Origin of the sequence: Brevirhabdus pacifica, assembly GCF_002797755.1 — a bacterium.
Lineage (GTDB): Bacteria > Pseudomonadota > Alphaproteobacteria > Rhodobacterales > Rhodobacteraceae > Brevirhabdus > Brevirhabdus pacifica.
The window spans coordinates 1,518,102-1,629,952 of the sequence record NZ_PGFI01000011.1 but is presented as its reverse complement, the minus strand read 5'-3'; the positions used below and the strand labels follow the sequence as shown (position 1 = coordinate 1,629,952).

The window sequence follows — 111,851 nt, the reverse complement described above, 5'->3', positions numbered from 1 at the left end:
GATGGTCAGCACGTCGGGATGCAGCAGGCCCGCGTCCAGCAACTCGCCGATGACATAGGCCAGCCCGCCCGCGGCGTGGAAATGGTTCACGTCCGCAAGGCCATTGGGATAGACCCGCGCCAGAAGCGGCACCACCTCGGAGATCTCGGCGAAATCGGCGGGAAGAATCTCGATCCCCGCCGCCCGGGCCATCGCCGGCAGGTGCAGGATCAGGTTGGTCGAACCGCCGGTCGCCATCAGGCCGACCATGCCGTTGACGAAGGCCCGCTCGTCCAGAACATGACCGACGGGCGTGTAATCGCCGCCCAAGTCCGACAGGGACACGACCCGGGCCACGGCGGCGCGGGTCAGCGCCTCGCGCAGGGGCGTGCCGGGATTGACGAAGGACGCGCCGGGCAGGTGCAGCCCCATGAATTCCATCAGCATCTGGTTGGAATTGGCGGTGCCGTAAAATGTGCAGGTGCCCGGCCCGTGGTAGGAGGCCATCTCGGCCGCCATCAGTTCCTTGCGGCCAACCTCGCCTGCCGCGAACTGCTGGCGCACGCGGGCCTTCTCGTCATTGGGCAGACCGCTGACCATTGGGCCGGCGGGGATGAAGACCGTGGGCAGATGCCCGAAGGTCGCCGCGGCCATCACCAGCCCCGGCACGATCTTGTCGCAGACGCCCAGGAAGGCCGCCGCGTCAAACGTGTTGTGCGACAGCGAGATGCCGGCCGCCATCGCGATCACGTCGCGCGAGAAGAGCGACAGCTCCATCCCCGGCTGGCCCTGGGTGACGCCATCGCACATGGCCGGCACGCCGCCTGCCACCTGCGCCGTGGCCCCCGCCGCGCGGGCGGCCTCGCGCAGGATCGCGGGATATTCCTCGAAGGGCTGGTGGGCCGACAGCATGTCGTTATAGGCCGTCACGATCCCGAGGTTGGGCGCGCGGCTTTCGCTCAGCCGGTCCTTGTCGGGGCCGGTCGCGGCGTAGGCATGGGCCTGGTTGCCACAGGTCAGGTGGGCGCGGCGGGGGCCCGCGCTACGGGCCGCTTCCATGCGCTCGAGGTAGGGGCCGCGACGGTGCTCGCTGCGCTCGACGATGCGGTCGGTAACCCGGCGCAGGGTCTCGTTCATGGGCATGGCTGCATTCCTCCTTGGGCGGGCGACTCGGGCGCGCCTTTCCTTTACGGCAGATGAAGTAGCAGAATATGTTAGCGCTAACAATCCGCCCATCTGTCGCAGTGGCCCTGAATATGGGCCTGGCGCGTGGCCTATGCGCTGAGCGCATGGCGGGACGGATCGAATGGCATTAGTAATCCGGCGCTACCAAGCCTAGATCTTTCCATGACAGAAAGACAAGGAACAAGACCATGACCAACCAAAACATCCAGTACAGCAACGCCCCGATCGACTACGCTGCCTACGAGCTTCAGGCTCGCCAGCTTCGTGCCGAGGCTGTTCGCACCTTCTACCTGGCCGCCCGCGAATACTTCGTGAAGCTGGCCCACCGGGGTCAACGCAGCCCCGAAGGCCTTGCCAGCAAGGCCTAAGATATGCGTCAAATGCATGGCGGGACTGTTCTAAACGGATAGTCCCGCCCTGCCAAAGGGTGGGGATCCTTGGAATTGATGCGAGTTTTGCCAATTTTCGCCTCAATTCGGCTGCATCACTTTCACGCGAAAGTTGTGTAGCGGGTCCCGACGGGGGCTCGTCGTTACCAGTGCAGGAGTCCCACGATGAAATCCCTCAAAACCATTGTCGCCATTGCGACCGCCCTCAGCCTCGGCGCCTGCGCCTCGACTGATCTTGCCTCGCGCGATGTCCCCATGGCCAGCGATGTCGGCACCGCCGGCGCGAGCTACCTGCCCTCGGCCGAGTGGACCCTGCGCGACGTGCGCGTGAACGTCCCCGAGACGCTCCCCACCACCGAGGCCGACGTCTATTACCCCATGGCCGACATCGTCTGGCACGGCGACCCGGTCGGCAACCGCCACCAGCAGGTCCAGCGTTTGATGGACGATGGGCTGACCGCCGGCCTGAGCGGTCTGCGCGGCGGGCGCCCCGTCTTCGTCGATGTCGAGGTGGTCCGCTTCCACAGCCTTTCGCCCAAGACCCGCAATTCCATCGGGGGCGTGCACAACATGCTCTTCGACATGGAAGTGCGCGACGCTAACACCGGCGAGGTGCTGGTCCCGCGTCAACGCCACAAGGTCGATCTGCGCGGCTACGGCGGCCGCCGCGCCCTGAAGGCCGAGCGCAACGGCCAGGGCCAGAAGGTGCGCATCATGGCCCACCTGCAGAACTGGGTCGCCGACACGCTGTCGGTCCCCCAGGCCATGCGCGTGACACCCGGGGCCCGCCGCGCCGCGAACTGACCGCGCGACTAGGCACTTTTCCAATTCACCGAATGGGGGTAAGTGGACGGCATGACGCTGTCCCCTTATCCCGTTGTGAAACTCAAGCCCAAGGCCGACGCCCGCGCGATCCGCCATGGCGCCCCTTGGGTTTTCTCCGACGAGCTGGTGCTCGACCGCCGCACGCGCGCGCTCGAACCCGGAACTATCGCCGTGCTCGCCGATGGCGAGCGCCAGGAGATGGCGCTGGTCGCCATCACGCCCGCATCGCGCATAACCTGCCGCATCCTCGACCGGGACCCGGCCGCCCGGATCGACGCCGAATGGCTGCGCCGGCGCATCGCGACCGCCATGGCCATGCGCGAGCACCTTTACGACGCGCCCTTCTACCGGCTCGTCCACGCCGAGGCCGACGGCCTGCCCGGCATGGTGATCGACCGTTTCGGCGACACCGCCGTCGTCCAGCCCAACGCCGCCTGGGCCGACCGGCTGATGCCCGAGATCACCGCAGTGCTCCAGGAGATGGGCATCGCCAACATCGTGCGTAACGGATCGGGCCGGACCCGCAGCCTCGAGGGGCTGGAGGAGTTCATCCGCGTCGAGGCGGGCGCCGTGGAGGGGCCGGTGCCCGTGCCGATGAACGGCGCGACCTACATGGCCGACCTGCTGGGCGGCCAGAAGACGGGGCTGTTCTACGACCAGCGCCCCAACCACGCCTTCGCCGCCCGGCTGGGCCGTGGCGGCAGCGTCCTGGATGTCTTCAGCCACGTGGGCGGCTTTGCCCTCGCGGCCCTGGCCCAGGGCGCGACCGAGGCGCTTGCGGTCGACGGCTCGGCCCCGGCGCTGGAACTGGCCGAGCAGGGCGCGCGCGAAAGCGGCCTGGCCGATCGCTTCACTACCCGCAAGGGCGATGCCTTCGACGAGATGACCGCCCTGGCCGAGGAGGGGCGCAAATTCGACCTCGTGGTCTGCGACCCGCCCGCCTTCGCACCCGGCAAGAAATCCCTCGAAGCCGGCTTGCGCGCCTATGAGCGCGTGGCGCGGCTGGCGGCCGGGCTGGTGGCGCCGGGCGGATATCTGGTGCTCTGCTCCTGCTCCCACGCGGCGGACCTGGCGCGGTTCCGCCAGGCCTCGACCCGCGGCATCGGCCGCGGTGGCCGGCTCGGGCAGCTCATCCACACCGGGTTTGCCGGCCCTGACCACCCGATGCACCCCCAGCTTGCCGAAAGCGGTTATCTAAAGGCGCTCTTCTACCGGCTCGACGGGTGAAGGTTCTCCTCGACGCCTGCGTCCTCTTCCCCACGGTCATGCGCGAAATGCTCCTGGCCGTGGCGGAGGCGGGGCTCTTTCAGCCGATCTGGTCCGAAAGGATCCTTGAGGAGTGGGCGCGGGCGGCCCGCAAGATCGGCCCCGGGGGCGAGGCCGCCGCGCGGATCGAGATCGCGCTGCTGCGCGACCGCTTCCCCGGCGCCGCCATCCCCCCCGCGCCGGGGATCGAGGCACGGCTCCACCTGCCCGATGAGAATGACCTGCACGTCCTGGCCGCCGCCATCGCGGGCTCGGCCGACATGCTGCTGACCCTCAACGCCCGTGACTTTCCCCGCGGCACCCTGGCCGGCGAGGGGCTGGAGCGGCGCGATCCAGACAGCTTCCTCTGGCAACTCTGGTCGGACCAACCCGACATGATCGCCGGTGCCGCCGAATCCGTGCGCCTCCGCGCCAGCGAGATCGACGGCCAGGACCGCGCACTGGCGCCGCTCCTCAAAAAGGCCCGGCTCACGCGCCTCGCCCGCGCCCTCGCCAGCTGAGCCGGCGGCCCCTCTCATTGTCGTGAAAATATCCCCGCCGGAGGCTCCCCGCCCTCAAGACAAGGCCGACCAGCGCGCTTCCAGCGCCTCGATCGCCGCGATCCGCTCACCGGTCGCCGGGTGGCTCAGAAGCCAGGCGGGCGCGGCGCCCCGCGGCCCCGTCATCGCCTCAAGCTTGCGGAACATCGCCTTCTGCGGCGCGGTGCCAATGCCCGCCTTGGTCAGCAGCGCCGAGGCATAGGCGTCGGCCTCGTACTCGTCCTGGCGCGACAGCCGGGCGGCAAGGGCGCTGGTCAGAAGGTTGGCGATCCAGGCGCCGACGCCGGGGATGATCCGCCCCAGTACCAGCATCAGCGCCGTGCGCACCGCGTTCTGACCCGAGAAATCGATCATTCGGCGGCGCGAATGGCCCAGGGCCACGTGGCCCAGCTCGTGGGCGACGACGCTGGCCAGCTCCTTGGCGGTGACCTCGCCGGCCTTGTATTTGCGGAAAAAACCCCGGGTTATGAAGATCCGGCCGTCGGGCGCGGCCAGCCCGTTGACCGGCTCGATCTCGTAAATGTGGACGCGGATCCGCGGCAGGTTCAGCGCCGCTGCCATCTGGTCGTTCAGTTTGCCGAGCGCCGGGTCGTCAAGCTCGGTTGAACGGGCGTCCAGCTCGCGCCGGGTGCGCCAGATCGAGAAGCGGTACATCACCAGCGCATAGGCGATGGCCAGCAGGATCGGTGTGAGTTTCAGCATCGCTTTACCATATGGGAATGGCGACCCGCGGTTTCATCGGGCTGGCGGGCCGGGATCCCCGCGCGCGGGCTCATCGCCGCAGCTCGTCGACCGCGCGGCCGATGCCATCCAGGGTCATGGGGAACATGCGCCCCTCGAACAGCTCCTGGATCATGGCGATCGACTGGGTGTAGGGCCAGAACCGCTCGGGCATGGGGTTGATCCAGACGGTGGCGGGCCATTGTTCGCGCGCGCGGCTCAGCCAGGTGCTGCCGGGCTCTTCATTCCAATGCTCGCTGGCGCCGCCCGCGAAGGCGATCTCGTAGGGCGACATGGAGGCGTCGCCAACGAAGATGCAGCGATAATCCGACCCGAAGGTGCGCAGGACGTCCCAAGTGGGAATGCGCTCTGCGTGGCGGCGGCGGTTGTCCTTCCACACACCCTCGTAAAGGCAGTTGTGGAAATAGTAATATTCCATGTGCTTGAATTCGGCCCGCGCGGCCGAGAACAGCTCCTCGACCACCTGCACATGGGGGTCCATGGACCCGCCCACGTCAAGAAACAGCAGAACCTTGACCGCGTTGCGCCGCTCGGGGCGGGTGACCACGTCCAGGTAGCCGTGTTCGGCCGTGGCGCGGATCGTACCATTGAGGTCCAACTCCTCGGCGGCGCCGTCGCGGGCCCATTGGCGCAGGCGTTTCAGCGCCACCTTGATGTTGCGTGTGCCCAGTTCCACGTCGCCGTCGAGGTTGCGGAACTCCCGCCGATCCCAGACTTTCACCGCCCGCTGGTGGCGGGAGCCGTCCTGGCCGATGCGCACACCCTCGGGATTGTAGCCATAGGCGCCGAAGGGCGAGGTGCCGGCGGTGCCGATCCACTTGCTGCCGCCCTGGTGGCGCTTTTGCTGTTCCTTCAGCCGCTCGCGCAGGGTGTCCATCAACTTTTCAAAGCCGCCAAGGGCTTCGATCTCGGCCTTTTCCTCGGCGCTCAGGTGCTTTTCGGCCATCTTCTCCAGCCAGTCGGCCGGCAGATCCATCGCCTCCAGCACCTGGTCCAGGCCGATATCCTCAAGCCCCTTGAAGGCGCTGGCAAAGGCGCGATCGAACCGATCGAGGTGACGCTCGTCCTTGACCATCGATGTGCGGGCCAGAAAATAGAACCCCTCGACGTCGTAGGTGACGATGCCCGCCTTCATGCCCGCCAGAAACGCCAGGTATTCACGAAGCGATACGGGTATCCCGCTTTCCCTGAGCTTCTCGAAGAAGGGCAGGAACACGGGCTCAGACCATCCGTTCGACCACGATGGTCAGGATCATCCCCAAGGTGCCGAAAGCAATGGCAAAACCGGTTGCGTACTGGGCCATGTCCAAGCGGTTGCCGCCGCGGCGACGGGCAAGGGTAAAGCCCCAGATCGCGCCAATGAGGACGCCAAGAATAACGATCATGCGTTCAGAACCTTGTTCGGGCAGGGGAAAGCGCCGAAATCTCGGTCAACCTCGAGCGCACTTCCCGGTCACTGCCGATGCCATACCGCGCCCAGCCCAGACTGTCGAGGCGGACGATCGCGGCCTCGGCACGGCGGCCCGTCAGGCTCAGCGCCTCGGCCTTGATCATCAAAAGGGTCGAGAGAAGGGCAGCATTCTCCGACTCAGCCGCCGCCGGCAGCGCCCCCTCGACCAATCCGATGGCCGAGTTGGCCTGTCCGGCCGACAGCGCAAACGCCGAAAGCTGCATCGCCACGTGGGCCGATTGCACGTCGTGACCCGGCAGGCTGTCATAGATCTGCTTGGCGCTCAGGAATGCCTCGGTCGCACCGCGCGGATCGATGGGCATGATCAGGCGGCCCAGGGCGAACTGACTGAAGGCCAGGCGGTTGTCGCGCCAGCCCCGGGTCTGGGCGATGGCGACGGCGCGGCGAGCGGCGTCGATCCGAACCGAGGATGAGGCCCGCGGGCCAAGCGCCTTCTCGATCGCATCAATCCAGCTGCGCGGCGTGCGCGCGGCGGTGCCCGGGTCGCTGCGCTGGCCGGCCGGGTTGATCCGCGCAAGGATGCCGGGCAGGGCCGCCGCCACCTGATCGCGGGTCATGCCGCTGCGCAACTCGGGCGCGTAATAGGCGCGCAGAATCGTCATGTCGAAGCCGGTCAGCACGGTGTGGAAATTATCGTCGTTGAAGACCGAATCGTGCAGCCGGTAAAGATCGTTGAGCGGACCCAGCGCCTGCGCCACCTCTTCGTGCAGGCAGTCGCGGACTTCCTGCGGGCTGACATCGCGGGGGATCAGCACCGAGACCTGTTCGCGCTGGCGCAGCGAGGTCCAGTCGGTGACCGCACCCCGGCGGTTGCGCTTGAAATCCTGCCAGCCGGCGACGCGGGGCACCACGAAACAGGCGGCCTGAGGCACGTAGCGCTGCAATTCGCGGCGGCTGACGGTCTCGATCACGATTTCGGGCGTGTCGCTGCGCTTGACCAGCGTGATGTCGATCCCCGCTTCGCGCCGCAGCCGGGCGATCAGCCGGTCAAGGTCGTTGCGCAGGCTGCTCGAGGCCGCATTGCGAAGCTCGACCTCGATGGGGCCCTCGAATCGGGTCAGGATCGGAAGCTGTCGGCCGCTTTCCATCTCGAAGCTGAGTTCGAGGAAATCGCGCGCGATTTCGGCGTTGCTGCGGGCAGGGGCCTGTTGGGCCCGTCCGGCAAACACCTTCATCGGCGGCAGGTCGGTCTGCGTGGCGCGCCTCTCGGGCACCTCGCTCATGGGGACCGAGGCGCACGCAGACAGCGCGAGAAAGGCAAGCACTGCCAACCTCATGCCATTGTCCAATCGTGGTTTTCCTGGCCCGTCACTTGCCTGTCCGATCCATTATCCGCCGTGTCAGGCGGGTTGAGCCGACGACATGGGATGCCGCCATGATGCATCGCGCCGTCGAGGGCTGTCGTACCCAGGGCAACGGTGCGCTTCACCAAGTTCAATACTTGTAGATAGCAGGTAATCCCGATCTTCCAAGCATTGCCTTGACATGGCCGCGTTTGCCCGCCGTCCGGGCGATCGCCTGGGCGGGACCCGAAAGATGCGGGAATGCCCCGAATGGGCGGCAAAATGGCGTGTTTGGGGTGAAGGGCGAATTAAAATGGCGAAGATTGTCATAGGGACAATCTTCGCCTGCACAGTTGTTAAAAATATAGTCGAGCTTCCCGAAGTCCCTGCCACGTGGGCCGAGCGTCAGCGTACAGGTGCCTAATGAACTGCCCTGACATGACTGCTTCGGTTCGCTTCCCTATCACTCATTACCCTCGAGCCGGTGACTACGCATGAATCGTGACGAGATTGGGGCGCGATTGCAAAAATGTTCCCTGGCGGCAAAATTTATTGCAGCAACCGGCTGGCGCGGCACAGGTGCGGCACAGGGGCAATCAGGGGGTCAGCGACCGCCACGCGCCATGAAAGCAAGCCGCTCGAACATCTGCACGTCCTGCTCGTTCTTCAGCAATGCCCCGTAGAGCTTGGGCAGGGCGTCCTTCCCCTCGCGGCGGATGTCGGCCGCCGAAAGGTCCTCGGCCAGCAGCAGCTTCAGCCAGTCCAGCACCTCCGAGGTCGAAGGACGCTTGCGCAGGCCTGCGGTGTCGCGAATCTCGTAGAACTGGGTGAGGGCGGTGGTCAGAAGCTCATCCTTGATTCCCGGGTAATGAACCTCGACGATTCTGCGCATCGTCTCGATTCCCGGAAAACGGATGTAATGGAAAAAACAGCGGCGCAGAAATGCGTCGGGCAATTCCTTTTCATTGTTCGAGGTGATGATGACCACGGGCCGGTTCACGGCGCGCACGGTCTGGCCGGTTTCGTAGACATGAAACTCCATCCGGTCGAGTTCCTGAAGAAGGTCGTTCGGAAACTCGATATCCGCCTTGTCGATCTCGTCGATCAGCAGGACCACGCGTTCCTCGGCCTCGAAGGCCTGCCACAGCTTGCCCTTGCGGATGTAATTGGCCACGTCGTGGACCCGCGCGTCGCCCAGCTGGCTGTCGCGCAGGCGGCTCACCGCGTCATATTCATAAAGGCCCTGCTGGGCCTTGGTGGTCGACTTGATATGCCATTCCAGCATGGGCATTCCCAGCGCCGCGCTGACTTGGCGGGCCAGTTCCGTCTTGCCGGTTCCCGGCTCTCCCTTGACCAGAAGGGGACGCTCAAGCGTGACGGCGGCGTTGACGGCAATCGTCAGGTCCTCGGTGGCCACATAGCTGTCGGTGCCGGTGAATTTCATGCTCTAGCGCTCTGGTTGTTCTTGGAAATCGGCAGGACAGTATCAGGATCACACAAAGCTGCAACTCTGTCAGATCAGCTAGTGACAATGGGCGAAGGGTGGTTTAGTCCAGCGCCATGAGAAGGGGGAGGGGTTGGCAATTTCCTCAAGACCCCACCCCATGAGAGGGAGCTGGTCATGAAAGCCGAGATTTTCCTTCCGGAAGATTATCGCCCGGCAGAAGACGAACCATTCATGAATGATCGTCAGCTGGAGTATTTCCGCAGAAAGCTTAATGCCTGGAAGAACGACTTGCTGTCCGAAAGCCGCGACACCATCGAGGGGCTTCAGGACGGAACCCGGAACATTCCCGATGTCACGGACCGTGCGTCCGAAGAGACCGACCGGGCCCTGGAGCTTCGCACCCGCGATCGCCAGCGCAAGTTGATCTCGAAGATCGACGCGGCGCTGCGGCGCATCGACGAGGGCGAGTACGGGTATTGCGACGAAACCGGCGAGCCGATTTCGCTCAAGCGTCTGGACGCTCGCCCGATCGCGACACTCAGCCTCGAGGCGCAGGAGCGTCACGAGCGTCGCGAGAAGGTTCATCGCGACGACTGAGCGCGGAGCGATCGACGGGAACGTTAAAATGCGAAACGCACCGGCCGCCCTGGGCGCCGGTGCGTTTTCGTTTCCGGGCCGGGCAGGGCCGGAAGCACCTGTGCGGGGATGCGGATGAGAATGAAGGACATGCGTGTTCACGTGGTGGGGGCCGGCATCGCCGGGCTTGCGGCGGCCACGGCCCTGGCCCGGCGCGGCGCCACGGTGACGGTCAGCGAACAGGCCAATGCGCTGGAGGCGGTGGGCGCGGGCATCCAGATCTCGCCCAACGGCGCGGCGGTGCTTGCGGCCCTGGGCCTGGAGTCGCAGGCCGCGCGCCTGGGCAATCGGCTGGGCGCGGTCGAGATGCGGGACGGACCCAGCGGCCGGCCGGTCCTGCGGCTGGATCTGGATGCGGCGGGCTACGATCACCCCTACCGGGCCTTTCACCGGGCCGACCTGGTCGGGATGCTGGCAGAGGCCGCGACCGGCGCCGGTGCGCAAATCCGCCTGGGCCATACGATCGGGCCGGAAAGCCCCATTCCCGACGACTGCGACGTGACCATCGGGGCCGATGGTATCCGCTCGGCCCTGAGGGCGCGGATGTTCCCCCAGGGGACGGCGGGCGCGGATGAGCCCGCGTTCACCGGCAATGTCGCCTGGCGCGCCACCGTTCCGCTGGAAAGCTATCCAGCGCCGATGTTCGACGGCGCGGCCGACCACGCGCGGCTTTTCATGGGGCCGGGGCGGCACCTGGTCTGCTACCCCCTGCGGGCGCGGGGCCTTCTGAACATCGTCGCGGTCGAGGAACGGCGCGCGTGGCAGGCCGAAGGCTGGATGTATCCCGACGCGCCCGAAAACCTGCGCCGCGCCTTCGTAGGCATGGGGGCAGAGGTCCGCGCCCTGCTGGATCCGGTTGAAATCGTCCACGCCTGGGGCCTTTTTCGCCACCCGGTTCCGGATATCTGGCACCGGGGCACCTGCGTCCTGATCGGCGACGCGGTGCATCCGACCCTGCCGTTCATGGCCCAGGGTGGCAACCTGGCGCTGGAAGATGCCTGGGTGCTGTCCGAGACGCTGGCCAAGGCGCCCGATGTCGAAACGGCATGGCGCCACTTTACCGCACAACGCCTGGCACGGGTGCGACGGGCGGTTGCGGCCGCCGGGCGGAACGCGCGAATCTACCACCTGTCGCCCGCGCCCCTGCGCCGGGCGCTGCACGCCGCGATGGGGCTGGCGGGTCGGATCGCGCCGCAGGCGCCCCTGCGCCGCTTCGACTGGCTTTACCGGGAAGATGTCACCGGTGGAAAAGGCTGAAAAGGCGGGAAGGGCTGAGGCTCAGGCGTCCAGCTCCACCCAGACCGGCACGTGGTCCGAGGGTTTCTCGCGGCCGCGGATCTCGGAATCGATCTGGCAATCTTGCAGCAGGTCGGCGCATTGGGGGGTCAGCAGCAGATGGTCGATACGGATCCCGTCGTTGCGATTCCAGGCGCCGGCCTGGTAATCCCAGAAGGAATAGTGGCCCGGCCCCTCGGTGCGGGCGCGGAAAGCGTCGGTGAAGCCCAGGTTCAGCACGCGGCGATGGGCATGGCGGCTTTCGGGCAGGGCCAACGCATCCTTGCGCCAGGCGTCGGGGCGGGCGGCATCCTCGTCCTGGGGGATGATGTTGTAGTCGCCGGCCATCATCGCCGGTTCCTCTGCATCCAGCAGGGCCTGCGCCCGGTCATAGAGGCGATCCATCCAGGCCAGCTTGTACAGGTATTTCGGCCCGGGAGCCGGGTTGCCGTTGGGTAGGTAAAGACAGCAAAGCCGCACCGCGGTCCGGCCCACGACCGTGGCCTCGATCCAGCGCGCCTGTTCGTCCTCATCGTCGCCGGGCAAGCCGCGCACCACGTCCTCAAGCGGCAGCTTTGAGAGGATGGCGACTCCGTTGAACCCTTTCTGGCCGTGGGTCTCGACCTGGTAGCCGCGATCCTCGAACAGCTCGCGGGGGAAGCCCTCGTCGACCGACTTGATCTCCTGCAGCAGGGCAACATCGGGCTGCGCCTCGTCCAGCCAGTCGCCCAGTGCCGTCACCCGGGCCTTGATCCCGTTGATGTTGAAGGTCGCGATCTTCATCTTCTCACCCGCTCGATGCCCATTGCACCGGGTATGCCGCCGGGGCGGCTGGAAGACAAGCGGCAGGGGGCGGGCGAGGGGGCACAGGGGGCGGCCGGGACATCTAAAAATTGACATAAATTTGCGACAAATGCGCCATACGCTCGTTAAATGGCCGCAATCCCATCAGAAAGCCGCCTTGATGCGCTGGCAGCGTGTCCTTGCTGGGACGCTGAAGTGACGTGGTGAGGCGGGGGCATTGGGCATAGGAGATGCCGACAATGTTCAAGGCAATACACAACTACCGCGAGAATGGCGGGATCATCGACCGTTCGACCGAACCCGACCGGCGCCCTTACGAGCGCCTGCTGGGGGAATTCACCGGCCTGCGCAAGACGCCCGTCTGCGCGCGGGAATTCGATGAAAAGGCCGTGCGCCGCACGGCCCGTGCCCGCAAGGTCCGCCTGGCCGAAGGCTGAGCAGGCTTTACGCGATCGCGGCAAATGCACGCCACGACGCGCGGGTCGAAGGGGGCTATCCGAGGGGGGATCGACCTTTCCGCGCGATGAGGCGGCGCAAGCCTTGACGCAACCGGCGGCCCATATCCGTCGCCGGACCGATGACGGCAATGCCCCCAGGGGCATGGCGGGGGATGACAGGCGGGCGGCCAAGGCCCGAGCGGGCTGGGGCGCGATGAAGCGCAGGCTATGCCGAAAATTATACAGGAAAGACGCGCGGGTCACGGCGACCCGCGAAAATCAGATCGAGAACGACGTCCCGCAGCCGCAGGAGCTGGTGGCGTTCGGGTTCTCGATCACGAAGCGCGCGCCGATCAGCTCTTCTGAGAAATCGATGACGGCATCGGCCAGGAACGGCAGCGAAACCGTGTCCACAATCACCTTCTGACCGTTCTTTTCAAGGACCAGGTCATCCTCGGCCGGCTGGTCGAGGCGGATGTCATATTGAAACCCGGAACAACCCCCGCCTTCGACGGCGACGCGCAGCGCCTGCGGCTGCTCGGCTGTGCCGTTGATTTCGGCCAGGCGCTCGAAGGCGCGATCCGTCACTTTTGGGGGCAGGTTCAGCATGTTCACCTTCGGGGTTTTTGTATTCCACTCACGGCTAATATAGGGAGGTCGTGAAACAGCGACAAGGACAGGCCTGGACCATGCTGGCGCCATTTGCATGCCGACCCGAGGAGACGCGCGGGCGTCTTCACCCCGAACCCGAGGCGGCGTTCCGCTCGCCCTTCCAGCGCGACCGCGATCGTATCATCCACGCCAGCGCCTTCCGCAGGCTCAAGCACAAGACCCAGGTCTTCGTCGAGCACGAGGGCGACTATTACCGCACCCGCCTGACCCATTCGATCGAGGTGGCGCAGGTGGCGCGGACCATCGCGGGTGTGCTCAAGCTCAACGCCGAGCTGACCGAGGCCGTGGCCCTGGCCCATGACCTGGGCCACACACCCTTCGGCCACACCGGGGAAGAGGCGCTTGATGCGCTGATGCAGGGGCACGGCGGGTTCGATCACAACGCGCAGGCCCTTAAGATCGTGACCTCGCTTGAACGTCATTACGCCGAGTTCGACGGTCTGAACCTCACGTGGGAGACGCTGGAAGGCATCGCCAAGCACAACGGCCCCGTTACAGGCCCCCGCGCACGCCACAAGGACCGGCCGCTGCCCTTCGCCCTTTCGGAATACAACGCCCGTCACGACCTGGAGCTGGACAGCTTTGCCAGCGCCGAGGCGCAGGTCGCGGCGTTGGCCGATGATGTCGCCTACAACAATCATGATTTGCACGATGGCCTGCGCGCCAAGCTGTTTTCGCTGGCCGAGCTTGCGGAATTGCCCGTGCTCGACCGCTGCTTCGCCGAGGTCGATGCGGCCTATCCCGGCCTCAACAGCTACCGCCGGCAGCACGAGGCGCTGCGGCGGTTCTTCGGGGTGCTGGTGGGCGACGTGCTGGATGTCAGCCGCGCGCGGCTGGAGCGGCTGGACCCGCGCTCGGCCGAGGATGTGCGCCGGGCCGACGGGCCGGTGATCCGCTTCTCGGACCCTTTGTGGCGCGACCTCAAGGAGATCCGCGAGTTCCTTTTCCAGCGCATGTACCGCGCCCCCACCGTGGTCGAGATGCGCCGCCGGGTAACCGAGGTGGTGCGCGCGCTTTTCGCCCTCTATATGGCCAGCCCGCAGGAGCTTCCGAAACAGTGGCGCAAGGACGTGGCCGCCGCCAGCGGTCAGACCGAGCTTGCCCGCATTGTGGCCGATTACATTGCCGGGATGACCGATCGCTTCGCCTTTCAGGAACACGAACGCCTCTGTGGTCCCGCACCACGTTGACGCGCCGCCTTTGCGTGGTAAACCCAGCCCCAACTCAACCGGGATGCCCAGAATGAACCTTTTTGCCGAGATGCGCGCCCTTGTGCTCGACAGTCTTTCCGATCTTCAGGATGCGGGCGGGCTGCCGCGCGACCTGGACATGGCGAATGTCGCGGTCGAGCCGCCGCGCGACGCCGCACACGGGGACATGGCCACCAACGCCGCGATGGTGCTGGCAAAGCCGGCCGGCATGAAACCCCGCGACATCGCCGACGCGCTGGCCGCGCGGCTGCTGGAGGATGGGCGCATCGCCTCGGCCGATGTGGCGGGTCCGGGTTTTTTGAACCTGCGGCTGTCGCCCGCCGTCTGGCAGGGTGTGGTCCGCGCGGCCCTGCGCGAGGGTGTCGATTTCGGGCGCTCGGACATGGGGCAGGGGCGCAAGATCAATGTCGAATACGTCTCGGCCAACCCGACCGGTCCGCTGCACGTGGGTCATACCCGTGGCGCGGTCTTCGGCGATGCGCTGTGCAGCCTGCTGGATTTCTCGGGCCATGACGTGACCCGGGAATACTATGTCAACGACGGCGGCGCCCAGGTCGACGTGCTCGCGCGCTCGGTCTACCTGCGCTACCTCGAGGCCCACGGTCAGGAAGTCGCCTTCGAGGACGGAACCTATCCCGGCGACTATCTGATCGAGGTCGGTCAGGCGCTGAAGGACAAGGTGGGTGACGCCTATGTCGGCAAGGGCGAGGACGCCTGGCTGGAAGAGGTGCGTGATTTCGCGACCGATGCGATGCTGGGCCTGATCCGCGAGGATCTGCATCTGCTGGGCGTGAAGATGGACAATTTCTTCTCGGAAAAATCCCTTTACGGCACCGGCCGGATCGAGGCCGCGCTGAACAGCCTCGAGACCAAGGGCCTGATCTACGAGGGCGTGCTGGAGCCGCCGAAGGGCAAGACCCCCGAGGATTGGGAGCCGCGCGAGCAGACGCTTTTCCGCTCGACCGCCCATGGCGACGACGTTGACCGCCCGGTGAAGAAATCCGACGGCAGCTGGACCTATTTCGCGCCCGACATCGCCTATCACTTCGACAAGATCGAGCGCGGCTATGACGAGTTGATCGACGTCTTCGGCGCCGATCACGGCGGTTACGTCAAGCGCATGAAGGCTGCCGTGTCGGCCCTGTCGGACGGGGCCGTGCCGCTGGACATCAAGCTGACCCAGCTGGTGCGCCTGTTCAAGAACGGCGAGCCTTTCAAGATGTCCAAGCGTGCGGGCACCTTCATCACCCTGCGCGACGTGGTCGAGCAGGTGGGCGCCGATGTCACCCGTTTCGTCATGCTGACGCGCAAGAACGACGCGCCGCTGGATTTCGACTTTGCCCGGGTGCTGGAGCAGTCCAAGGACAACCCGGTCTTCTACGTGCAATACGCCCATGCGCGGATCCGTTCGGTCATGCGCAAGGCCGAGGCCGCGGGCATCGCCTCGGACGCCGCGACGCTGGCCGGGGCGGATCTGGACCTTGCCTCGGACCCAGCCGAACTGGCGCTGGCGGCCAAGCTGGCCGAGTGGCCGCGCCTGATCGAGATCGCCGCCCGCACCCACGAGCCCCATCGCGTCGCCTTCTACCTCTACGAGCTGGCGTCCGAGCTGCACGGCCTTTGGAACCTGGGCAATGCCCGCCCCGAGCTGCGCTTTCTGCAGGAAGGTGACATTGCTGCAACGCAGGCGAAAATGGCGCTTATCCAGGCGACGGCCGTTGTTATTTCCGCCGGCCTTGGTATTCTTGGCGTGACCCCGGTGGAAGAGATGCGCTGACAAGGCCACCGCCCCGGGCTCCTGAGGCAGAAAAAGACCCCCGTCGCCGGTGTTGACGCCGGGAAAGGGGCGAAAGGGCAGAACATGGCAGAGGTTGATTACGACGCGTATGATTCCGGCACGTATGAAACGGGCCCGGACAACCGCAACGGTCTGACAAGCGCCATCGTGAACTGGAGCGGTGCGCTCCTGTCCGTGGGGCTTGTTGGCGGGCTGGGTGTCTGGGGCTATCAGCTCAGCGTCCGCGACGTATCCGAAATTCCCGTGATCCAGGCTCTGGCCGGTCCGATGCGCATGGCGCCGAAAGATCCCGGCGGCTCGCGCGCGGCGCACCAGGGCCTGTCGGTGAACCAGGTCCAGGCCGAGGGGCAAGCAGCCCCCGTCGCCGACCGGGTCGTGCTGGCCCCCGAACCGCTTGAACTGCCCGCCGAGGCGCAGGACGACGTGGCCGAGGAGCCCGTGGCCCTGGCCGCGCTGGAAAGCGCCGTGGATGCCGATACGGTTGCCACCTCGCGCGCGGCACGCAGCCCGGCGGCCGATGCGCTGCCCGCCGCGGCCGCCCTCGATGCCCGTGGTGCCGTCCCGGGCGAGGCCGAAGAGGGGCTGTCGCGCATCCTGCCGGCCCGTGCCGTCCCGCAGAAATCCACCCTTGGCGCCGCCGTCGATGCGGTCGTCCAGGCCGTCGCCCGGCCGCAGGCCGATGCCGGGGCGCCCGTCGGTGAAGCCACGCTTCAAACCGCATCCTTCCGGGCGATCCCTGCCGACATTCCCGGCGTTGCCCGCTCGGTCCGCCCGGCGCGCCGCTCCAGCGTCGATGTGGACAGCCTGCTCAAGCAGCGCAACGCGCGTCCCGTCGCCGCCGCGGCTCCGGCCCGCAGCCTTGAGCTGGACGCCGACAGCCTGACACCCGGGACCCGCCTTGTGCAGCTTGGCGCCTATGACAGCGTCGAGACCGCGCGGGTCGAGTGGGATCGGATCTCGGCCCGTTTCGCCACCTACATGGACGGCCGCCAGCGGGTGATCCAGAAGACCGAGAGCGGCGGGCGCACCTTCTACCGCCTGCGCGTCGCCGGGTTCGACGGCGTGTCGGACTCGCGCCGGTTCTGCAGCGTCCTGCTGGCCGAGAACGCGGCCTGCATTCCCGTGGTCGCGCGCTGATGCCGGCCGGGGCGAGCATTCTTGGATGTGAGGGCCCCCGGCTGACCGCCGACGAACGCCGTTTCTTTGCCAAGGCCGATCCCTGGGGCTTCATCCTGTTTGCCCGCAATGTCGAGGATCCGGTCCAGCTTTCGGCGCTGACGGCCGAGCTGCGCGAATGCGTGGGGCGTGACGCGCCCATTCTCGTCGATCAGGAAGGCGGGCGCGTTGCGCGCCTGCGCGGGCCCCACTGGCGCGAATTCCTGCCCGCCCTGGAACAGATCAAGGCGGTCGACCCTGAACTGGGATCGGGCGCGGTGGAGCGTTCGGTCTGGCTGCGCTCGGCGCTGATCGCCGATGACCTGGCCTCGGTCGGGATCGACGTGAACTGCGCGCCGCTGGCCGACCTGGTGCGCCCCGAAACCCATTCGGTTCTGCACAATCGCCTTTACGGCGGCAACATCGAAACCGTGGTGCGCCTGTGCCGCGCCGCCCGCGAAGGCATGGCCCAAGGCGGTGTTCTGTCGGTGCTGAAGCACCTGCCGGGTTATGGCCGCGCCACCGTCGACAGCCATCACGAGCCGGCGCGTGTTTCGGCCCCGCTCGAGGCGCTGGAGGCCCATGATTTCGCGCCTTTCCGCATGCTGACCGATTTCGGGATGGGCATGACCGCCCACGTCATCGTCGAGGCGCTGGACAAGACCGCGCCCGCCACCACCTCGCGGGTGGTGATGGATTACATCCGTGACGAGATCGGTTTCGGCGGACTGCTGATGACGGATGACATCGGCATGGAGGCCCTGAGCGGCACGATCTACGAACGCAGCGCCGCCGCCATTGCGGCCGGCTGCGACGTGGTCCTGCATTGCAAGGGCGATATGGCCGGGATGGAACAGGCCGTGGATGCGGCCGGCCGGCTGTCCGAAAAGGGACAGGAGCGGGCCGAGTACGCCCTATACGAGCGGCGCGAGCCCGCGCAGCTTGACACGGCGGCCCTCGAGGACGAGCTTCAAGGCCTGATTGGCTGACGGGCGAGGAATGATGCAGCGCGACAGCGCCAACGACGACCATGAACCCCGCGCCGGCAAGGGCGGGGCCGATGGCGCTGCATCCGGGCCGGGGCAGGAGGGTGCTTCTGTCATCGCCCCAGCCACCACCCCAGTCACCACCCCAGTCACCGACGACTTCATCGAGGGACCCGGCCGTGACGCCGACAGCGTGGCCGACCGGCTGGCCGCCGAGGCGCTGATCGTCGATGTGGACGGGTTCGAGGGGCCGCTTGACCTGCTCTTGACCCTGTCGCGCAGCCAGAAGGTCGATCTGCGCAAGGTCTCGGTGCTGGGCCTGGCCGAGCAATACCTGGAATTCATCCGTACCGCCGCCGAGCTGCGGATCGAGCTGGCTGCCGACTATCTGGTCATGGCCGCCTGGCTTGCTTTTCTCAAAAGCCGGCTGCTGCTGCCGCCCGACCCGTCCGAAGAGGGCCCAAGCGGCGACGAGCTGGCCGCGCATCTGGCTTTTCAGCTTGAGCGCCTGGCCGCCATGCGCGACGCCGCCGCCAAGCTGATGGCGCGGGACCAGTTGGGGCGCGATTTCTTCGCCCGGGGTCTGGAAGAGGACATGACCCGCGTGCGGTCGATCCGCTACAAGGCCACGCTGCTGGATCTGATGCAGGCCTATGCCCGCCTGCGCACCAAGGACGAGTTTCGCCCATATGCCATGGATCGGGAGTTCGTCTTCACCATGGAACAGGCGCTGGAGCGGCTGCGCGGGCTGATCGGCTTTGCCGGCGACTGGACGGATCTTTCCAGCTATCTGCCCGAAGGCTGGACCAGCGATCCGGTCAAACGCCGCTCGGCCACGGCGGCGACCTTCGCCGCCAGCCTGGAACTTGCCAAGGCCGGCGCCATCGAGATCCGCCAGTCCGAGGTTTTCGCCCCGATCACCGTGCGCCGCAAGGAGCCCCGAGATGCCTGAGAACGATGTCTGAGCCCGTCGACATGGAAAACCAGGTCGATCTGGACCGCGAGGACGCGCCCGAGGTCGACGAGGCCGCAGAGGAGCGCGCGCCGCGTCGCGACGGGCTGTTCGAGGCGCCGCCACTGGCCGAGCAGGAGCGCATGGTCGAAGCCATCCTTTTTGCCTCGGCCACGCCCGTCACCACCGCCGAGATGGAGCGGCGGATGCCTCATGGCAGCGACGCCGCCGAGGCGGTGGCCCTTCTGCGCCGCCGTTACGAGGGGCGTGGCGTCGCGGTGACCCGCGTGGGCGATGCCTGGGCGATCCGCACCGCGCCCGACCTTGGTTTCTTGATGCAGCACGAGACGGTGGAGACCCGGAAGCTCTCGCGCGCCGCGATCGAGACACTGGCCATCATCGCCTATCATCAGCCCGCAACCCGGGCCGAGATCGAGGAGATCCGCGGCGTCTCGGTTTCGCGCGGAACAATCGACCAGTTGCTGGAACTGGAATGGATCCGGTTCGGCCGCCGGCGGATGACGCCGGGCCGTCCGGTGACCTATGTCGTGACCCAGGAATTCCTGGACCATTTCGGTCTGGAAGGCGCCCGCGATCTGCCGGGCCTGCAGGAATTGCGCGCCGCCGGGCTGCTCGACAGCCGCCCGATGCCCGAAGGGGGGCTGCCCGGCCCGCGCGACGAGGTCGACGACGGCGACACCGGTGCCATCGGCCAAGACGAGCTTTTCGACGATTGATGCCTATATCTGAACTGCGGCCCCAGGACGGACCGCGCAAACCCAGGGGACCAGGAAGATGGACCGCGTTCTGAACATGATTATCCGGCGTGTGATCAACCGGCTGACCCGGATGGGCGTCGACAAGGGCGTCGACGTCATGGCCGCGCGCCGCCGGTCGGATCCCAACGCCGACCCGCGCGTTACCCAGCAGCAGAACAAAGAGACCAGCCAGCGGGCGCGCCAGGCAATGAAGATGATGCGCCGCTTCGGCAAGTTCTAGGGGCTCAGCCCGGCTGAAACGGCTTGAAATGCTTGGATAGTTTCAAGCCTTGGCCTTGGTAGTTCGACGCGATCCCAGCGCCGTAGACCTCTTCTGGTCGCGCGCTCATCCGCTCGTAGACCAGGCGTCCGACTATCTGGCCGTGTTCCAGCACGAAGGGTGCTTCGTGACAGCGGACTTCCAGAACCCCGCGTGAGCCGGTGCCGCCAGCCTCCGAATGGCCGAAGCCGGGATCGAAGAAGCCCGCGTAATGAACCCGGAATTCCCCGACCATGGCAAGGTAAGGCGCCATCTCGGCGGCATAGTCGGGGGGGATGTGGACGGATTCGCGGCTGACCAGGATGTAGAACGCCCCGGGATCCAGGATGATGCGCCCCTCGGTGCTGCGCACCTCTTCCCAGAATTCGGTCGGGTCGTAATGGTCGATCAGCGACAGGTCGATGACGCCGGTATGGGGCTTGGCCCGGAACCCCACCAACGAGCCGGAGGCAGGTTCAAGATCGACGGAGAACCCGAGGCCCGCGTCGATATGGGCGGGGCCCGAGACCAGGGTCGTCTGCTCGTGCAGGCGCGTCAGCTCGTCGTCGTCCAGGATCGCCTGTCCAGCCCGGAACCGGATCTGGTTCAGGGTCTGGCCCGGCCGCACCAGAACCGAGAAGCTGCGCGGGCAGATCTCGGCGTAAAGCGGGCCGCTGTAGCCGGCGGGGATGCGGTCGAACTCGACCCCTTCGTCGGTGATGGTGCGTGTCAGAAGGTCCAGCCTCCCGGTCGAGGATTTGGCGTTGGCGACGGCCTGCACCTCTGCGGGCAGGTCGAGGCTTTCCATCAGCGGAACAACATAGACACAGCCTTTTTCCAGGACGGCACCCTCGTCAAGGTCGACGCGGTGCATCTCGAATTCGGAAAGGCGCTCGGCCACCGTGCGGCCCTTGCCGGCCAGGAACGAGGCGCGGACACGGTAGGCGATGCGGCCAAGGCGCAGGTCGATGCTTGCAGGCTGGATCTGGGCCGTGGTCAGGGGCTCTTCGGCGCGGATCTCTCCGGCCTCGATCATCTGGCGCAAGGCCTGAGAGGGTAGAACCCCGGTCATCGCCATCTTGGCCCCTTTCAGCAGAAAGCGCCCGTCACCGGAAAGGTGCGGGCGCTTTTTGTAATGGTCGGGCCAGCAGGACTCGAACCTGCGACCTTCCGTCCCCCAGACGGACGCGCTACCAGGCTGCGCCATGGCCCGACTTGCGCGCAGTCATACCGTTTCTGACGGAGGAGGCAAGGGGGGTAAGCCATGGTTTTTTCGATTAACCGTGGCTGTCGGTTCCGACGCGTTCGCGCAGCGCCGTCAGCTGTGCGGTCAGTGCTGCCAGGCGGCTCCGGTCGGCATCGCGCAGGCTTGCGCGGCGCCCGCCCGTGCGTCGAAGAAGGGTCGAAAGGGGCGCGCCGGCGAAGATCGGATCGTCATCCTCGGGGTCGAACGCCACATCGGCGGCCTGGGATTCGGTGGCGCGGGAGACAAGGTCCGCCAGGTCTTTGGAATCGTCCGGTTCCGAAGGCGTATCCTGGGTGGCGGCCTCTGGGGTCGCGGCCGAATCCGTCGCCTCGGATCTCGCCGATTCGGCGGCTGGCGCGGGGGCCTGCGGTTCATCGAAGGGCAGGCCGGGGCTTTCGTCGAAATCGCGGCGCTCGCCCTCGGGGGCCGCATCCGCGCCGGAGGGATCCTCGTTCGATTCAGCCTGTGAATCCGGATCCGACGCGGCACCGGGCGTGAAGGTGCTTTCGGGTTCGCCGAACCCGGCCGCCGGTGCCTCGGTGATGAAATCGGGCGTGTCACCGGCAAAGCCCTGAAGGTCGGTCGGGGCGGCGGAGCCGCCGATCGGCAGGTGGGGCAGATCCTCGGCCATGGGGCTTTCGGGCACGGCCTCTTCGGTGGTGTCCTCCGGGGCCTCCGCCGCAGGCTGCTCGTTCTCGGTCTCGGGCCGGGCGTTGCGCGGGCGCAGGCGGGTGACGCTGGCGACAGGACGCTCGGCTTGGGGATTCTCGGTCCCGTCGGTCGTGGCTTCGGGGGCGGCCTGCACCCCGTCCATCAGCGAGGGCGAGAAGGCGCAGACATGCTTGATCCCCTTTTCACGCAGGATCTTCTGGACCCCGCGGATGGTGATCCCGTCCTCGTGCAGCAGCTTCTTGATGCCGCCCAGCAACTGCATATCGGCGGGTCGGTAATAGCGCCGTCCACCGGCACGTTTCAGCGGCTTGATCTGGGGAAAGCGGCTTTCCCAGAAGCGCAGCACGTGGGCCGGCGTATCCAGCCATTCGGAAACTTCGCTGATCGTGCGGAACGCGTCGGGGGACTTGGTCTGCGCCATGCCGTTCAGCCGCGATTGCCCGCGGCGACGCGATCCTTCATCAGGTAGGAGGGGCGGAAGGTCAGGACGCGGCGCGGGTGGATCGGAACCTCTTCGCCGGTCTTGGGATTGCGGCCCACGCGGGCGGCCTTCTCGCGGATGCTGAAGGTGCCGAAAGACGAGATCTTCACGGTCTCACCCTTCACCAGCGCATCCGACATGTGCTGAAGAATGCTTTCGACCAGCTGCGCGGATTCGTTGCGCGACAGGCCCACCTCGCGAAACACCGCTTCGCTCAGATCCATACGCGTCAATGTCGTTGATCCCATTGGTCTTCTCCCGAATTTGAGCGAAGCATCAATGAAATGGGTTTTCGAGTCAATATCAACGGCTTGTGGAAGGGGGCGCATGCGCCCTACCAGCGAAGAACCACCGACCCCCAGGCAAGCCCGCCGCCGATCGCCTCGGCGACCAGAAGATCGCCCTTCTTGATCTGCCCGCGCTCGACGCCGACCGACAGGGCCAGCGGGATCGAGGCGGCCGAAGTGTTGCCGTGATCCTGGACGGTGACGACCACGCGCTCCATCGGCAGCTTCATCTTCTGGGCCGTGGCCTTGATGATGCGCAGATTGGCCTGGTGGGGCACGATCCAGTCAACCTGTTCGGCAGAGACGCCGGCCTTGTCCAGGGCGGCGTGGGCCGTCTGGGCCAGCTTCTCGACCGCGTGGCGGAAGACTTCCTTGCCCTCCATGCGCAGCACGCCTGTGGACTGGCTGGAGGAGACGCCGCCGTCGACGTAAAGCAGATCGCGGTAGCGACCGTCGGAATGCAGGTCGGTCGACAGGATACCGCGATCGGCGGTCTCGCCCGCGCCGTCCTCGGCCTCAAGCACCAGCGCGCCGGCCCCATCGCCGAAGAGAACGCAGGTGCCGCGATCCGTCCAGTCCATGATTCGCGAGAATGTCTCGGCGCCGATGACCAGCACCCGCTCTGCCTGGCCCGACAGGATCAGCGCGTTGGCGTTGCTGAGCGCATAGACGAAGCCCGCGCAGACGGCCTGCACGTCGAAGGCAAAGCCGCGGGTCATGCCAAGCTGGCCCTGGATCATGGTCGCGGCGGAGGGGAAGGTCAGGTCAGGGGTCGATGTGGCGACGATCACCGCGTCGATGTCGTCGGGCTGCATGCCGGCCATCTCGAGGGCCGCGCGCGCGGCCCGGGCGCCCAGGTCCGAGGTGGTCTGCCCCTCGGCGGCGAAGTGGCGGCGCTCGATCCCGCTGCGGCCGCGGATCCAGGCGTCGCTGGTGTCCAGGAAAGTCTCGAAATGGCTGTTGGGGACGACCCGGTCAGGCAGGTAATGCCCGACGCCGCGTACCACCGCGCGCTTAATCATGCAAAGTTCCAGGCTTGTTGTCCGCGTCATCCGCGGTGGCACCTTCACGTGCCGCGTTGAAGGATGCAACCCGTGCGGCGACCCGTTCCGAGAAACCCGATTTCGACAGCGCCGCGGCCAGTTTGATCGCGGCTTCGACCCCGGTCGCGTCGGCCGAGCCGTGGGATTTCACCACCGTGCCGTTCAGCCCCAGGAAGACGCCGCCATTGACCTGGCGCGGGTCGATCCGCTGGGACAGGCGCTTGAGCGATTTCATCGCCAGCAGTGCCGCCAGCTTGGAGACGATGGTCGAGGTCAGGCTTTCCTTCAGGAAATCGCGGATCAGCATCGCGGTGCCTTCGCCGGTCTTCAGCGCGACGTTGCCGGTGAAGCCGTCGGTGACGATCACGTCGACCCGTGCCGACGGGATGTCCCCGCCCTCGACGAAACCGACGTAATCGAAATTGCCGGCGGCGGCGGCGCTTTGCAGAAGCTCGTGGGCGGCCTTAAGCTCGGCCCGGCCCTTGTGCTCTTCGGTGCCGACGTTCAGCAGGCCGATGCGGGGGCAGGCGAGGTCGAGGCCGTTGCGGGCGTAGGAGGCCCCCATCAGCGCGTATTGCAGCAGGTCGTCGGCATCGGCGCGGATGTCGGCGCCTACATCCAGCATGACGTTGAAGCCGCCGGGATTGCGCGAGGGCCACAGGCAGGCGATGGCCGGGCGGTTGACGCCCGGAAGCTTGCGCAGCCGGACCATCGAAACCGCCATCAGCGCGCCCGTGTTGCCGCAGGATACGGCGACATCGGCCTCGTGGGCGCGGACGCTCTCGATGGTGGACCACATCGAGGTGTCCTTGCCCTTGCGCATCACATGCGAGGGCTTTTCGTCCATCGACACGACGCCGGGGGCGTCGCGCAGGGTGCAGCGGTCCGCGATGCCGTGCCGCCCGACCATGGGCGACAGCGTGGCCTCGGGACCGTGCAGGATGAAGTGCAGCTCCGGGTTGCCCCGCGCCGCCAGCGCAAGGCCGGCGACGACAACTTCGGGACCACGGTCACCGCCCATGGCGTCAACCGAAACGACGATCCGCGATCCGTCGATCCGCGTCAGATCATCGGTGTCCGATATGGGGTCCGCCATGGGGGCCGCGATCCTGATCTTCTTCAGGCCGCGTCTTCGTCCAGGTCGACTTCGTTGGTGGCGGCGACGACTTCGCGGTCGTCATAGTGGCCACAGGCACCACAGACGTGGTGGGGGCGCTTCAGCTCGCCGCAGTTCGCGCATTCGTTGGGGTTCGCAGCCACCAGGGCGTCATGCGCGCGGCGCATGTTGCGACGGGATTTGGTGACTTTATTCTGGGGAACGGCCATGTCTCAACCTCGGTATTGGCGGGGTACATTCCCCGGGATTCTGCATCAGGTTCGGAGCGCCGCGAAAGCGGCTTACTGATCCCCGGAACCATCGTGTAAACGAGGCCGGGAACATACTGTGATTCTGACGCGGCGCAAGTCTTTTGTGCCCCGGCCCAAATCGCTTATTTCTTTAGCCGGTCGCGCAGATCGGACAGGCCCGCGAAGGGCCTCAGCGCCTCGTCCGTCAGGGGCTCCACCCCCGGCTGGGCAAAGACCGCCTCGCCCAGGGCCGCGCCCTTGCGTCGCGGATAGAGCGGCAGCGCCAGCGCCAGCGCCTCGCGCATGACCTGGCCGGGATCGATGAAGCGGCCCAGCACCTCGAGGGTCTCGTCCTCGGGCATCTCGACCTCGCCCTCGGCCCCCTCGTCGGGCAGATCGGGCAGGAAGCGGCGGGTCACTTCCTCGTCGATGGCGGTCGTGACGGGCTCGGTCGTCACCACGCAGGGCTGCACGACACGGGCCTTCAGACGGCCTTTAAGCACCCATTCGCTCTTGCCCTTGGCCTGGAGGGTGCCGGAAAAACTCAGCCCCTCGACCGCGCTGATGCCCAGCTCCTCGGCCAGGGGGGGCAGGTCGGCGGCGGCCGGTTGCAGGTTGAAGCGGTTGGGCTTGCGGGTCGCAAGATCGGCCACGCGCAAGGGCTGGGACAGGGACGTGCCGGTCGCACCCCCCGCCGGTCCGGAGGCATCGGGTCTGGAGTTGTCGGACATGATGAGGACCTTTCGTTCTTGGCGCCCGCGCATTGGACACCATGGGTGGGCAACGCGGACAGGGCAGGGCCGGGTTCCCGGCCACGCCACCCGTTCCGCGGCGGGCGCGGGGCAGGTTGCTGCACCTTCTTGATATAACAGACGCGCTTCTGTAAGCGGGATAGGAGGGAACGGCAGGCAAGACAACCGATAAGACGAGGGGACGGCATGCGGCTGCAACGCAAGGCAATGCGAATGATGGTGCTGGGCGGGCTGCTGCTGATCGTGGCGGGATGCGCCAAGATCTACCGCAACCACGGCTACGTGCCGACCGATCAGGACCTGGCGCAGGTGCGCGTCGGCGTCGACACGCGCGAGTCGCTGACCGAGACGATCGGCGTGCCGACCTCCAGCGGCGTCATCCGCGAGACCGCCTGGTACTACGTCGGCAGCCGTTTCGAACAATTCGCCTTCCGCGCCCCGCGCGAGATCAGCCGCGAGATCGTGGCCATCTCCTTCGGGGGCAACGGCAAGGTCCGCAATGTCGAGCGGTTCGGCCTCGAGGACGGGCGCGTTGTCACCCTGTCGCGCCGCGTCACCGACAGCAACATCCAGGGCGTGTCCTTCCTGCGCCAGCTTTTCGGCAGCGTCGGCGCCGTGAACCTGGGCCAGTTCTTCGACTGATTTGAGGCCGGTGGGCCATGCCGGCGGCCTTCGCCGCCGGTCGGAAGCTCAGCCCTTCTCGCCCTCCGCGCCCTCGGGGCGGAATTCCAGCGCCACGCCGTTGATGCAATAGCGCAGCCCCGTCGGGGGCGGGCCGTCGGGAAAGACGTGGCCCAAATGGGCGTCGCAGCGGTTGCAATGCACCTCGGTGCGTTTCATGAACCAGCTGCTGTCCTCGCTCTCGCCGACCATCTCGGGATCCTTGGGCGCGTAGAACGAGGGCCAGCCGGTGCCCGACTCGAACTTGGTTTCCTGGTCGAACAGGTCGGCGCCACAGCACAGGCAGGTGTAGGTCCCCGGTCCCTTGGGAAAATCCTCGTGGCTGCGGGCCCGCTCGGTGCCGTGCTTGCGGGTGACCTTGAAGGCCAGGTCCGACAGCTGGTTGCGCCATTCTTCCTGGGATTTGCGGATCTTTTCCACGGGACGTGTCCTTTCGCGGCTGCCTGCCCCCACTTGGTGCGGGGGGATGTTGTGATAATCTAGTCCTGTCGCGCCCCGGTGCAATCGGCATCGGGGCGCCACCGATCAAGGTATCGGGCGAACCGGCGGCGAATGGGCCAGCCCGGGCCCGGCATGAGGGGAGGGGCGGGATGCCCGCATCAGGCAGGCCACGCTACCGCGCGCGTTTCGCGGACGGGGATCGCGACCTCGAGGCCGCGCGCCGCCTGCGGGCCGAGGCCTTCTTTCCTGCCGACCCCGTCGCCGCGATGGCCGAGGCCGCGGCCGCCGACGATTACGACGCCCGTTGCCTGCACGTGCTGGTCGAAGAGGTGGCGACCGGGCGGCTTGTCTGCTGTTTCCGGGCGCTCCTGCTGGAAAGCGGCGCGGGGATCGAGGGCAGCTATGCCGCGGGTTTCTACGGGTTGGAGCGGTTGCGCGCCTTTCCCGCCCCAATGATCGAACTGGGGCGATTCTGCATCCGTCCGGGGTTGGGCGATCCGGATATCCTGCGCGTCGCCTGGGCCGAGCTGACGCGCCTTGTCGACCGCCATGGGGTCGAGATGCTGTTCGGCTGTTCCTCTTTCTCCGGCACCGATCCCGCCGCCCATGCCGGGGCCTTTGCGCTGTTGCGCGACCGACACCTCGGGCCCGACCGCTGGCGCCCTGCGATGAAGGCGCCCCGGGTGGTTGATTTCGCCACGCTGGGTGCAGACGGAGCCGGATCCGGCCTCGCTGGTGGTTCGGGGTCCGAGGAGGGGCCGGGCGGCCGGATGCGGGCCATGGCGGGCATGCCGGGCCTGTTGCGCACCTATCTCGTCATGGGGGGCTGGGTCAGCGATCACGCGGTGGTGGACGCGCAGATGAACACGCTGCATGTCTTCACCGGGGTCGAGCTGTCGCGCGTGCCGGCGGCCCGGGCCAGGCGCCTGCGGGCCGACGCGGTCTGAGCGGGCAGCACGGTCAAAAATCAGCCCCTTCGGTCCCGTTTCAGCGCGTTGACCTTACCCGCGCGACTCATTAGCTGGTGCCCATGGCGCGCACACCCCTCCTTCAGCTTTCCGGCACCTCCCTGACCTTCGGCGGCGACCCGGTTTTCGCGGATCTCGACCTGGTGATCCAACCCGGCGACAGGCTTGCCCTTGTCGGCCGCAACGGCACCGGCAAATCGACCCTGATGAAGATCATGGCCGGTCTGATCGAACCCGACAGCGGCGAGCGCACGCTCGCCCCCGCGACCTCGGTCGGATACATGGAACAGGATCCGGACCTGTCGGGCTTTGCCACCTTGGGCGAGTTTGCCGCCTCGGGGCTGGAGCCGGGCGAGGAATACCGCGTCGAGATGTTCGCCGAAGGATTGAAGTTCCGCGCCGACACGCCGGTCGAAACGGCGTCGGGCGGGGAAAAGCGGCGCGCCGCGCTGGCAAAGCTTCTGGCCGAGGGCCCCGAGCTGATGTTGCTGGACGAGCCGACCAACCACCTCGACATCGAGGCCATCGCCTGGCTGGAGGATCAGCTTTCGTCGGGGCGGCAGGCATTCGTGCTGATCAGCCACGACCGCGCCTTCCTTCGGGCGCTGGCGCGGGCGACCCTGTGGATCGATCGCGGCCAGGTTCGCCGTCAGGACAAGGGGTTCGAACATTTCGAGGCCTGGCGCGAGAAGATCTGGGAAGAAGAGGATCTTGCCCGCCACAAGCTGGACCGCAAGATCAAGGCCGAGGCCCGCTGGGCGGTCGAGGGCATCAGTGCCCGGCGCAAGCGCAACCAGGGCCGCGTCCGCGCCCTGGCCGACCTGCGCGAGAATCGCGCCGCGATGATCCGCCGCCAGGGCACCGCCGACCTGGCTTTGGAGGGCGGCGCGCGCTCGGGCCGGATGGTGATGGAGGCGCGCGGCCTGACCAAGAACTTCGGCAAGCCCATCGTGCAGGATTTCGATCTGCGGGTGATGCGCGGCGATCGGGTGGCCTTCGTCGGGCCGAACGGCGTCGGCAAGACCACGCTTCTCAAGATGCTCATGGGCGAGGTTGAACCCGACAGCGGATCGGTCCGTCACGGCACCAACCTGATGCCCGTCACCTACGACCAGAACCGCAGCCAGCTTGATCCCGACGCGACGCTTTGGGACAGCCTTGCCACCGATCCCGCCCTCGGCGTGTCGGGCAAGGCCGACCAGGTCATGGTGCGCGGCAACCCCAAGCACGTCGTGGCCTATCTCAAGGATTTCCTGTTCGACGAGCGCCAGGTGCGCGCGCCCGTCCGCTCGCTTTCGGGCGGTGAGAAGGCGCGGCTTCTGCTGGCGCGGCTGATGGCGCGGGAAAGCAACCTTCTGATCCTCGACGAGCCGACCAACGACCTGGACATCGAGACGCTGGACCTGCTGCAGGAACTGATCGCCGATTACGACGGCACGGTCCTGCTGGTCAGCCACGACCGCGACTTCCTCGACCGGGTGGCCACGATCACCGTGGCGATGGAGGGCGACGGGCAGGCCCGGGTCTACCCCGGCGGCTGGAGCGACTATCGCCGTCAGCGCGGCGGTGACGAGGGCGCCACGGCGCAGGCCGAGGGCGGCTCCGGCGGCAAATCCCGCAAGGGCGGGGCCAAGCCGGCCGCAACCGGCGCTCAGGCCCCGGCGAAAGCAGAAGACACTGCGGCCGCGCCCGTGGCCCAACCGCTAAGCTATGTCGAACAGCACCGCCTGGCCGAGCTTCCCGCCCTCATGGCGCGGCTGGAGGCCGAGATCGCCAAGCTTGAGGAATTCCTGTCCGACCCCGAACTTTTCACCCGCGAGCCGGTGAAATTCCGCAAGGCGACCGAGGGGTTGGTGCAGCGCCAGGCCGCCCTGGCCGAGGCCGAGGACGAATGGCTGTCCCTCGAGGAACGCGCCGCCGGCTGATCAAAGCGCCATCTGGACCGCGTAACCGTTCGCCAAGGCCTTAAGACTGGTCGCTGGGGTCAGGATGGGGACGGGATCCCGGGGCAGGGGCCGGGGCGCGCCGTATCCGCCGGGCGTCCAAGGATGGGCTTGGCCCTCGGCGATCAGCATCGCCTGGCCGTCGGCCTTGATGAAGGCCCCGTCCGGCAGGCTGTCGGCCTGCGCCACGGGCTGGGCGCGGCCCTTCAGGATCGCCACCCTCTCGCCGTGAAGCTGCTGGTCGAGATCCCCGGTCCGGTCGAAACCGCCCGCTGCATGACGAAACGCGTCATGGGCCGCGCGGCGGCACCGCGCGCAGGGGCGGTGCCCGGCGGACAGCGCCGTCGCCTCGTCCAGAAAGAACAGTTCGGTATAGTGGCGGGGCGCCATCAGCTGTCGCGGCGCAGGGCGCCCCGGCAAAAGCTCCAGCGTGCAGATCACCCAACTGGGATGCTTCCACAGGGCGCGGCCCAGATTCCGGTTATCATCATGCAGGCAGCCGCGATTGCCCATCCAGCGGCCCCGCTCGTGCACGGCGATGATCCGGCCGTCGGGTGTGACGCGGTTCTGTAGCGGCATCACTGCATCCTCAACGCGCCGTCCAGCCGAATCGTCGTGCCGTTGAGATAGGGGCAGCCGGCGATGAAATGCACCAGCCGCGCGAATTCCTCGGGGCGGCCCAGGCGTTTCGGGAAAACCACGTCGCGGCTCAGCTCGGCGATGATCTCCTCTCCCAGACCTTCGAGCATGGGGGTCATGAAGACGCCGGGGGCAATCGCCATCACACGAATGCCGAGGGTGGCAAGGTCACGCGCGACCGGCAGGCTCAACCCCGTGATCCCGGACTTGGAGGCGGCATAGGCGGCCTGGCCCTTCTGCCCCTCGAAGGCCGCCACGGAGGCGGTGTTGACGATGACCCCGCGCTCGCCCTCGTCATTGGGCGGGTTGCGGGCCATCACGTCCGCCGCCAGCCGCAGGATGTTGAAGCTGCCGACAAGGTTGATGTCGATCGTGCGCCGGAACCCGTCCAGTGGATGGGGCCCGTCACGCCCCACGGTGCGCTGCCCGGTGGCAATGCCGGCACAGTTCACGCAAAGGGTCAGCCCGCCCATGGCCTCGGCGGCGGCATCGACGGCGCGCCGGGCCCCCTCGGCGTCGGTCACGTCGACCTGTTGGAACCCCGCGCCGATTTCGCCGGCCGCGCGCGTGCCCGCCGCGTCATCCAGATCCAGAAGGGTGACCGCGGCCCCCTTGGCCGCCAGTAGCGCCCCCGTCGCCCGTCCCAGTCCCGAAGCGCCCCCCGTAACGACCGCTTTCAGCTCCGTGTCCCGCATTTTCGTTCCTTTTCCGCGATCCTGATTTTCGCTTTTACCATGCGGGTTTGCCTCCGACTTTGTCACGCGTTCGTGAGGCATGAGTAGAATCCGGCGTGCCCAAATAGCAACAGCGGAAAAATGAATGAAAATCGGCAGAAAGCAGCCTGTGAAAAATATGATTCGGAACCACCCACCGGCTGGTTTCCGCGCAGGTAAGATCGATAACGGATTTGTCGCTGGATGAAGGAACGGAACCGGTGCCTGTGCGTCTTCTAACCGAGCGGTCGCAACGAGGCGGCCTTCGGTATGCCCCATCCCCGGGGCAGGAAATCAAGAAGGATGTTACGAATGAAAATCCTGGCAACAACAGCAGTATTCGCAGCCCTCGCGGCTCCCGCTTTTGCAGGCAGCGCTTCGGTTGCGGTGCAAGAGCCCGTCGTGATCGCACCCGCGCCCGTTTACGTGGCTTCGCAGGACTGGACCGGTGGCTACGTCGGTGCGAACCTGGGCTATGGTAAGCTCGACACCCCCGCCAACGGCGAAGCCGAAGGCGTTCTGGGCGGCGTGCACGCCGGTTACCTCTATGACATGGGCAACTATGTCGTCGGCGGCGAAATCGACTACAACGCGGCTGACATGGACGTGTCGACCGGCACCGGCAAGATCGAAGATCTGGCCCGCCTGAAGCTGAAGGCCGGTTACGACCTGGGCCGCACCCTGGTCTACGGTCAGGTCGGTGGCGCCCTCGCACAGGGTACCTTCAACGGCGTCGAGCAGGACGGCTCGGGCTACCTGGTCGGTCTGGGTACCGCATACAAGGTCTCCGACAGCGTCTCCGTCGGTGGTGAAGTGAACTACCAGGAGTTCAAGGACTTCGGGAACTCCACCAACGACCTGAGCGGCACCACCGCCACTGCACGCGTCAGCTTCCACTTCTGATCGCGATCCCGTCGCAAGACGGTCGGGGCGTCCGGTTTTCCGGGCGCCCTTTTCTTTTGCGCCGCCCCCGGGGGGCGGGCCCGGGCCGCTTTGATCTTGATCGTGCCGGGGCAAAGGGGTATCGGATCCCCATGGCAAGGACGATCTGCATCATCGGTGACTGCATTATCGGGTGACATCAGGTCACGCGGGTCCGATCCTTTGTTCTCATGCAACGTTGAGAGTGCCGGGCCCGCACGGGGAACGAACGGCGCGAGGCGACATGAGCGACATCCGACTGACGAACACGGCGACACGCAGCAAGGAGCTGTTCCGCCCCATCGATCCGCAGAACGTGCGGATGTATGTCTGTGGGCCGACGGTCTATGACCGCGCCCACATGGGCAACGCCCGTCCCGCCATCGTTTTCGACGTGCTGTTCCGGCTGCTGCGCCATGTCTACGGGCCGGAGCATGTCCGCTACGTGCGCAACATCACCGACATCGACGACAAGATAAACGCCCGCGCCGCCGAGACGGGCCGCCCCATCCGCGAGATCACGGACGAGACGGCGGCCTGGTATCTTGAGGACATGGCCGCCCTGGGCAACCTGACGCCCACGGTCACCCCCCGCGCCACCGAATTTGTCGACGGCATGATCGCCATGATCGAGCAGCTCATCGCCTCGGGCCATGCGTATGAGGCCGAGGGGCACGTCCTCTTCTCGGTCGAAAGCTATGACCGATACGGCCGGCTGTCGGGCCGTTCGATCGATGACATGATCGCCGGGGCACGGGTCGAGGTGGCGCCCTACAAGCGCAATCCGATGGATTTCGTCCTGTGGAAACCCTCGGGCCCCGATCTGCCGGGCTGGGACAGCCCATGGGGCAGGGGGCGGCCCGGTTGGCACATCGAATGCTCGGCCATGAGCCGCGACCTGCTGGGCGAAAGCTTCGACATCCACGGCGGCGGCAACGACCTGATGTTTCCCCACCATGAGAACGAGATCGCCCAAAGCTGTTGTGCCAACCCGAATTCGGATTTCGCCCGGGTCTGGATGCATAACGAGATGCTTCAGGTCGAGGGCAAGAAGATGTCCAAGTCGCTGGGCAATTTCTTCACCGTGCGCGACCTGATCGACCAGGGCATCCCCGGCGAGGTGATCCGCTTCGTCTTCCTGTCGACCCACTACGGCAAGCCAATGGACTGGACCGAGCGCAAGGCCCAGGAGGCCGCGGCGACCCTGCGCAAGTGGCGCGCCCTGTGCCGGGGCGTGACGGCTGCACCGCAGCCCGACGCCGCCGTGCTGGCCTGCCTGGCCGATGATCTGAATACCGCCGGAGCCATCACCGAGATGCACCGCCTGGCAAGCGCCGGGCAGGCGGCCGAGCTGCTGGCTTCGGCCGCGATGCTGGGTCTGCTGGAGCCGGGAATGGGCGATTGGGCCGAAGCCCCCGCCGCCGATCTCAGCGCCTTTGCCGAGGCGCTGGCCGCGCGCCGGGCCGAGGCGATGGTCAGCAAGGATTTCTCGCAGGTCGATGCGCTGAAGCAGGCGCTTGTCGCCGCCGGCGTCGATGTCCGCATGAGCAAGACGGGCGTGGACCTTGTTCCCGGGCCCGGCTTCGATCCCGCCGCCATCGAGGGGCTGATCTGATGCGCGCCCCCGCCGCGGCCCGGCGACCCGTCCACTCCACCCCCACCAGCGTTAGCAAAGGGAGGGTCCGCCGATGACCCGCGAACGCCTTTACCTCTACGATACCACCCTGCGCGATGGGCAACAGACCCAGGGCGTGCAATTCTCGACCGCCGAAAAGGTCCAGATCGCCCGCGCGCTGGATGAGCTGGGTGTCGATTACATCGAAGGCGGCTGGCCCGGCGCCAACCCCACCGATAGCGAGTTCTTCGCCGAGACCCCAAGCACCCGCGCCACCATGACCGCCTTCGGCATGACCAAGCGCGCCGGCCGCTCGGCCGAGAATGACGAGGTTCTGGCCGCCGTCACCAACGCCGGCACCCCCGCCGTCTGTCTGGTCGGCAAGAGCCACGACTTTCACGTCGAAACCGCCCTTGGCATCACGCTGGACGAGAACCTCGAGAACATCGAACGCTCGATCGCGCATCTGGTGGCCGAAGGGCGCGAGGCGCTGTTCGACGCCGAGCATTTCTTCGACGGCTACAAGGCCAACCCCGGCTATGCGCTTGCCTGTGCCCGCGCCGCGCTGGACGCGGGCGCACGCTGGGTCGTGCTGTGCGACACCAACGGCGGCACCCTTCCAAGCGAGGTCGGGCGCATCACCGCCGAGGTGATCGCCGCCGGCATCCCCGGCGACCGGCTGGGCATCCACACCCACAACGACACCGAGAACGCGGTCGCCAACTCGCTGGCCGCGGTCGAGGCGGGCGCACGCCAGATCCAGGGCACGCTGAACGGGCTGGGTGAGCGGTGCGGCAACGCCAATCTGGTCTCGCTGATCGGCACGCTGCGGCTGAAGGAGCCCTTCGCCTCGATGTTCGAGCTGGGAGTTGCCGATGACGCGCTGCCGCGCCTGACCCGGCTCAGCCGTCTGCTGGACGACATCCTGAACCGGGTGCCCAACAAGCACGCGGCCTATGTCGGGGCTTCGGCCTTTGCCCATAAGGCGGGGCTGCATGCCTCTGCCATCCTGAAAGATCCGACCACCTACGAGCATGTGGACCCGGCCAGCGTCGGCAACAGCCGCATCGTGCCCATGTCGAACCAGGCCGGGCAGTCGAACCTGCGCAAGCGGCTGGTCGAAGCCGGGATCGAGGTGGACCGCGACGACAAGCGTCTGGCCCGCATCCTCGACGACATCAAGGACCGCGAGGATCAGGGCTATAGCTACGACACGGCCCAGGCCTCGTTCGAGTTGCTGGCGCGGCGTGCCCTTGGCCTGCTGCCCGATTTCTTCGAGGTGAAGCGCTATCGGGTCACCGTCGAGCGGCGCAAGAACAAGCGCAACCGCATGGTCACCCTGTCCGAGGCCGTCGTCGTCGTGAAGATAGGCGGCGAGAAGATGATGTCGGTCAGCGAAAGCATGGACGAATCCGGCAACGACCAAGGCCCCATCAACGCGCTGGCGACGGCCTTGGCCAAGGATCTGGGACCTTACCAGAGCTATATCGACGACATGCGGCTGGTGGACTTCAAGGTCCGCATCACAGCCGGCGGCACCGAGGCCGTGACCCGCGTCATCATCGACAGCGAGGACAGCGCCGGACGCCGCTGGTCGACGGTCGGTGTTTCGCCCAACATAGTCGACGCCTCGTTCGAGGCGCTTCTGGACGCCATCACCTGGAAACTGGTGCGGGACGGGGCGCCGGCATGACCACAGGCGCGGCCGGAAGCGGGGGCTTGGGGGTAGGCGACGCCAACGGCCTTGAGGCCAGCGCCGAACTGGTCCAGCGCGCCGATCCCGACCGCTTTCTGGCGGCGATGGCCGCCTCGCCTTCGGCGCGGGCCGTCCTCTTCCCGCTTTACGCCTTCAACGTCGAAATCAGCCGCGCCCCCTGGGTCACGCAGGAGCCACTGATCGCCGAGATGCGCCTGCAATGGTGGCGCGACGCGCTGGAGGGGGTCTATGGCGGCCAGCCCTCGCGCGTGCTGGGCGTTGCGGCCCCCCTGTCGGGCCTGCTGGCCGGTCAGGATTGGGCGCGCCCCCTGACCGAGGCGATGATCGATGCCCGCCGCTGGGACATCGCCGGCGAGGGCTTTGCCGAGGAGGGCGCGCTCTGGTCCCACCTCGACCGCACCAGCGGTCACCTGATGTGGTTGTCGGCGCGGCTTCTGGGTGCCGATGCGGCGGCCGAACCGGTGGTGCGCGACCTGGGCGCGGCGGCGGGGCTTGCGGCCTGGCTACGCTCGGTCCCGGACTGGCTGGCGCGGGGGCGGTCCCCCTTGCCCGACCTGTCACCGTCGGCAGTGTCCGCATTGGCCGGTGAGGGGCTGGAAAAGCTGCGCAAGGCCCGGCGACAGCGGGTGAGGCTGCGTGGGCCGGCGGGGGCCGCGATGCTGGCGGCATGGCGCGCGGGTCCGACCCTGTCCGCGGCCCGCCGCGATCCCGAAACCGTCGCGACCGGCCTGGTCGAAACCTCGGAATTCAGACGTCGCGGGGCGCTTCTGCTTCGGGCGGCAACGGGCCGCTGGTAACGGCCTCGGCTTCTTCGGCCATCGCCGGACGGCGGGCCTGAAGCGCCAGCCAGATCAGCGCGCCCCCTGCCAGCGTCAGGAAGGGCACCATCGCCAGGTTGACCGCTGTCCAGCCCGCGATCGCGGTCGTGCCGGCACAGTTCATCAGCCCGCCCGAGGCGAAGGACGCCACCGTCACCATGCCGAAGACGAAGACATCGTTGATGCCCTGGATGCGGCCGCGTTCGGCCGGGCTGTGGGCGCCGGCGAGCATCGTGGTGGCGCCGATGAACCCGAAGTTCCAGCCGATCCCCAGAAGGACCAGCGCGCCGAAGAAATGCATCAACTGGAAACCCGCCAACGCGACGACACCGGCGCCGGCCAGGATCGCGAGGCCCGTGGCGACGATCCGCTCGACCCCGAACCGGGCGATCAGGTGGCCGGTGAAGAACGAGGGGGCGTACATGGCCAGCACGTGGCCGGTGACCACGTCGGCGGCGTGGGACTTGTCATAGCCCGCGCCAACGACGGCCAGGGGCGTCGAGGTCATGATCAGGTTCATCAGCGCGTAGGAGACCATGGCGCAGATAATCGCGACCGCGATCCGGGGCGAGCGCAGCATCTCCATCCGGCTGCGGCCCTGGACGGGCTGCGTCCGGTCGACCACGGGGCGGGGGATGTCCAGCATCAGGAAGAGGAAGGCGCCGATCACGTTGATCGCGATCACCGAGATGTAGGCCCCCAGGAACGGGGTCGCCGCCGCGTCGGCCGTCAACTTGACCATCTGCGGACCAATCACCGCCGAGGCGAGGCCCCCCGCCATCACGTAGCTGATCGCCTTGGGGCGGAACGCCTCGGAGGCGGTGTCGGCGGCGGCAAAGCGGTAGAACCCGTGGGCCGACATGTAGACACCGGTGATGAGAGAGCCGAAGAGGAAGATCGCGAAGGACTGCTCGATCAGGCCCCAGGCCGAGATCGCGGCGCCCGTGGCGCCGCCTGCGGCCCCCAACATGAACCCGGTGCGCCGTCCGAACCGCTGCATGATCCCCGAAAGCGGGGCTGCCATCAGCATCGAACCCAGCACGATCAGCGAGATCGGCGCGGTCGCGAAACAGGCGTTGGTAGCCAGCGAGGTGCCCGCCAGCCCCCCGATCACGAAGATGATCGGCAACTGCGCGCCCAGCAGCGCCTGCGCGGTGACCAGGACCGCGACGTTGCGGCGGGTGCGGGGGTCGGCGGTGATCTTGTTCATGCCAAAGCTGGTAATCCCAATGCGGGGGGGCCGCAAGACAGGCCGGATCCAACCCCGTATCGGGCATTTTCGCACACTTGAAGCGGCGCCCGGCCGGGGTATAGTCCGGCGGATGTCTCATATCCTTCTTCTTGCGGGCTCGGGCGAGGCGCGGGCGCTGGCCGCGCGGTTGCCGGCCGAAACGCCCCACCGGCTGACCCTCAGCTATGCCGACGCGCCCCGGGTGGCGCGGGACGTGGGTGCGCCCATTCGCGTCGGAGGCTTCGGCGGCGAGGAGGGGTTCACCTCCTACCTGCACAGGGCCGGGATCGACGCGGTCATCAACGCCACCCATCCCTTCGCCGCCCGCATCACCGAGCGCACGACCCGCCTGTGCGAGGCCGGCGGCGTCCCCCACCTGCGGCTGCTGCGGCCCGGCTGGTGCGCGGGGCCGCGGGACCGCTGGACCTTCGTGCCCGATGCCGAGGCGGCCGCGAACCACATCAAGGCCGGGCAGACGGTCTTCGTCGCCTCGGGGCGCGAGACGCTGCCGGCGCTGGCGCAGACCCGCGCGCGCATCTTCTGCCGCCAGATCGACATGCCCGAAACACCCTTTCCCTATCCGGGTGGCGAATATCTGCAAGGCACGCCGCCGTTCTCCGTCTCGCAGGAGATCCGCCTTTTCAAGCGGTTGGAGGTCGATCTTCTGATGGTCAAGAATGCGGGCGGGGCGGCCAGCCGATCCAAGCTGGACGCGGCGCGTGAGCTGGGCATCGACGTGCTGCTGCTGGAGCGGCCGCCCGAACCGTCCTGCCGCATCGTCGAGGATGTGGAGGCCGCAATCGCCTGGGCCCGTTCCCTATGAGCGACCGGCCATCCCTACAGCCCGCCGATGTCGGCCGCATCATCGAGACGCCCGATTGCGTCGCCGAGGGGGCGGCGCACCTGGCCCGGCTGGAGCCGCGCTTTGCCCATGCGCTGGAACTGACCGGCCCGCTGCCGCTTCGTCGGCGCAAGGACGGCTTTCAGGCGCTGCTGAGCGCCATCGTCAGCCAGCAGGTCTCGGTCGCGGCGGCCGATGCGATCTGGAACCGGCTGCGGGCCGCCAACCGCTGCGGTCCCCGGCTGATCGCGCGGGCCAGCGACGAGGAGCTGCGCGCCTGCGGCCTGTCCCGCCAGAAAATCCGCTATGCCAGGGCCCTGGCCGAGGCGCGCATCGACTACGCCGCCCTGCGCCACAGCCCCACGGACGAGGTCGTGGAGACGCTGGTCGCGGTCCCCGGCATCGGGGTCTGGACGGCCGAGATCTATGCCATGTTCTCGCTGGGCCGGGCCGATGTCTTTGCCCCCGGCGATCTGGCCCTGCAGGAAGCCGCGCGCCTTCTCTTCGATCTGGAGGCGCGTCCGACCGACCGCCAGCTGCGCGAGATCGCCGGCGCCTGGTCGCCCTGGCGGGCGGTTGCGGCGCGGCTTCTATGGGCCTACTACCACGTGGAAAAGCAGAAGGAAGGCATCAGATGACGACGCGCGTATTGGAACAGGGGCGGCGCCCGGCGGCCTCGGGTCAGGGCAAATCGGTGGTGGTCTTCCTGCACGGGTATGGGGCCGACGGGGCTGACCTTCTGGGCCTGGCCGACCCTCTGGCCCCGCATCTTCCCGATACCGTCTTCGTGGCCCCCGACGCGCCCGAGGTCTGCGTCAACAACCCGATGGGTTTCCAGTGGTTTCCGATCCCCTGGCTTGACGGCTCCAGCACCGAGGCGGCAGAGGCGGGCATCGCGTCGGCGGCGGCCGACCTGGACGCCTATCTTGATACCGTGCTGGCCGAAGAGGGGTTGAGCCCCGAGCAGATGGTCGTGGTGGGCTTTTCCCAGGGCACGATGCTGGCGCTGCACACGGTGCCGCGCCGGGCGGCGCCGGTGGCGGGGATCGTCGGCTTCTCGGGCCGGCTGGTGCAGCCCGAGCTGCTGGAGGAGGCGCGCTCGAAACCGCCGGTCCTTCTGGTCCACGGTGACCAGGACGAGGTGGTCCCGCCTCAGTCGCTGCCCGATGCCGCCAACGCGCTGACCGCAGCCGGGTTCGAGGTTTACGCCCATGTCTCCAAGGGCATGGCCCATGGCATCGCGCCCGACGGGCTGTCGGTGGCGCTGGCCTTCATCCGCAACCGTCTGGGCCTGGAAGAGGACGTGCCCGCCTAGGTCCGGGGCGCGTGCCCGGCCCTTCGCAGGGCGGGCGAAACTGTCCACAACACCCTGTTCCGGCCCCCTGTCAGACACCCGACTTGGGGGGGTTGCCAGATAAGTGACGCCATATATAGTGGCTTTGACGGTCGCCCATGACCGGGCGATTCCGGATCTGCTTGCGTCTAGCGCGGGGGTGAATTGCACCTATGGACGGCGACTTCAGAACTTCTTTCGTACGAGAGCCGGGCGGGCTGAAACGGCATCCCGCGCTGGTGCTGAACGCGGATTTCAGGCCCTTGTCCTATTATCCGCTGTCCCTCTGGCCCTGGCAGGAGGCGGTCAAGGCCGCCGTGCTGGACAGGGTCGGGATCCTCGCCGAATACGACGAGGTGGTGCGAAGTCCGACAACCACGATCAGGATCCCCTCGGTCGTCGTCCTCAAAGATTATGTCAAACCTCAAAAGCGCGTGGCCTTCACGCGCTTTAATTTATTTCTGAGGGACGGTTTCTGCTGTCAGTACTGCGGCAGCCGCGGGGACCTGACCTTCGACCACGTGGTGCCGCGGGCGCGGGGCGGGGTGACAAGCTGGTCCAACGTGGTCGCGGCCTGTTCGCCCTGCAACCTGCGCAAGGGATCGCGGATGCTGGCCCAGACGGGAATGCAGCTGCGCAAGCCGCCGCGCCGCCCGCGCGCCGAGGAGCTGAAGAACATGGGGCGCAGGTTCCCGCCCAACTTCCTGCACGACAGCTGGCTCGACTTTCTCTACTGGGACGCCGAGCTGGACAGCTGAGCGACGGGTCAGGGCAGGGGCCAAGGCTCCCGGATCACGCCGAACAGCTGGCCCCGCCCAGGACGCAGAACTTGGCGCAATGGGGGTGGTTGAGGGCGACGTCCCGCTCGGCCTCGGCCAGGGTTGTGCCCAGCTCGAAGCCGGGCGCGTAGGGCAGCAGCGTACAGGCCAGCACCGCCGGACCCGCAGCACCCTTGCGCCGAACCACCATCCGCGAGTTGGAGCACATGACGCTTTGCGGCGACTTGCCAAGGATGTCCCAACAGGCGGTCGTGATCTCGGGCACGTCCACATTCTCGTCCATTTCAGGGAAAAGCACAGTGTTGCCAGGGTCCTGCGCGTCGATGTCGAACCCCTCGGCGCGGTAAAGCCTGGCGTAACCCTCGCGCGCCTCGGCCTCTGTCTCGCCCCAGACGGTGCGGCCCGCGACACTCATGCGGAAGCGGCCGTCGCGCAGCCAGCGCATGCCTTGCAGGGTGATGTCGAAACTGCCCTTGCCGCGTTCCTCGTCATGGTGCTTGGCCGACCAGTGGTCGACCGAGATACGCAGGGTCAGCCGGTCGCCGAAGGCGTCGCGCAAAAGTTCCAGCCCCTCGCGCACCCGCCGGCGCATCATCGGGCGCATGGCATTGGTCAGCACCAGCACCCGGTAGCCGCGCGCCAGCGACTGTTCCAGCATCGACAGGATCTGCGGGTTCATGAAAGGCTCCCCGCCCGTGAAGCCGATCTCTTCAATCGGCCATCCACGCGCCTCGATCTGGTCGAGATAGTCGGTCACATCCTCGGCCAGAAGATAGGCCAGCCGGTCGTTGGTGGGGGAGCTTTCGATGTAGCAGTTCACGCACTCGATGTTGCACAGGGTGCCGGTGTTGAACCAAAGGGTCTGGGGGCGGTGCAGGGCGACTGTGGCGCGTGCCTGCCCGTCTGCGGTGACTGCGGGGTCCACGAATTTGGCCCGACCGCGGTCCGGCTGCGCAAGATCGTCCTTCATTCGCGAAACTTCCCCCCTTTGGTTTTCCCTTAGCTAGCGAAAACCTGCCGGCGGGGAAAGGTTGAGCCTTCGGCCTTACGCCTTTGTGAATGCCCGTTGTCGCCGGTTTCGGTCGTGCTAGACTCGGGAAGCGATCTGGCGTATCCGTCACGACTGATAGCGCTAACATTTCGGTCTTCCACCTGCCGCCAGCGCGGTGTGGGGCCGACCAAAAGGCGAAAGGACCCGTGATGGTATCGCGCGTCATTCCGGTCGAGACATTCGACCTGGTGATATTCGGAGGCACGGGCGATCTGGCCCGCCGCAAGATCCTGCCGGCCCTGTTCCGCCGCTTCCAGGCAGGCCAGATGCCCGAGGAAAGCCGCATCATCGGCGCCGCCCGGAGCGAGATGGGCACCAAGGAGTTCCGCGCCTTCGTGGGCGAAGCCATCGGCGAGTTCATCCCCGCCGAGGAAGCCCCCGCAAAGGCGGTCGAGAATTTCCTGCGCCATATCTCCTACGTCGCGGTCGACGCGCGCGGCACCGATGGCTGGAGCGATCTGTCCGCCCAGGTCCGCCAGGACGTGATCCAGGCGTTCTATTTCTCGGTCGCGCCCGCGCTGTTCGGCGACCTGGCCGAGCGCCTGCACGAACATGGGATCGCCGGGCCCGAAAGCCGCATCGTCGTCGAAAAGCCCTTCGGCCGGGACCTGGAATCGGCCCATGCGCTGAACGCCACGCTGGCGGCCCATTTCGACGAACATCAGATCTACCGGATCGACCATTACCTGGGCAAGGAAACGGTCCAGAACCTGATGGCCGTCCGCTTCGGCAACATCCTGTTCGAGCCCCTGTGGAACGCCCAGTACGTCGACCACGTGCAGATCACCGTCGCCGAGACCGTCGGCGTCGAGGGGCGCGGCGCCTATTACGATCTGTCGGGCGCCATGCGCGACATGGTGCAGAACCACATGATGCAGCTTCTGTGCCTGATCGCGATGGAGCCGCCCAGCCAGTTCGAGCCCGACGCCGTGCGCGACGAGAAACTGAAGGTGATCCGTGCTCTGGATCCTGTCGCGCCCGCTGAAATCGTGCGCGGTCAGTACAAGGCGGGCAACGGGCGGCCCTCCTACGTGGAAGGGGTCGAAAACCCCGACAGCCGCACCGAAAGCTTCATCGCCATGCGGGTCGACATCGCCAACTGGCGCTGGAAGGGCACGCCCTTCTACCTGCGCACCGGCAAGCGGCTGAAATCCCGCATGTCCGAGATAGTCGTCACCTTCCGCGAGCCGCCCCACTCGATCTTCGGCGAGGAGGCGGGAAAAAGCGCCAACGTGCTGGTGATCCGCCTGCAACCCGACGAGGGGATCACCCTGCGGGTGACGATCAAGGAACCGGGCCCGGGGGGGATGCGTCTTGTGGACGTGCCCCTCGACATGACTTTTGCCGAGGCGCTGGGGCCGGATGCGGACGACATTCCGGATGCTTACGAGCGTCTCATCATGGATGTGATCCGGGGCAACCAGACCCTGTTCATGCGCGGCGACGAGGTCGAGGCCGCCTGGGCCTGGACCGACCCGATCATCGCCGCCTGGTCCGACAAGGGCGACCGTCCGCTACCCTACGAGACCGGAAGCACGGGACCGGAGGACGCTCTCATGTTATTGCATCGGGACGGACGACGCTGGAGGGAGATCGAAGTCTGATGGAATTCGTAAAATATCCGGACCGCGAACTTTTGATGATGGACCTGGCCACAAGGTTGGCCGGAGAGCTGCGCAACGCCCTGCGCGGCAATGACCGGGCCACGTTCTGCGTGCCCGGCGGCAACACGCCCGGGCCGGTCTATGACACGATCTGCGGGATCGACATGGACTGGTCGCGCATCTCGGTGGTGCTGAACGACGAACGCTGGGTGCCGGAAAGCAGCCCGCGTTCGAACACCCGCCTGCTGAAGGCGCGGCTGCTGCGCGACTATGCCGCCCGCGCCACTCTGGTCCCGCTTTACCGCGAAGGGATGACCCCCGAGGAGGCGGCCCCCGAGCTTTCCGAGGACCTGGCGCCGCACCTGCCAATCTCGGTCCTGCTTCTTGGCATGGGCGAGGACATGCACACGGCCTCACTGATCCCGGGGGCCGAAGGGCTGGCCGAGGCCATGGCCGATCGCGCACCCGCCGTCCTTCCCATCCGCGTCGCCGGAGAGGAGGAGGCCCGCGTGACCCTGTCGCTGCCCGTGCTCTGCGATGCGATGAGCACCCACGTGATCATCACCGGCGCCGACAAGCGCGAGGCGCTGGAACGGGCCCAGAAAACCGCCCCCGACGCGGCGCCGATCCGGCCGCTGCTCTCCAACGCAACGGTTCATTGGGCAGAGTGAGCATGACCACCACGACCCGCCCCGACGCCAAGATCTGGAACGATCTCGACCGTGCTGGCCGCACGGCCCGCCCGATAGCCCAGCTTTTCGAGGGGTCGGGAGGATCCGGTGCCGGGGGCGACGCACGGGCCGGGGATTTTTCGGTCCGCGCGCTCGACATGCTCTTCGACTATTCCAAGACCGCGATCGACCCCGCCGCCCGCGACCTTCTGCTGGAGCTGGTCGCGGTCCACGACCTCGCCGGCAGGCGGGAGGCCATGTTCACCGGCGAACGCATCAACCGGACCGAGGATCGCGCCGTTCTGCACCCGGCCCTGCGCAATCCCGACCGTGAGGGCGTGCAGGTCGATGGGCAGGACGTGATGGCTGAGGTCCACGAGACGCTGGACCGCATGGAAGCCTTCGCGCGGGATGTTCGCGCGGGCAGGATCGCGGGGCAGGGCGGGGCCTATACCGACGTGGTCAACATCGGCATCGGCGGCTCGGACCTGGGGCCGGTGATGGCGACGCTGGCGCTGGCGCCCTACCACGACGGGCCGCGGGTGCATTACGTCTCGAACGTGGATGGCGCCCATCTGGCCGACACCCTGCGCGGGCTGGACCCGACGCGGACGCTCGTGATCGTGGCCTCCAAGACCTTCACCACCATCGAGACGATGACCAACGCCCGCTCGGCGCGGGAGTGGATGGCGGGCAAGGTGGACGATCCCGCCAGTCAGTTCGCGGCCCTGTCATCGGCCACCGACAAGACCGGCGAATTCGGCATCGATCCCTCCCGTGTCTTCGGGTTCGAGGATTGGGTCGGCGGGCGCTATTCGGTCTGGGGGCCGATCGGCCTGCCGGTGATGCTGGCGATCGGGCCGCAGGATTTCCGCGCCTTCCTCTCGGGCGGGCACGCCATGGACCGCCATTTCCGCGAGGCCCCGGCCAAGGACAACATGCCCGTGATGCTGGCCCTTGTGGGCATGTGGCACCACCAGGTGATGGGCTATCCGACCCGCGCGGTGCTGCCCTATGAACAGCGCCTGCTGCGCCTGCCGGCCTATCTTCAGCAGCTGGAGATGGAGAGCAACGGCAAGCGCGTGACCATGGAGGGCGCGGCGCTCGACATGGTCTCGGGCCCCGTGGTCTGGGGGGAGCCGGGAACCAACGGGCAGCATGCGTTCTACCAGCTCATCCATCAGGGCACGACGCCGGTGCCATGCGAATTCATGGTTGCCCGCAAGGGGTTCGAGCCCGAGCTTGCCAATCACCATGACCTGCTGATCGCCAATTGCCTGGCCCAGTCCGAGGCTCTGATGTTGGGCCGCGACCTGGACACCGCCCGGGCGCTGATGCGCAAGGCCGGTCACGAGGGCGCGGCTTTGGAGATGCAGGCCGCCCACAGGGTCTTTCCGGGAAACCGGCCGTCGACCACGCTTCTCTACCCGCAGCTTACGCCGCAGGTGCTGGGCCAGATCATCGCCCTTTACGAACATCGCGTCTTCGTCGAGGGGGTGATCCTGGGCATCAACTCCTTCGATCAATGGGGGGTGGAGCTGGGCAAGGAACTGGCGACCGCGCTGCTGCCGATGGTCGAGGGGGCGGATGCCTCCTCCAAGGACGGATCGACCCGGGCGCTGCTGGACTACCTGCGCGGCTGAACGGCGCGCGTCACCGCCGCGGCGGCGGGCCTTCGGATCTGCTGGGGATGGGGGCTGGAGCGGGTGAAGGGAATCGAACCCTCGTCGTCAGCTTGGGAAGCTGCTGCTCTACCATTGAGCTACACCCGCGCGTGGCAGATGGCTAAGCCAGCGCGGCGGCGCCGTCAAGCGGGGAAGCGAGGGGGCATACCCGGCGCGGCGAAGGCCGCAATCCACCCTCTCCTTCATTGTCGCGAAAATATCCCCGCCGGAGGCGAGTTTTCAGGGCCCTAGCGCCGCCGGCGCCGCCGGCCGCCCCCCGCCGCACCACCGCCGCCCCCGCCCGAGGCGCCGAAGGCGACCTGGGGCAGGCTGACCACGGCACTCAGGTGCGGGAAGGGCGCGGTTGCATGGGGAATGGCGTTGGCGGCGATGAAATGCTCCTGAAAGCGCGGCTCGATGGCGGTTTCGACCTTGTGGATACGTTCGACCACAGCCTCAATCTCGGAGCGGGCGGCGCGGTTGCACAGGGCGATGCGCGCCCCGGTGCCCGCCGCGTTCCCGGCCGAGCTGACCTTGTCGAGCGGCGCGTCGGGGATCATGCCCAGCACCATGGCGTGGCGCGGCGAGATATGCGCGCCGAAGGCCCCCGCCAGCACGATGCGGTCCACCGCATCGACGCCCAGCTCATCCATCAGCAGGCGCGCGCCGGCATAAAGCGCCGACTTGGCCAGCTGGATCGCCCGGATATCGCCCTGGGTTACCGTGATCAGCGGCCCGCCCTCGTCGCGCCCGTCGTGCAGCACGTAGGAATGAGTGCGACCGTCGGGGATCATCCGGGCGCTGCCCGTCTGCTCGGCCGATCCGATCAGCCCCGAGGGATCGACCAGCCCCGCCATGCGCATCTCGGCCACGGCCTCGATGATGCCCGAGCCGCAAATCCCCGAGATGCCCAGCGCGCCGGCCGCCTCGGCAAAGCCCGGATCGTTTGACCAGAGTTCCGAGCCGATGATGCGGAAGCGCGGCTCCTTGGTGTCGGGGTCGATCTCGACCCGCTCGATGGCACCGGGGGCGGCGCGCTGACCGCTGGAAATCTGGGCCCCCTCGAAGGCCGGGCCGGTGGGCGAGGAACAGGCCAGCACCTTCTCGCGGCTGCCCAGCAGGATCTCGGCATTGGTGCCCACGTCCACGACCAACACTAGGTCCTCGGATTTGTGAGGCTCTTCCGACAGGGCGACGGCGGCGGCATCGGCGCCGACGTGGCCCGCGATGCACGGCAGGACATAGACCTGGGCCGCGTCGTTCATTGCGTCCAGCTCCAGGTCGCGGGCGGGCAGGGAAAGCGCGTCCGAGGTGGCCAGCGCAAAGGGCGCCTGGCCCAGCTCCACCGGGTCGATGCCCAACAGCAGGTGATGCATCACCGGGTTGCAGACGAAGACCGCCTCGAGGATGCGGCGCGGATCGACGCCGGCCTCGGTCGCGATCTCGGCCGTCAGGGTGTTCAGCGCGTCGCGCACGGCCTGGGTCATCTCGCGGTCGCCGCCGGGGTTCATCATCGCGTAGCTGACGCGGCTCATCAGATCCTCGCCGAAGCGGATCTGGGGGTTCATGATGCCGGCCGAGGCCGCGACCCGGCCGTCGCCCAGGTCGCACAGATGGGCCGCGATCGTGGTTGAACCGAGGTCGATCGCAAGCCCGTAGAGCGGGCTGTCGTCGAACCCGGGCCATAGGTCCAGAAGCTGCGGCGCCGATCCGTCATGGGGCTGGAAGACCGCCACCGTCACCGCCCAGCCTCCCTTGCGCAGGACCGGCTGCAACCGCCGCAGAAGCGAGGGCGCGGCCCGCAGACCGGCGATCTGCCACTGGCTTTCCAGCGCCTCGGACAGGCGTTGGAAGTCGCCCGAAGGGTCGTGCATGTCGGGCTCGCGCACCTCGACGTAGTAAAGGCGTGTCGCAGGGTCCATCACGATGGTCCGGGTCGAGGCCGCCTTGCGCACCACCTGGCGGTGCACCTGGCTTTCGGGCGGCACGTCGATCACCACGTCTTCCTGGATCTGTGCCTGGCACCCCAGCCGCCGCCCGGGTTTCAGGCCGCGCTTTTCGTCATATCGCCGCTCGACCGCGTTGAACGGGCTCAGCGCCTCCTCGGTCACCGTCACCCCGTGCTTTGGGAACGACCCGTAGGCCGGCGCGACCTGGCATTTGGAACAGATGCCACGGCCGCCGCAGACACTGTCCAGATCCACGCCCAGCTGCCGCGCGGCCGTCAGCACGGGCGTGCCCTTGGCAAAGCGGCCGCGTTTGCCCGAGGGGGTGAAAATGACGAGGGCGTCGTCGCTCATGGGATCATCCGTTCCAGTGTTCTCTGGCGCGACAATAGGGATTGAGGCGCCAAGTTAAAGGCGGAACACGCCCCCCGATAGGGCTTTGGCGACACGGAGGGCGAGCGGGCCGCGGCGCCGCGCGCCTCGGGCCTCCGCGCCGGTCCGCCTCACGCCCGTCTGTCGTGGAAGTGACCTTGGGCCGGGGGGATGTGACCCACCCGCGCGGGAAGGTTGGGTTACGCTGATCCTACGCGACAATTCAAAGCGATGAATACGAAGGGGAGATACGGGAATGACCATTTCAACACGCGCGAGGGCGGCCGCAGCAGGGGTGCTGGCCATGGGGTTCGCGGCAGCGATGACGCCCGCAACGGCGCAGGACGCGCCTTTCGGGACCGAGGCCGACGCCGATTATGCCAAGCTTATCTGGGAGGTGATGGCCGCAGGCAAGCTGGTGGGCGACGGGGCGATTATGTCGGTGCCCTACGAGGGGACCGATCCCCACGGCATGATGCTCGAGACCTTCTACACCACCGCCACCATCGAGGGGCACGAGGGTCAGCTTGTGGTCAAGCGCAACTATGGCCCCGAGGGTGTCGAGGCGATGCAAGTCCTCTCCGAGCCCGAGAAGCACCTTGGCGCGATCACCGTCATGTTCCGCCGCGAGGAAGGCTATGACCCCGAGAACAAGGACTGGTTCTGGGCCAAGTACCTGCCCGACGGCACGCTCGACAAGAACCCCAAGGGCATGCAGCTTGCCGGCCGGGTCGCGAAGGGCGCCGACCAGGGTTGCATCGCCTGCCATGTGGGCGCCGATGGCGATGACATGCTCTTTACCAGCGACAGGGTGGTGATGCCCGGGAAATGACGCACCCGGGCGTTGACGAAGCTTGACGAAAAGCGCCTCCGCTTCGCCGGGGGCGCTTTTTATTATGGGGATGTCCAGGACACGGTGGGCCGAGGCGATCCAGAATGGCCCCGATCCTGCCGCAGTTCGGACACAGGTGCATAAGAGCCTTCCACCGCATTAGGAACTGGTAGGACCGAATCGATGCGTGGCTTCACATTGCCGGATCTGGCCCTTTCGCCGGACGATCTTGAGCAGGCGTCGCTTGTTTTCGCCGTGATTTTCCTGGCGATCGCCTTCGGACTTGGCCGCAGGGTCTTCAGGGATCTCATGGGGCAACTGCTGCCGCGTGCCCGCCGGGCGCGTGCGGGGCAGTTCCGTTCGGGCCTGCCTATCCGCCAGGGGGATCCGGCCGTCGGCCGCGAGGGCGAAGTGCCCCGCCTGGTGCGCCGCCTGATGAACGAGAACCGCTGGGACGAGCTGGCCGAGCTGATGCGCCGTGCCGAGGAGGACGAGCGTCTTTACGGAGACGGGCAGCGCCTGTCCCATGTCGTGGTCGAGGCCGCTGTCGCGCCGATCCGGCAGGCGGTGCGCGCCCCCTGGGGCAAGCGCGCCGAGATGCGCGCGGTCGAGCGGCTTCTGGCCCCGTTCCGCGCCGCCGCCCGCGGCGCCGACGGCTCGTCCGAAATCCTTTCGCTGACCGCACTGGCCCTGATCGAGGCCGGTTGGGCCGCCCAGGGCGCGCTGGCCGGGCGCCCCGCCACCGAGGAGGGCACCGGCGCCTTCCACGCCATGCTTCAGGAGGCCGAGGGGCTTTTGCGCCAGGCCGACCCCGACGCGGGCCTCAGCAGCTACATGGCCGAGGCGGTTTACATGTGCGGTTTCGTCCAGCCGAACCCGCCGGCGGCCCTGTCGGATCGCTTCTCGCGCTGGGTCATGGTCAATCCGACAGACTGCTACCCGTTCGAACAGCGCGCGCTTCACCTCATGCCGGGCTGGTATGGCACGATGGAAGATGTCGAGGCGCTGGCCGAGCGGGCGCTGCGCGCCACGGCGCCGGTTCTGGGCGAGGGGGCTTACGGGCGGATAGCGGCGCGGTTGTCGCTTTACCTCGACCCGCGGCGCATTCCCGGCTTCAGCCATGAGCGGATCAGCCGCTCGCTGACCGACCTGGTGGCGCGTGCGGGCACTCAGGCTGCCGCCAATCGCTGGGCCGCCTGGGCCCTGGCCCAGGGCCTGGACAAGACCCCGCGTATCCTGGTCGCGCGCTTCCTGCGCGAGGTGCACCTGGACGAATGGTCCCCCGACGGGGGGTATGCCGAGTTCTACGGGCTTTATGCACGCAGCCGAACCGTCGGTCGGGACGGCAGGCAGGCACCCGGCGCCGGCATGGACAAGGCCGGCGCCGCCACAGCCTGACCGGCATCACGGCCCACGAACGGAAAAACCCGCCCACGCGCTGCCACGCGGGGCGGGTTTTCTCATGTCTCAGGGGCGGGCCATTCCCGGACCGCCAAGCATGTCAGCCCCGGCGGCGCCGGCGCCCGCCACGACCGCCGGCCGCGCCTGCTTCCTGTGCCGCCTTCGAAGCCTCGGCGAAGCTGGCCCCTTCCTTGACGGCTTCCAGCACCCGGGCAAGCCGGATCCAGTTGCCGCCGTTGGGATCGTGGTTCATCAGGAAGTTGGCGGCCGCGACGGCCTCCATCTCGACCGCGCGGATAGGGTTCATGATGGCCGAGGTCATGCCAGCGCCGATCGCCATCGGCAGGAAGGCCGCGTTGATCCCGTGGCGGTTGGGCAGGCCGAAGCTGACGTTCGAGGCGCCGCAGGTGGTGTTGACGCCCAGCTCGTCGCGCAGACGGCGCACCAGGGTAAAGACCTGCTGACCGGCCGAGGCCATGGCGCCGACGGGCATGACCAGCGGATCGACCACGATGTCATGGGCGGGAATGCCGAAATCGGCGGCCCGCTCCACGATCTTCTTGGCGACGGCAAAGCGCACCTCGGGGTCTTCGGAAATGCCGGTGTCGTCGTTGCTGATCGCGACCACGGGGACGTTGTATTTCTTGACCAGCGGCAGCACCAGTTCCAGACGCTCCTCCTCGCCGGTGACCGAGTTCAGAAGCGGCCGGCCCTCGGCGGCCTCAAGCCCGTTTTCCAGCGCACCGGGGACCGAGCTGTCGATGCACAGAGGCACATCGACGATGGCCTGGATCCGGCGCACCATCTCGGGCATCAGCGTCGGCTCGACAAAGTTGTTGTCGGCGTAGCGGGGATCCTCGGCCATCTTGTTGGTGAAGACCGCGCCCGAGTTCACGTCCAGCACCATCGCGCCGCAGGCGACCTGTTCGATCGCGTCACGCTCGACGGTCGAGAAATCGTCCAATTCCAGCTCGGCCGCCAGCTTCTTGCGCCCGGTGGGATTGATGCGTTCACCGATCACGCAGAAGGGCTCGTCAAAGCCGATGACGACGGTCTTGGTCTTGGATTCGACGACAGTGCGCACCATTGAGAATTATCCTTGTTTTTGTATTGCGGGAATGCCCGAGCTGCCGGCGTTTTCGGTCGTCCATTGACCGTTTGCCGCAATGCCGCCCAGGGGAAAGAAGTGGATGTTGCGAATGTTGCTGTCCGGGTTGGCCGCGCGATGGGCTGCCAGCCCCGCCAACACCTCGGTGGGCTCGTGAGGCTGGACAAGGCGGGTAACGTCCCGCGCCCGGCGCTGAAGCACGCGCAGGCTGGGACCGACGCCGCAGGCCACGGCGAATTTGATCAGGGTCTGAAGCTTTGCGGGGCCGGCGACCCCGATGTGCAGCGGCAGGTCGATCCCCTCGGCGCGCAGACGCTCGGCCCAGGCGATGACCGGGTCGGCCTCGAACACGAACTGGGTGACGACGGCCATTTCGGCATCGCTGCGCTCGCTGAAGGCCTGCTTCCAGCGCAGTGCCTCAAGCACGTTTCGGTCCGATCCGTCGGGGTCGATGTCGCGGTTGCCCTCGGGGTGGCCGGCCACGTGCAGACGGGTGAAGCCGGCCTTGTCGAAAAGGCCGGTTTCCATGAGCTGCATGGAATTGTCGAACTCGCCGGCGGGGCTGCTGACGCCGCCGCCCAGCAAAAGCGCCTCGCGGACACCGGCTTCACCCTGGTAGCGGGCGATCCAGTCGGCCAGGGTCGCGGTGTCGGGGATGATGCGCGCGGGGAAATGCGGCATCACCTCGAACCCCTCGCTGGCCAGTCGGCGCGCGGTCAGCACCATCTCGTCGATGGAGGTGCCGTCGATATGGGCGATGTAGACCCGGGTGCCCGCCGGCAGAAGCTCGGCGAAATGCTCGACCTTGGCGGCGGTGCGCGGCATCACCTCGATCGAGAAGCCCTTCAGAAGCGCCTCCATCTCAGGGGTGGGCCGGGGCAGGGTGGCGGTGCCGGTCTTCCGGCTGAACTGAAGCAGGGCCATCGCAGCTCTCCATATCCGATTGCGGTCAGGCCCAGCCATCATTCTCGATGAGTTGGCGCAGCCTGTCGGTGTCATATTCCGTTGCGATCCGATCCGCTTCCGCCTTGGCCACCACGTCTGCCTCTCCTTCCACGGGATAGGAGCCGGCCTTGCGCCAGTCCGCCATGTAGGAATCGCTATCCTTGGCACCGATCTTCATGGCGCAGCGGTCGATCGCCTGCTCGAAACGCTCGGGCAGGGGCATCTTCGATCCGCGACGGCCCTTGCCAACGATGACCTGGGCCGGAATGTCGCGCCAAAAGACGATGGTGACGTCGGGCATGTGTCGAATCCTTTTCGCAACGCCTTCGGGTGTAGGCCCTTGCCGGTCGCCGCCGATGTCCGATTTCGACCCAACGGCGCCTTGCAACGACCCGTGCCCTGACGGCGGCTGCTCACCGCGGGCCTCAAACCCATACCCAAACCCCCGCCCGCGGGCCAGCGCCGAGCGGCGCAAGGGGTCTGAATTCTTTTCATCATCTTTGTGAACGGGACGGGGAATGGCACCGCCATCCCCCTCGGCGCGAAGGCTCCGACCGGGGCGGATGACGCGAGGCCGGGCTTGCACGCGACACGCCCGGGCACTACGCTGAACACAACTCAGGATTGGAGCCGACATGGCACCCAGACGGCCCGCTGGCGCACGGCCGTTCCCCACCGCGGTCGAGCGCCCTGCGCCAAAGACAAACCCTGATCCGGCCGACCTTTACGCGGCGCTGGATCTTGGAACGAACTCGTGCAGGATGCTCATCGCTCAGCCGAAGGGCACCCAGCTTCACGTGGTCGACAGCTTCTCGAAATCGGTCCAGCTTGGCACCGGTCTGGAGGCGTCCGGCCAGTTGTCCCGCAGCTCCATGGCCCGGGCCGTGGGCGCGCTGAAGATCTGTCAGAAGAAGCTCTCGCGCCACAACGTCCAACGGATGCGCCTTGTCGCAACCGAGGCGTGTCGCCGGGCCAGCAACGCCCATGAGTTCATCAAGCTGGTGCACCGCGAATGCGGCTTCTGGCTGGATATCATCGAGCCCGAGGAGGAGGCGCGGCTGGCCGTCGTCTCCTGCGCGCCGCTGGTGTCGACCCGGACCGAGCAGCTTCTGGTGATGGACATCGGCGGCGGCTCGACCGAGCTGGTGTGGATCGACCTGTCGCGCGTTCCCCCGATCGAACGGCCCCGCGCCATCATGCGCCTGCACACCGGTTTTACCGCCGTTCACAGCGACCTGCCGGGCGCCAAGGTGGTCGACTGGATCTCGGTGCCGCTGGGGGTGGCGACGCTGAAGGACCAGTTCATGGACGTTCAGGACGACGCCGCGCGCTTCGCCCTGATGAGCTGGTTCTTCGAGGAGAACCTTGCCAGCTTCTCGCCCTATCGCGACGCCGACGGGGTGCGCGAGGGGTTCCAGATCATCGGCACAAGCGGCACGGTCACAACGGTCGCGGCCAGCCACCTGGGGCTGAAGCGGTATGACCGCAACAAGGTCGATGGGCTGCGCATGACCTCGGACCAGATCGACGGCGTGATCCAGAGCTACCTGGCCATGGGCCCCGAGGGGCGGCGCGCCGACGTGCGCATCGGCCGCGACCGCCATGCGCTGATCATGAGCGGGGCCGCGATCCTGCAGGCGCTGTTGCGGGTCTGGCCCACGGACCGGCTTTCGGTGGCCGACCGGGGCCTGCGCGAGGGGCTTCTCTATGCCCAGATGAGCGCCGATGGCGTGATCGAGGACGGCCCGTTCTAGGTCCGCTTCCGGGGCCTCTTCCGGGGCCGTTACGCGCCGGTGCCCGACGGGCGCGACCGCGCGGGGTTGCGGCAGGGGCCTGCGGGCTATATTTCGCGGCAGGCGCGGCGCTTCTGCCGCCCGGCAAGAAGGCATTCCGATGACCGAGAAGAAGACAAGCGGACGTGGCCGGCGGGACCTTCGGGTCAAGGTCAAAAGCGCGCGCGGCCGCCGCCTGTCCTCGACCCTCTGGCTGGAGCGGCAGCTGAACGATCCCTACGTGCGTGCTGCCCGCGACGCGGGCTACCGCGGGCGCGCCGCCTTCAAGATCCTCGAGCTGGATGACAAGTACCGCTTCCTCGTGCCCGGGGCACGGGTGGTGGATCTGGGCTGTGCGCCCGGCGGCTGGTGCCAGGTCGCGGTCAAGCGCGTCAACGCCCTGGGCGAGCGGGGCGGCAAATCCGTCGGCACCGTCCTCGGCGTCGATCTGCAAGAGGTCGAGCCCATCGCCGGGGCCGAGATCCACCAGCTGGATTTCCTGGAGGATGAGGCCGACGAGAAGGTCAAGGGCTGGCTTGGCGGCAAGGCGGACGTGGTGATGTCGGACATGGCGGCCTCGGCCTCGGGGCACAAGCAGACCGATCACCTGCGCATCATCGCCCTGTGCGAGGCGGCGGCGCATTTCGCATTCGACGTGCTGGACGAGGGCGGCACCTTCGTCGCCAAGGTGCTGGCCGGCGGCGCCGAGGGGGACCTGCAGAAACTGCTGAAACAGCGCTTTGCCAAGGTGGCCAACGTCAAGCCGCCGGCAAGCCGCTCGGACAGCTCCGAAAAATTCGTCGTGGCCACGGGCTTCAAGGGCTGAAGGCGCCCCCGCCTTGCCGCACGGGCCCCCGGCGGGCGCCCTGGTTTGCGCCCGGGACCCGCACAAGGATGACCGGGCAAGCCATGGAATTGTCGACGCCTTCCAGTTTTTTTGACGATCCGCCGGAACCCGGGACGGCCCTTTGTGTTTGTGGCATGCGGGACTGGCGCGAGCGCCGGTTCCGCACGAAAATCTCCGTCCTTCCCCCGGTCTGCAAGGAGCGCCCCCATGGCTGATGCCTGGACGATCGTGCCCGATCTGCACGCCGATATCGACCGCGCGCGGCGCCTGCTTGACCTGGGCGATCCGAACGTGCCGCAGGCCTTTCTGGGCGACTTCATCGACGCCTCACAGGACGCCAGCCACCCCGACGACGCAGCGGTGTTGGCGCTGGTCCGCCGACAGGTCGCACAGGGCGCGGTGGCGGTCATGGGCAATCACGAGCTGAACGCCATCCTCTATCACCGCACCGGTGTCGATGGCGTCGCCCTGCGCAGCCACAACGAGAAGAACAAGGCCCAGCACCGAAGCTTCGTGCGCCGCTTCGGCACCGCGACCCCCGAGGCGCTGGACTGGACGCGATGGTTCCTGGATTTGCCCCTGTGGCTGGATCTGGGAGGGCTGCGCCTGGTGCACGCCTGCTGGTCCCAACCCGATATCGACCTGATCGCCGCGCGCCGCCCAGACGGGCGCCTGGCCGAAGAGGACCTGCCCGAGATCGCGGCCGAGCAAAGCGCATTCGCCCGCGCGGTCAACAACCTGGTGACAGGCCCCGAACTGCCACTGCCCGAAGGGCACGGCTTTCACGACGCCCACGGGCAGGAACGGCACCGGGTGCGCATCGCCTGGTGGCGCTCTTCCGCCCGCACCTGGCGCGACGCCGCCCTGTCGGTGCCCCGGCCCGAGGAGCTTCCCCAGGGGCTGGTTCCCCGCAGCGACGAGGTCGCCTTCTACCCGAAGGACGCGCCGCCGGTGTTCATGGGACATTACAAGATGCAGGGCGCGCCGCGCCTTGAGGGGCCCGTGACGGCCTGCCTCGACTATCCCGAAAGCGGCTGCGTCTACGGCTGGCGCGGGGAACGGCGGCTGCATTCCGACAATCTGCGTGTGCTGGATTGAGGTCAGTGCGGGCGAGTGCCGGCGTTTAAACGGCCGGCATTATTCCCAGCCGTAGTTGAAGCTGACGCTGATGCGGTCGTCCTCGGCCATGTTCATGGGCACCTCGTGGCGCAGCCAGCTTTCCCACAGCAGCACCTCGCCGACCTCGGGGGCGACGTAGATGAAATTGCGCAGCTCGGCCCGCGCGCCCTTGGTGCGCGAGGGGGCGGCCATCATCATTGCAAGGCGCGGATCCTCGAACTTGATGGCGCTGGTATCGGTCGGCATGGCCACATAGGTCGTGCCGCTGATCACCGAATGGGGATGCAGGTGCGAGGTGTGGATGCCGCCCTCGGGCAGGATGTTGATCCACAGGGAATCAAGCTTGATCTTCTTGTCGGCCAGGTCAAATTCCAGGTCCTTGGCAAAGGACGCGACATGCTTGTCTAGCACTTTCACAAGGTCCGCGAAGATCGGAAAACGCCACGGCAGGTCGGTCAGCGAGGCATAGCTCGTGTAACCGGGAAAGCCATTTTCCTCGCACCAGTCCTGGCCGGCCTCGTCATCCTCGGCGATGGAAAGGCACGCGGCCTCCAGCTCACCGGGGTCGACGGGTTTGCCGTGCTCGGCAAGGGCCGCACGGTAAAGACGGGTAACGAAAAGCGAGTCGATCTGTGCCATGGCCCGGTTCTACCGCAACCCCGTGGCGGAGGCGAGAGGCCGCGTTGGCCACCGGCCTCCGGCCGCCACCGTCGCAAAGCCGCGAGAACCTTTCGCGCGTATCGCCCCTTGATCCTGTAGTGGCTACAGACCCCATCTTGTCAGTTGAGACGATCGGGCGGCCGAGATGCCGCGCACCATAACCCAAGAGAAACGGCACAGCATGCAGCCGCTGCGCCCCCGAACCGACTGGAAAACCTATATGAGCCCCCACACATCCCCCCGCCTCGCATCCCGACAACCCGCCGCACAGGGACAATCCCCGACCCACTCAGCAGGCCGCGCCGCGACCGACCTGCTGAACACCGCGCGCAGCAGCGTTCTTGCCTGGTGGCTACCCCTCGGGGCGATGATCCTGGCCATCCCGCTGCCCGACCTGCTCAAGACCCTGATCTGGGTCTTGGCGCTGGCCTGGATGGGCGGAGCCTGCGTGCTGAATTCGCGCCGCTGCGGTCGTGTTCACTGCCGCTACACGGGGCCATTCCTGCTTCTGATGATCCTGCCGGTGCTGGGTCACGGGCTGGGGATCGTTCCTCTCGGTGAATCTGGGTGGCTCTGGCTTGGCTTGGTCGCTGGGGGCGGCATGGCCCTGATCTGGTGGGGAAGTGAACGAATCCTCGGTCGGTATCGTTGAGCCAGTGTCCGGGCAGGACCGGCCACAGAAACCACACGCCACTTTGACCAAGGAGCAGAGATGACCGAGACCCTCGACCTGATCGTCATCGGCGCCGGCATGGCCGGGATCAACGCCGCACGGAAATGTGCCAAGGCCGGCTGGTCCGTCGCCATCGTCGACGCGCTGCCCTACGGCGGCACCTGTGCCTTGCGCGGATGCGACCCCAAGAAGATGTTGCGCGCCGGGGCCGAAGCGGTCGATGCCGCCCGGCTCCTCTCGGGCAAGGGCGTTGTGGGGGAAACCCGCATCGACTGGCCCGCCTTGATGAAGCACAAGGAAAGCTTCACCGACCCGGTCCCCGAGAACATGGAGGCGGGGCTGAAGAAGGCCGGGGTGCGCACCCTGCACGGCCGCGCCCGCTTCGTCGCCAAGGACCGGATCGACATCGCGGGACATGGTGAGATCGCGTTTCGCCACGCGCTGATCGCCACGGGCGCCAAGCCGCGCCCGCTGGACTTCGCCGGCGCCGACCGGTTGATCAACAGCACCGATTTCCTGAACCTCGAAGAACTGCCGCGTCGCATCGTCTTCGTGGGCGGCGGCTATGTCTCGTTCGAGTTTGCCCATATCGCGGCCCGGGCGGGAGCAGAGGTGACGATCCTGGACCGGGGCGCGCGCCAGTTGAAGATGTTCGACCCTGACCTCGTGGACATGCTGCTGGCCCGCAGCCGCGACGCCGGCATCACCATCGTGCCCGAGGTGACGCCCGATCGCATCGAAGGCGCGGGCGCGGGCCACCGGGTGATCGTCAGCCAGGACGGCAAGGAGAGGGGCTTTGATGCCGATCTGGTGGTTCACGGGGCAGGGCGCGTGCCTGCGGTCGACAAGCTGGATCTGGACGCGGCGGGCATCGCGACCGAAGACGGCGGCGTCAAGGTAACCCCATGGCTGCAATCAACCTCCAACCCGCGCGTCTTCGCCGCCGGCGACGCCGCCGCCTCGCCCGGCAAGCCCCTGACGCCGGTGGCTGTGTTCGAAGGCAAGATCGCGGCGTCGAACATGCTCAAGGACAAGCGGACCGAGCCCGATTACACCGGGGTGCCAAGCGTGGTCTTCACGATCCCCGAACTGGCGCGGGTCGGCATGCTGGAGGAGGAGGCGCGCAAGACCGGCAAGGTCGAAGTGACGTTCACCGACACCTCGGGCTGGTTTTCGCAAAAACGTCTGGGCGAGACCCGGGCAGGGGTGAAGATCATCATCGGTCCCGAGGGCAGGATCCTTGGCGCCCACATGTTCGGGCCCCATTACGCCGAGCTGATCAATTTCTTCTCGCTGGCGATCAAGCTGGGGCTGAGCGCCGGGCAGCTGAAATCAATGCCCGCGGCCTATCCCACCGGGGCATCGGATATCGGGTCGATGTTCTGACGTGACGGTGCCCTGCCCCCTGACGGGGGCGGGCCCGAGCTCACCCCGGTCGCTGTTCCTGCACCTTTGCCAGCGCTTCGGCCAGCTGGGCGGAGGTGTAGGGCTTTCGCAGGAAGACCGAGCGGTGCTTGGGCGCGGGCGCTTCCGAGCCGCGGTAGCCCGAGGTGAAGATCACGGCTAGGTCGTCGTCCTTGTCGGTCAGCAGATCGGCCAGTTTGACGCCATCCACCTCTCCGGGCATCACGCAGTCCGTGAACAGGACCTTGATGTCCGAATGCCGGGTGAAGGCCGCCAGGGCCAGATCGCCGTTTGCCGCCGTCTCCACCTGGCATCCAAGCCCTTCAAGCATGGATTGCGCCACCTCGCGCACCTCGTCATTGTCCTCGACCACCAGGATCCTGAGGCCGTTGAAGCGGCGCGGGACGCTGCCGGCCTTCTCGCTTTTCTTCGCGGCCCCGGTCTCGGGGGAGCGGGGCAGGAAAAGGTTCATGGTGGTGCCCTGACCGGGCTGGCTGTCGATCTTCAGCCCGCCGCCGGACTGGCGGAGAAATCCGTAGATCGAGCTTAGTCCAAGGCCGGTGCCCTTGCCGGGATCCTTGGTGGTGAAGAAGGGTTCCAGCGCCTTTTTCTGTGTCGCCTCGTCCATGCCGATGCCGGTGTCCTTCACCGCGAGGCGGACGTATTCGCCCGGCGCGAGGTTGAGCGCCTCGGCCCCGGCGGCATCGACGGTCACGTTCTCGCCGGTGATCGACAGTTTGCCCCCGTCGGGCATGGCGTCGCGGGCATTGACGGCAAGGTTGACGACGGCGGCCTCGAACTGGGAGGGGTCGAGATAGACGGGCCAGAGGTCCCCGGGGCAGTCGATGCGGGTGATGACCGCACTGCCCAAAAGACGCTCGAACAGCCCTTCCGAGCGTGCCAGCTCCTCGTTCAGCCGGATCGGCCGGGGGTCGAGGGCCTGACGCCGGGCAAAGCCCAGCAGGCGCTTGGTCAGGTCCGCGCAACTGTTGGCCGCCTGCATGGCCAGGTCCAGCCGCCGGCGCGTCTTGTTGCCCAGCTCGTCCTTTTCCAGGACCCGGTCGAGGCTGCCGATAATGACGCTCAGCATGTTGTTGAAGTCATGGGCGATGCCGCCACTCATCTGTCCCACGGCTTCCATCTTCTGGGCGTGGACAAGCTGCTCTTCCAGGCGCTTCTGGTTGGTGATGTCGGAGAGGATTCCGTACATTTCGGGCGTGTTGTCGTCGCCCTGCCGGATAGCGGCCCGCTCGAACAACCAGCGACGTTCGCCGCCGGGCCCATCGAACTGGTATTCGATTTCCAGCCGGCCCGTCTTGACCGCCAGCTCGATCGCCTCGCTCAGCCGGTCGCGGTCAGCCTCGTAGACATTCTCGATCCAGTTCGCGCCGATGGTCTCCATCTGCCCGGCCGGGCCGCCGATCAGTCTTTCCAGCTTGCCCCCGACAAAGGTGCGCGAGCGGTAGCCGTCGCGCGACGAGGCGGAGAAAAGGGCGATGGGCAGCGTGTCGATCACCAGCGATTGCTGCATCCGGGTGCGGTCAAGCGCCTCGACCACCTCCATCTGGCGGGCCTTCACCCGCAGGTTCTCGGCCATCAGGCGCTTTTCATGCTCGGCCTGGCGGCGGATCTCCTGGGCCTGGTTGTAGAGATCGGCGAAGATCGACACCTTCGAGCGCAGGGCCGTCGGCTCCACCGGCTTGAAGACATAGTCGACCGCGCCTGCGGAATAGCCGCGAAACAGGTTCGCCGGATCCTTGTCGACCCCCGACAGGAAGATGATGGGGATGCTGCGGCTGCGCGAACGGCTGCGGATCAGCTCGGCCGTCTCGTAGCCGTCAATGCCGGGCATGCGCACGTCCAGAAGGATGACGGCAAACTCGTTCCGCAGCACCTGGCGCAAGGCATCCTCGCCCGAGGTGACGCAGACGATGGGATGGCCGAGGTCCGACAGGATCCCCTCGAGGGCCAGCAGGTTCCCCTCGTCGTCATCGACTGCGAGGATCCGGGCGACCTTGCGGTCGTCGGGGTCATGGCCACTTTCCTGCAACATGTCGTGGTCCACCGTCTTACCCATTCTCGCCCGAGCGCTTGAGCCAGGTGCGCAGCACCGCGATAAGCTCGTCATTGTCCACGGGCTTGGAGAGGTAGTCCGACGCGCCCACCTCGAAGCATTTCTCGCGGTCCTCGGGCATCGCCTTGGCGGTGATGGCGATCAACGGCAGGTCCTGGAAACGCTTGGATTTGCGGATGCGGCGCATGGTTTCATAGCCATCCATGCCCGGCATCATGATGTCGATCAGGGCGGCGAAGATATCCTCGTGGTTCTTGAGAAGCTCGATGCCGTCATGGCCGTTTTCGGCCTGCACCACCTCCATGCCCTGTTCTTCCAGAAGGGCCGTCAGCGAGAAGATGTTGCGCACGTCATCATCGATCACGGCAACTTTCAGCCCCGCAAGCGCGGGCTCGCGCTGGCGCATGGCGGCGACCTGGTCGCGCGCCTCGCCGGGCAGGGTGTCGATCGGCAGGCGCAGGGCGCGGACAAGCTCGTCGTGGACGGGGGCCTCGTCCTCGGCATTGACGAAGGTCGCGGCACCAGCGGCGGATAGTAGTTCGCCCTGATCTGCGTCCGGCTCTTCGCCAAGCTCGACCACGAGGGGGGTGCGGTCGTTCTCATTCGAACCCGGCAGCGCCTCCAGCAGGGCAGTCAGGTCCCGCGTAATCCGGGGGGCGGCCAGGACCACCGCATCATAACGGGTGGACGCGAGGGCCGCCGCGGCCTTGCGGGGTGTTTCGCGGCTCACATCCACGTCAGGCAGGCCGGCAAGTAGATCCTCGCCCGCGCTGCGGGCCTTGCCGAACCGGACCAGCAGCACCGAGCGTTTCTTGCTGCGGATCAGATCCATCAGCCTTGAGAACACGGCTTCAAGCTCTTCCCGGCTGGCGGGCTTGCCGCTGTACTCCACGGCGCCCATGTGGGCCCGCAGGCGTTTCTGATCCTCGACGACCGAGATCACGTGGATCGGAAGATGCTGGGTGCTGTCGTCGTTCTTCAGCATGTCCAGAAGGGCCCAGCCGTCGATGTCGGGCAACTGGATGTCGAGGCTGAGGGCGGCCGGGCGATATTGCCGGATCGCCGCCATCACGTCGCGACCGCGCACCACGACCATATGGGCAAAGCCCTGTTCCTCGGCAATCTCGCCAAGGATCTGGGCGAAGATCGGATCATCCTCGACGATCATGATCAGCGGGCGGTCGGTCGCGGCGAAGGGCTGGACCCCGGGGGCCGGAAGGACGGGGGGCGCGCTGCGTTGCGGGGGTGCCCGGTGGGCCAGCAATGGCGCATCAAGACGCTCCTCGCTCAGGCCCGGTTGCGGGTTGCGGCGGGGCTGGTCCGAGGCCTCGCGCTCCAGCGGCAGATAGAGGGTGAAGGAGCTTCCCGCGCCGACCTCGCTGGTCAGCCGGATCTCCCCGCCCAGCAGCGAGGCAAGTTCCCGGCTGATCGACAGGCCCAGGCCCGTGCCGCCATAACGCCGGCTGGTCGTGCCGTCGGCCTGCTGGAAGGCCTCGAAGATGATCTGTTGCTGCTGCGGGCTGATGCCGATTCCCGTGTCGGTGATGGTGAAGCAGACGCCGTCGCCATCAAGCTGGGTCTGAAGCCCGGCCGGAACATCCTCGGGCCGCAGGGCCGCGACCGTCAGCATGACCGAACCGTCCTCGGTGAACTTGAAGGCGTTGGACAGAAGGTTGTTGATGATCTGTTGCAGGCGCATGGCGTCGGTCTTCATGCTGCCCGGCAGGTCGGGGTCGACCTCGATCGCGAAATCGACCTTCTTCTGCTCGGCCACCTCGCGGAAGGTGCGCTCGGTCTGGCGGACGAACTGCTCGAACTTCATCTCGTCGATATCCAACTCGACCGTGCCGGATTCGATCTTCGACAGATCGAGGATGTCGTTGATCATGCGCAGCAGGTCCGAGCCGGCGGAATGGATGGTGCCGGCCTGTTCGATCTGCTTGGGGTCGAGGTTGCCGCGCCCGTTGTCGGCCAGCAACTTCGACAGGATGAGCAGGCTGTTGAGCGGCGTGCGCAGCTCGTGGCTCATGTTGGCCAGGAATTCGGACTTGTATTTGGAGGTCAGTGCCAGCTGTTCGGCCTTCTCCTCCAGCGAGGAGCGCGCGGTCTCGACCTCGCGGTTGATCGCTTCGACCTGGCGCTTCTCGGCCTGAAGCTGGACAGCCTTTTCTTCAAGCTCCTCGTTCTTGGTCCGCAGCTCCTCCTGCTGGGATTTCAGAAGCTCCTCGGACTGGCGCATGGTCATCGCCTGCTGCTTGAGCCGGTCGTTGGTGCTGGTCAACTCCTCCTGCTGGCTTTGCAGCTCGCGGGTCAGGATCTGCGACTGTTTCAGAAGCTCCTCGGTACGCATGCCGGCCGCGATCGTGTTCAGAACGATGCCGATGCTTTCCACCAGTTGGTCCAGAATCGACAGGTGCACCTCGGTGAAGCGGGTGAAGGAGGCCAGCTCGATCACCGCCAGCACCTCGTCCTCGAAGATGACGGGCAGGACGACGATGTTGAGGGGCGGTGCCTCTCCCAGGCCCGAACTGATGCGCACGTAGTCGCTGGGCACGTTGGTCAGCAGGATGCGCTGACGCTCGAAGGCGCATTGTCCGATCAGACCCTCGCGCATCCGCACCGTGTTCGAGATGTGCTTGCGCTCGTTCAGGGCATAGCTGGCCGTCAGCTCGAAGACCTTCTCCTCCTCGCCCGAGGCGCTGTCGGTTTCGTGGCGCAGAACGTAGAGCACACCGTGCTGAACCTCGATAAGCGGTGCGATCTCGGACATCACCAGGTTGCAGACGGTGACCAGGTCACGCTCGCCCTGCATCATCCGGGTGAAGCGGGCCAGGTTGGTTTTCAGCCAGTCCTGTTCTTCGTTGTATTTGGTGGTTTCGCGCAGGTTGCCGATCATCTGGTTGATGTTGTCTTTCAGCGCCGCGACCTCGCCCGAGGCCTGCACCGTGATCGAGCGGGTCAGATCGCCGGCGGCCACGGCGGTCGCCACCTCGGCGATGGCGCGCACCTGGGTCGTCAGGTTGTCGGCCAGCTGGTTCACGTTGTCGGTCAGGTCGCGCCAGAGGCCCGAGGCCCCGGGCACCTTGGCCTGGCCGCCCAGCTTGCCCTCGATCCCCACTTCGCGGGCCACGTCGGTCACCTGGTCACCAAAGGTCGCCAGGGTGTCGATCATGCCGTTGATGGTCTCGGCCAGTTCCGCGATCTCGCCCTTGGCGTCCACGGTCAGCTTGCGCTTCATGTTGCCGTTCGCGACCGCGGTGACGACCTGGGCGATGCCGCGCACCTGGTTGGTCAGGTTGGTCGCCATCATGTTCACGTTGTCGGTCAGGTCCTTCCAGGTGCCGGCGACGCCGTCGACCTTGGCCTGCCCCCCCAGCTTGCCCTGGGTGCCCACCTCGCGGGCCACCCGCGTCACCTCGGAGGCAAAGCCGTTCAACTGGTCCACCATCGTGTTGATGGTGTTCTTCAACTCCAGGATCTCGCCCTTCACGTCGACGGTGATCTTCTTGGACAGGTCGCCGCCCGCAACCGCGGTCGTCACCTCGGCGATGTTGCGCACCTGACCAGTCAGGTTGGTCGCCATCGCGTTCACGTTCTGGGTCAGGTCCTTCCAGGTGCCGCCGACCCCCTCGACGCGCGCCTCACCGCCCAGCTTGCCCTCGGTGCCCACCTCGCGGGCCACCCGCGTCACCTCCGAGGCGAAGGAGTTAAGCTGGTCCACCATCGTGTTGATCGTGTCCTTCAGCTCCTCAATCTCGCCTTTAACGTCCACGGTGATCTTCTTCGACAGGTCACCCCGGGCGACGGCGGTCGTCACCTCGGCGATGTTGCGCACCTGTCCGGTCAGGTTGGTCGCCATCGCGTTCACGTTGTCGGTCAGGTCCTTCCAGGTGCCATCGACACCTTCCACCTTGGCCTGGCCGCCCAGTTTGCCCTCGGTGCCCACCTCGCGCGCCACTCGCGTGACTTCGGACGCGAAGGACGAAAGCTGATCCACCATGGTGTTAATCACGTCCTTGATCTGCAGGATCTCGCCCTGCACATCGACGGTGATCTTCTGGGTCAGGTCGCCGCTGGCGATGGCCGTCGCGACCTTGGAAACATCGCGCAGCTGGACGGTCAGATTACCGGCCATTGAGTTCACGTTGTCGGTCAAATCCTTCCAGGTGCCATCGACCCCCTCGACCCGGGCCTGCACGCCCAGCTTGCCCTCGCCACCCACTTCGCGGGCAACGCGCGTCACCTCGGAGGCGAAGGACGAAAGCTGATCGACCATGGTGTTGATCACGTCCTTGATCTGAAGGATCTCGCCCTGCACATCGACAGTGATCTTCTGGGTCAGGTCGCCGCTGGCGATGGCGGTTGCGACCTTGGAGACATCCCGCAGCTGAACCGTCAGGTTGCCGGCCATCGAGTTCACGTTATCGGTCAGGTCCTTCCAGGTGCCGGCGACGCCCTCGACCTGGGCCTGGCCGCCCAGCTGGCCCTCGGTGCCCACCTCGCGGGCTACGCGCGTCACCTCGGAGGCGAAGGACGACAGCTGATCGACCATCGTGTTGATCGTGTCCTTCAGCTCAAGGATCTCGCCCTGGACGTTGACGGTGATCTTCTTGGACAGATCGCCCCGGGCAACGGCGGTCGTCACCTCGGCGATGTTCCGCACCTGTCCCGTCAGGTTCGTCGCCATCGCGTTCACATTGTCGGTCAAATCCTTCCAGGTGCCGGCGACGCCCTCGACCTGGGCCTGGCCGCCAAGCTGGCCCTCGGTGCCCACCTCGCGAGCAACGCGCGTCACCTCGGAGGCGAAGGACGACAGCTGATCGACCATCGTGTTGATCACATCCTTGATCTGCAGGATCTCGCCCTGCACATCGACGGTGATCTTCTGGGTCAGGTCACCGCTGGCGATGGCCGTCGCGACCTTGGAGACGTCGCGCAGCTGAACCGTCAGGTTGCCGGCCATCGAGTTCACGTTGTCGGTCAGATCCTTCCATGTGCCGGCGACGCCTTCGACCTGGGCCTGGCCGCCCAGCTGGCCTTCGGTGCCCACTTCGCGGGCAACCCGCGTCACCTCGGAGGCGAAGGAGTTCAGCTGGTCCACCATCGTATTGATCGTGTCCTTCAGCTCCAGGATCTCGCCCTTCACGTCGACGGTGATCTTCTTGGACAGGTCGCCCCGGGCAACCGCCGTAGTGACCTCGGCAATGTTGCGGACCTGGCCGGTCAGGTTCGTGGCCATGGCGTTCACGTTGTCGGTCAGGTCCTTCCAGGTGCCGGCGACGCCCTTGACCTTGGCCTGACCGCCCAGCTTGCCCTCGGTGCCCACTTCGCGCGCCACCCGCGTCACCTCGGAGGAGACGACGCCAAGCCGGTCCACCATGGTGTTGATGGTCTTGGCGCCGCGCAGGAAATCACCCTTCAGGGGGCGGCCGTCCACCTCCAGCACCATGGTCTGCGACAGGTCCCCCTGGGCCACGGCGCTGACCACGCGCGAGATCTCGGCGGTCTGTTGCACCGTGTCGCCGATCAGCTCGTTGATCGAGTCGATGCTTTGCCGCCAGCCGCCCGAGACATTGTCCAGCTTGGCCCGCTCGCTGGTGCGCCCGTCGCGCCCGAAGGCCTTGCGAAGGCGCGCGAGCTCGCTGGTCAGCGCCTCGTTCTTGGCGATGACGTCGTTGAACGCCTCGGCGATCTCGCCGTCGGTCCCGGTCAGATCGTCCGGCAGACGCGTTCCGAATTCTCCACGCCGGAAGGCGCGCAGCGCCCCGAGGATCTGTTTGTCTTTCAGCGTCGCCTGGTCGGTGTTCAGCGTCTTTTCCATCGGGGGACCTCATAGCGATTGCGCGCCGCTCCCGGGTCGGGAGGGCGTGGATAATTTCGAAGGCGGGTGTGCATCTCAGGCAGAAGCGGCCGGGGCATCGGCCGCACGCAGGGCGGCCTCGATATGGGCGGGCAGGCAGGGCTTGCCCAGCACGGCCACGGGGCGAAGGGCCTTGACCTCGGGCCAGTCGGCCACGTCGTCATGGCCCGACATGAAGATGATCCGGGTGCCGTATTTCTCGACCAGGTCGCGGGCAATCTCGACCCCGTCGCGCGCCGCGGCCACGCTGACGTCGACCATGGCGATGGTGGGGCGTTCTTCCTTGGCCATGGATTCGGCCTCGCGCCCGTTGCGGGCGATTCCCGAAACGCGATATCCCAGATCGTCCAGAAGATCGTCGAGGAAATAGGCAATTACCATCTGATCCTCAACAATAAGGATATTGGTAACGGTATTGCTTTCGCGGGTTTGGGGCATTTATTTGAGTCCGCACTTTTTATGGACCTCTATCCTTGTGTGTCCTCTGAGTCCACCGGCGAGGAAAGCCGCCCTTCGCAGGCCGTCCAGATTGGAATCAGCCGCGGTGTCATCAGGGGCGGAAAGCCCTGCAGGGCAGGGGAAAGGGCCTATTTGACGCGCGGCCAGCCACTAGGCGGATGACCGCTTAACCTTCACGTGAACCGGGCGAAATGGGCTTTTCCCATCCGGGTCTGTCAAATTTCGGACATCATTCGCGGCGCACCCGAAACGGTCGGCGTCAGCGGGCGCCTGACACGGACCGATCACGCCGGTTCTGGTCTGCTGGTTCTTGCTTTGGCGCCTAAACGGGAAGGAAATTCCAATTAAAGAAAACCCTTCCCATTCAAAGTGCCGAAATTATTAGTGACAATCGGCTGAGGCCGGAGCCTCATCCGACCCCAGCGGGTGGAAACAGGCGACAGAACCGCCTCCGCGGGCGGGCTCCAGCGCGGGCGCGGTTTCGCGGCACAGCTCCGTCGCGCGCGGGCATCGCGCGGCGAAGGCGCAGCCCTTCGGCGGGTTGAGCGGATCGGGCAGCTCACTCCCTCTGGCTTCGGGCGCCTTGAGCGGTCGGCCCACCACGGGCGCGCTGTCGGCCAGCAGCCGGGTGTAGGGATGTCGGGGCGCGCGAAAGATCCGCTCGGCCGGTCCGATCTCGACCAGCGCGCCGAAATAGAGGACCGCCACCCGGTCCGACACCGCCTCCACCACGGCGAGGTCGTGGCTGATAAAGAGATAGGTCAGCCCCAGACGCGCCCGCAGGTCCGCCAGAAGGTTCAGCACCTGCGCCTGGACGCTCACATCAAGGGCCGAGACCGGCTCATCCAGGATCAGGATGCGCGCCTGGGCGGCCAGGGCCCTGGCGATCCCGATCCGCTGCGCCTGGCCGCCCGAAAACTCGTGCGGATAACGGTCAAGGAACTCGGGGCGCAGGTTCACGCTGTCGAAGATCTCGGTAATGCGCTCCCGTCGGGCGACCTTGCCCATGCTGTGAAGCTTTCGCAAGGGAAGTTCCAGGATCTGGCGGATCGTCTTGCGGGGATTGAGCGACGAGATCGGATCCTGAAAGACGTATTGGATGCGCCGCCCGAAATCCGCCGGGTCCGCGGTGTCGAGAGCGGTGCCCTCGATCTCGATCGTGCCGGTGCTGGGTGCGATCAAACCGACCAGCATCCGCGCCAGCGTGGTCTTGCCGCATCCCGACTCTCCCACGATGCCAAGGGTTTCGCCGGTCTCGACAGCAAGCGAAATGGGCTGCACCGCACGCACCTCGACCCTGGGGCCGCCGAATAGACCGCTGCGCACGGGGAAGGCCTTGGACAGGTTCTCCAATCTCAGCGCCTTGGTCATTCCGCGGCCTCCCTGCTGGGGTGTTCCTCGGGGAAAAGACAGCGGACCGCACGGTCGCCCTGCGGGGCAAGCGGAATGTCCCCCTCGCGGCAGACCGGGCGCACCTTGGCGCAGCGATCCGCAAAGGCGCATCCATCGGGCAGGCGGTCGACGGGTGGCGGCAGCCCCGGAATCGCCTCCAGCCGTCGGCGGCCGCCGCCAAGCTCGGGCACGCAGGCGATGAGACGGGCGGTATAGGGATGGCGTGGCGCCTCGAGGACCGATCTTGTCGGGCCTTCCTCGACCACCTTGCCGGCATACATGACCGCCACCCGGTCGCAAAGCTGGGCGACCACCCCGAAATCATGGGTGATGAAGACGATCGCCAGATCGCGCGAGCGGCGAAGATCGTCAAGCAGGGACAGGATCTGTGCCTGCACCGTCACATCCAGGGCGGTCGTCGGCTCGTCGGCGATGATCACCTCGGGGTCGTTGGCCAGGGCCATGGCGATGCCCACCCGCTGGCGCATGCCGCCCGACATCTCGTGCGGGTAGTTCGCGATCCGCCGCTCGGGGTTGGGAATGCGCACATCGCGCAGAAGCTCGACGGCCTTGGCCGACGCTTCTTTCCTGCCGAGGTTCTGGTGGGCCTGGATCGCCTCGACCAGCTGGTCGCCGACCCGGTAGAGCGGGTGCAAGGTCGCCAGCGGATCCTGGAAGATATAGGCAATCTCGCCCCCGCGGACGGCGCGCAGGCGCTCGTAGGGGGCACCAATGAGATCCTCGCCACGGTAGCGGACGGCGCCGCCGGTGATGACGCCGGGCGGCGAGGCGACAAGCCCGGTGACCGACAGGGCGGTGACCGATTTGCCGGACCCGCTTTCGCCGATGATACCCAGGCATTCGCCGGGCCGGACCGCCAAGCTTACCCCGCCCACAGCCCTTAGCCTGCGGGTGCCGACGTGAAATTCGGTCTTCAGCCCCTCCAGCGTAAGGATGCCGTCCAGGGTGGGTTCGGGGACCGGCCCCTCGCGCTTCACGCGGGTCGCGGCCATGGGGCGCGACAGGGCCCCTGATTTCAGCCGCGGGTCCAGCGCATCGCGGATCCCGTCGCCCAGAAGGTTGATGGACATCACGATGATCAGGATCATGACGCCCGGCACCACCGAAGTGTGCGGATGGCTGATGAGCGCCGCGCGCGCCTCTCCCAGCATCGATCCCAGGTCGGCCTGGGGCGGCTGGCTGCCGAGGCCAAGAAAGGAAAGCCCCGCCGTTTCCAGGATCATCCAGCCGATGGTGGTCGACATGGCAATGACGATCACCGGCAGAACGTTCGGCAAGATCTCGGTCAGGATGATCTGGGGGCGCGACAGGCCCGACAGGCGCGCCGCGTCGACGAATTCCTTGTGGGCAAGGCCCACGGTGATGCCGCGAATGTTGCGCGCGAAGAAGGGCACGTTGACGGCGGCCACCGCGATCAGCGCGTTCAGAAGGCCCGGGCCCAGCGCCGCCACGATGGCCAGGGCCAGCAGGATGTAGGGAAAGGCCATCAGCATATCGACGCCGCGCATGATGATGTTGTCGAGGCGCCCGCCGTAAAAACCGGCGACCACCCCGATCGCGGCCCCGATCGTGGCGGCGATGGTCGCGGCGGCGAACCCCACCGCAAGCGACAGCCGTGTCCCCCAAAGCAGGCGCGAAAGCAGGTCGCGGCCCAGATGATCGGTGCCCAGCAAGGCGCCATCCGAGAAGGGGGGGCGGAACCTGTTGGCGGTGTTGGTGACATCCGGGTCGGCTAGCGGCAGCAGGGGAACGGCCAGGGCCAGCAGGAGGACGATAAACAGGATGACCCCACCCGCCAGTGCCATTCGGTTGCGCGAGAACAGCAGGAACGCGGCCGTCATGTGCGGATCCTCGGGTCGAGGAGGCTTTGCGCCACGTCGACGACGATGTTGAAGAACACGTAGCACGCGGCGACGACGATCACCCCGCCCTGAACCAGCAGGATGTCACGGCGCAGGATCGCGTCGACCAGCATCCGGCCGATGCCCGGCCACTGGAACACGATCTCGATATAGACGGCGCCCGATAGGACAAAGCCGGCCTGAATGCCCAGCACCGGCAGGATCGAGACCATGGCCGCGCGGAGGGCGTGGCGCCAGATCACCGAACGCTCATGCACGCCCTTGGCGCGCGCGGTGCGGATGAAATCCTGGCGCAGCACCTCCAGCAGGGCCGAGCGGGACAGCCGCGCGATCACACCGGTCGCCACCACCGCCAGCGCCAGCGCTGGCATCGCCAGATGCGAGAACAGGGCGGCGGCGTCGCGCGCCCCGTAGATGGGCCACATGCCCGACACCGGGAACCAGCGTAGCCGCACCGCGAAAAGCAGGATCATCATCATGCCGAGGAAGAACGACGGGATGGAGATGCCCAGCAGCACCGCGAAGGTGATCGCCTTGTCGGCAAACCCATACTGGTTGGCGGCCGATATGGTCCCCGCGATGACGCCGAGCAGGGCGCAGAGGACGAAGGCCGTGCCCGCAAGGATCAGCGTTGCGCCGAAGCGTTCGACCACCTCGTCCAGAACGGGCCGGTTGAGGGCGAAGCTTTGCCCGAAATCCCCCTGGAGCATGTTGCCCAGCCAGATCAGGTATTGCCGCCAAAGCGGCTCATCCAGGCCCAGTTCGCGGTTGATTCGGGCCACGTTCTCGGGCGTGGCATAGCTGCCGAGGATGGCGGTCGCCGGGTCGCCCGGGATCAGCGCCATGATCAGAAAGACGATGACGGTGATGCCCAACAGCACGGGCACCGCCGAGAGCAGCCGTCTTGCGATGTATCCGCCCATGCGCGGCCTCTCCCGAATGGGGAGCGGGGGCCGGGGCGCGGCCCCCGCGCGTGATCAGTTCTTGGCGACGTCGTCGAGCAGCAGGAAGAACGAGGGCTGAAGCTGGAAATCCTCGACCCGGTCGCTGGTCACCGCGTTCTGCTTCCAGTTTGCCACGAAGACCCAGGGCGCGTCTTCGTGCACGATCTCCTGCATCTGCTTGTAAAGATCGGCGCGCTCCTCTTGGTCGGTGGCGCGGCGCGCCTTTTCCAGAAGGGCATCAACCTCGGGGTTGGAATAGTAGCCCGAGTTGAAGCCACCCTTATCGGGAAAGGCCTCGCTGCGCAGGGCAAGGAAGGGCAGGGTGTCGGGGTCGTTGGTCATCCACGCCATCTCGGCCATGTCGGCTTTGCCCTCGAGGCCGGGGTTCACCTCGCCCAGGAAGGTATTCCATTCGTAGGTCTCGATCTTCACGTCGAAGCCGACCGCTTCCAGATCCGCCTGGATCGCCGTGCCCATGGCGACCGGATCCAGCATGCCCGAACCACCCTCGGTAACGTAGAAGGTCAGCTCGGCGCCGTCGGCGCCCGCTTCGGCGATCAGCTCGCGCGCCTTGTCGGGGTCATAGGCATAGGGCGTGAGGTTTTCGTTGTAAGCCCATGCAAAGGCGGGTGGGGTCGGCCCGGCGGCCACTTCGGCCGTGCCTTCCAGCACTTCGTTCACGATCGCTTCCTTGTTGATCGCGTAATTCGCCGCCTGGCGCACCAGCTTGTCGGCGAAGGGGCCTTCCTTGGCGTTGAGGATCAGGAACCACAAATGCGGGCCTGCCTGCTCGTGCAGCGTGTAGGTTTCGCCCTGGAACTGCGACAGGGCCACGGGGGGCACCTCGACCATCAGGTCGATGCCGCCGGCCAGCATTTCGGCGGTGCGGGTGCTGGCATCGGTGATGGGGCGGAAGACGACGGCCTGAAGCTTGGGCGCCCCGTCCCAGTAATCGGGGTTGGCCTCGACGACGACAGCCTCGTTGGGGCGCCATTCGGCGAATTTGAACGGACCTGTCCCCGAGGGGTTCCGCCCGAAGTCGGACCCGTGCTTCTCGACCGACGCGGGCGAGACGATCAGCCCCGTGGGGTAGGCCAGGTTCGACAGAAAGGGCGCGTAGGGCTCTTTCAGCACGAACTTGACGGTTTTGGGATCGACCGCCTCGACCTTGTCGATGGCCGAGAAAAAGAACGAAAGCGGGAAGGGGCCGGTGTCGTAGAAGGGATGGTTCTCATCGAGCATCCGGTCGAAGTTGAACTTCACCGCCTCGGCGTCAAAGGCGCTTCCATCGTGGAAGGTGACGCCGTCGCGCAGGGTGAAGGTGTATTCGGTCCCGTCCTCCGAGATCGACCATTCGGTCGCCAGCGCAGGCTCGACCTCCAGCGTGCCGTCCTTGTAACGCACCAACCCGTCGTAGACGTTCATCAGGATGCGGAAATCATTCACCGCCGTGACGGCGGCGGGGTCCAGGGCCTTCGGCTCGGCGATCTGGCCGACGACCAGGACACCGGGCGGGGTTTGCGCAAATGCCGGTGCGCCAAGCGCCATGGTCAATGCGGTGCCGGCAACAAGCAGCTGTCGGCGGGTCAGTTGTACAATCGACATGGGTTACCTCTCCTGATCGGTTCAATCTTATTTTTCATGATAAATTGCATCAGGCCAAATTTTCATTATAAATTCAAGCGCGCTGACATGGAGAAGAAGGAATGACGATTTCGATCCTCGCATATGACGCGGAAACAGGCACTTACGGCGGGGCTGCCACAACGGGCAGCCTTTGCGTGGGCGGGTGGGTCCTGCGTGGCGGGGCCGAATCGGGGCTGTCAGCCTCGCAGGGATCGCTGCCAAGCACCCTTTGGGGGACCCAGGTCCTTGACCTGATGCGGACGGGCCTGTCGGCGGCCATCGCCGTGTCCGAGGTGGTGGACAGCGACGCGGGCCGCGCCCATCGCCAGCTTGCCGCCGTGGATCGCGCAGGGGGAACGGGTCACTTCACCGGGGCTTCGAGCATTCCCGCGGCAGGGGCACGGCAGGGGCCATCGGTGGTCGTGACCGGAAACCTGCTGTCGGGCGATGACGTTCTTGATGCCTGCCTTGACGGATACCAGAAGGCGCAAGGCAGCATGGCCGAGCGCCTGATCGCGGCCCTGAACGCGGCCGCCGCGGCCGGGGGGGACAGCCGGGGGCTTTTGTCGGCCGCGTTGCTGGTCGTCTCACGCAGCGCGGCGCCCCTGAACCTTCGCATCGATTACTCCGAGCAGCCTTTGCAGGATCTCGCGGATCTTCATCAACGCGCCACCAGCGGCGCCTACGGGCAATGGTCGCGGCTGGTCCCGACGCTGGATGAGCCCCATCGGGCCGAACCCTACAGCGAAACCGTCACGCCGGCCGGTTGATCAATGGGCCATGAAGCGTTTCATCACGACGGCTTGCTGGTCCTCCATCATGCGCCAGGCCATTTCCATGTGCGAGCGCATGATCGAACGGGCCGCCTTGGCATCCCCGCGTTCCATCGCATCCAAGAGGTCAAGCTGATGCTGACGGCCTGTCCGCCAAAGCTCCACGTTGGGCGCGGCGTAGAGCTGTCGGTAGACCGTAAGATCGGCGAGGATCTGGGACATGAAACCGATGATGAAACCCAGCAAAGCGTTGTCGGCGAAACTGGCGAGCCTTGCGTGAAAGTGCAGCGAGGCGACGTGCTGGCGCCGCTCGTCCTCTGGGTCGGTCGCAGGCTCGGCATAGTCGTCGATGATCGATCGCAGCTCGGCCAGCCGCTCGGGCGACAGGCGTCCGGCCATCGCGGCCGCGACCTCGGGCTCAAGGGCGACCCGCAACTGGTAGATGTCCGCGATGGAGATGTCGCGGAAGTAGAAATAGTTGGCAAGCAGCGCGTGCGCGCGCTCGGTCGAGACCTCGCCGACGAAGCTTCCGCCGCCGGGACCGGTCTTGGTCTCGACCAGGCCTTGGGCCTGAAGAAGGCGCATGGCCTCGCGGATCGTGCCCTTGGACATGCCGAAACGCGCGATCATCTCGGTCTCGCCCGGAAGGCGGTCACCCGGCTGCAAACCCTGCTCGACCACCCATTCCTTGATGGCCTCGGCCACGCGGATGGGGCGGGACCGCCGGGGGGCTTTCTCGTCGGGTGTCTCGCTCGTTCTTGCCATCGCACGCCTCATTCGAACTCCGAAGGCGTCTATAAAGCAAATCGATCATGATAAATACAAGTGGATGCATGGACTACGGGAAGCTGGCCGAAGCGCGGCTGTCCGAGATTGCCGGGATGTCCGCCACCGGACCCGGCGTGACCCGACTGCCGTGGACGGCCGAACATCGTCGCGCCATCGGGCACATTACATCGTGGATGCAGGATGCCGGACTGGACGTCAGCCTTGATGCGGCGGGAACATTGATCGGTCGCACACCCGGCATGGCGGGCAGGCCGGCTCTGCTACTCGGCTCCCACCAGGACAGCGTCCGTTCGGGCGGGCGCTTTGACGGGATCATGGGCGTGGCCGTCGCGTGCCTTGCGGTCCGGCGCCTTGCGGATGAGGGGGTGCAGCTTCCCTTCGCGGTCGAGGTGCTGGCCTTCGCGGATGAGGAGGGGGTGCGCTTTCCCACCGCGCTGATCGGACCGCGCGCCCTGGCGGGCAGTTTTGACCCCACCGTCCTCGAGATGCGGGACGCGGAGGGGGTGAGCATGGGCCAAGCGATGGAGGGCTTCGGCCTGGACCCGGGCCAAATCCCGGCCTTGGCACGACGCCAGCAAGATGTGGTCGGATACCTTGAGGCCCATATCGAGCAGGGCCCGGTGCTGGAGGCCGCCGACCGGTCCCTGGGCGTCGTGACCGCGATCTGCGGCATCTCCCGGCATTCGGTCACGTTCGAGGGGGAGACCGGCCACGCGGGCACGGTGCCCATGGAGGGGCGCCGGGATGCGCTGGTCGCGGCCGCACGGTTCATCGCCGCCGTATCTGACGCCGCGGCAGGGCTTGAGGAGTGCCGTGCAACGGTTGGAAAAATAGAGGCAAAACCGGGTGTCGTAAACGCCATCCCTTCGCGGGTCGATCTGACCCTGGAGCTGCGCGCGCCGACTGACGATATGCGGCTGGCATTTCATGCCAAAGCCCAGCGCTTGGGCGATGAAATCGCAGCAGAATCCGGCGTGTCCGTAACGCTCAGCCAGACTTATGAGCAGCCCGCGGTCGCGTGCGCGCCCGGCATAAAAGCGGCTCTTACAAAGGGGATGACCGCATCGCAGCTGCCGCTGACCAGCCTGCCGTCCGGCGCCACGCACGATGCCTCTGCGATGGCGGATCTCTGCCCGGTGGGAATGCTGTTTGTCAGGTGCAAGGGCGGTATCAGCCACCGACCGGACGAACACGCCAGTGCCGTTGACATGGGTGACGCGATCCGGGTCCTTGCGGAGACGATCAAGGTCTTGGCGTCGAAGGAGCATGGTTGAAGCGGGCCCCAAGGGCCCGGCAATCAATCGCTTTCCACGCCGGCACCCGCGCCCGCGCGGCTTGCCTCGGTGGCGGGGGCATAGGTGCGCATGGCGAAACTTTCGAGGGTTCGCATGACCTCGGCGCTGACGTGGCGGCCCGTGCTGGTCCGGGGCGTGGGGAACGCGGGCTCATTGGTTGGGGTCAGGTTCACTAAACCCGCGTAGGGCGCCAGCAGGGCCGCACTTTCCCCTTCCATCGCCACCGAATTGCCGTCGAGGATCAGTGTGATTCCATGCCATTCGAGGGCAGTGTTCAATCCGGTCGCGCGCGATACCTCGGCCGCGAAGGGGGCCAGCATCAGGGGCACCGCTACCTGACCCAGCCGCAAACCTGCTCCGGTTGTCAGATCGTCGGCCCGGTCGCAGATCAGCGCCCCCGCGATGATCGGGCAAAGCGGGCCGCGCCGCGCGCGCCAGGTCCCGTCTGACTGTTGCGGGGCCAGCTCCGCATAGGGTGTTCCGTCGTTCTGCTCCAGCAGCTCGGCCAGAAGCCACGGTCCCGGAAACCCGTGATCGCTTAGCCAGCGCACGGCCTTGCCGGTCTCCTCGGCCAGGCCCCAGCTCATGCCGCCACCGCGTGCGGCCTTGCGGGCCAGGGCCTCAATCTCGTTGAGCGAACAGATCACGACGGCACCTCCGGCAGGGCGGGATAGGTCCAGCCAGCAAATTCCATTTCGGCAATCTCGTGGGGGAAGGGCGCGTTGCGGAACATGTTGATGCGCACCCAGCGGTCCGAGCGCGGATCGAAATGGCAGGCGCCGAAAAACGACAGCTTGGCCCGCAGAAGGTCGATGGGCAGGACATCGGCGGCGACGGTGTTGTCGCGGATCTCGGCATAGGGATGGCGAGCGGCGATCTGAACGCGGCGCAGGATGTGGCGATGCTCGGGGTGGCGCAGCAGGAAGTCCGCGACCCGGGTCTCGGCGGCCTCGGCCTGCAGGGCCGCGTGAAGCAGGGCGGCGTCGCGGCCGGGTGCCAGGGGCTGTTCGTAGGGTGCGACGGGTTCGAGATGACGCTCGCCAAGGCGCGGCTCCAGCTTCTCGGCCGAGACGTACCAGGCGCGGGCCTGTGCCTCGGGTCGGGTCCAGTCGATGGCGAGCGCCCAGGCATAGTCGCCCTCAAGAATGGCGCGCAGGCGGGCCAGGGTCATGGCGCCGTCGATGCGGAAGCCGGCGGTTTCATCGGCGCTCATCCGGCTGGGCAGGTCGTCGACCAGCGCGCCGTAGGGCTCCATCATCAGCGCCACGAGAAGTTCCTGCCCCTCGAGGCTGAGCGCGGTCTCGGCCCAGCGATAAAGCGCGTCCCAGGGCGAGGGCATGTCCAGCGCGCCCGCCTCAAGGTGGGCTGCGAGCCGGTCGAGGTCGGCCTTGAGTGCCGCGATCTTGCCGCGCTGAAGCGGATGCTCGGAATGCCAGTCGTCCACGTTGCGATGGCCCCGGCGCAGCATGACCCGAAAGGCCTCGGCCTCGGCGGGCGTGATCGAAGCCAGTGCGCGCACCCGGGCCAGGGCGGTCTCCCGCGCCTCGATCCAGTTGTTGAGCAGGATCGGATGGTTGAGGAGGAAGGGCGCCATGCCAAGGCCGGTGGAATTCCCGATGCCGAAGCGTCGGCGCAGCGACGGCTCAAGTGTCACGGCGCGGTCCTTGCCCCGGATGCGGGCCAGATGCTCGACCAGGTCCAGCACGAAGCCCCGGATCAGGAAGACGGTCAGCATCTCGGCCTGGAAGGGCGGCGCGAACTCGGGCCGGTCGCAGATGGTTTCGCGATCGGCGGCGCCCAGCTTGCCCGAACCGTAGACCGCAGTCGTGCGCATCAGGTAGCCCACGGCGTCGATATCGGCCGGGTCAGGCTGCACGCCTTGGGCCAGGCAATCGACCACGTGGTCGAAAAGGCGCACCGAACGGTTGGCACGCGAGACGGTCAGCTCGGCCGGGGTGACGCGCCCGGCTTCCTGCAGGGGAACATTGCGCGACAGCCGCTCGATATCCGCCGCCGTGGGCAGCCCGTCGAAAAGGGTGAAGGTCGTGTCCCAGGCCGTGGCGATGACCCGGTCCGAACGCTGTTCGGGGGGCAGGTCATGGGCGAAGGCCACCAGGCTGTAGCTGTGGGACGGGCCGTGCATCGTGTAGACGGCGTGGCCGACGCCGGTTGCGTCGATCTCGAATGCGCGCCGCTCGAACCGCCAGTTCTCGGACTTCAGCCTTCTCAGAAGGACGCGCATGAAGGATAGGCGGGACTGGTGGAACGACCCCATGCGCGCCAGGCGCATCACGGTATCGGCAGGGCGAAGCGCCACGCGGTCCGGGCTGAGCTGGTCGAGTTTCATCACGCGCCTCCTCCTTGCACGTTACCACGTATCGGGGCGGGCGGCCTTTGTCGGACCGCCCGCCGACCTGATCAGACCCGTTCGCGACCCTTGGCCAGGGTGATCCGCACCGCGTCCCAAAGCGACGGCAGCAGCACCAGCGATACCGGCACGGCCGTCACCACGATGAAGCTTTGCAGCTTGCCCACGCCGCCAGAGCCGAGCGAAATCAGGATGACCGCCATCAGGCCCATCCCGACGCCCCAGAACACCCGCACCGGCATCGACGACTGGTCCTCGTCGGACATCGCAACCGAGATCACGTAGGTCATCGAGTCGCCCGTCGTGGCCACGAAGATCGTGGTCAGGATCAGGAACAGCAGCGAGATCAGGAAGCCCATCGGCAGTTGCTGGGTGATCGCCAGAAGTGCGGCCGGCAGGTTGAACCCCTCGAACGCGGTCGAGACCGAGCCGGTGTTGGCCAGCTCGAACGCGATGCCGGAGCCGCCGATGATCGTGAACCAGAAGGTGGTGATGATGGGCGCCACCAGCGACAGCATGATCACGATGGAGCGGATCGAGCGACCGCGCGAGATGCGCGCGATGAACATCGCCATCAGCGGCCCGTAGCCCATGAACCAGCCCCAGAAGAAGACGGTCCACCAGCCCAGCCAGCCCGGATTCCCGAACAGCCCCGCCTCGCCCCGATAGAGCGCCATGCCGAAGAAGTTGCCGAGATAGCTGGCGAACCCCGAGAAATAGCTCGACAGGATGAAGGCGGTGGGGCCGAAGACCAGCATGAAGATCAGAAGGCCCGCGGCCAGAATCACGTTGATCTTGCTCAGAAGCTGGATCCCGCGGGTAAGCCCGGTCATCGCCGAGACGGTGTAAAGCGTCACCAGCCCCGCGATCACAACGGCCTGTGTTATGAAGCTGTCGGGAATGCCGAATAGCGCATTCAGCCCATAGCTGACCTGAAGCCCGAGGAAGCCGATCGGCCCGACGGTGCCCGCGACCACGGCAATGATGCAGGACGCATCGGCGATCAGGCCGATGGGACCCTTGATCGCGCGTTCACCGAAAAGCGGGTAGAGCAGGGTGCGTGGCGCCAGCGGCAGCCCCTTTTCGTAATGGTAATGCATCAGCATCACCGTCGAAAGCGCACCGAGGATCGCCCAGGCAAGAAAACCCCAATGCATGAAGCTTTGCGCCAGCGCCGGGGCCACGGCCTCCGGCGTGCCGGCCTCGGCGCCGAAGAGGGGCGGCGAGGACAGGAAATGCGCCATCGGCTCACCGGCGGCCCAGAAGACGCCGCCGCCCGCCAGAAGGGTGCACATGATCATCGCGCCCCACTGGAAGACCGAGAACTCCGGCCGGGCCAGCCCGCCCATGATCGCCCGCCCGCCGGGCAGCACGATCAGCACCAAGCCGATCAGGAAGGTCGCCAGAAGCAGCACCTGCCAGTAAAGGCCGAAGTGGCGGGCCGAGAAGTTGAAGCTTGCATCCACGATCGCCGACAGTAGGTCGAGGTCGAGGAGCGCGATCAGGCAGAAGACGGCGATGAAGCCGCCGGTGATCGCGAAGAGCGGTTTGTTGATATGGCCGGGGCTGGGCGTTTGCGCGGCCACCGGGCTATGGGTCTGATCCGTCATTCCATCCTCCCTGAAAGGAATTTCGCAATTGCGTTTGGTTCGGCGCCCTTACTCGGCCGCCTGCCTCGAGCGCGTCTTCCGCGCGGTCTCAAAGCTGTCGTCAAAAAAGCGCAGCCAGTTCTCTCCCATGATCCCGGCCACCTCTGTCGCGTCGAAACCCACGGCCCGCAGGCCGGCTTCGATATTGGGGAAATCGCGGTTGTCCTCGAACCATGCGGGCATGTCCGGAAAGCCCGGCGCCGCGGCCGAGCCCTCGCCATAGTCGACGCGCTTGGTCCACCGGCCCATGCGCATCCAGTCCACGACGCTGTCGGGATGGTCCTGGCAAAGGTCCGAGCCGATCCCGAGGCTTTGCGCACCGACCATCTCGGCGGTGCGGGCAATCATCTGGCAGAAGCTTTCCAGCGTGCACGCGCCCTTGTCGCGCAGGTGATGCGGGTAAAGCGAAAAGCCAAGCATGCCGCCGGTCTCGGCCAGAGCCCGGATCACAGCGTCGCTCTTGTTGCGGCGGGCAGGGGCCCAGGATGCGGGGTTGGCATGGGTGATCGCGATGGGCCGGGACGAATGTTCGATCGCCTCCAAGGTAGAACGTTCGGCAGAATGGCTCATGTCCACAACCAGGCCCACGCGGTTCATCTCTTCGATCACTTCGCGGCCCATGCGGGTCAGGCCGGGGTCCTCTGCCTCGTAGCAGCCCGTCGCCAGCAGCGACTGGTTGTTGTAGCTGAGCTGCATGAAACGCGCGCCCAGCGTGTGGACGACCTCGACCAGGCCGATGTCATCCTCGATCGGGCTGGGGTTCTGGAAGCCGAAGAAAATGGCGGTGCGCCCCTCGGCCTTGGCACGGCGCACATCGTCGCCGGTGCGGCCCTGGAAGATCAGGTCCGCAAACTCTTCGAACCGGCGGTTCCAGGCCTCGATGTTGAGGACCGTCTCGCGGAAATTCTCGTGGTAGGCGATGGTGACGTGAACCGCGTCCACGCCGCCTTCGCGCATCTGCCGGAACACCTTTTCCGACCAGTTGGCGTATTGCAGGCAATCGATGCGGTAGGTCACGCCAGCTCCTCCGGCGTTCCGGCCGCGATATAGGCGGTCTTGACGGTGGTGTAGAACTCGGCGGCGTAAGACCCTTGCTCGCGCGGCCCGTAAGATGAGTTGCCGCGACCGCCGAAGGGCACGTGGTAATCGGTCCCGGCGGTGGGCAGGTTGACCATCACGCAGCCGGTGCGCGCGTTGCGGCGGAAATGGGTGGCCCGCGCGATGGAGCGGGTGACGATGCCCGAGGTCAGTCCGAATTCGGTGTCGTTCACGACCTCCAGCGCCTCGGCGTAGGAGCCGACCTTGATGACGCAGGCGATGGGGGCGAACATCTCCTCGCGGTTGATGCGCATGGCGTTGGTCGTGCCGGTGAAGACGGCGGGCGACATGTAGTAGCCATCGGTGGCAAGGCTCAACCGTTCGCCGCCGCAGGCCAGGGTGGCCCCCTCGGATCTGCCCAGCTCGACATAGGCGAGGTTGGCGTTCAGCTGCTCTTCGCTCACCACCGGGCCGATCTGCGTGCCGTCCTCGAGGGCGTGACCGACCTTCAGCGCCTTCGCCCCTGCGACCAGCTTCTCGACGAATTCGTCATGCACCGCCGCGTGCACCACCAGCCGGGACGAGGCCGTGCACTTCTGGCCCGAGCCGCCGAAGGCGCCGCCCAGTGCAAGGCCGACCGCGAGGTCGAGATCGGCGTCATCCATCACCGCCAGCGCGTTCTTCGAGCCCATCTCCATCTGGATCTTGGTGAAATTCTCGACCGCGGCGCGGGCGATGCCGCGCCCCACGGGGACCGAGCCGGTGAAGGAGATCGCGTCGAGGGCGGGGCTTTCGACCAGCTTCTGTCCGATCTCGCGGCCCGCGCCCATGACCAAATTGAAAAGGCCTGCGGGGATATCCTGGCGCGAAATGATCTCCGTCAGGGCCACGGCCGAGGCGGGGGTGACATTGGCGGGCTTCCAGATCACCGCGTTGCCATAGGCGAGTGCCGGCGCGATCTTCCAGCTGGCCGTGGCGGTGGGGAAGTTCCACGGGCTGATGACGGCAACCACGCCCACCGGCTCGCGGCGCACATCGATCTCGACGCCGGCGCGCACGCTGTCGGCCGTGTCGCCGATCTGGCGCAGACATTCGGCGGCGTAATAGGTGAAGAACTGGCCGGCGCGATAGACCTCTCCCTTGCCCTCGGCCAGGGGCTTGCCCTCTTCGCGGGACAGAAGCTCGCCCAGCTCGGCCGCCCGCGCCATCATCTCGGTGCCGATCGCCATCAGAACATCGTGGCGCCGCTCGGGCCCGTAGCCGGCCCAAACGGCCTGTGCCTGACGGGCGGCGGCCAGGGCATCGTCAAGCTGGCTGGCGCTGGCCTGTGCGAAATGCCCGACAACCTCGCCCAGATCCGAGGGATTGCGGTTCTCGATCTCGCCATTGCCTGCCTGCCAGGTCCCGGCGATGTAATTGCGATTGAGGTCGGTCATGGCGTTCATGGGGCTGTCTCCTGACTGGACCGGGCGTCCCGGACGTGGCTGGAAACAGTAGGCCCCAAGGGGTCGCTTCAATCAAATTCGAATAACTTGAATTTAATTCAGGATCCCTGAAGTTAGTCGAGGTCGCCCATAGCGCCCGCCTCGGCCTCCAGCACGCCCAGGAAGGCGCGGGCCGCCGGGGGCAGCAGGCGCCGCGGGCGTGTCACAAGGTAGAGATGCCGCCGCGCCGCACTGTCGGCCAGCGGCAGGAAGGCCAATCCGTCCTCTTGCGGCACCGCCCTTCGGGGAAGAAGCGTCAGGCCCACCCCGCCACGCACCAGCGCCAGCAACGAGGCCGTGTTCGGCACCGACATCAGCGCGGCGTCCAGGATGGGGCCGAAATCGGCATCCTCGATCAGACCGCAGAGGCCGTTGGCGATGAAATCCCGACCGGCAAGATCGTTCCACCCGACCGCATCGCCCCGCAGGGCCAGATCATCGCCGGGTGCACAGACAACGCCGAACGGGTCCGAGAAGAGCAGCTTGCGCTCGAACCCCGGTCCCGCATTGATGCTGGCCAGGCCGATATCGGCGCGCTCGGCCTCCAGCTCGCGCTGAACCGAGGCGCTGTCCATGTCGCGCATGTCGATCCGCACCCGGGGATGATCGCGGCGGAAGCGGCGGATCACCTCGGGAAGGATGGCCGTTGCCACCGACGGCGTGACCGCCAGGCGCACCTGCCCATCCTCGGCCCGCGCCAGCCCCTCGATGGAGGCCACGGTGCGGCCGAAATGCTCGATCTCGCGCCGCGCCTCGGTGTAGACCATGTCGCCCAGCGGGGTCAGGCGCGACTTTCTCGCCGTCTCAAAAAGCGCGGCCCCGACGTGTTCCTCGAATTGCTTCAGCATCATGGAGACCGCCGACGGCGTTCGGCCAAGCTGGTTCGCGGCCTCGTTCAGGCTGCCCTGCTGCACCACCGCGCAGAAACAGCGCAGCATCTCGATCTTGATGGCCAATTTCAGTCTTTCTGAACTGGATTTCAGATAATGCATTTTGCCTTAATCGCGCTGCCCTGTCTACATGAGCGGTGACACCAGGCAGCTTGCACAGAAGGAAACCCCATGACCGGCAACCTCAGGAAACTCAGCGGCTCGGCCCGCTTCTCGGCCATCGCGGTCCACAACGGGCAGGTGCATCTTGCCGGGCAGGTCTCGCAGCTCAAGGATGGCGGCATCGCGGCCCAGTCCCAAGACGTCTTCGCCAAGGTCGACACGCTGCTCGCCGAGGCGGGCACCAGCCGCGAAAACCTGATCTCGGTGCAGATCTGGCTTGCGAACATGGACGACTATGCCGGGATGAACGCCGTCTGGGACGAATGGGTCGCCCCGGTGACACCGCCGACGCGCGTCTGCGTCGAGGCCCGCATGGCCCAGCCGCATTACCTGATCGAGGTTCTGGCCATCGCCGCGGAAAGCTGAGGCGCAAGCTGGCTTGCCCGGCCCCGGCGTTCGCACGCCGGATGCTGAGGGAACACCTGGACGGCCCCTGAAGGCCCCGCCCGTAACGGCGGGGCGTCTTCGTTCTGCTGGGTCTTCTGATATGAAAAGGAGGTGACCGGTCCTGGAAACAAAGCCGATCCGATCCTCGGAGACCTTTGCGCATCCGCCGGCAGCGGTCGCGATCATTCAGAATTTCCAAGGGGATAGTGGCGGAGAGACAGGGATTCGAACCCTGGGAGGGCTTGCACCCTCAACGGTTTTCGAGACCGCCCCGTTCGACCACTCCGGCACCTCTCCGCGTGACGGGGTGACTAATTTTTTTGTGCGGGCTGTGCAAGTCCCTTTTTCCGCCGATTGCCGCTTCTTTTGCCGGGGTGGCGTGTCGGGACATCTGGCCGTGGGCGGCGGGGTGCCTGCGGCGGGACCACGCGCGCGGGGGCGGGGACTTGCCTTCGGCCTCGCGGATGCCGAGATTTGCCTGTATCACCATTGCGCCCGCCGCCGGCAGCCCGCCGGCCCAACTGACCCGCGCCCGCCAACATCGATCGGAATACATGATGCTGAGCCGTCCCTTCGCTGCCCTCCTGCTTTCGCTGCCGCTGGCGAGCCTTTCGCCGCTGCCGGTGCCGACGGGGCTGTCGGGGCTGTCGGGCGCGGCCCATGCCGCGGCCGGTGCCCGGACGCCGGATGTGGCCGTTCAGCCGGGTCCGCGCCTGACACGGATGCTGGAGCTTCTGCGCATCGAGGAACTTCTGGAGATCCTGCGCGAGGAGGGGATCGATTATGCCCGCCTGGTGCGGGCCGAGATGTTCCCCGAGATCGCGGCCGGCCCCTGGGATGCGCGGATCGCGCGTATCTATGACGTGACCCGGATGCGGGGGCTGATCGAAACGGGCTTTGCCGCCAAGGGGGGCGATCAGGACGCTGAGGCCGGCACCACGATCGCCGCGCCCGCGCTAGAGCAGGCGGTCGAGTTCTTCTCGACCGATCTGGGCCAGCGCATCACCCGGCTGGAGATCGACGCCCGCCGCGCAATGCTGGACGAGATGGTCGAGCGGCAGGCCGCGCAGGACTATGCCCGCGTGATGGAGGAGGAGCCCGCCCGCCAGGCCCTGCTGGAAGAGTTCGTCGCCGCCAACGACCTGATCGAATCCAACGTGGTGGGCGGCATGAACTCCAACTACGCCTTCTACTCGGGTCTGTTGGACGGCGGCGCCTTTCCCTTCGATGTCAGCGAGGAACAGGTCCTGAGCGATGTCTGGTCCCAAGAAGACGAGATCCGTTCGGAAAGCGAGATCTGGATCTACTCCTATCTGAACCTGGCCTACCAGCCGCTCAGCAACGCCGAGATGGGCGACTATGTCGCCTTCTCGCGCTCGGACGCGGGGCGGGCCTTCAACCGGGCCTTGTTCGACGCCTTCGATCTTGTATTCAACACCATGTCCTACGATCTTGGACGGGCGGCCGGTAACAGCCTGCGCGGCGAGGAGCTTTAGGGGTATTCCGGCTTGACTTGCCGGCGCCGATTCCCCATAAGCCGGCATCTCTGCGGGGGCCTTGCGTCCCGGCAGGTCAATCATATGCAACGACAGCCCGACGAGGGCGCGCAGTCCGAGGTGTGGCCGTTATGGCCGCGGAAACATCCCGAACGACCCGAACGCGGGTCGATCATGGGGACCACAGGACGCGGAGAGACAAGGAAGACGCGATGTTTGCGGTCCTCAAGACCGGTGGCAAGCAGTACAAGGTGCAGAGCGGCGACGTTCTGCGTGTTGAGAAGCTGGCCGCCCAAGCGGGTGACACCGTTCAGTTCAACGACATCATGATGCTGGGTGGCGACAAGCCCGTGGTTGGCGCTCCGCTGATCTCCGGTGCGGCCGTGCAGGCCGAGGTCATCGACCAGATCAAGGGCGAGAAGGTCATCCATTTCGTCAAGCGCCGCCGGAAGCATTCGTCCAAGCGCACCAAGGGCCACCGCCAGCAACTGACCCTGCTGCGCGTGACCGAGATCCTGGCCGAAGGTGGCGACAAGTCGGGCGTCAAGGCCGCTGTCGGTGCCGGTTCGGTTGCCGGTGTTGCCGCTGCTGCCGCCGCGCCGAAGACCCCCGCCAAGAAGGCCGCCGCGCCCAAGGCTGAAAAGCCCAAGGCCGAGAAGAAGGCTGCTGCACCCAAGGCCGAGAAGAAGGCCGCCGCGCCCAAGGCCGCAAAGGCCGACGACAAGGCTGACGATCTCAAGAAGCTGTCGGGCGTTGGTCCCGCGCTTGAGAAGAAGCTGCACGAAGCCGGTGTCACCACCTTCGCACAGATCGCCGGCTGGTCCGCCGCCGACATCGCCGAGATGGACGAGAAGCTGTCCTTCAAGGGCCGCATCGAGCGCGAGGGCTGGGTCGACCAGGCCAAAGAGCTTACCAAAGGCTAAGGAGAGAGAAGCATGGCACATAAAAAAGCAGGCGGTTCATCCCGCAACGGCCGCGACTCTGCCGGCCGTCGCCTCGGCGTCAAGAAATTCGGTGGCGAAGCCGTCATCCCGGGCAACATCATCGTGCGTCAGCGCGGCACCAAGTGGTGGCCGGGCGAGGGCGTCGGCCTGGGCAAGGATCACACCATCTTCGCGACCGCCGAAGGTCACGTGACCTTCCACAAGGGTCTGAAGGGTCGCACCTTCATTTCGGTTATGCCAGCGGCCGAGGCCGCCGAGTAACCGCGATCGTCCGCACTCGACACAGTCAGGGATCGGCGGTCATCGCCGGTCCCTTTTCTCGTTTCGGGCAGCGGAGCAACGCTGGCCTCATCCCGGGCTGACCGGGGAGGGGCCGGGGCCGTGGGGCGGAGATCGCCCGCCCGCCATCCGGTCACGTCAATCAGGGAGAGCAATCTCGTGACGTTCCAGAACCAGATACCCGACCCCGGACCGGTCATCGAGACCGAGCGTTTCTGCCTGCGCCCGCCGCAGCAGTCCGATCTGGGCCTGCTTCAGATGTATACCGGCGACCGCCGGGTCGCCGAGGCAACCCGCTCGATCCCGCACCCGCTTCCGGAGGGGGCGACGCAGGCCTTCATCGACCGCGCCCGCGCGCCCGACCGGGTCGAGGACGTGTGGCTGCTGGATGCGACCCGGATCGGTGGTGGCGAGGTTCTGGGCTGCATCGGGCTGAAGCGGATGGACCGCAATCAGTCCGAGATTGCCTACTGGATCGCGCCGGCCATGTGGAACACAGGTCTTGCCACCGCCGCCGTGCGCGCCCTGCTTGAGGCCAACCCCCAGGGCTGCGCCAACATCTTCGCCGAGGTGCTGCAGGACAATCCCGCCTCGGCCCGGGTGCTGAGCAACTGTGGTTTCGCCTACCTGGGCGATGCCGAAACCTTCTCCGTGGCGCGCGGCGCCTCGGTGGCGACCTGGACGTATTCCAGAAAACTGGATTGAGGCCGGTGGCTTCGCTCGATAGGACATAAGCCATGCAATTTCTCGACCTCGCCAAAGTGTATATCCGATCCGGCGGCGGCGGCGGTGGTGCCGTCAGTTTCCGCCGCGAGAAATACATCGAATATGGCGGTCCCGACGGCGGTGACGGCGGCAAGGGCGGGTCGGTCGTGGCCGAGGCGGTCGAGGGTCTGAACACCCTGATCGACTTCCGCTACCAGCAGCATTTCTTCGCCAAGAACGGCGTGCCCGGCATGGGCAAGCAACGCACCGGCGCCGATGGCGAGGACGTGATCCTGCGGGTGCCCGTCGGCACCGAGATCCTTGACGAGGACGAGGAGACGGTGATCGCCGACCTGACCGAGGTCGGGCAGCGCGTGGTGCTGGCCAGGGGCGGCAACGGCGGCTTCGGCAACCTGCATTTCAAATCCTCGACCAACCAGGCGCCGCGCCGGGCCAACGCCGGCCAGCCGGGGGTGGAGCGCACGATCTGGCTGCGTCTGAAGCTGATCGCCGACGCGGGCCTGCTGGGCCTGCCCAACGCGGGCAAGTCGACCTTCCTTGCTGCCAGCTCCAACGCCCGGCCCAAGATCGCCGATTACCCCTTCACCACGCTGCACCCTAACCTCGGCGTCGTCGGCATCGACGAGGTCGAATTCGTGATGGCCGACATTCCCGGTCTGATCGAGGGCGCGCACGAGGGCAGGGGCATCGGCGACCGCTTTCTGGGCCATGTGGAACGCTGCTCGGTCCTGCTGCACTTGGTCGACGGCACCTCCGAGGATGTGGCCGAGGATTACCGCGTCATCATCCACGAGCTGGAATCCTATGGCGGGGCGCTGGCCGACAAGCCGCGTATCACGGCACTGAACAAGATCGACGCGCTGGACGACGAGGAGCGGGCCGAGAAGAAGGCCGCGCTTGAGGCCGCCACCGGCGGCAACGTCCTGATGATGTCCGGCGTCAGCCGCGAGGGCCTGCCCGAGGTGCTGCGCGCCGTGCGGGCGCGGATCGACGCCGACAAGCTCCGCCAGCGAAAGGCTGGCGAAGAGGAGCCCGAGTCGTGGCGGCCCTGAGCGACGCGCGCCGTCTGGTCGTCAAGATCGGCTCGGCCCTGCTGGTCGAGCGTGGCAGCCGCGCCCTGCGCCGTGAATGGCTGGAAGGCCTGGCCGCGGATGTGGCCGAACTGCGCGCCGCTGGAACCTCGGTGGTGCTGGTCTCGTCAGGCTCCATCGCGCTGGGGCGGGGGGTGCTGAACCTGCCCGAGGGACCCCTTGCGCTGGAACAGTCCCAGGCCGCCGCCGCCGTCGGGCAGATCGGCCTTGCCCGCGCCTACGAGGAGGCGTTGCAGCCCTACGGCTTTCCCACCGCGCAGGTGCTGCTGACCCTGGACGACTCGGCCAATCGCCGCCGCTACCTCAATATCCGGGCGACGCTGCAACAGCTTTTGAAGCTGGGCGCCATCCCCATCGTCAACGAAAACGACACCGTCGCCACCGACGAGATCCGCTTTGGCGACAACGACCGCCTGGCGGCGCAGGTCGCGCTGACCGTGGGCGCCGACCAGCTTGTGCTGCTGTCGGATGTGGACGGGCTTTATACCGCCGATCCCACCCGCGACCCCGATGCCCGTCACCTGCCGCAGGTCGACGCCATCACCCCCGAGATCGAGGCGATGGCCGGCGATCCGGTCTCGGGCCTGTCGAAGGGCGGGATGAAGACCAAGGTCATGGCCGCCAAGACCGCCACCGCGGGCGGCTGCGCCATGGCGATTGCCGAGGGGCGGGTGCTGCGCCCGCTTTCGGCCCTGCGCGACGGCGCGCGCGCCACCTGGTTCCTGCCCGAGCAGGATCCGACCACCGCGCGCAAAGGCTGGATCGCGGCGATGAAGACCCGGGGCGCCATCGGCGTTGACGCGGGCGCGGCGGCCGCGCTGGGGCAGGGCAAGTCGCTGCTGCCTGCCGGTGTGACCGGGGTCGAGGGGCGGTTTCACCGGGGCGACCTGGTCGAGATCCGTTCACCAGAGGGGTTGGTGCTGGGGGTCGGTCTGACCCGCTATGACACCGACGAGGCGCGGCGTATCATCGGCCTGCGCTCGGAAGAGATCGAGGACGTGCTGGGTTATCCGGGGCGGGCCGCGCTGATACACAGGGATGACATGGTGCTATGAACGACATGCAGAACATCGACGATATTCCCGCGCTGGTCCGTGCGATCGGTGCCCGCGCCTCGGCCGCCGCGCGGGAGCTGGCGACCGCCAGCTCCGAGCAGAAGGCCCGCGCCCTGCACGCAGCCGCCGATCGTATCCTGGCCGATCAGGACAGCATCCTTGCTGCCAACGCGCGCGACATGGACGCGGCCCGCGAGAAGGGCCTGAGCGGCGCGATGATCGACCGGCTGCTGCTGGACGAGGGGCGGATCGCTGCCATGGCCGAGGGCCTGCGCGCCGTCGCCGACCAACCCGACCCCATCGGCCAGGTCATCGCCGAGTGGGACATGGAGACCGGCCTGCACATCCAGCGCGTGCGCACGCCGCTGGGCGTCATCGGCGTGATCTACGAAAGCCGCCCCAACGTGACCGCCGACGCGGGCGCGCTTTGCGTCAAGGCCGGCAACGCGGTCATCCTGCGCGGCGGCAGCGAAAGCTTCCATTCCTCGGGCGCGATCCACGCCTGTCTTGCGGCCGGACTTGAGGCCGCGGGCCTTCCCGGCGACGCGATCCAGCGGGTGCCCGTCCGCGACCGTGAGGCCGTGGCCGAGATGCTGCGTCTGGTCGAGCATATCGATGTCATCGTGCCCCGCGGCGGCAAGGGGCTGGTCGGCCTGGTCCAGCGCGAGGCGCGGGTGCCGGTCTTTGCCCATCTGGAAGGCATCTGCCACGTTTATGTCGACGCCTCCGCCGATCCCGAGAAGGCGGTCGAGGTGGTGCTGAACGCCAAGACCCGGCGCACCGGGATCTGCGGCGCCGCCGAGTGTCTTCTGGTCCATCGCGACATCGCCGAAGGGCTGGGCCAGCGCATCGTCGACCGGTTGATGGAAGCAGGGGTTGAGGTCCGGGCGGGCGCTGGCCTGCGCGGCTCCGTGCCTGCATCCGAGGATGATTTCGGCAAGGAATTCCTGGACATGATCATCGCGGCGAAGGTCGTGGATGATGTCGATGGCGCCATCGCCCATATCCGCGAATATGGCTCTAATCATACCGAATGCGTGCTGGCCGAGGATGACGCCGTGGCCGATCGCTTCATGCAGCGTCTCGACAGCGCGATCCTGATGCGCAACGCCTCGACCCAGTTCGCCGACGGCGGGGAGTTCGGGATGGGCGCCGAGATCGGCATCGCCACCGGCAAGCTGCACGCCCGCGGTCCCGTGGGTGCCGAACAGCTGACCAGCTTCAAGTATCTGGTGCGGGGCGACGGCACGCTGCGCCGCTGAGGCCGCAGGTCGCGGTGCGCTAGGGGTCCGGGCTGTTCCGGCTCCCTAGAGCGCCAGGCTGATCCCTTCGGGCCCCCAGGCCTCTTTCGGGGTGCGGCGCAGGGCGTCCAGATGGGCGCCCAGCATGGCGAAGTGGATCTGGGCAGGCTCGGGCTGTGCGACGTGGTCCGCGCGGTCCCGCCCCGCGCTCAGCAGGTCCCAGCAGGCCGCGTCGCGGGATGTCGCCTCACCATGGCCGCGCAGCACGATCCCGTCCGAGCTTTCCAGCTCCAGCCGGCCACCGTGGGGCAGGGCCGTCTCCAGGCAGAGAAGGCCAAGTATCGCGCCCTTGGCCTCGTCGCGGGTCAGGTTGCGCGCACCCTGCCAGTCCACGCCGAACCGCTCTCCGGCGAAATAGCCTTCGAGGATCTCGGCAAGTTCTTCGCGCGGGACCGGCTGGCTGAGGTCCGAGGGTCCGAAGGCCAGCCGGAAGGCCCGCAGCCGCGCCGAGGCGCTGGCCACGCTTTGCAGGATCAGGTCCACCTCGGGCCCGGCAACGCCGGTCAGCTCCAAAAGCTCCAGACCATTGCCGATTGCCCCCAGAGGGCTGATAATGTCATGGCAGATCCGTGTGCCGACGCTTGTCGCAAGATCCGATGTGCGGTTCATGTCTATTCCGTCAATGAAAGTGGCGCCAAATGAGTGAGTTGAACGAGTTCCTTGAACCCGGCATGCTGGTCCGCAACCCGGCCTGCCCCGACTGGGGACTTGGGCAGGTGCAATCCAACATCAACGGGCGCATCACGGTCAATTTCGAGGAATGCGGCAAGGTCGTCCTGAACGGCGCCCGGGTCCAGCTGGAAATCGTTTTCGAAACCTGATCTATTCTTTCCGAGTAAATGATTAGCCAAAGCTTAACAGAAGCGGGTCCCGAATCCAGCCGCGCGGTGCCCGTTGCCCGCAAGCACGGGTTGCCAAAATTTGCGCCCCTCACTAGAACCCTCGTGGCAGAACAATAATATATACGGCCCAATGAGCCTTCTATCGCGGCACCCATCCTACAAGGTCCGACTGGCCGAGACCGAACAGGACCTCCTGGCGGCGCAGCGGCTGCGGTATGACGTCTTCGTCACCGAGCTTGGGGGCGACGGGCCGATGATCGATCACGCCAACCGGCTGGAGCGGGACCGGTTCGATCCCTTTTATGACCACCTGCTGCTGATCGACACCGATCGCGATCCCGAGGGGCTGGACCATGTGGTTGGCGTCTACCGCCTGCTGACCAGCGAACGGGCCGAGGAGCTGGGCGAGTTCTACACCGACGGGGAATATGACCTCGCCCCCCTGCGCGCCAGCGGGCGGCGCCTGCTGGAACTGGGGCGTTCCTGCGTTGCGGCGGCCCATCGGGGCGGCACGGGCATGTTCCACCTGTGGAACGGTCTGGGCGAGTATGTAGCCGAAAGGCATATAGAAATTCTCTTCGGCGTTGCCAGCTTCCACGGCACGGACGTGGCCGCATTGGCGCAACCGCTGTCGCTGCTGCATCACAATCACCTGGCCCCCGAGGATCTGCGCGTGACGGCCCGGGACGGGGTGTCGATGGACCTTCTGCCGCCCGAGCAGATCGACCGCCTTGCCGCCATGCGCCAGGTCCCGGCGCTGGTGAAGGCCTACCTGCGGCTGGGCGGTTTCGTCGGCAGCGGCGCCTACGTCGATCGGGAATTCAATACCACCGACGTCTGCCTGCTGGTCGATACGGCCCGCATGTCCACGCGGCACCGAGATTTCTATTCCCGGGGGCGGGGCGCGTGACCCCAACCTGGCGCTCGGACGAGCCGGAGCCGCGCCCGGCCAGCCCCCGGGGCGCCCAGTGGCTGAGGGTCGCGCTGAAGGGCACGGCACTGGGTGTGGTGATCTTCGGGGGGCTGGGCCTGCTACTGGCCTTGCGGCTGCTGGAGCGCCCGCTCTGCGGTGTCCGCCGGCCCGTCACGCCCTATGTGACCCAAGCCGTCTGCCGCGCCTTCTTCGCAATCCTGGGAATGACGCACCGGACAGCCGGCAAACCTGCATCCAAAGCCGGAGCCGTGGTCGCCAACCACTCTTCCTGGTTGGATATTTTCGCCCTCAACGCCCGGCAGAACATCTACTTCGTTTCAAAGGCCGAGGTCGCGGCCTGGCCCGGCATCGGGTGGCTGGCGCGGGCGACCGGGACGGTCTTCATCAGCCGCCGCGCCCGGGACGCGGCCCAACAAAAGAGCCTGTTTCACGCCCGTTTGCAGGCCGGCCACAAGCTGTTGTTCTTCCCCGAGGGGACCAGCTCGGACGGGCTTCGGGTTCTGCCATTCAAATCAACGCTCTTTGGCGCTTTCTTCGCGGATGAATTGAGGGATGGGCTGGAAATACAGCCGGTCACCCTGTGTTATACCGCGCCCCCGGGGGCCGATCCGCGCTTCTATGGCTGGTGGGGCGACATGGAGTTCGGCGAGCATCTGCTGGCGATGTTGGCTGCACCGCGCCACGGCGCGGTCACGGTCACCTACCACGCGCCGGTCAAGGTCAACGCCCACGGGGACCGCAAGCAGCTTGCGGCCCGGCTGGAGCAGGCGGTGCGGGACGGAATGGGTTAGCGGATGCGCGCCAGCAGGTCGCGCAGCGCCTTGACCGGATCCTCGGGCAGCCAGACCTCGTCACTCAGTGCGAAGAAGTCGGTGTAAGGGGCCAGCTCGGTGAATTTCTCCGGGGTGATGCCCCCCTCGGCCACGACGGGAACCTCGATGGTTTCGGACCACCAGGCGAACAGGTCAGTCTCGGCGGTGCGGGCATCGTCCAGCGCCGTGTCCGAGACGGGGCCGAAGGCGACATAGTCGGCGCCCGCCTCGCCGGCGTTCAGACCGTCATGGCGCGAATGGCCGCAGAAGCTGCCGACGATGGCGTCGGCGCCCAGTTCCTTGCGCGCGTCGCGCACCGAGCGGGTGGCGTCGGGCAGGTGGACCCCGTCGAGGCCCAGCCGCTCGGCCAGCTTGAGATGCGAGTCGATCACGATCGCCACGTCGCGGGCATGGCACACCTTGCGCAGGCTGTCGGCGGCGGTGGCGATCCGGTCCTCGTCCCGGGTCGACAGGCCGATGCGCACGCAGGCGATGGCCTCTGCGTCAAGAACGCGGGCCAGCTTGTCTGCGTAGGTGGACAATTCGATCTCGGACGGGGTCACAAGATAGATCTGGGGCAGTTCGTCTTCGGCCATGTCACGCATCCGTCCGGGTTGTTTCGCCCACCCTATAACCGCAGCCGCCGCGCTTGACCATCGGGGTTGATGGGGCCCGCACCGGTGATCGGGGGTGTCCGGTAGGCGCCGGCAGGATGCGCGACCGGGCACGCCGGTCTTGTCACCCGGGCGGGCCGGGCGTATCAGGCCCCCGCCCGCGACACCTGCCGCGGGGATCACGCGAGGACTTGTCATGGCCGGAACCGATCACAGCGAAGCTGCCAACACCTGGGGCGGACCCCAGCCGACGGTCGTGCTGGTGCGCCCGCAGATGGGCGAGAACATCGGCGGAGCGGCCCGGGCGATGTGGAACTTCGGGCTGGAGCGGATGCGCCTTGTCGATCCGCGCGATGGCTGGCCCAACCCGCGTGCTGCCGCGACCGCCTCGGGGGCGGCGCGGGTGCTGGACAATGTCGGCGTCTACGACACCACCGCCGATGCGCTGGCCGATTGCCACTTCGTGCTGGCCACCACCGCCCGCAGCCGTGATCTGACCAAGGAGGTTCTGACCCCCGAGGAGGCCATGCGCCGCACCCGCACCCTGATCGGGCAGGGCCAGAAGGTGGGGCTTTTGTTCGGGCCGGAACGGGCAGGGCTTGAGAACGACGATATCGCGCGGGCCAATGCCATCGTCTCGGTGCCGGTCAATCCGGCCTTCGCCTCGTTGAACCTGGCGCAATGCGTGCTGCTGATGGCCTATGAATGGCGCCGCCAGGATGACGGCGCGGCCCCCTCGGGCGACATGGGCCGATCGCGCCCCGCCGAGGCGATCGAGGTCGAAAAGCTACAGGAGCACCTGGAGGAGCGGCTGGAGCAGGCGAATTTCTTCTTCCCCGAGCACAAGGCCGCCTCGATGCGGCTGAACCTTCGCAACATGCTCAGCCGGATGCCACTGACCCTGGCCGACGTCCAGATCTTCCACGGCATCCTGCGTGCCCTGGCGCGGCGGCGCGAGAATGACGGCGCCTGAAGCCGAACCCGAACCCGAACGCCACGGCCCCGGGGCACCGTGTCGCGCCCGACCGGCGGCGCTTGAAGCCCCGGGGCGCGGCACCTAATCTGCCCGGCGACATATCTGTCGCGCCTGTCGCGCCCTCCAACGGCACCGGATCCGTTCCTGCCGCAAGCCCTCCCGGAGACGAAGCATGACCACCAAACGCAGCATATTCGAGGATGTCCCCGCCGAAAGCAGCCCCCGCGGGCGGCCCCAGGGCGAGGGTCCCGGCCCGGGGCTGATCGACCGGGGCACCGGGCGCGGTCGTCGCGCGACGCGGATCTGGCTTTTCATCCTGTTCGCGATGGTCGTCGTGATGATCGCCGTGGGCGGGCTGACCCGGCTGACCGACAGCGGCCTGTCGATCACCGAGTGGCGCCCTGTCAGCGGCGCCCTGCCGCCCATGAGCATCGAGGCCTGGCAGGTCGAGTTCGACAAGTATCGTGCCACCCCCGAATATCGCCTTCAGAACCAGGGCATGAGCATGGCCGAGTTCCAGTTTATCTATTGGTGGGAATGGGGCCACCGGCAGCTTGGCCGCGCCATCGGGCTGGTCTGGGCGCTGGGTCTGGGCCTGCTGTGGGCCACGGGGCGCATCCCGCGCGACTGGACCGGGCGGCTTCTGCTGCTGGGGGCGCTTGGCGGCGCACAGGGCGCCGTGGGCTGGTGGATGGTCTCCTCGGGGCTTGAGGGCTCGATGCTGGACGTGGCCTCCTACCGGCTGGCGACACACCTGGGGCTGGCCTTCGTCATCCTGGGCGTGATCGCCTGGTTTGCCTTCAAGCTGGGCCGGCAGTCGGGCGACCTTCTTCAGGCCCGGCGCCATGGCGAGGCCAAGCTGTTCGGGATGAGCACTGGATTGATGCATTTCGCCTTCCTGCAGATCCTGCTGGGCGCGCTGGTGGCAGGCATCGACGCCGGGCGCACCTATACCGACTGGCCCTTGATGGCGGGCGAGTTCCTGCCCCCCGATCCGCTGGACCTTGCACCGGTGTGGCGCAACTTCTTCGAGAACGAGGGGCTGGTTCAGTTCCTGCACCGGATGGCGGGGTATCTTCTGTTCATCTACGGGCTGGTTGTCTGGCGGCGCAGCCGCTCCAGCGGCAATGACGGCACGCGCCGCGCCTTCGACATGATGGCGGGGATGATGGTGGTGCAAGTGTTGCTGGGCATCGCCACGGTGATCGCCGCGGCGCCCTGGCACCTGGGACTTCTGCACCAGTTGGGGGCGGTGACGCTGTGGGTGCTGATCCTGCGCGCGCGGTTCCTCTCCCGCTATCCCCAGCGGCAAAACCTGCGCGGCAAGGGGGCCACGGCGTGAGCGGTGCAGAGGCGCTGGTCAACCTGCGCGACCATGACCGGGTGACCGGCGCGCTGGCGCAGGTCGCGGGCCGCCTTGGCTGGGACCAGGAAACCGTGATGCCCCGGGGCGCCGCCGCCCAGCGGGGCGACGAGATGGCGGCGATGGAGGCGGTGCTGCATGCCCGCCGCTCGGACCCGCGGCTGGGCGAATGGCTGGCGGCGGCCGACACACAGGCGGCCGAGGCCCAGGACAAGGGCCTGCTGCGCCAGATCGCCCTTTATCACGACCGGGCCTGTCGCGTGCCCGGCGAACTGGCGTCCGAGCTGGCCCGTGTCACCAGCCTAGCCCAGGGCGTCTGGGCCGAGGCTCGCGCCGCCGAGGATGTCGCCGCCTTCCTGCCGACCCTGTCGCGGGTGGTCGAACTGCGGCGCGAGGAGGCCGATGCGCTGAGCGCGGGGCGCGACCTTGCCCCCTATGATGCGCTGTTGAACGATTACGAACCCGGCGCCACCCAGGAAACCTTGGGCGCCATGTTCGACGCCCTGCGCCCGGGACTGGTGCAGCTGCGCGAGGCGATCGCCGGCTCGGGCATCGAAACCCCGACGCTGCCCGAACATCGCTTCGAGCCTGAGGTGCAGCTTGCCCTGGCCTCCGAGATAGCCGGCGTTTTCGGCTATGACCTCAGCCGGGGTCGGCTGGATCGCGCCGTGCATCCGTTTTCCAGCGGTTCGGGCGCGGATGTGCGCATCACCACCCGCACCGATGCCACCGATCCGTTCAACTGCCTTTATTCCACGATCCACGAGGTCGGGCACGCCTGCTACGAGCAGACGGTCGCGCCGGAGTTCGCGCTGTCGGCGCTGGGGCAGGGTGCCTCGATGGGCGTTCACGAAAGCCAAAGCCGGATCTACGAGAACCAGCTGGGGCGCAGCCGCGCCTTCACCGGCTGGCTTTACGGTCGGATGCGCGACACGTTCGGGGATTTCGGCGTGGCCGACCCCGAGACGTTCTACCGGATCGTCAACCGCGTCGCCCCCGGCCATATCCGCACGGAGGCCGACGAGGTTCATTACAACCTGCACGTGATGCTGCGCTTCGATCTGGAGCGGCGGCTGATCGACGGCAGCCTTGCCGTGGGCGATCTGGAAGAGACCTGGAACAGCCGGTTTGCCAGCGATTTCGGGATCGCGGTCGATCGGCCGTCCCACGGACTGTTGCAGGATGTGCATTGGTCGGTCGGTCTTTTCGGCTACTTCCCCACCTACACGCTGGGCAATGTCTATGCCGGATGCCTCAATGCCGCGATGCGCCGGGACCTGCCTGACCTGGACGCGGCGCTGGCGCGGGGCGAGACCGGGGAGGCGACCACCTGGCTGGGCCGCAACCTTCAGCAATACGGTGCCCTGCATCAGCCGCGCGCATTGATCGAGCTGGCCACCGGCAAGCCGCCCGAGGTGGCGCCGCTGCTGGAATACCTAAGGGCAAAGTTCGGGGATCTTTACGGGCTGAAGCTCGACTAGGGGTCTATTCAGGCGCGTCCTGTTCCCAGCGGGGCGCGCGCTTTTCGACAAAGGCGCCCATTCCCTCGATCGCGTCGGCGTGACCCAGATTCTCGACCATGATGCGGCCGGTCAACGCGTAGGCTTCTTCAAGCGGCAGCTCCAGTTGCTGATAGAAGCCGCGCTTGCCCATCCGCACCACCGGCCCCGACTTGGCCGCGACCATCTCGGCCAGCTCGCGGGTCCGCCGGGTCAGCTCGGGGGCGGGCACGGCGCGGTTCACCAAACCCAGCTCCACCGCGCGGGCAGTATCGATGAAGCCGCCGGTTGTCAGCATCTCGAACGCCGCCTTGCGTGGCACGTTGCGCGACAGGGCGACCATCGGGGTCGAACAGAAAAGACCAATGTTGACGCCGTTGACGCCGAACCTGACATCCTCGGCCGCGATCGCCATGTCGCAGGTGGCCACAAGCTGACAGCCCGCCGCCGTTGCCACGCCCTGGACCTCGGCGATCACCGGCTGGGGCAGATCGCGGATCTGCAGCATCACGTTGGTGCAGCGCGCGAAGAGGTCGGCGAAGGCCTTGGCACCGCCGTCGGGCGCCTGGCGGGCGGCGGTCATCTCGCGCAGGTCATGGCCGCCGCAAAAGGCCTTGCCGCGCGCGGCCAGTACGACGGCGCGGATCGCGGGATCTTCGGCCAGATTGTCAAGGCGTCGGGCCAGCGCCCCCAGCATGGCGTCCGACAAGGCGTTGACCCGGCCGGGGTCGTTCAGCGTCAGCCGCGCCACGGCGCCATTGTCCTCGCGCTCCACCAGATCGTGCATCTTGCCCTCCCGCGTGATCCCCGGCAAAGACTAGTGCAGCCGATCCGATCCGCCAAGCAGCGCAAAGCCATGAGGTGTCGATGCAAATCCAGATGACCGCCGAGCAACTGACCGATTTTCTCCGCCGCGAATTTCCGCAGGTCGGCGAGGAGTTCGACATTTCCGAGCCTTGCGAGGCGGGGCTGACGGTGCGGCTGAAGGTCGACCACAAGCACCTGCGCCCCGGCGGCACCGTGTCGGGCCCGTCGATGTTCGCGCTGGCCGATGTCGCGGTCTACCTGCTGATCCTGTCAAGGATCGGCCCCCAAGGCCTTGCGGTAACGACGAATATCTCGATGGACTTCATGCGCAAGCCCGCCGCCGGTGTTGACCTTTTGGCCGAGGCGCGGCTTTTGAAACTGGGCCGCGTGCTGGCCGTGGGCGACGTGCTGATCCGGTCGGAAGGCGATGACCGGCCGGTCGCCCGGGCCTCGATGACCTATTCGCTGCCGCCAAAGGGCTGAGTGCCGACACTCAATGAAAAAGGCCGGTCCCGGATGATCGGGACCGGCCTTTTCAATGGGTTGGCATCCGTCGCGAAGGCGCGGGATCAGCCAGCGACGATCTTCTGGATGTAGCCCGGCAGGGCAAAGGCCGCCTTGTGCACCGCGGGGGTGTAGTAGTCGGTCTCGATACCCGCCGCGGCGAAGCGGCTTTCGAGGGTCTCCAGCGTGACCTCGCCCGCCGCGCCATCGGTGCCCCAGCCAAGGGCCATCGGGCCGCCGGCATAGGTGGGGATGGTCGCGATGTAACAGCCCGCATCGGCAAAAAGCCCGCGGAAAATGCGCATCGTGCCGGCCAGCTCGTCGCCCTGCATGAAGGGCACGCCGTTCTGGGTGACCAGAATACCGCCTTGGGTCAGGCACCGCTTGGCCTTGCCGTAGAACGTGTCGGTGAACAGCACCTCGCCGGGGCCGACCGGGTCGGTCGAATCGACGATGATGACGTCGAACCGCGCCTCGGTCTCGGCGACGAAAGCCGCGCCGTCCGCGATCACCAGCTCAAGCCGGGGATCGTCGAAGGCGCCGGCGCTGAGCGTCGGCAGATACTGCTTGGAGAACTCGACCACGCCGGCGTCGATCTCGACCATGGTGACATGCTCGACCGAGGCGTGGCGCAGCACTTCGCGGGCCATGCCGCCGTCGCCGCCGCCGATGATCAACACGCGCTTTGCCGCCCCGTGGGCCAGGATCGGCACATGGGTCAGCATCTCATGGTAGATGAAATTGTCGGCCTCGGTGGTCTGGACCACGCCGTCCAGTGTCAGAACCCGGCCAAAGGTCGGGTTCTGGAACACGCGCAGGCGCTGATGCTCGGTCTTGCTGTCGTAAAGCAGCTCGTCGATGCGCAGGCCCTGGGAGTAGTCGGCGTGAAGGTCCTCGCGGAACCAGTCACTCATGCCGCCGCCTCATCCGTCACCAGACCGTCACCGCGCAGCAGCTCCTTGACCCGAACGTCCTCGGTGCCGAAGGCGGCCTTGAGCACGCCGACGGCGCGCCAGGGCTCGGCATCGCCGCACATGAAGACGTCGAACGCGCCATAGCCGATCTCGGGCCAAGTGTGGACGCTGATGTGGCTTTCGGCCAGCACTGCCACGCCGCTCACGCCCTGGGGGCTGAACTTGTGGGTGTGGATGTGCAGCAGGGTGGCGCCGCATTCGTCGACACAGTCACGGAACGCCTTCTGGATCCGGCCCTCGTCGTCAAGCCCGTGGCCGTTGACGACCTCGATGATCAGATGCGTGCCGGCGAACACCCGGCCTTCGCGGCGGATGAAATGGTCGTCACGGTTCTCGTCGAATACGTCACGGACGAAGGCTGCGGGGGCAGCGTTCGTGCCACGGGATGTGTCTTCCGCATGGGCGCCTGTCTCCAGACCGATCCCCAGTTGGAAGAGGTTGGCGTCTTTCATGGCGCTCCCCTTCTTTCCAGTAGATTGAATCCAGAGGTTCCTTAGCGCCCCCCCAGCCCGCAAAGGCCAAGGTTGGGATCGGTCCCTCTCAATGGTCCGCCGCACTTATTTGGCCTGCCGATTCAGATCAACCCTTTTTTCCGGCTGACCAAAAAAAGAGGCCGGAAGATGCCCGGCCTCCATTGTGCTGCGAGTGTGGATATGAGGGGGCGGGCACCGCCGATCAAGGGGGGGCCGCCGACACACGGGGGCGTCAGCCCTGCCAGAAGGGCCGGTTGGCCTCGGCCCGCATCTCCTCGCGGGTCAGGCCGACATCGCGCAGCGCCTCGTCCGACAGGTTGGCCAGGGCGGCGCGGGTGCGTGCGCGCGTGCTCCAGGTCATTGCCATCACCGCCATGCGCAGCGCCACCTTCGACATGACCGGCAGCGGTGCGCCGGCAGCAAAAGACCTGAGCATTGCAGTTTCGGTCGGTGTGAGGGTGGCCATGATCCTGTCTCCGGAAGGTGTATTGATACAATTAGGTGTTTCAACCTGTGGGCAACCTAGGGTAAAGCGATACAAAACCGCTAGGGAAACATTGTTATGGGTACAAATTGGGCGCCGACTGAGTTTAAGGACGGCTTTGCGTCCGGCAGCCCGAAGTATGCTGTATTGGTACAATCCCTGCGTGGCGCCATCCGCTCGGGCGAGTTGCCGGCCGGCGCCCGGCTGCCGCCGGTGCGGGAGCTGGCGTGGAAGTTGGGAATTACCCCCGGTACGGTTGCCCGGGCCTACCGCATGGCGGTGGAGGAGGGGTTGCTGGAGGCCGCCGTCGGGCGCGGCACCTTCGTGGCCGGCGAGGCCGAGCGGCGCCCCGAACCCGACAAACCGCTCCTCAACCTCGAACAGCCCGACATGGCCGATTTCCGCGGCTGCCATGTGCCCGACGTGGGCCAGGGCGCGGTCATCCGTGACATCATGGCCCAGCTGGCGCGGGATCCGGCCCATGATTACGTGGACTATCCCAATCATGTGACCGACCTGCCGGCGCGACAGGCGGTCTGTGACTGGATCGGCGACGACCGCGCGGGGCGGGTCGTGCCCGATGACGTGGTGCTGGGCTTTGGCGCCCAGAACTCTGCCATGATGTGCCTTCAGGCCTGTCTGACGGGCCTGACCCCGGTCATCATGACCGAGCAGCTTGCCTATCCCGGGGTGCGCCATGCCGCGCGCCTGCTGCGGGCCAAGATCGTCGGGGTCGAGATGGACGACCAAGGCATCCGGCCCGACAGCCTCGAGGCCGCCTATCGCACCCATGGCGGACAGGTGCTGATGACCTCGGCCGAGGTTCACAGCCCGACCACCGTGCGCACGACGCTGGAGCGGCGCCGCCAGATCGCCGAAGTGGCCCGCCGCTACCAGTTCCACATCATCGAGGACGATTGCCACCGGGTGGCCCTGTCCCCGGTGCCCAGCTATCGCGCCCTGTGCCCCGAGCAGGCGTGGTACGTCTCGTCCATCACCAAATGCGTCAGCGGCGCCCTGCGCTTCGGCTTTGCCATCTGCCCGGCCAGCCATGCCCAGATGGCCCGCCAGGTGGCGCAATCGTCCTTCTACGGCATCTCGCAGCCGATCGCGGATCTGAGCGCGCGGCTGATCCGGTCGGGTGCTGCCGAGGAGATCCGCGCCCGGGTCGAGGCCAGCATCGCCGAACGCGTCCGCCTGGCCGTGAACGAGATGGGAAGCTGGGACATCGCCTGGCGACCCGACGCGCCATTCCTGTGGATGAAGCTGCCGACGGGGTGGCGCGGATCGACCTTTGGGATGGCCTGCGAGGGGGCCAAGATCCGGGTCAAGCCGGCTGACGAGTTTGCCCTGCCGGACGGGGCCGCGCCCCATGCCGTGCGCCTTGCCCTGAACGCGGACATGCCCGAGGCGCGGTTCCGCGCGGCCCTCGCCACGATGAGCGATTTCCTGCAGCGGCCGCCGGCGGGCGTGGATATTTGAGCGACAATGAAGGGCAGGGCGGGCGTTGACCGTGGGGTGTTTTAATACCTAATTTGTAAGATGCTGTTTTGGCTTGTTTTAATCAGGAATTGGGGACTTGAAGCCGGGCGCGATCCGTTTATAACCCGGCCATCCCATTCCGGCAGGGGCATGATGCGCCTGTCACACCCAGCACACAGGGTAACGAACCTATGAAAACCTTTACCGCCACTCCGGCGGATATCGACAAGAAATGGATCCTGATCGACGCCGAGGGCGTCGTTCTTGGCCGTCTTGCCGCTATCGTCGCCACCCGCCTTCGCGGCAAGCACAAGCCCAGCTTCACCCCGTCCCAGGACATGGGTGACAATGTCATCGTGATCAACGCCGACAAGATCCAGCTGACCGGCAACAAGCGCATGAAGCCCAACTACTGGCACACCGGTTATCCGGGCGGCATCAAGTCCCGCACCACCGGCCAGATCCTGGAAGGCGAGCACCCCGAGCGCGTCGTCATCCAGGCCGTCAAGCGCATGCTGCCCGGTGGCAAGCTGAGCCGTCAGCAGATGACCAACCTTCGCGTCTATGCCGGTGCCGAGCACGGCCACGAGGCCCAGAGCCCCGAAGTCCTGGACGTGAAATCCATGAACTCCAAGAACACGCGGAGCTGAGCAGATGGCTGAAGATATCAAAACTCTGGACGGCCTGCGCGACGCCGTCACCGACGACATCGGTGGCGTTCAGGGCACCGCCGACATGATCAACCGCGAGCCCCAGCGCGACGAGCTGGGCCGTTCCTACGCCACCGGCAAGCGCAAGGACGCGGTCGCCCGCGTCTGGATCAAGCCCGGTTCGGGCAAGGTCACCGTCAACGGCAAGCCGATCAACGCGTATTTCGCGCGCCCCGTGCTTCAGATGATCCTCAAGCAGCCGTTCCAGGTTGCTGGCGTGGAAGGTGAATTCGACGTCACCGCGACCGTCAAGGGCGGTGGTCTTTCGGGTCAGGCCGGTGCGGTCAAGCACGGCATCTCGAAGGCGCTGCAGCTTTACGAACCCTCGCTGCGTGGCGCGCTGAAGGCCGCCGGCTTCCTGACCCGCGACAGCCGCGTGGTCGAGCGGAAGAAATACGGCCGCGCCAAGGCCCGCAAGAGCTTCCAGTTCTCCAAGCGCTGATCTTTCAGCCTTGTGGAATTGCGAAAGACCGCCCCCCCGGGGGCGGTCTTTTTCTTTGGGAGCGCGCGCGGCGGGGCGGGCGGGGCGAGTTACCCCTCCAACCGGTAGCGCATCTGGACCAGCCCCGACGGAAACTGCTGCACATCACACAGGGTCAGGGGGATATCCGCGCCGAGCGGTCCAAACAGGCGGATGCCCTCGCCGATCAGCACCGGCGCTAGGGCGATGCGCATCTCGGCGATCAGCCCCGCCTTCAGAAATGACCGGATGACCGCCGCGCCATCCACATAGACCCTCCCCGCCCCGCGCCGTCCAAGCTCGGTCATCACATCGCGCGGGGACAGGCGGCTGATCTCCGCCTTGCCGGACAGGCGGGCCGGAACATCGGCATCGTCCATCCGTGACGACAGCACGACCACCGGCTTGCGATAGGCCCAGTGGCCGAAGCCCAGGACCGAGCGGAACGAATTCGCCCCCATGACGATCGCATCCACACTGTCCTGAAACGCCTCGAATCCGTGATCCTCGCCGTCGGTGTCCAGTCGCATCAGCCAGTCCAGCCGGTGATCGGGCCGGGCGACGAAGCCGTCCAGACTTATCGCCATCATCGCCTGTCCGGCGGGCAGTTCCATCGCAATTCTCCTTACCGGTCGGGGGGTAGTAGGCCCAGCCCTCGCAGGTAGATGCCGATGCCGGTTTCCAGCAGTTCTTCGGGCGGGAAGGGGGAGCGGGTGCCGGGCGCGCCGCGGGCGAAAAGCTCGACCACGCCGTGGCTGAGGGCCCAGATATGGGCCGAGAACATCTGGGGCGGCGGGCGCCGCTCGGCGGGGATGTGCTCGGCCAGCTCCATCGCCGCGCGCTCGACCACGCCGAAGCCGCGGGCGACCACGGCGGCCAGTTCAGGCGTGCGGTTGGTCGAGATGCCGCTTTCGAACATGGCGACGTAATGGCCCGGGTAGGCGTGGGCGAATTCCAGATAGGCCCGCGCCGTCGCCTCGAACCGGGCCAGGGCGTTGCCCGAGGCGCGGTCGGCGCCGGCGGCGCGGGCGGCCTCTTCCATGCGGTCGGCGAAGATCTCGTAGCCCTGGCGGGCGGCCTCGGCGATCAGGTCCTCGCGCCCGTCGAAATGGCGGTAGACGGCGGCGGGGGTGACGCCGGCCTGCTTGGCGGCCTCGGCCAGGGTGAAGCCGGTGGGGCCGCGGGTCTCGATCAAGCCCAGGGCGGCCTCGATCAGCGCCTGGCGGAGGTTGCCGTGGTGATAGCCCCTCTTAACCATGCCAGATGTCCGGCCCGCCGCTGATCGCGGGATCGGGGGCGCCCACCACTTCGGCGTTGCGACCCTCGTAGGGCAGGGCCGCGAGCAGCCGCCGGATCACCGCCAGCCGCGCCCGGCGCTTGTCGTCGGCGCGCACCACCGTCCAGGGGGCGGTGGGGGTGTGGGTGCGGGCGAACATCTCTTCGATCGCCTCGGAATAGGAATCCCACTGGGCCAGCCCCTCGACGTCGATGCGGCTGAGCTTCCATTGCTTGAGCGGATCGGCCTCCCGCGCGAGCATGCGATTGAGCTGTTCGGCGCGGCCGACGTTCAGCCAGACCTTGATGAGGGTGATCCCCTCCTCGACCAGCATGTTCTCGAAATCGGGGACCTGGTTGAAGAAATGTTCGCGCTGCGCGTCGGTGCTGAAGCCGAAGACCCGTTCGACCACGGCGCGATTGTACCAGCTGCGGTCGAAAAGGACGATCTCGCCGGCGGCGGGAAGGTGCTGCACGTAGCGTTGGAAATACCACTGGGTCATTTCGCGGTCGCTGGGTTTGGCCAAGGCGACGGTATGGGTGTGGCGGGGGTTCTGGTTGGCGCGGATGCGGGCGATGGTGCCACCCTTGCCGGCGGCGTCCCGCCCCTCGAACACCATGCAGACCCGCTGTCCCGAGGCGCGGACCCAGCGTTGCAGGCGCACCAGCTCGATCTGGAGGGCGTCCATCTGCGCCTCGTAGTCGCGGCGTTTCATGCGCCGGTCATAGGGATAGCTGTCGGAGAGGATGGGCCGGTCGCCCGCGGCCTCGACGGCGGCGCGGACATTGGCGGGGGCCTGCTGCTGGTAATACTTGGTGATCGCACCGACGAATGGCGGTTCCATGCTGTTTTTCCCTTGCTGTCGCGTCAGCTTAGCAGGCCGGGCCTCAGCGCGGCAATGCGCGTCGCGCGGCCCGGTCCAGCGCCTCGATCACCGCGTCCTGGGCGACCTGATGGGGCATGTGCCCGATGCCCGGCAACAGGGTGAGGGCGGCGCCGGGGATCTGCTGTGACAGGGGGATCGCATGGACGTCGTGGGGCACGATGGGATCGGCGGTGCCGTGGATGATCTCGACCGGGCGACGGATGCCGGGGTAAAGGCGGCGCAGCGCCTCGACCTCGGGCTTCAGGTCGGCCCGCTGGTCGGCGTTGGCGCGCATGGTCTGGCGCCGCAGGGTCAGGCCGGCCCCGATATGGGCGGCGTAACCGGGCGGGGCGACTTGGGGTTCGAACACCTCGGCGACGGCGGCGTTGACCGTGGCCTCGCTGACGAAGGCGCTAATGAGCGGCACGGCAAATTGGCTGCCGAGGCGGCTGGATGTCACCCGGTAGAAAAGGGGCAGCCCGTCGGGCCAGGTCTGCGACACGGCCGAGACCAGGACGAGGCCCGAATAACTGTCAGGCCGGGTCGCGGCCCAGGCCAGGGCGACGGCCCCGCCATAGCTTTGGCCCAGCACCAGGGGCCGCTTGGCCCCGAGGGCGGCGGCGGCCTTGGACAGGACGCGGGCCTGGTCGGTCAGGCCGTTGGCCTCTGCCGGAAGCGGGTCGCTGTAGCCAAGACCGGGCCGATCAAAGGCGATCACCCGGTAGCGTTCGGCCAGCCGGTCGACCATCGAGAAGGTGAAATCGCGCAGGTTGCCCGAAAGCCCGTGGATCAGCACGACGTCGGGGCCCTTGCCCCGCACCACGGCGTGCAGGCGCAGATCCTCGACCTCGACCATCTGGCCCAGGGGCGGGAAGGCGCGCTCGGCCTCGGCCTCGCGCTCGGCGGCGCGGCGATCGACAAGGGCCGAGCAGCCGGCAAGCAGCGCGGCGCTCAGCAGAAGAAGAAGGAGCTTAAGACCCAATGGCGTTCCGGTCGAATGGCGTGGATTGATAGATCTGGTTGATCCAGTTGCCATATAGAAGGTGCGCGTGACTTCTCCAGCGATTTTGCGGCGCCATCGAGGGATCGTCATCGGGGTAGTAGTTGCAGGGCACGTTGATCGCCCGGCCCTCGGCCACGTCGCGGTCGTATTCCTCTTTCAGGGTGCCGCTGTCGTATTCGAGATGGTTGAAGATGTAGAGGGCGCGGTTGGCCGGATCCTCGACCAGGCAGGGGCCGACCTCGTCCGAGCCGAGCAGCGTCGTCAGACCGGGGCGGGCGTCGATCTCCTGCTGGCGCATCTCGGTCCAGCGGCTGACCGGCACCACCAGGTCATCGGAGAAGCCCCGCAGATAGGGCGAGGAGGGCGCCAGGTTCCGGTGCCGGAAACAGCCGAAGGCCTTGGCGTCCAGCATGTGCTTTCCGACCCCGTGGAAGTGATGGATCAGCGCCATCCCGCCCCAGCAGACGCCGAAGGTCGAGTGCACGTTGGTCCGGGTCCAGTCCATAACCTGGCGCAGCTCGTCCCAGTAGGTCACCTCCTCGAAGGGCAGATGTTCGATCGGGGCGCCGGTGATGATGAGCCCGTCGAACTTCTGGTCCACCACCTCCTGGAAGGGGCGATAGAACTCCTCCATGTGGGCGGGGGCGGTGTTGCGCGCCTGATGCTCGGACATGCGGATCAGGCTCAGTTCGATCTGCAGGGGGGTGGCACCGATCAGCCGCGCGAACTGGTTCTCGGTCTGGATCTTCTTGGGCATCAGGTTCAGCAGCCCGATATGGAGCGGCCGGATATCCTGCCGCGCCGCATCGGTGTCCGACATCACCATCACGCCCTCGTTCGACAGGACGTCGAAGGCGGGCAGGTTCTCGGGCAGGGTGATGGGCATCGGTAGGTTCTCTTTCTGAAGATCCGTGGGGGCAGGCCGCCGGGGTCAGAGGGGCGGGTCCTGAGTTATTGCTCCGCGGCGCGCCTGCCAAGGGCCTCGCCGATCAGGGCGTTGAAATCGGCCTCGTCGCGGACGCGGGCCACGTCGGTCGCATCGACCGTCACGCCCCACTTGCGCGCCATGGCGTCATAGATCGGCTGGCGATGGTCCATGGCCTGGCGATAGGCCCAGCGCACGAAGGCGTCGGGATCCACCTGATCGGGGGTTACGGCGTTCTCCCGCAGGTAGTCGTCCCACAGCTTGTCGCGGAAATCCGGACGGTAATACATGGGCTTGGGGGACTTTCTGAACCTGCGCTCAAGCTCGTCCACATGATCGTCACTGCCTCGGATCCAGACCAGCAGCAGGTTGCGCGACAGGGTCGTCAGGACCGGATCCTCGGGATCGTCGGGATCCACCACCTCGCAGATGGATCCGCCCGTGTCGCAGACGAAATTCTCGTAGCCGTAGATCTCGGACGCGCGGGCGATGAAATGGGGCGTGTCCATCAGCGCGGCGATCTCGCCGACCCGGTGCTGGGCCTGGCGGCGGCGATATTCCTCGATCGGCAGGCCGCCACGCTCGGGGTCGCCGGGCTTGCCGAGGTAGGTCGACAGCGGCGACAGGTTATCGAAGGTGATGTTCGAGCCGATGTAGATGGAATCGCTGCGCAGAAGCTCGGCCAGAAAGGGCGTCTTCATCGCCTCGCGCTTGAAGTTGTCGACGATATGCTCGCCCATGTAGCGGGTGCCGATCCGGTAATCGACCGAGAAATGGAACCAGCTCGCGTCGTCCCGCAGCATCGACGAGATGTGGGTCTTGCCCAGCCCGGACATGCCGAACAGCAGCACCCGTCGGGCGCTGGCGTCTTCCCATTGCTGCCGGTCGGCGTAAAGCATGTCCATCTGCTGTCCCTGGTTCCTGTCCGTGGCGGATCAGGCTGTGACTAGCAGGGAAGGCGCGTGGGCTTCAATTGCAAAGCCCGGTTATGAGGGCGGGCAGGTATCGCGCGGGGTGGGAATGCCACATGAAAAAGGGCCCGCCATTGCCGGCGGGCCCCTGGTATCGCTGCCTCGGCAGGCCTTTAGAAGTGGTAGCCCACCTTGATGCCGATCGAGACGATGTCGTTGTCGGTGAAGGTCGCGCGCGAGGTGTTCTGGGTCTGGGGCTGTGCATCGCCCAGCTTGGTGTAGCGCACGCCGCCCGACAGGGTGACCTTGTCCAGCTCGTATTTCAGGCCGACGCTCAGCCAGTGGCGGCCGTTGGCCGGGGTGAGCGGCGAGACCAGGTCGCTTTTCTCGCCCGGCTCATAGCCCAGCGAGACCGAGCCCGACAGGACGTCGGTGATCTTGCGGCCGACGCCGATTGTGTAGGTGGTGACGTCGGGCAGGTTGATGAGGCTGGCGCCGCCGGTATTGGCGTTGAAGAAGGCCGGCGACAGCTTGACGTCCGACCAGTTGGCATGGCGGATCGAGCCGAAGACCAGGGTGCCCGGCGCAACGCCGCTCTGGACTTCGAGGTTGATCGCCTCGGGGGTCTCAAGCCGGGTAGTGCCGGTATTGACCACCGCGCCGTTGACCGATTCCGTCGCCGTCAGGTCGTGGGTGACCTTCGAGTGGTAGGTCAGCGAGGCGCGCATCGCGATCTCGGGGATCTCGTAGGCCGCACCCACCAGGAAACCGGTGGAACGGTCCTCGCCCAGGTTGACCGCGTAGCCGCTGAGGCCGCCATAGGCCAGGCCCGACAGGCCGACGTTGCCCTCGATGCTCTGGTAACGCAGGCCGGCGTGGAAGCTGACACGCTCGTTCATGTGGTAGCGGCCGATGGCGCTGACGGCGCTGCTGTCGGCCTTGACCGTGGTGCCACCGAAGGCCGAGCCGGCCGGGTTGCCGGAATAGCGGATATCCGAGCCGTAGGGCTGGTCCACGATAAAGGTCATCGAGAGGTTCGGGGCGTATTGGAACTTCACCGCCGCGCCGAAGAGGCCGAAGTCCTCGGCCACGTCCTCGATGGTCTGGGGGACGGTGGTGTCGGTGCCCGACGCCTTGGGCTTGACCCGGGCAAAGGACAGCTCGGCATAGTTGCCGGTCTCGAAGATGGGCGAGATGTTGTTGTAGCTGCGGTCAAGCGCGCCGGCATTTGCGCCCGTGGCCGTGGCAGTGACAGCCAAAGCGGCGGCTGACAGGTATCCCTTGCGGATCATCGCGTTTCCTCCCTGAAACGATCATGACGTTGAGGTCAATCTAGCGATGATCCGAAAATTCCGGCAAGCGGTGACGGAGCGTCAGCAAGGACGCGGGCCTACTGGATGACACAAAACTGCAACAGGGTGTGGCGCGCGGGAGATCACTCCCACTCGATGGTTCCCGGAGGCTTCGAGGTGATGTCGTAGGTCACGCGGTTGATGCCCGGCACCTCGTTGATGATCCGCGTGGCGGTTTCGCCAAGGAAATCATGGGAGAACGGGTAGTAGTCGGCGGTCATCCCGTCGACCGAGGTCACCGCCCGCAGGGCGCAGGCGAAGTCATAGGTCCGCCCGTCGCCCATGACGCCCACGGTGCGCACCGGCAGGATCGCGACGAACGCCTGCCAGATCTCGTCATAAAGTCCGTGGCGGCGAATCTGGTCGATGTAGACCGCGTCGGCCTTGCGCAGAATCGCCAGCTTCTCGCGGGTGATCTCGCCGGGGCAGCGGATGGCCAGACCCGGTCCGGGGAAGGGGTGGCGGCCGATGAAGGCGTCGGGGAGGCCAAGCTCGCGGCCCAGCGCGCGGACCTCGTCCTTGAACAACTCGCGCAGGGGTTCGACCAGCTTCAGGCCCATCTTTTCGGGCAGGCCGCCGACGTTGTGGTGGCTTTTGATCGTGACCGAGGGGCCGCCCGAGAACGAGACCGACTCGATCACGTCGGGGTATAGCGTGCCCTGGGCCAGGAATTTGGCGCCGCCGACCTCGTTGGCGTGTTTCTGGAACACGTCGATGAAGAGACGGCCGATGATCTTGCGCTTGGTCTCGGGGTCGCTGACGCCGTCCAATTCGCCCAGAAACAGCTCCTGCTCGTCGGCGTGGATGAGCTGCATGTTGTAGTGGTCGCGGAACATGGTCACGACCTCTTCGGCTTCGCCCTGACGCAGCAGGCCGTGATCGACGAAAACGCACGTCAGCTGATCGCCGATGGCCTCGTGGATCAGCACGGCGGCGACCGAGCTGTCGACCCCGCCCGAGAGACCACAGATCACCTTGGCGTCGCCCACCTGTTCGCGGATCTGGCGGATTGCCTCGTCGCGGTAGGCGTCCATCGTCCAGTCGCCCTTGAACCCGGCCAGACGCACGAAGTTCTGGAAAAGGCTGCGACCGTTGGGGGTGTGGTGCACCTCGGGGTGGAACTGCACCGCGAAGAAGTTGCGGCTAAGATCGGCGGTGACCGCGAAGGGCGCGTTGGGCGAGGTGCCGTAGACGGCAAAGCCGGGCGCAAGCCGCGAGACGTGGTCGCCGTGGCTCATCCAGACCTGTTCGCGCTGCTCCAGGAACCAGCCGGTCAGAAGGTCGATGCGATCTTCCTCGGGCTGGACATAGGCGCGACCGAACTCGGCGGTGCCATGGCCGCGCAGGACCTCGCCGCCCAGCATCTGCATCATCACCTGCTGACCATAGCAGATGCCCAAGACCGGCACGCCCATCTCGAACACCCGCGCGGGGGGGCGGGGCGAGTCGGTGTCGATCACGCTGGCCGGTCCGCCCGACAGGATCACAGCCCGGGGCGCGAAGTCCTCGAGGAAGTCATCGGTCACGTTCTGGAACGGGTGGATCTCGCAATAGACGTTGAGCTCCCGCAGGCGGCGCGCGATGAGCTGCGTGACCTGAGAGCCGAAGTCGATGATGAGAAGGCGGTCGTGGTTCTGATCTGTCATGGCGGTCTGTTAAGGCCGCCGCCCGGATCGCGCAAGAGGATGGTTGCGCGCGGGCGCGGTGAGAGGCCGCGCGAATTGGTTGCGGGCATGGGGGGCGGGCAGGGGGCCGGGCCTGCGCCTCAGGTGCCGCCCTCGCCCTGGGGCGCGCCGGTGCGGGCGCCGCGTTCGCGGTAGGGGGTGATCGCGTAATGGGCCCGGTAGCATTTCGAGAAATGCGAAGGCGAAGCAAAGCCGCAGGCCAGCGCCACATTGATGACGCTCATGTCCGTCTGCATCAGCAGGTTGCGCGCCTTTTGAAGCCTGAGCTCCATGTAGTAGCGCTTGGGCGAGCGGGAAAGGTAGCGGCGGAACAGCCGCTCAAGCTGCCGC

109 protein-coding genes and 3 tRNA genes (2 of these 112 cut by a window edge) are annotated in these 111,851 nt (G+C 66.7%); 55 read left to right on the top strand and 57 right to left on the bottom strand.

The genetic code is table 11. The features are described 5' to 3' along the window. On the bottom strand, positions 1-1,122 hold the 5' portion of the coding sequence (edd, locus tag CLV77_RS07890; RefSeq protein WP_076978497.1) for a phosphogluconate dehydratase. The gene continues 681 nt to the left of window position 1, outside the view; the window shows 1,122 of its 1,803 coding nt (coding positions 1-1,122); it begins with the start codon at positions 1,120-1,122; its stop codon lies off the left edge, out of view. A 230-nt stretch (positions 1,123-1,352) separates the two neighbouring features. Between edd and CLV77_RS07885 the strand changes: the two genes are divergently transcribed. The 4 genes from CLV77_RS07885 (at position 1,353) to CLV77_RS07870 (ending at position 4,144) form a co-directional block, all read left to right on the top strand. Beyond that, a complete protein-coding gene (locus CLV77_RS07885; protein WP_076978498.1) occupies positions 1,353-1,532 on the top strand; it encodes an RSP_7527 family protein in 180 nt (59 codons plus the stop codon). Positions 1,533-1,718: 186 nt separating this feature from the next. Then, positions 1,719-2,357, top strand: a complete 639-nt coding sequence (locus CLV77_RS07880; RefSeq protein ID WP_076978499.1) for a DUF6778 family protein — start codon at positions 1,719-1,721, stop codon at positions 2,355-2,357. A 51-nt stretch (positions 2,358-2,408) separates the two neighbouring features. Beyond that, on the top strand, positions 2,409-3,605 hold the full coding sequence (locus CLV77_RS07875) for an RSP_2647 family RNA methyltransferase (protein ID WP_076978500.1): 1,197 nt from the start codon (positions 2,409-2,411) through the stop codon (positions 3,603-3,605). After that, positions 3,602-4,144, top strand: a complete 543-nt coding sequence (locus CLV77_RS07870; RefSeq protein WP_076978501.1) for an RSP_2648 family PIN domain-containing protein — start codon at positions 3,602-3,604, stop codon at positions 4,142-4,144. Before CLV77_RS07875 ends, CLV77_RS07870 begins: the two co-directional genes overlap by 4 nt. A 54-nt stretch (positions 4,145-4,198) precedes the next feature. Here the strand turns inward: CLV77_RS07870 and CLV77_RS07865 are convergent, their stop codons facing one another. The 5 genes from CLV77_RS07865 to CLV77_RS07850 all read right to left on the bottom strand — a co-directional run bounded on the left by CLV77_RS07865 (position 4,199) and on the right by CLV77_RS07850 (position 9,122). Beyond that, positions 4,199-4,885: a M48 family metallopeptidase gene (locus CLV77_RS07865; RefSeq protein WP_076978502.1), complete on the bottom strand. Its 687-nt coding sequence runs from the start codon at positions 4,883-4,885 to the stop codon at positions 4,199-4,201. Between the two features lie 70 nt (positions 4,886-4,955). Beyond that, the gene (locus CLV77_RS07860; protein WP_076978503.1) at positions 4,956-6,140 is read right to left on the bottom strand and encodes a vWA domain-containing protein; all 1,185 of its coding nucleotides are present in this window, start codon (positions 6,138-6,140) and stop codon (positions 4,956-4,958) included. 4 nt (positions 6,141-6,144) lie between these two features. Then, on the bottom strand, positions 6,145-6,309 hold the full coding sequence (locus CLV77_RS16520) for a hypothetical protein (protein WP_100053038.1): 165 nt from the start codon (positions 6,307-6,309) through the stop codon (positions 6,145-6,147). A 4-nt stretch (positions 6,310-6,313) separates the two neighbouring features. Next, the gene (locus tag CLV77_RS07855; RefSeq protein WP_076978504.1) at positions 6,314-7,672 is read right to left on the bottom strand and encodes a DUF2927 domain-containing protein; all 1,359 of its coding nucleotides are present in this window, start codon (positions 7,670-7,672) and stop codon (positions 6,314-6,316) included. Positions 7,673-8,282: 610 nt separating this feature from the next. Beyond that, positions 8,283-9,122 carry an AAA family ATPase gene (locus tag CLV77_RS07850; protein ID WP_076978505.1) on the bottom strand — a complete coding sequence of 280 codons (840 nt, stop codon included), beginning with the start codon at positions 9,120-9,122 and terminating at the stop codon, positions 8,283-8,285. A gap of 177 nt (positions 9,123-9,299) precedes the next feature. On the opposite strand from CLV77_RS07850, the gene dksA reads away from it, so the two are divergent. After that, positions 9,300-9,722: an RNA polymerase-binding protein DksA gene (gene dksA, locus CLV77_RS07845; protein ID WP_076978506.1), complete on the top strand. Its 423-nt coding sequence runs from the start codon at positions 9,300-9,302 to the stop codon at positions 9,720-9,722. A gap of 114 nt (positions 9,723-9,836) precedes the next feature. Continuing rightward, positions 9,837-11,018, top strand: a complete 1,182-nt coding sequence (locus tag CLV77_RS07840; RefSeq protein ID WP_076978507.1) for an FAD-dependent monooxygenase — start codon at positions 9,837-9,839, stop codon at positions 11,016-11,018. A gap of 21 nt (positions 11,019-11,039) precedes the next feature. On the opposite strand, the gene xth is transcribed toward CLV77_RS07840, so the two are convergent. Continuing rightward, positions 11,040-11,819, bottom strand: coding sequence for an exodeoxyribonuclease III (gene xth / locus CLV77_RS07835; RefSeq protein WP_076978508.1), 780 nt, complete (start codon positions 11,817-11,819; stop codon positions 11,040-11,042). 260 nt (positions 11,820-12,079) lie between these two features. On the opposite strand from xth, the gene CLV77_RS07830 reads away from it, so the two are divergent. Further along, on the top strand, positions 12,080-12,277 hold the full coding sequence (locus tag CLV77_RS07830; protein WP_076978509.1) for a hypothetical protein: 198 nt from the start codon (positions 12,080-12,082) through the stop codon (positions 12,275-12,277). 279 nt (positions 12,278-12,556) lie between these two features. Here the strand turns inward: CLV77_RS07830 and CLV77_RS07825 are convergent, their stop codons facing one another. Next, positions 12,557-12,883: a HesB/IscA family protein gene (locus CLV77_RS07825; protein ID WP_076980903.1), complete on the bottom strand. Its 327-nt coding sequence runs from the start codon at positions 12,881-12,883 to the stop codon at positions 12,557-12,559. An 83-nt stretch (positions 12,884-12,966) separates the two neighbouring features. Here CLV77_RS07825 and CLV77_RS07820 point away from each other — a divergent pair, with 83 nt between their 5' ends. The 7 genes from CLV77_RS07820 to CLV77_RS07790 all read left to right on the top strand — a co-directional run bounded on the left by CLV77_RS07820 (position 12,967) and on the right by CLV77_RS07790 (position 20,050). After that, a complete protein-coding gene (locus tag CLV77_RS07820; protein WP_076978510.1) occupies positions 12,967-14,139 on the top strand; it encodes a deoxyguanosinetriphosphate triphosphohydrolase in 1,173 nt (390 codons plus the stop codon). Between the two features lie 52 nt (positions 14,140-14,191). Next, the gene (gene argS / locus CLV77_RS07815; RefSeq protein WP_076978511.1) at positions 14,192-15,937 is read left to right on the top strand and encodes an arginine--tRNA ligase; all 1,746 of its coding nucleotides are present in this window, start codon (positions 14,192-14,194) and stop codon (positions 15,935-15,937) included. A gap of 84 nt (positions 15,938-16,021) precedes the next feature. Then, a complete protein-coding gene (locus tag CLV77_RS07810; RefSeq protein ID WP_076978512.1) occupies positions 16,022-17,095 on the top strand; it encodes an SPOR domain-containing protein in 1,074 nt (357 codons plus the stop codon). Further along, the gene (locus CLV77_RS07805; protein ID WP_076978513.1) at positions 17,095-18,102 is read left to right on the top strand and encodes a glycoside hydrolase family 3 N-terminal domain-containing protein; all 1,008 of its coding nucleotides are present in this window, start codon (positions 17,095-17,097) and stop codon (positions 18,100-18,102) included. Before CLV77_RS07810 ends, CLV77_RS07805 begins: the two co-directional genes overlap by 1 nt. 13 nt (positions 18,103-18,115) lie before the next feature. After that, positions 18,116-19,051, top strand: a complete 936-nt coding sequence (locus tag CLV77_RS07800; protein WP_083707875.1) for a segregation and condensation protein A — start codon at positions 18,116-18,118, stop codon at positions 19,049-19,051. Positions 19,052-19,056: 5 nt separating this feature from the next. Further along, on the top strand, positions 19,057-19,788 hold the full coding sequence (gene scpB / locus CLV77_RS07795) for an SMC-Scp complex subunit ScpB (protein WP_083707623.1): 732 nt from the start codon (positions 19,057-19,059) through the stop codon (positions 19,786-19,788). Positions 19,789-19,846: 58 nt separating this feature from the next. Then, entirely contained in the window at positions 19,847-20,050 is a 204-nt protein-coding gene (locus CLV77_RS07790) for a hypothetical protein (RefSeq protein ID WP_076978514.1), read from the top strand. Between the two features lie 4 nt (positions 20,051-20,054). Here the strand turns inward: CLV77_RS07790 and CLV77_RS07785 are convergent, their stop codons facing one another. From CLV77_RS07785 to CLV77_RS07750, 8 genes are all read right to left on the bottom strand, one after another. Beyond that, a complete protein-coding gene (locus tag CLV77_RS07785) occupies positions 20,055-21,146 on the bottom strand; it encodes a 2'-deoxycytidine 5'-triphosphate deaminase (RefSeq protein WP_076978515.1) in 1,092 nt (363 codons plus the stop codon). Positions 21,147-21,204: 58 nt separating this feature from the next. Continuing rightward, positions 21,205-21,281: transfer RNA gene (locus tag CLV77_RS07780), tRNA-Pro, on the bottom strand. 64 nt (positions 21,282-21,345) lie between these two features. After that, positions 21,346-22,407 (bottom strand): MerR family transcriptional regulator, encoded by a 1,062-nt coding sequence (locus CLV77_RS16715; RefSeq protein WP_233128092.1) that lies wholly within the window; start codon positions 22,405-22,407, stop codon positions 21,346-21,348. Between the two features lie 5 nt (positions 22,408-22,412). Next, a complete protein-coding gene (gene ihfA, locus CLV77_RS07770; RefSeq protein WP_076978516.1) occupies positions 22,413-22,715 on the bottom strand; it encodes an integration host factor subunit alpha in 303 nt (100 codons plus the stop codon). Positions 22,716-22,801: 86 nt separating this feature from the next. Then, entirely contained in the window at positions 22,802-23,776 is a 975-nt protein-coding gene (locus tag CLV77_RS07765; protein ID WP_076978517.1) for a beta-ketoacyl-ACP synthase III, read from the bottom strand. Then, complete coding sequence (gene plsX / locus CLV77_RS07760) at positions 23,769-24,893, bottom strand: phosphate acyltransferase PlsX (protein WP_076978518.1); 1,125 nt, start codon at positions 24,891-24,893, stop codon at positions 23,769-23,771. Before plsX ends, CLV77_RS07765 begins: the two co-directional genes overlap by 8 nt. Before the next feature lie 23 nt (positions 24,894-24,916). Continuing rightward, positions 24,917-25,123, bottom strand: a complete 207-nt coding sequence (gene rpmF, locus CLV77_RS07755; RefSeq protein WP_076978519.1) for a 50S ribosomal protein L32 — start codon at positions 25,121-25,123, stop codon at positions 24,917-24,919. Between the two features lie 164 nt (positions 25,124-25,287). After that, the gene (locus CLV77_RS07750; RefSeq protein ID WP_083707624.1) at positions 25,288-25,875 is read right to left on the bottom strand and encodes a YceD family protein; all 588 of its coding nucleotides are present in this window, start codon (positions 25,873-25,875) and stop codon (positions 25,288-25,290) included. Between the two features lie 207 nt (positions 25,876-26,082). On the opposite strand from CLV77_RS07750, the gene CLV77_RS07745 reads away from it, so the two are divergent. After that, positions 26,083-26,538: an outer membrane protein assembly factor BamE gene (locus tag CLV77_RS07745; protein WP_076978520.1), complete on the top strand. Its 456-nt coding sequence runs from the start codon at positions 26,083-26,085 to the stop codon at positions 26,536-26,538. A gap of 48 nt (positions 26,539-26,586) precedes the next feature. Here the strand turns inward: CLV77_RS07745 and msrB are convergent, their stop codons facing one another. Next, positions 26,587-26,997 carry a peptide-methionine (R)-S-oxide reductase MsrB gene (gene msrB / locus CLV77_RS07740; protein WP_076978521.1) on the bottom strand — a complete coding sequence of 137 codons (411 nt, stop codon included), beginning with the start codon at positions 26,995-26,997 and terminating at the stop codon, positions 26,587-26,589. Between the two features lie 170 nt (positions 26,998-27,167). On the opposite strand from msrB, the gene CLV77_RS07735 reads away from it, so the two are divergent. Together CLV77_RS07735 and CLV77_RS07730 are read left to right on the top strand one after the other, a co-directional pair. Beyond that, positions 27,168-27,965: a GNAT family N-acetyltransferase gene (locus tag CLV77_RS07735; RefSeq protein ID WP_076978522.1), complete on the top strand. Its 798-nt coding sequence runs from the start codon at positions 27,168-27,170 to the stop codon at positions 27,963-27,965. A gap of 83 nt (positions 27,966-28,048) precedes the next feature. Beyond that, positions 28,049-29,911 carry an ABC-F family ATP-binding cassette domain-containing protein gene (locus tag CLV77_RS07730; RefSeq protein WP_076978523.1) on the top strand — a complete coding sequence of 621 codons (1,863 nt, stop codon included), beginning with the start codon at positions 28,049-28,051 and terminating at the stop codon, positions 29,909-29,911. On the opposite strand, the gene CLV77_RS07725 is transcribed toward CLV77_RS07730, so the two are convergent. Together CLV77_RS07725 and CLV77_RS07720 are read right to left on the bottom strand one after the other, a co-directional pair. Beyond that, positions 29,912-30,508 carry a hypothetical protein gene (locus CLV77_RS07725; RefSeq protein WP_076978524.1) on the bottom strand — a complete coding sequence of 199 codons (597 nt, stop codon included), beginning with the start codon at positions 30,506-30,508 and terminating at the stop codon, positions 29,912-29,914. It lies immediately after the preceding gene. After that, positions 30,508-31,263, bottom strand: a complete 756-nt coding sequence (locus CLV77_RS07720) for an SDR family NAD(P)-dependent oxidoreductase (RefSeq protein WP_076978525.1) — start codon at positions 31,261-31,263, stop codon at positions 30,508-30,510. The genes CLV77_RS07725 and CLV77_RS07720 overlap by 1 nt, the downstream gene beginning before the upstream one ends. A gap of 330 nt (positions 31,264-31,593) precedes the next feature. Here CLV77_RS07720 and CLV77_RS07715 point away from each other — a divergent pair, with 330 nt between their 5' ends. From CLV77_RS07715 to CLV77_RS07700, 4 genes are all read left to right on the top strand, one after another. Next, a complete protein-coding gene (locus CLV77_RS07715; RefSeq protein ID WP_076978526.1) occupies positions 31,594-32,184 on the top strand; it encodes an outer membrane protein in 591 nt (196 codons plus the stop codon). 262 nt (positions 32,185-32,446) lie between these two features. Continuing rightward, positions 32,447-33,817 (top strand): cysteine--tRNA ligase, encoded by a 1,371-nt coding sequence (gene cysS / locus CLV77_RS07710; RefSeq protein ID WP_076978527.1) that lies wholly within the window; start codon positions 32,447-32,449, stop codon positions 33,815-33,817. A gap of 73 nt (positions 33,818-33,890) precedes the next feature. After that, a complete protein-coding gene (cimA, locus tag CLV77_RS07705; protein ID WP_076978528.1) occupies positions 33,891-35,510 on the top strand; it encodes a citramalate synthase in 1,620 nt (539 codons plus the stop codon). Further along, entirely contained in the window at positions 35,507-36,331 is an 825-nt protein-coding gene (locus CLV77_RS07700) for a squalene/phytoene synthase family protein (RefSeq protein ID WP_076978529.1), read from the top strand. The genes cimA and CLV77_RS07700 overlap by 4 nt, the downstream gene beginning before the upstream one ends. Here the strand turns inward: CLV77_RS07700 and CLV77_RS07695 are convergent. Further along, positions 36,282-37,562: an MFS transporter gene (locus tag CLV77_RS07695; protein ID WP_076978530.1), complete on the bottom strand. Its 1,281-nt coding sequence runs from the start codon at positions 37,560-37,562 to the stop codon at positions 36,282-36,284. The two genes, CLV77_RS07700 and CLV77_RS07695, sit on opposite strands and share 50 nt — an antisense overlap. Positions 37,563-37,674: 112 nt before the next feature. On the opposite strand from CLV77_RS07695, the gene CLV77_RS07690 reads away from it, so the two are divergent. From CLV77_RS07690 to CLV77_RS07675, 4 genes are all read left to right on the top strand, one after another. After that, entirely contained in the window at positions 37,675-38,406 is a 732-nt protein-coding gene (locus CLV77_RS07690; protein WP_076978531.1) for a precorrin-6A/cobalt-precorrin-6A reductase, read from the top strand. Then, positions 38,403-39,062 carry a DNA-3-methyladenine glycosylase family protein gene (locus CLV77_RS07685; RefSeq protein WP_076978532.1) on the top strand — a complete coding sequence of 220 codons (660 nt, stop codon included), beginning with the start codon at positions 38,403-38,405 and terminating at the stop codon, positions 39,060-39,062. The genes CLV77_RS07690 and CLV77_RS07685 overlap by 4 nt, the downstream gene beginning before the upstream one ends. Then, complete coding sequence (locus CLV77_RS07680) at positions 39,059-39,739, top strand: alpha/beta hydrolase (protein ID WP_076978533.1); 681 nt, start codon at positions 39,059-39,061, stop codon at positions 39,737-39,739. The genes CLV77_RS07685 and CLV77_RS07680 overlap by 4 nt, the downstream gene beginning before the upstream one ends. A 191-nt stretch (positions 39,740-39,930) precedes the next feature. Next, positions 39,931-40,515, top strand: a complete 585-nt coding sequence (locus CLV77_RS07675; protein ID WP_076978534.1) for an HNH endonuclease — start codon at positions 39,931-39,933, stop codon at positions 40,513-40,515. A 34-nt stretch (positions 40,516-40,549) separates the two neighbouring features. Here CLV77_RS07675 and CLV77_RS07670 read toward each other — a convergent pair whose 3' ends face one another. Continuing rightward, positions 40,550-41,506 carry a radical SAM protein gene (locus CLV77_RS07670; RefSeq protein WP_076978535.1) on the bottom strand — a complete coding sequence of 319 codons (957 nt, stop codon included), beginning with the start codon at positions 41,504-41,506 and terminating at the stop codon, positions 40,550-40,552. A gap of 230 nt (positions 41,507-41,736) precedes the next feature. Between CLV77_RS07670 and zwf the strand changes: the two genes are divergently transcribed. Genes zwf through pgi form a run of 3 tightly spaced genes read left to right on the top strand, consistent with a single transcriptional unit; the run spans position 41,737 to position 45,505 of the window. Next, positions 41,737-43,191, top strand: coding sequence for a glucose-6-phosphate dehydrogenase (gene zwf / locus CLV77_RS07665; protein WP_076978536.1), 1,455 nt, complete (start codon positions 41,737-41,739; stop codon positions 43,189-43,191). Beyond that, positions 43,191-43,862 carry a 6-phosphogluconolactonase gene (gene pgl, locus CLV77_RS07660; RefSeq protein ID WP_076978537.1) on the top strand — a complete coding sequence of 224 codons (672 nt, stop codon included), beginning with the start codon at positions 43,191-43,193 and terminating at the stop codon, positions 43,860-43,862. The genes zwf and pgl overlap by 1 nt, the downstream gene beginning before the upstream one ends. 2 nt (positions 43,863-43,864) lie before the next feature. Then, entirely contained in the window at positions 43,865-45,505 is a 1,641-nt protein-coding gene (gene pgi, locus CLV77_RS07655; protein ID WP_083707626.1) for a glucose-6-phosphate isomerase, read from the top strand. A gap of 55 nt (positions 45,506-45,560) precedes the next feature. Here pgi and CLV77_RS07650 read toward each other — a convergent pair. Both CLV77_RS07650 and CLV77_RS07645 read right to left on the bottom strand, forming a co-directional pair. Further along, a tRNA-Gly gene (locus CLV77_RS07650) sits at positions 45,561-45,634 on the bottom strand. A 140-nt stretch (positions 45,635-45,774) separates the two neighbouring features. Continuing rightward, positions 45,775-47,826 carry an ASKHA domain-containing protein gene (locus tag CLV77_RS07645; RefSeq protein WP_076978538.1) on the bottom strand — a complete coding sequence of 684 codons (2,052 nt, stop codon included), beginning with the start codon at positions 47,824-47,826 and terminating at the stop codon, positions 45,775-45,777. A 274-nt stretch (positions 47,827-48,100) separates the two neighbouring features. Here CLV77_RS07645 and CLV77_RS07640 point away from each other — a divergent pair, with 274 nt between their 5' ends. Next, a complete protein-coding gene (locus tag CLV77_RS07640; protein ID WP_076978539.1) occupies positions 48,101-48,676 on the top strand; it encodes a cytochrome P460 family protein in 576 nt (191 codons plus the stop codon). 183 nt (positions 48,677-48,859) lie between these two features. Next, the gene (locus tag CLV77_RS07635) at positions 48,860-50,074 is read left to right on the top strand and encodes a hypothetical protein (protein WP_076978540.1); all 1,215 of its coding nucleotides are present in this window, start codon (positions 48,860-48,862) and stop codon (positions 50,072-50,074) included. A gap of 103 nt (positions 50,075-50,177) precedes the next feature. Here the strand turns inward: CLV77_RS07635 and CLV77_RS07630 are convergent, their stop codons facing one another. Genes CLV77_RS07630 through CLV77_RS07620 form a run of 3 tightly spaced genes read right to left on the bottom strand, consistent with a single transcriptional unit; the run spans position 50,178 to position 52,431 of the window. Then, positions 50,178-51,164: a methyltetrahydrofolate cobalamin methyltransferase gene (locus CLV77_RS07630; protein ID WP_076978541.1), complete on the bottom strand. Its 987-nt coding sequence runs from the start codon at positions 51,162-51,164 to the stop codon at positions 50,178-50,180. Between the two features lie 6 nt (positions 51,165-51,170). Continuing rightward, entirely contained in the window at positions 51,171-52,109 is a 939-nt protein-coding gene (locus tag CLV77_RS07625) for a methylenetetrahydrofolate reductase (RefSeq protein WP_076978542.1), read from the bottom strand. A gap of 25 nt (positions 52,110-52,134) precedes the next feature. Next, entirely contained in the window at positions 52,135-52,431 is a 297-nt protein-coding gene (locus CLV77_RS07620) for a virulence factor (protein ID WP_076978543.1), read from the bottom strand. A gap of 334 nt (positions 52,432-52,765) precedes the next feature. Between CLV77_RS07620 and CLV77_RS07615 the strand changes: the two genes are divergently transcribed. From CLV77_RS07615 to CLV77_RS07605, 3 genes are all read left to right on the top strand, one after another. Continuing rightward, entirely contained in the window at positions 52,766-53,884 is a 1,119-nt protein-coding gene (locus tag CLV77_RS07615; RefSeq protein WP_076978544.1) for a Ppx/GppA phosphatase family protein, read from the top strand. A 139-nt stretch (positions 53,885-54,023) separates the two neighbouring features. Continuing rightward, complete coding sequence (locus CLV77_RS07610) at positions 54,024-54,728, top strand: RlmE family RNA methyltransferase (RefSeq protein ID WP_076978545.1); 705 nt, start codon at positions 54,024-54,026, stop codon at positions 54,726-54,728. Between the two features lie 228 nt (positions 54,729-54,956). Further along, positions 54,957-55,847 (top strand): metallophosphoesterase, encoded by an 891-nt coding sequence (locus tag CLV77_RS07605; protein WP_076978546.1) that lies wholly within the window; start codon positions 54,957-54,959, stop codon positions 55,845-55,847. A gap of 39 nt (positions 55,848-55,886) precedes the next feature. On the opposite strand, the gene CLV77_RS07600 is transcribed toward CLV77_RS07605, so the two are convergent. After that, entirely contained in the window at positions 55,887-56,507 is a 621-nt protein-coding gene (locus CLV77_RS07600) for a TIGR02466 family protein (protein ID WP_076978547.1), read from the bottom strand. 241 nt (positions 56,508-56,748) lie between these two features. Between CLV77_RS07600 and CLV77_RS07595 the strand changes: the two genes are divergently transcribed. Both CLV77_RS07595 and CLV77_RS07590 read left to right on the top strand, forming a co-directional pair. Further along, positions 56,749-57,180, top strand: coding sequence for a hypothetical protein (locus tag CLV77_RS07595; protein WP_233128129.1), 432 nt, complete (start codon positions 56,749-56,751; stop codon positions 57,178-57,180). Positions 57,181-57,240: 60 nt separating this feature from the next. Next, the gene (locus CLV77_RS07590) at positions 57,241-58,587 is read left to right on the top strand and encodes a dihydrolipoyl dehydrogenase family protein (protein ID WP_076978548.1); all 1,347 of its coding nucleotides are present in this window, start codon (positions 57,241-57,243) and stop codon (positions 58,585-58,587) included. 40 nt (positions 58,588-58,627) lie between these two features. On the opposite strand, the gene CLV77_RS07585 is transcribed toward CLV77_RS07590, so the two are convergent. The 7 genes from CLV77_RS07585 to CLV77_RS07555 form a co-directional block, all read right to left on the bottom strand. Beyond that, positions 58,628-60,682, bottom strand: a complete 2,055-nt coding sequence (locus CLV77_RS07585) for a response regulator (RefSeq protein WP_158086728.1) — start codon at positions 60,680-60,682, stop codon at positions 58,628-58,630. After that, complete coding sequence (locus CLV77_RS07580) at positions 60,675-66,500, bottom strand: HAMP domain-containing protein (protein WP_076978550.1); 5,826 nt, start codon at positions 66,498-66,500, stop codon at positions 60,675-60,677. The genes CLV77_RS07585 and CLV77_RS07580 overlap by 8 nt, the downstream gene beginning before the upstream one ends. Before the next feature lie 75 nt (positions 66,501-66,575). Then, complete coding sequence (locus CLV77_RS07575; protein WP_076978551.1) at positions 66,576-66,977, bottom strand: response regulator; 402 nt, start codon at positions 66,975-66,977, stop codon at positions 66,576-66,578. 402 nt (positions 66,978-67,379) lie between these two features. Further along, positions 67,380-68,369: an ABC transporter ATP-binding protein gene (locus CLV77_RS07570; RefSeq protein ID WP_076978552.1), complete on the bottom strand. Its 990-nt coding sequence runs from the start codon at positions 68,367-68,369 to the stop codon at positions 67,380-67,382. Beyond that, positions 68,366-70,252, bottom strand: a complete 1,887-nt coding sequence (locus CLV77_RS07565; protein WP_076978553.1) for a dipeptide/oligopeptide/nickel ABC transporter permease/ATP-binding protein — start codon at positions 70,250-70,252, stop codon at positions 68,366-68,368. Before CLV77_RS07565 ends, CLV77_RS07570 begins: the two co-directional genes overlap by 4 nt. Next, on the bottom strand, positions 70,249-71,196 hold the full coding sequence (locus tag CLV77_RS07560; RefSeq protein WP_076978554.1) for an ABC transporter permease: 948 nt from the start codon (positions 71,194-71,196) through the stop codon (positions 70,249-70,251). The genes CLV77_RS07565 and CLV77_RS07560 overlap by 4 nt, the downstream gene beginning before the upstream one ends. 54 nt (positions 71,197-71,250) lie before the next feature. After that, on the bottom strand, positions 71,251-72,822 hold the full coding sequence (locus CLV77_RS07555; RefSeq protein WP_076978555.1) for an ABC transporter substrate-binding protein: 1,572 nt from the start codon (positions 72,820-72,822) through the stop codon (positions 71,251-71,253). 101 nt (positions 72,823-72,923) lie between these two features. On the opposite strand from CLV77_RS07555, the gene CLV77_RS07550 reads away from it, so the two are divergent. Further along, positions 72,924-73,613: a DUF1028 domain-containing protein gene (locus CLV77_RS07550; RefSeq protein WP_076978556.1), complete on the top strand. Its 690-nt coding sequence runs from the start codon at positions 72,924-72,926 to the stop codon at positions 73,611-73,613. Here CLV77_RS07550 and CLV77_RS07545 read toward each other — a convergent pair whose 3' ends face one another. Continuing rightward, positions 73,614-74,381: a FadR/GntR family transcriptional regulator gene (locus tag CLV77_RS07545; protein WP_076978557.1), complete on the bottom strand. Its 768-nt coding sequence runs from the start codon at positions 74,379-74,381 to the stop codon at positions 73,614-73,616. 68 nt (positions 74,382-74,449) lie between these two features. Between CLV77_RS07545 and CLV77_RS07540 the strand changes: the two genes are divergently transcribed. Continuing rightward, on the top strand, positions 74,450-75,679 hold the full coding sequence (locus tag CLV77_RS07540) for a M20 family metallo-hydrolase (RefSeq protein WP_076978558.1): 1,230 nt from the start codon (positions 74,450-74,452) through the stop codon (positions 75,677-75,679). A 23-nt stretch (positions 75,680-75,702) separates the two neighbouring features. On the opposite strand, the gene CLV77_RS07535 is transcribed toward CLV77_RS07540, so the two are convergent. The 6 genes from CLV77_RS07535 to CLV77_RS07510 all read right to left on the bottom strand — a co-directional run bounded on the left by CLV77_RS07535 (position 75,703) and on the right by CLV77_RS07510 (position 83,195). Continuing rightward, positions 75,703-76,347: a DUF3726 domain-containing protein gene (locus CLV77_RS07535; RefSeq protein ID WP_076978559.1), complete on the bottom strand. Its 645-nt coding sequence runs from the start codon at positions 76,345-76,347 to the stop codon at positions 75,703-75,705. Beyond that, entirely contained in the window at positions 76,344-78,047 is a 1,704-nt protein-coding gene (locus tag CLV77_RS07530) for a hypothetical protein (protein ID WP_197685752.1), read from the bottom strand. The genes CLV77_RS07535 and CLV77_RS07530 overlap by 4 nt, the downstream gene beginning before the upstream one ends. Positions 78,048-78,118: 71 nt before the next feature. After that, on the bottom strand, positions 78,119-79,678 hold the full coding sequence (locus CLV77_RS07525; RefSeq protein WP_076978560.1) for a BCCT family transporter: 1,560 nt from the start codon (positions 79,676-79,678) through the stop codon (positions 78,119-78,121). A 48-nt stretch (positions 79,679-79,726) separates the two neighbouring features. Beyond that, positions 79,727-80,734, bottom strand: coding sequence for a membrane dipeptidase (locus CLV77_RS07520; RefSeq protein ID WP_076978561.1), 1,008 nt, complete (start codon positions 80,732-80,734; stop codon positions 79,727-79,729). Next, positions 80,731-82,191, bottom strand: coding sequence for an aldehyde dehydrogenase family protein (locus CLV77_RS07515; RefSeq protein ID WP_076980910.1), 1,461 nt, complete (start codon positions 82,189-82,191; stop codon positions 80,731-80,733). The genes CLV77_RS07520 and CLV77_RS07515 overlap by 4 nt, the downstream gene beginning before the upstream one ends. 122 nt (positions 82,192-82,313) lie before the next feature. Then, positions 82,314-83,195: a LysR family transcriptional regulator gene (locus CLV77_RS07510; RefSeq protein WP_076978562.1), complete on the bottom strand. Its 882-nt coding sequence runs from the start codon at positions 83,193-83,195 to the stop codon at positions 82,314-82,316. Positions 83,196-83,300: 105 nt separating this feature from the next. Here CLV77_RS07510 and CLV77_RS07505 point away from each other — a divergent pair, with 105 nt between their 5' ends. Continuing rightward, entirely contained in the window at positions 83,301-83,657 is a 357-nt protein-coding gene (locus CLV77_RS07505; RefSeq protein WP_076978563.1) for a RidA family protein, read from the top strand. 228 nt (positions 83,658-83,885) lie between these two features. Here CLV77_RS07505 and CLV77_RS07500 read toward each other — a convergent pair. After that, positions 83,886-83,975 (bottom strand) — tRNA-Ser (locus CLV77_RS07500). Positions 83,976-84,235: 260 nt separating this feature from the next. Here CLV77_RS07500 and CLV77_RS07495 point away from each other — a divergent pair. The 7 genes from CLV77_RS07495 to CLV77_RS07465 all read left to right on the top strand — a co-directional run bounded on the left by CLV77_RS07495 (position 84,236) and on the right by CLV77_RS07465 (position 90,531). After that, positions 84,236-85,174, top strand: a complete 939-nt coding sequence (locus tag CLV77_RS07495) for a DUF2059 domain-containing protein (protein WP_143815089.1) — start codon at positions 84,236-84,238, stop codon at positions 85,172-85,174. Between the two features lie 212 nt (positions 85,175-85,386). Next, on the top strand, positions 85,387-86,097 hold the full coding sequence (locus tag CLV77_RS07490) for a 50S ribosomal protein L21 (RefSeq protein WP_076978565.1): 711 nt from the start codon (positions 85,387-85,389) through the stop codon (positions 86,095-86,097). A 12-nt stretch (positions 86,098-86,109) separates the two neighbouring features. Then, positions 86,110-86,379: a 50S ribosomal protein L27 gene (gene rpmA / locus CLV77_RS07485; RefSeq protein WP_076978566.1), complete on the top strand. Its 270-nt coding sequence runs from the start codon at positions 86,110-86,112 to the stop codon at positions 86,377-86,379. A gap of 177 nt (positions 86,380-86,556) precedes the next feature. Further along, positions 86,557-87,102 (top strand): GNAT family N-acetyltransferase, encoded by a 546-nt coding sequence (locus CLV77_RS07480; RefSeq protein WP_100339207.1) that lies wholly within the window; start codon positions 86,557-86,559, stop codon positions 87,100-87,102. Between the two features lie 32 nt (positions 87,103-87,134). Continuing rightward, on the top strand, positions 87,135-88,175 hold the full coding sequence (gene obgE / locus CLV77_RS07475) for a GTPase ObgE (RefSeq protein WP_076978567.1): 1,041 nt from the start codon (positions 87,135-87,137) through the stop codon (positions 88,173-88,175). After that, entirely contained in the window at positions 88,163-89,269 is a 1,107-nt protein-coding gene (gene proB, locus CLV77_RS07470; RefSeq protein ID WP_076978568.1) for a glutamate 5-kinase, read from the top strand. The genes obgE and proB overlap by 13 nt, the downstream gene beginning before the upstream one ends. A 5-nt stretch (positions 89,270-89,274) precedes the next feature. Further along, entirely contained in the window at positions 89,275-90,531 is a 1,257-nt protein-coding gene (locus CLV77_RS07465) for a glutamate-5-semialdehyde dehydrogenase (RefSeq protein ID WP_076980912.1), read from the top strand. Positions 90,532-90,576: 45 nt separating this feature from the next. Here CLV77_RS07465 and CLV77_RS07460 read toward each other — a convergent pair whose 3' ends face one another. Next, complete coding sequence (locus CLV77_RS07460) at positions 90,577-91,179, bottom strand: histidine phosphotransferase family protein (protein ID WP_076978569.1); 603 nt, start codon at positions 91,177-91,179, stop codon at positions 90,577-90,579. A gap of 29 nt (positions 91,180-91,208) precedes the next feature. On the opposite strand from CLV77_RS07460, the gene CLV77_RS07455 reads away from it, so the two are divergent. From CLV77_RS07455 to olsA, 3 genes are all read left to right on the top strand, one after another. Further along, complete coding sequence (locus CLV77_RS07455; RefSeq protein WP_100053039.1) at positions 91,209-91,391, top strand: DUF3553 domain-containing protein; 183 nt, start codon at positions 91,209-91,211, stop codon at positions 91,389-91,391. Positions 91,392-91,542: 151 nt separating this feature from the next. Continuing rightward, entirely contained in the window at positions 91,543-92,322 is a 780-nt protein-coding gene (olsB, locus tag CLV77_RS07450) for an L-ornithine N(alpha)-acyltransferase (RefSeq protein ID WP_076978571.1), read from the top strand. Beyond that, entirely contained in the window at positions 92,319-93,137 is an 819-nt protein-coding gene (olsA, locus tag CLV77_RS07445) for a lyso-ornithine lipid O-acyltransferase (protein ID WP_076978572.1), read from the top strand. Before olsB ends, olsA begins: the two co-directional genes overlap by 4 nt. On the opposite strand, the gene CLV77_RS07440 is transcribed toward olsA, so the two are convergent. After that, positions 93,134-93,754 (bottom strand): thiamine phosphate synthase, encoded by a 621-nt coding sequence (locus CLV77_RS07440; protein ID WP_076978573.1) that lies wholly within the window; start codon positions 93,752-93,754, stop codon positions 93,134-93,136. The two genes, olsA and CLV77_RS07440, sit on opposite strands and share 4 nt — an antisense overlap. A 214-nt stretch (positions 93,755-93,968) precedes the next feature. Here CLV77_RS07440 and CLV77_RS07435 point away from each other — a divergent pair, with 214 nt between their 5' ends. The 3 genes from CLV77_RS07435 (at position 93,969) to CLV77_RS07425 (ending at position 97,592) form a co-directional block, all read left to right on the top strand. Continuing rightward, entirely contained in the window at positions 93,969-94,745 is a 777-nt protein-coding gene (locus CLV77_RS07435; protein WP_076978574.1) for an RNA methyltransferase, read from the top strand. Positions 94,746-94,920: 175 nt separating this feature from the next. Beyond that, the gene (gene ctaA / locus CLV77_RS07430) at positions 94,921-96,090 is read left to right on the top strand and encodes a heme A synthase (protein ID WP_076978575.1); all 1,170 of its coding nucleotides are present in this window, start codon (positions 94,921-94,923) and stop codon (positions 96,088-96,090) included. Beyond that, on the top strand, positions 96,087-97,592 hold the full coding sequence (locus CLV77_RS07425) for a carboxypeptidase M32 (protein ID WP_233128128.1): 1,506 nt from the start codon (positions 96,087-96,089) through the stop codon (positions 97,590-97,592). The genes ctaA and CLV77_RS07425 overlap by 4 nt, the downstream gene beginning before the upstream one ends. A gap of 4 nt (positions 97,593-97,596) precedes the next feature. Here the strand turns inward: CLV77_RS07425 and CLV77_RS07420 are convergent, their stop codons facing one another. Continuing rightward, entirely contained in the window at positions 97,597-98,397 is an 801-nt protein-coding gene (locus CLV77_RS07420; RefSeq protein ID WP_076980914.1) for an enoyl-CoA hydratase, read from the bottom strand. A gap of 80 nt (positions 98,398-98,477) precedes the next feature. Between CLV77_RS07420 and CLV77_RS07415 the strand changes: the two genes are divergently transcribed. Next, positions 98,478-98,900, top strand: a complete 423-nt coding sequence (locus tag CLV77_RS07415; RefSeq protein WP_076978576.1) for a PaaI family thioesterase — start codon at positions 98,478-98,480, stop codon at positions 98,898-98,900. Positions 98,901-98,986: 86 nt separating this feature from the next. On the opposite strand, the gene speE is transcribed toward CLV77_RS07415, so the two are convergent. The 3 genes from speE to CLV77_RS07400 form a co-directional block, all read right to left on the bottom strand. Continuing rightward, the gene (gene speE / locus CLV77_RS07410; RefSeq protein ID WP_076978577.1) at positions 98,987-99,835 is read right to left on the bottom strand and encodes a polyamine aminopropyltransferase; all 849 of its coding nucleotides are present in this window, start codon (positions 99,833-99,835) and stop codon (positions 98,987-98,989) included. Then, entirely contained in the window at positions 99,832-100,347 is a 516-nt protein-coding gene (gene speD, locus CLV77_RS07405) for an adenosylmethionine decarboxylase (protein WP_076978578.1), read from the bottom strand. The genes speE and speD overlap by 4 nt, the downstream gene beginning before the upstream one ends. 253 nt (positions 100,348-100,600) lie before the next feature. After that, positions 100,601-100,834 (bottom strand): DUF1127 domain-containing protein, encoded by a 234-nt coding sequence (locus tag CLV77_RS07400; RefSeq protein ID WP_076978579.1) that lies wholly within the window; start codon positions 100,832-100,834, stop codon positions 100,601-100,603. A 165-nt stretch (positions 100,835-100,999) separates the two neighbouring features. On the opposite strand from CLV77_RS07400, the gene CLV77_RS07395 reads away from it, so the two are divergent. The 3 genes from CLV77_RS07395 to rpsI all read left to right on the top strand — a co-directional run bounded on the left by CLV77_RS07395 (position 101,000) and on the right by rpsI (position 103,486). Then, a complete protein-coding gene (locus CLV77_RS07395; protein ID WP_233128127.1) occupies positions 101,000-102,334 on the top strand; it encodes an aminotransferase-like domain-containing protein in 1,335 nt (444 codons plus the stop codon). Positions 102,335-102,525: 191 nt separating this feature from the next. Beyond that, on the top strand, positions 102,526-102,984 hold the full coding sequence (gene rplM / locus CLV77_RS07390; protein WP_076978581.1) for a 50S ribosomal protein L13: 459 nt from the start codon (positions 102,526-102,528) through the stop codon (positions 102,982-102,984). Between the two features lie 4 nt (positions 102,985-102,988). Beyond that, positions 102,989-103,486, top strand: a complete 498-nt coding sequence (rpsI, locus tag CLV77_RS07385; RefSeq protein ID WP_076978582.1) for a 30S ribosomal protein S9 — start codon at positions 102,989-102,991, stop codon at positions 103,484-103,486. 89 nt (positions 103,487-103,575) lie between these two features. On the opposite strand, the gene CLV77_RS07380 is transcribed toward rpsI, so the two are convergent. The 9 genes from CLV77_RS07380 to CLV77_RS07340 form a co-directional block, all read right to left on the bottom strand. Beyond that, positions 103,576-104,118, bottom strand: a complete 543-nt coding sequence (locus tag CLV77_RS07380) for a dihydrofolate reductase family protein (RefSeq protein WP_076978583.1) — start codon at positions 104,116-104,118, stop codon at positions 103,576-103,578. Between the two features lie 11 nt (positions 104,119-104,129). Next, positions 104,130-104,762, bottom strand: a complete 633-nt coding sequence (locus CLV77_RS07375) for a TetR/AcrR family transcriptional regulator (protein ID WP_076978584.1) — start codon at positions 104,760-104,762, stop codon at positions 104,130-104,132. Then, on the bottom strand, positions 104,755-105,624 hold the full coding sequence (gene ppk2 / locus CLV77_RS07370; protein ID WP_076978585.1) for a polyphosphate kinase 2: 870 nt from the start codon (positions 105,622-105,624) through the stop codon (positions 104,755-104,757). Before ppk2 ends, CLV77_RS07375 begins: the two co-directional genes overlap by 8 nt. Positions 105,625-105,667: 43 nt before the next feature. Beyond that, positions 105,668-106,627, bottom strand: a complete 960-nt coding sequence (locus CLV77_RS07365; protein ID WP_076978586.1) for an alpha/beta fold hydrolase — start codon at positions 106,625-106,627, stop codon at positions 105,668-105,670. Next, positions 106,617-107,534: a homoserine O-acetyltransferase MetA gene (gene metA / locus CLV77_RS07360; protein ID WP_076978587.1), complete on the bottom strand. Its 918-nt coding sequence runs from the start codon at positions 107,532-107,534 to the stop codon at positions 106,617-106,619. The genes CLV77_RS07365 and metA overlap by 11 nt, the downstream gene beginning before the upstream one ends. A gap of 65 nt (positions 107,535-107,599) precedes the next feature. Continuing rightward, positions 107,600-108,472: an ATPase gene (locus tag CLV77_RS07355; RefSeq protein WP_076980915.1), complete on the bottom strand. Its 873-nt coding sequence runs from the start codon at positions 108,470-108,472 to the stop codon at positions 107,600-107,602. Between the two features lie 185 nt (positions 108,473-108,657). Continuing rightward, positions 108,658-109,776: an OmpP1/FadL family transporter gene (locus CLV77_RS07350; protein WP_076978588.1), complete on the bottom strand. Its 1,119-nt coding sequence runs from the start codon at positions 109,774-109,776 to the stop codon at positions 108,658-108,660. 143 nt (positions 109,777-109,919) lie between these two features. After that, a complete protein-coding gene (gene guaA / locus CLV77_RS07345) occupies positions 109,920-111,482 on the bottom strand; it encodes a glutamine-hydrolyzing GMP synthase (RefSeq protein WP_076978589.1) in 1,563 nt (520 codons plus the stop codon). A gap of 119 nt (positions 111,483-111,601) precedes the next feature. Beyond that, positions 111,602-111,851 carry the 3' end of a GlxA family transcriptional regulator gene (locus tag CLV77_RS07340; RefSeq protein ID WP_076978590.1) on the bottom strand. It continues 779 nt past the right edge of the window, so 250 of the gene's 1,029 nt are visible here — the last part of the coding sequence; its start codon lies beyond the right edge, outside the window; its stop codon occupies positions 111,602-111,604.

Bases quoted from the DNA above. Each gene is read 5' to 3' on its own strand.
- CLV77_RS07620 (WP_076978543.1), bottom strand. From the start codon at position 52,431: ATGCCCGACGTCACCATCGTCTTTTGGCGCGACATTCCGGCCCAGGTC.
- CLV77_RS07375 (WP_076978584.1), bottom strand. From the start codon at position 104,762: ATGGTTAAGAGGGGCTATCACCACGGCAACCTCCGCCAGGCGCTGATC.
- guaA (WP_076978589.1), bottom strand. From the start codon at position 111,482: ATGACAGATCAGAACCACGACCGCCTTCTCATCATCGACTTCGGCTCT.
- CLV77_RS07820 (WP_076978510.1), top strand. From the start codon at position 12,967: ATGCTGGCGCCATTTGCATGCCGACCCGAGGAGACGCGCGGGCGTCTT.
- CLV77_RS16715 (WP_233128092.1), bottom strand. From the start codon at position 22,407: ATGGCGCAGACCAAGTCCCCCGACGCGTTCCGCACGATCAGCGAAGTT.
- CLV77_RS07460 (WP_076978569.1), bottom strand. From the start codon at position 91,179: ATGAACCGCACATCGGATCTTGCGACAAGCGTCGGCACACGGATCTGC.
- CLV77_RS07680 (WP_076978533.1), top strand. From the start codon at position 39,059: ATGACGACGCGCGTATTGGAACAGGGGCGGCGCCCGGCGGCCTCGGGT.
- CLV77_RS07640 (WP_076978539.1), top strand. From the start codon at position 48,101: ATGACCATTTCAACACGCGCGAGGGCGGCCGCAGCAGGGGTGCTGGCC.
- plsX (WP_076978518.1), bottom strand. From the start codon at position 24,893: ATGGCGGACCCCATATCGGACACCGATGATCTGACGCGGATCGACGGA.
- CLV77_RS07635 (WP_076978540.1), top strand. From the start codon at position 48,860: ATGCGTGGCTTCACATTGCCGGATCTGGCCCTTTCGCCGGACGATCTT.
- CLV77_RS07600 (WP_076978547.1), bottom strand. From the start codon at position 56,507: ATGGCACAGATCGACTCGCTTTTCGTTACCCGTCTTTACCGTGCGGCC.
- CLV77_RS07865 (WP_076978502.1), bottom strand. From the start codon at position 4,885: ATGCTGAAACTCACACCGATCCTGCTGGCCATCGCCTATGCGCTGGTG.
- CLV77_RS07610 (WP_076978545.1), top strand. From the start codon at position 54,024: ATGACCGAGAAGAAGACAAGCGGACGTGGCCGGCGGGACCTTCGGGTC.
- CLV77_RS07800 (WP_083707875.1), top strand. From the start codon at position 18,116: ATGCAGCGCGACAGCGCCAACGACGACCATGAACCCCGCGCCGGCAAG.
- CLV77_RS07615 (WP_076978544.1), top strand. From the start codon at position 52,766: ATGGCACCCAGACGGCCCGCTGGCGCACGGCCGTTCCCCACCGCGGTC.
- CLV77_RS07455 (WP_100053039.1), top strand. From the start codon at position 91,209: ATGAGTGAGTTGAACGAGTTCCTTGAACCCGGCATGCTGGTCCGCAAC.
- metA (WP_076978587.1), bottom strand. From the start codon at position 107,534: ATGCCCATCACCCTGCCCGAGAACCTGCCCGCCTTCGACGTCCTGTCG.
- CLV77_RS07580 (WP_076978550.1), bottom strand. From the start codon at position 66,500: ATGGAAAAGACGCTGAACACCGACCAGGCGACGCTGAAAGACAAACAG.
- olsB (WP_076978571.1), top strand. From the start codon at position 91,543: ATGAGCCTTCTATCGCGGCACCCATCCTACAAGGTCCGACTGGCCGAG.
- CLV77_RS07570 (WP_076978552.1), bottom strand. From the start codon at position 68,369: ATGACCAAGGCGCTGAGATTGGAGAACCTGTCCAAGGCCTTCCCCGTG.
- CLV77_RS07550 (WP_076978556.1), top strand. From the start codon at position 72,924: ATGACGATTTCGATCCTCGCATATGACGCGGAAACAGGCACTTACGGC.
- CLV77_RS07725 (WP_076978524.1), bottom strand. From the start codon at position 30,508: ATGCCGCTACAGAACCGCGTCACACCCGACGGCCGGATCATCGCCGTG.
- CLV77_RS07565 (WP_076978553.1), bottom strand. From the start codon at position 70,252: ATGACGGCCGCGTTCCTGCTGTTCTCGCGCAACCGAATGGCACTGGCG.
- CLV77_RS07420 (WP_076980914.1), bottom strand. From the start codon at position 98,397: ATGCACGATCTGGTGGAGCGCGAGGACAATGGCGCCGTGGCGCGGCTG.
- CLV77_RS07885 (WP_076978498.1), top strand. From the start codon at position 1,353: ATGACCAACCAAAACATCCAGTACAGCAACGCCCCGATCGACTACGCT.
- CLV77_RS07505 (WP_076978563.1), top strand. From the start codon at position 83,301: ATGACCGGCAACCTCAGGAAACTCAGCGGCTCGGCCCGCTTCTCGGCC.
- CLV77_RS07465 (WP_076980912.1), top strand. From the start codon at position 89,275: ATGCAGAACATCGACGATATTCCCGCGCTGGTCCGTGCGATCGGTGCC.
- ihfA (WP_076978516.1), bottom strand. From the start codon at position 22,715: ATGGGATCAACGACATTGACGCGTATGGATCTGAGCGAAGCGGTGTTT.
- obgE (WP_076978567.1), top strand. From the start codon at position 87,135: ATGCAATTTCTCGACCTCGCCAAAGTGTATATCCGATCCGGCGGCGGC.
- CLV77_RS07525 (WP_076978560.1), bottom strand. From the start codon at position 79,678: ATGACGGATCAGACCCATAGCCCGGTGGCCGCGCAAACGCCCAGCCCC.
- CLV77_RS07585 (WP_158086728.1), bottom strand. From the start codon at position 60,682: ATGGGTAAGACGGTGGACCACGACATGTTGCAGGAAAGTGGCCATGAC.
- CLV77_RS07685 (WP_076978532.1), top strand. From the start codon at position 38,403: ATGAGCGACCGGCCATCCCTACAGCCCGCCGATGTCGGCCGCATCATC.
- speD (WP_076978578.1), bottom strand. From the start codon at position 100,347: ATGAAAGACGCCAACCTCTTCCAACTGGGGATCGGTCTGGAGACAGGC.
- ctaA (WP_076978575.1), top strand. From the start codon at position 94,921: ATGACCACCAAACGCAGCATATTCGAGGATGTCCCCGCCGAAAGCAGC.
- dksA (WP_076978506.1), top strand. From the start codon at position 9,300: ATGAAAGCCGAGATTTTCCTTCCGGAAGATTATCGCCCGGCAGAAGAC.
- zwf (WP_076978536.1), top strand. From the start codon at position 41,737: ATGGTATCGCGCGTCATTCCGGTCGAGACATTCGACCTGGTGATATTC.
- CLV77_RS07515 (WP_076980910.1), bottom strand. From the start codon at position 82,191: ATGACCGACCTCAATCGCAATTACATCGCCGGGACCTGGCAGGCAGGC.
- CLV77_RS07595 (WP_233128129.1), top strand. From the start codon at position 56,749: ATGAGCCCCCACACATCCCCCCGCCTCGCATCCCGACAACCCGCCGCA.
- CLV77_RS07730 (WP_076978523.1), top strand. From the start codon at position 28,049: ATGGCGCGCACACCCCTCCTTCAGCTTTCCGGCACCTCCCTGACCTTC.
- CLV77_RS07745 (WP_076978520.1), top strand. From the start codon at position 26,083: ATGCGGCTGCAACGCAAGGCAATGCGAATGATGGTGCTGGGCGGGCTG.
- CLV77_RS07630 (WP_076978541.1), bottom strand. From the start codon at position 51,164: ATGGTGCGCACTGTCGTCGAATCCAAGACCAAGACCGTCGTCATCGGC.
- rpmA (WP_076978566.1), top strand. From the start codon at position 86,110: ATGGCACATAAAAAAGCAGGCGGTTCATCCCGCAACGGCCGCGACTCT.
- CLV77_RS07720 (WP_076978525.1), bottom strand. From the start codon at position 31,263: ATGCGGGACACGGAGCTGAAAGCGGTCGTTACGGGGGGCGCTTCGGGA.
- speE (WP_076978577.1), bottom strand. From the start codon at position 99,835: ATGAGTGACTGGTTCCGCGAGGACCTTCACGCCGACTACTCCCAGGGC.
- CLV77_RS07440 (WP_076978573.1), bottom strand. From the start codon at position 93,754: ATGGCCGAAGACGAACTGCCCCAGATCTATCTTGTGACCCCGTCCGAG.
- CLV77_RS07750 (WP_083707624.1), bottom strand. From the start codon at position 25,875: ATGTCCGACAACTCCAGACCCGATGCCTCCGGACCGGCGGGGGGTGCG.
- CLV77_RS07765 (WP_076978517.1), bottom strand. From the start codon at position 23,776: ATGATTAAGCGCGCGGTGGTACGCGGCGTCGGGCATTACCTGCCTGAC.
- CLV77_RS07785 (WP_076978515.1), bottom strand. From the start codon at position 21,146: ATGGCGATGACCGGGGTTCTACCCTCTCAGGCCTTGCGCCAGATGATC.
- CLV77_RS07715 (WP_076978526.1), top strand. From the start codon at position 31,594: ATGAAAATCCTGGCAACAACAGCAGTATTCGCAGCCCTCGCGGCTCCC.
- CLV77_RS07675 (WP_076978534.1), top strand. From the start codon at position 39,931: ATGGACGGCGACTTCAGAACTTCTTTCGTACGAGAGCCGGGCGGGCTG.
- cimA (WP_076978528.1), top strand. From the start codon at position 33,891: ATGACCCGCGAACGCCTTTACCTCTACGATACCACCCTGCGCGATGGG.
- CLV77_RS07735 (WP_076978522.1), top strand. From the start codon at position 27,168: ATGCCCGCATCAGGCAGGCCACGCTACCGCGCGCGTTTCGCGGACGGG.
- CLV77_RS16520 (WP_100053038.1), bottom strand. From the start codon at position 6,309: ATGATCGTTATTCTTGGCGTCCTCATTGGCGCGATCTGGGGCTTTACC.
- CLV77_RS07605 (WP_076978546.1), top strand. From the start codon at position 54,957: ATGGCTGATGCCTGGACGATCGTGCCCGATCTGCACGCCGATATCGAC.
- rplM (WP_076978581.1), top strand. From the start codon at position 102,526: ATGAAAACCTTTACCGCCACTCCGGCGGATATCGACAAGAAATGGATC.
- cysS (WP_076978527.1), top strand. From the start codon at position 32,447: ATGAGCGACATCCGACTGACGAACACGGCGACACGCAGCAAGGAGCTG.
- CLV77_RS07790 (WP_076978514.1), top strand. From the start codon at position 19,847: ATGGACCGCGTTCTGAACATGATTATCCGGCGTGTGATCAACCGGCTG.
- CLV77_RS07700 (WP_076978529.1), top strand. From the start codon at position 35,507: ATGACCACAGGCGCGGCCGGAAGCGGGGGCTTGGGGGTAGGCGACGCC.
- CLV77_RS07625 (WP_076978542.1), bottom strand. From the start codon at position 52,109: ATGGCCCTGCTTCAGTTCAGCCGGAAGACCGGCACCGCCACCCTGCCC.
- CLV77_RS07555 (WP_076978555.1), bottom strand. From the start codon at position 72,822: ATGTCGATTGTACAACTGACCCGCCGACAGCTGCTTGTTGCCGGCACC.
- CLV77_RS07875 (WP_076978500.1), top strand. From the start codon at position 2,409: ATGACGCTGTCCCCTTATCCCGTTGTGAAACTCAAGCCCAAGGCCGAC.
- CLV77_RS07590 (WP_076978548.1), top strand. From the start codon at position 57,241: ATGACCGAGACCCTCGACCTGATCGTCATCGGCGCCGGCATGGCCGGG.
- CLV77_RS07350 (WP_076978588.1), bottom strand. From the start codon at position 109,776: ATGATCCGCAAGGGATACCTGTCAGCCGCCGCTTTGGCTGTCACTGCC.
- CLV77_RS07415 (WP_076978576.1), top strand. From the start codon at position 98,478: ATGCAAATCCAGATGACCGCCGAGCAACTGACCGATTTTCTCCGCCGC.
- CLV77_RS07880 (WP_076978499.1), top strand. From the start codon at position 1,719: ATGAAATCCCTCAAAACCATTGTCGCCATTGCGACCGCCCTCAGCCTC.
- CLV77_RS07645 (WP_076978538.1), bottom strand. From the start codon at position 47,826: ATGAGCGACGACGCCCTCGTCATTTTCACCCCCTCGGGCAAACGCGGC.
- CLV77_RS07805 (WP_076978513.1), top strand. From the start codon at position 17,095: ATGCCGGCCGGGGCGAGCATTCTTGGATGTGAGGGCCCCCGGCTGACC.
- argS (WP_076978511.1), top strand. From the start codon at position 14,192: ATGAACCTTTTTGCCGAGATGCGCGCCCTTGTGCTCGACAGTCTTTCC.
- rpsI (WP_076978582.1), top strand. From the start codon at position 102,989: ATGGCTGAAGATATCAAAACTCTGGACGGCCTGCGCGACGCCGTCACC.
- CLV77_RS07530 (WP_197685752.1), bottom strand. From the start codon at position 78,047: ATGAAACTCGACCAGCTCAGCCCGGACCGCGTGGCGCTTCGCCCTGCC.
- CLV77_RS07855 (WP_076978504.1), bottom strand. From the start codon at position 7,672: ATGAGGTTGGCAGTGCTTGCCTTTCTCGCGCTGTCTGCGTGCGCCTCG.
- scpB (WP_083707623.1), top strand. From the start codon at position 19,057: ATGTCTGAGCCCGTCGACATGGAAAACCAGGTCGATCTGGACCGCGAG.
- CLV77_RS07670 (WP_076978535.1), bottom strand. From the start codon at position 41,506: ATGAAGGACGATCTTGCGCAGCCGGACCGCGGTCGGGCCAAATTCGTG.
- CLV77_RS07850 (WP_076978505.1), bottom strand. From the start codon at position 9,122: ATGAAATTCACCGGCACCGACAGCTATGTGGCCACCGAGGACCTGACG.
- CLV77_RS07355 (WP_076980915.1), bottom strand. From the start codon at position 108,472: ATGCTTTACGCCGACCGGCAGCAATGGGAAGACGCCAGCGCCCGACGG.
- xth (WP_076978508.1), bottom strand. From the start codon at position 11,819: ATGAAGATCGCGACCTTCAACATCAACGGGATCAAGGCCCGGGTGACG.
- CLV77_RS07545 (WP_076978557.1), bottom strand. From the start codon at position 74,381: ATGGCAAGAACGAGCGAGACACCCGACGAGAAAGCCCCCCGGCGGTCC.
- CLV77_RS07495 (WP_143815089.1), top strand. From the start codon at position 84,236: ATGCTGAGCCGTCCCTTCGCTGCCCTCCTGCTTTCGCTGCCGCTGGCG.
- CLV77_RS07540 (WP_076978558.1), top strand. From the start codon at position 74,450: ATGGACTACGGGAAGCTGGCCGAAGCGCGGCTGTCCGAGATTGCCGGG.
- CLV77_RS07560 (WP_076978554.1), bottom strand. From the start codon at position 71,196: ATGGGCGGATACATCGCAAGACGGCTGCTCTCGGCGGTGCCCGTGCTG.
- pgl (WP_076978537.1), top strand. From the start codon at position 43,191: ATGGAATTCGTAAAATATCCGGACCGCGAACTTTTGATGATGGACCTG.
- CLV77_RS07380 (WP_076978583.1), bottom strand. From the start codon at position 104,118: ATGGAACTGCCCGCCGGACAGGCGATGATGGCGATAAGTCTGGACGGC.
- CLV77_RS07830 (WP_076978509.1), top strand. From the start codon at position 12,080: ATGTTCAAGGCAATACACAACTACCGCGAGAATGGCGGGATCATCGAC.
- CLV77_RS07810 (WP_076978512.1), top strand. From the start codon at position 16,022: ATGGCAGAGGTTGATTACGACGCGTATGATTCCGGCACGTATGAAACG.
- CLV77_RS07435 (WP_076978574.1), top strand. From the start codon at position 93,969: ATGGCCGGAACCGATCACAGCGAAGCTGCCAACACCTGGGGCGGACCC.
- pgi (WP_083707626.1), top strand. From the start codon at position 43,865: ATGACCACCACGACCCGCCCCGACGCCAAGATCTGGAACGATCTCGAC.
- CLV77_RS07400 (WP_076978579.1), bottom strand. From the start codon at position 100,834: ATGGCCACCCTCACACCGACCGAAACTGCAATGCTCAGGTCTTTTGCT.
- ppk2 (WP_076978585.1), bottom strand. From the start codon at position 105,624: ATGGAACCGCCATTCGTCGGTGCGATCACCAAGTATTACCAGCAGCAG.
- CLV77_RS07575 (WP_076978551.1), bottom strand. From the start codon at position 66,977: ATGCCCCAAACCCGCGAAAGCAATACCGTTACCAATATCCTTATTGTT.
- CLV77_RS07690 (WP_076978531.1), top strand. From the start codon at position 37,675: ATGTCTCATATCCTTCTTCTTGCGGGCTCGGGCGAGGCGCGGGCGCTG.
- CLV77_RS07695 (WP_076978530.1), bottom strand. From the start codon at position 37,562: ATGAACAAGATCACCGCCGACCCCCGCACCCGCCGCAACGTCGCGGTC.
- CLV77_RS07840 (WP_076978507.1), top strand. From the start codon at position 9,837: ATGAGAATGAAGGACATGCGTGTTCACGTGGTGGGGGCCGGCATCGCC.
- rpmF (WP_076978519.1), bottom strand. From the start codon at position 25,123: ATGGCCGTTCCCCAGAATAAAGTCACCAAATCCCGTCGCAACATGCGC.
- CLV77_RS07490 (WP_076978565.1), top strand. From the start codon at position 85,387: ATGTTTGCGGTCCTCAAGACCGGTGGCAAGCAGTACAAGGTGCAGAGC.